This window comes from Apilactobacillus kunkeei DSM 12361 = ATCC 700308, assembly GCF_001281265.1.
Classification (GTDB): Bacteria; Bacillota; Bacilli; order Lactobacillales; family Lactobacillaceae; genus Apilactobacillus; species Apilactobacillus kunkeei.
This window is the reverse complement of record NZ_JXDB01000006.1, coordinates 1-112,127: the sequence shown is the minus strand read 5'-3', so window position 1 is coordinate 112,127 and position 112,127 is coordinate 1. Positions and strand designations below refer to the sequence as shown.

113 protein-coding genes, 2 tRNA genes, 1 other RNA gene, 1 pseudogene and 1 other annotated feature are annotated in these 112,127 nt (G+C 35.6%); of the genes and pseudogenes, 19 read left to right on the top strand and 98 right to left on the bottom strand.

From position 1 onward, the window contains the following. Nucleotides 1-401: 401 nt before the first annotated feature. The gene (locus RZ79_RS02805; protein ID WP_034530939.1) at nt 402-992 is read right to left on the bottom strand and encodes a peptidylprolyl isomerase; all 591 of its coding nucleotides are present in this window, start codon (nt 990-992) and stop codon (nt 402-404) included. Nucleotides 993-1,139: 147 nt separating this feature from the next. Between RZ79_RS02805 and RZ79_RS02800 the strand changes: the two genes are divergently transcribed. After that, nucleotides 1,140-1,778, top strand: a complete 639-nt coding sequence (locus RZ79_RS02800) for a VTT domain-containing protein (RefSeq protein ID WP_034530938.1) — start codon at nt 1,140-1,142, stop codon at nt 1,776-1,778. Between the two features lie 28 nt (nt 1,779-1,806). On the opposite strand, the gene RZ79_RS07340 is transcribed toward RZ79_RS02800, so the two are convergent. From RZ79_RS07340 to racE, 19 genes are all read right to left on the bottom strand, one after another. Next, nucleotides 1,807-2,418, bottom strand: coding sequence for a TIGR01906 family membrane protein (locus tag RZ79_RS07340; RefSeq protein WP_420313686.1), 612 nt, complete (start codon nt 2,416-2,418; stop codon nt 1,807-1,809). 16 nt (nt 2,419-2,434) lie between these two features. Beyond that, the gene (locus RZ79_RS02790; RefSeq protein ID WP_054449876.1) at nt 2,435-3,214 is read right to left on the bottom strand and encodes a TIGR01457 family HAD-type hydrolase; all 780 of its coding nucleotides are present in this window, start codon (nt 3,212-3,214) and stop codon (nt 2,435-2,437) included. Nucleotides 3,215-3,226: 12 nt separating this feature from the next. Then, a complete protein-coding gene (locus RZ79_RS02785) occupies nt 3,227-3,775 on the bottom strand; it encodes a YutD family protein (RefSeq protein ID WP_054449875.1) in 549 nt (182 codons plus the stop codon). Nucleotides 3,776-3,787: 12 nt separating this feature from the next. Further along, nucleotides 3,788-5,161 carry a bifunctional metallophosphatase/5'-nucleotidase gene (locus tag RZ79_RS02780; protein WP_054449874.1) on the bottom strand — a complete coding sequence of 458 codons (1,374 nt, stop codon included), beginning with the start codon at nt 5,159-5,161 and terminating at the stop codon, nt 3,788-3,790. Between the two features lie 13 nt (nt 5,162-5,174). Further along, a complete protein-coding gene (locus RZ79_RS02775) occupies nt 5,175-5,783 on the bottom strand; it encodes a metallophosphoesterase (RefSeq protein WP_054449873.1) in 609 nt (202 codons plus the stop codon). A gap of 122 nt (nt 5,784-5,905) precedes the next feature. Beyond that, entirely contained in the window at nt 5,906-7,276 is a 1,371-nt protein-coding gene (locus tag RZ79_RS02770; protein ID WP_054449872.1) for an amino acid permease, read from the bottom strand. 203 nt (nt 7,277-7,479) lie between these two features. Then, the gene (locus RZ79_RS02765) at nt 7,480-8,670 is read right to left on the bottom strand and encodes an acetate/propionate family kinase (protein WP_054449871.1); all 1,191 of its coding nucleotides are present in this window, start codon (nt 8,668-8,670) and stop codon (nt 7,480-7,482) included. Between the two features lie 10 nt (nt 8,671-8,680). Then, the gene (locus tag RZ79_RS02760) at nt 8,681-9,715 is read right to left on the bottom strand and encodes a class I SAM-dependent methyltransferase (protein ID WP_054449870.1); all 1,035 of its coding nucleotides are present in this window, start codon (nt 9,713-9,715) and stop codon (nt 8,681-8,683) included. A gap of 236 nt (nt 9,716-9,951) precedes the next feature. After that, nucleotides 9,952-10,374 carry a competence type IV pilus minor pilin ComGF gene (locus RZ79_RS02755; protein ID WP_054449869.1) on the bottom strand — a complete coding sequence of 141 codons (423 nt, stop codon included), beginning with the start codon at nt 10,372-10,374 and terminating at the stop codon, nt 9,952-9,954. A gap of 137 nt (nt 10,375-10,511) precedes the next feature. Next, on the bottom strand, nt 10,512-10,964 hold the full coding sequence (locus tag RZ79_RS02745; protein ID WP_053795330.1) for a prepilin-type N-terminal cleavage/methylation domain-containing protein: 453 nt from the start codon (nt 10,962-10,964) through the stop codon (nt 10,512-10,514). Continuing rightward, the gene (comGC, locus tag RZ79_RS02740) at nt 10,933-11,238 is read right to left on the bottom strand and encodes a competence type IV pilus major pilin ComGC (protein WP_053795329.1); all 306 of its coding nucleotides are present in this window, start codon (nt 11,236-11,238) and stop codon (nt 10,933-10,935) included. Before comGC ends, RZ79_RS02745 begins: the two co-directional genes overlap by 32 nt. A gap of 3 nt (nt 11,239-11,241) precedes the next feature. Beyond that, on the bottom strand, nt 11,242-12,213 hold the full coding sequence (locus tag RZ79_RS02735; protein WP_054449867.1) for a type II secretion system F family protein: 972 nt from the start codon (nt 12,211-12,213) through the stop codon (nt 11,242-11,244). Beyond that, a complete protein-coding gene (gene comGA / locus RZ79_RS02730; protein WP_054449866.1) occupies nt 12,191-13,099 on the bottom strand; it encodes a competence type IV pilus ATPase ComGA in 909 nt (302 codons plus the stop codon). Before comGA ends, RZ79_RS02735 begins: the two co-directional genes overlap by 23 nt. Before the next feature lie 90 nt (nt 13,100-13,189). Then, entirely contained in the window at nt 13,190-13,924 is a 735-nt protein-coding gene (locus RZ79_RS02725; protein WP_034532182.1) for a YebC/PmpR family DNA-binding transcriptional regulator, read from the bottom strand. A gap of 95 nt (nt 13,925-14,019) precedes the next feature. After that, the gene (gene ccpA, locus RZ79_RS02720) at nt 14,020-15,021 is read right to left on the bottom strand and encodes a catabolite control protein A (RefSeq protein WP_054449865.1); all 1,002 of its coding nucleotides are present in this window, start codon (nt 15,019-15,021) and stop codon (nt 14,020-14,022) included. A gap of 156 nt (nt 15,022-15,177) precedes the next feature. Continuing rightward, nucleotides 15,178-15,600, bottom strand: coding sequence for a YtxH domain-containing protein (locus tag RZ79_RS02715; protein WP_053795325.1), 423 nt, complete (start codon nt 15,598-15,600; stop codon nt 15,178-15,180). Between the two features lie 15 nt (nt 15,601-15,615). Beyond that, entirely contained in the window at nt 15,616-15,993 is a 378-nt protein-coding gene (locus tag RZ79_RS02710) for a DUF948 domain-containing protein (RefSeq protein WP_054449864.1), read from the bottom strand. Nucleotides 15,994-16,062: 69 nt separating this feature from the next. Beyond that, nucleotides 16,063-16,653, bottom strand: coding sequence for an XTP/dITP diphosphatase (locus tag RZ79_RS02705; RefSeq protein WP_080997438.1), 591 nt, complete (start codon nt 16,651-16,653; stop codon nt 16,063-16,065). A 2-nt stretch (nt 16,654-16,655) separates the two neighbouring features. After that, entirely contained in the window at nt 16,656-17,471 is an 816-nt protein-coding gene (racE, locus tag RZ79_RS02700; RefSeq protein ID WP_080997437.1) for a glutamate racemase, read from the bottom strand. Nucleotides 17,472-17,635: 164 nt separating this feature from the next. On the opposite strand from racE, the gene RZ79_RS02695 reads away from it, so the two are divergent. Next, on the top strand, nt 17,636-18,127 hold the full coding sequence (locus RZ79_RS02695; RefSeq protein WP_052471501.1) for a YslB family protein: 492 nt from the start codon (nt 17,636-17,638) through the stop codon (nt 18,125-18,127). A 44-nt stretch (nt 18,128-18,171) separates the two neighbouring features. Here RZ79_RS02695 and trxA read toward each other — a convergent pair whose 3' ends face one another. The 37 genes from trxA to RZ79_RS02510 all read right to left on the bottom strand — a co-directional run bounded on the left by trxA (nt 18,172) and on the right by RZ79_RS02510 (nt 59,059). Beyond that, complete coding sequence (trxA, locus tag RZ79_RS02690; RefSeq protein ID WP_272946541.1) at nt 18,172-18,489, bottom strand: thioredoxin; 318 nt, start codon at nt 18,487-18,489, stop codon at nt 18,172-18,174. A gap of 84 nt (nt 18,490-18,573) precedes the next feature. Then, nucleotides 18,574-20,931 carry an endonuclease MutS2 gene (locus tag RZ79_RS02685; RefSeq protein WP_054449862.1) on the bottom strand — a complete coding sequence of 786 codons (2,358 nt, stop codon included), beginning with the start codon at nt 20,929-20,931 and terminating at the stop codon, nt 18,574-18,576. A 13-nt stretch (nt 20,932-20,944) separates the two neighbouring features. After that, nucleotides 20,945-21,430 (bottom strand): CvpA family protein, encoded by a 486-nt coding sequence (locus RZ79_RS02680; RefSeq protein WP_054449861.1) that lies wholly within the window; start codon nt 21,428-21,430, stop codon nt 20,945-20,947. Further along, on the bottom strand, nt 21,430-21,693 hold the full coding sequence (zapA, locus tag RZ79_RS02675; protein ID WP_054449860.1) for a cell division protein ZapA: 264 nt from the start codon (nt 21,691-21,693) through the stop codon (nt 21,430-21,432). Before zapA ends, RZ79_RS02680 begins: the two co-directional genes overlap by 1 nt. Nucleotides 21,694-21,802: 109 nt before the next feature. After that, nucleotides 21,803-22,117, bottom strand: a complete 315-nt coding sequence (locus RZ79_RS02670) for a DUF1292 domain-containing protein (RefSeq protein WP_034532164.1) — start codon at nt 22,115-22,117, stop codon at nt 21,803-21,805. 18 nt (nt 22,118-22,135) lie between these two features. Next, nucleotides 22,136-22,567, bottom strand: a complete 432-nt coding sequence (gene ruvX, locus RZ79_RS02665) for a Holliday junction resolvase RuvX (protein WP_034532162.1) — start codon at nt 22,565-22,567, stop codon at nt 22,136-22,138. A 3-nt stretch (nt 22,568-22,570) separates the two neighbouring features. Further along, a complete protein-coding gene (locus tag RZ79_RS02660; protein ID WP_034532160.1) occupies nt 22,571-22,843 on the bottom strand; it encodes an IreB family regulatory phosphoprotein in 273 nt (90 codons plus the stop codon). 79 nt (nt 22,844-22,922) lie between these two features. After that, a complete protein-coding gene (gene alaS / locus RZ79_RS02655) occupies nt 22,923-25,565 on the bottom strand; it encodes an alanine--tRNA ligase (RefSeq protein ID WP_054449859.1) in 2,643 nt (880 codons plus the stop codon). 265 nt (nt 25,566-25,830) lie between these two features. After that, nucleotides 25,831-27,192 (bottom strand): DEAD/DEAH box helicase, encoded by a 1,362-nt coding sequence (locus tag RZ79_RS02650; RefSeq protein WP_054449858.1) that lies wholly within the window; start codon nt 27,190-27,192, stop codon nt 25,831-25,833. 3 nt (nt 27,193-27,195) lie between these two features. Beyond that, complete coding sequence (locus RZ79_RS02645; RefSeq protein WP_054449880.1) at nt 27,196-28,164, bottom strand: DHH family phosphoesterase; 969 nt, start codon at nt 28,162-28,164, stop codon at nt 27,196-27,198. Between the two features lie 136 nt (nt 28,165-28,300). Beyond that, complete coding sequence (gene yajC, locus RZ79_RS02640) at nt 28,301-28,615, bottom strand: preprotein translocase subunit YajC (protein ID WP_080695532.1); 315 nt, start codon at nt 28,613-28,615, stop codon at nt 28,301-28,303. Between the two features lie 67 nt (nt 28,616-28,682). Beyond that, nucleotides 28,683-29,693, bottom strand: a complete 1,011-nt coding sequence (gene ruvB / locus RZ79_RS02635; RefSeq protein WP_053791659.1) for a Holliday junction branch migration DNA helicase RuvB — start codon at nt 29,691-29,693, stop codon at nt 28,683-28,685. A 13-nt stretch (nt 29,694-29,706) separates the two neighbouring features. Further along, nucleotides 29,707-30,324 (bottom strand): Holliday junction branch migration protein RuvA, encoded by a 618-nt coding sequence (ruvA, locus tag RZ79_RS02630; protein WP_054449856.1) that lies wholly within the window; start codon nt 30,322-30,324, stop codon nt 29,707-29,709. Nucleotides 30,325-30,337: 13 nt separating this feature from the next. After that, nucleotides 30,338-32,278 carry a DNA mismatch repair endonuclease MutL gene (gene mutL / locus RZ79_RS02625; protein WP_054449854.1) on the bottom strand — a complete coding sequence of 647 codons (1,941 nt, stop codon included), beginning with the start codon at nt 32,276-32,278 and terminating at the stop codon, nt 30,338-30,340. Between the two features lie 15 nt (nt 32,279-32,293). After that, a complete protein-coding gene (gene mutS, locus RZ79_RS02620) occupies nt 32,294-34,915 on the bottom strand; it encodes a DNA mismatch repair protein MutS (RefSeq protein ID WP_054449851.1) in 2,622 nt (873 codons plus the stop codon). Nucleotides 34,916-34,938: 23 nt separating this feature from the next. Continuing rightward, nucleotides 34,939-35,739, bottom strand: a complete 801-nt coding sequence (locus tag RZ79_RS02615; RefSeq protein ID WP_053795313.1) for a TIGR00282 family metallophosphoesterase — start codon at nt 35,737-35,739, stop codon at nt 34,939-34,941. Nucleotides 35,740-35,818: 79 nt separating this feature from the next. Then, complete coding sequence (gene rny, locus RZ79_RS02610; protein WP_053795312.1) at nt 35,819-37,384, bottom strand: ribonuclease Y; 1,566 nt, start codon at nt 37,382-37,384, stop codon at nt 35,819-35,821. 193 nt (nt 37,385-37,577) lie between these two features. After that, the gene (gene recA / locus RZ79_RS02605) at nt 37,578-38,624 is read right to left on the bottom strand and encodes a recombinase RecA (protein WP_054449850.1); all 1,047 of its coding nucleotides are present in this window, start codon (nt 38,622-38,624) and stop codon (nt 37,578-37,580) included. A gap of 90 nt (nt 38,625-38,714) precedes the next feature. Next, nucleotides 38,715-39,182, bottom strand: coding sequence for a CinA family protein (locus RZ79_RS02600; protein ID WP_053795310.1), 468 nt, complete (start codon nt 39,180-39,182; stop codon nt 38,715-38,717). A gap of 46 nt (nt 39,183-39,228) precedes the next feature. After that, nucleotides 39,229-39,816: a CDP-diacylglycerol--glycerol-3-phosphate 3-phosphatidyltransferase gene (gene pgsA, locus RZ79_RS02595; protein ID WP_053795309.1), complete on the bottom strand. Its 588-nt coding sequence runs from the start codon at nt 39,814-39,816 to the stop codon at nt 39,229-39,231. 47 nt (nt 39,817-39,863) lie between these two features. Next, complete coding sequence (locus RZ79_RS02590; RefSeq protein WP_054449848.1) at nt 39,864-40,712, bottom strand: helix-turn-helix domain-containing protein; 849 nt, start codon at nt 40,710-40,712, stop codon at nt 39,864-39,866. Between the two features lie 78 nt (nt 40,713-40,790). Further along, nucleotides 40,791-42,047, bottom strand: coding sequence for an EF-P 5-aminopentanol modification-associated protein YfmH (yfmH, locus tag RZ79_RS02585; RefSeq protein WP_054449847.1), 1,257 nt, complete (start codon nt 42,045-42,047; stop codon nt 40,791-40,793). Next, a complete protein-coding gene (gene yfmF, locus RZ79_RS02580; RefSeq protein WP_054449845.1) occupies nt 42,037-43,311 on the bottom strand; it encodes an EF-P 5-aminopentanol modification-associated protein YfmF in 1,275 nt (424 codons plus the stop codon). Before yfmF ends, yfmH begins: the two co-directional genes overlap by 11 nt. A gap of 20 nt (nt 43,312-43,331) precedes the next feature. Continuing rightward, nucleotides 43,332-44,195 carry an amino acid ABC transporter substrate-binding protein gene (locus RZ79_RS02575; protein ID WP_053795305.1) on the bottom strand — a complete coding sequence of 288 codons (864 nt, stop codon included), beginning with the start codon at nt 44,193-44,195 and terminating at the stop codon, nt 43,332-43,334. Between the two features lie 3 nt (nt 44,196-44,198). Further along, a complete protein-coding gene (locus RZ79_RS02570; RefSeq protein WP_053795304.1) occupies nt 44,199-44,837 on the bottom strand; it encodes an amino acid ABC transporter ATP-binding protein in 639 nt (212 codons plus the stop codon). 11 nt (nt 44,838-44,848) lie between these two features. Then, nucleotides 44,849-45,487 carry an amino acid ABC transporter permease gene (locus RZ79_RS02565; protein ID WP_054449840.1) on the bottom strand — a complete coding sequence of 213 codons (639 nt, stop codon included), beginning with the start codon at nt 45,485-45,487 and terminating at the stop codon, nt 44,849-44,851. A gap of 318 nt (nt 45,488-45,805) precedes the next feature. Then, nucleotides 45,806-46,609, bottom strand: coding sequence for a septum site-determining protein MinD (gene minD, locus RZ79_RS02560; protein ID WP_034534331.1), 804 nt, complete (start codon nt 46,607-46,609; stop codon nt 45,806-45,808). Further along, nucleotides 46,609-47,280 carry a septum site-determining protein MinC gene (locus RZ79_RS02555; RefSeq protein ID WP_053795303.1) on the bottom strand — a complete coding sequence of 224 codons (672 nt, stop codon included), beginning with the start codon at nt 47,278-47,280 and terminating at the stop codon, nt 46,609-46,611. The genes minD and RZ79_RS02555 overlap by 1 nt, the downstream gene beginning before the upstream one ends. 33 nt (nt 47,281-47,313) lie before the next feature. Beyond that, entirely contained in the window at nt 47,314-47,832 is a 519-nt protein-coding gene (gene mreD / locus RZ79_RS02550; RefSeq protein WP_054449839.1) for a rod shape-determining protein MreD, read from the bottom strand. Nucleotides 47,833-47,843: 11 nt separating this feature from the next. Next, the gene (gene mreC / locus RZ79_RS02545) at nt 47,844-48,695 is read right to left on the bottom strand and encodes a rod shape-determining protein MreC (RefSeq protein ID WP_053795302.1); all 852 of its coding nucleotides are present in this window, start codon (nt 48,693-48,695) and stop codon (nt 47,844-47,846) included. A gap of 57 nt (nt 48,696-48,752) precedes the next feature. Then, nucleotides 48,753-49,757: a rod shape-determining protein gene (locus tag RZ79_RS02540; RefSeq protein WP_034532118.1), complete on the bottom strand. Its 1,005-nt coding sequence runs from the start codon at nt 49,755-49,757 to the stop codon at nt 48,753-48,755. A gap of 166 nt (nt 49,758-49,923) precedes the next feature. Next, entirely contained in the window at nt 49,924-51,243 is a 1,320-nt protein-coding gene (locus RZ79_RS02535) for a bifunctional folylpolyglutamate synthase/dihydrofolate synthase (protein ID WP_080997435.1), read from the bottom strand. A gap of 52 nt (nt 51,244-51,295) precedes the next feature. Beyond that, the gene (locus tag RZ79_RS02530) at nt 51,296-53,956 is read right to left on the bottom strand and encodes a valine--tRNA ligase (RefSeq protein ID WP_054449837.1); all 2,661 of its coding nucleotides are present in this window, start codon (nt 53,954-53,956) and stop codon (nt 51,296-51,298) included. 37 nt (nt 53,957-53,993) lie between these two features. Beyond that, nucleotides 53,994-54,208, bottom strand: a binding site (T-box leader). A 45-nt stretch (nt 54,209-54,253) separates the two neighbouring features. Beyond that, nucleotides 54,254-54,751, bottom strand: a complete 498-nt coding sequence (locus RZ79_RS02525; RefSeq protein ID WP_054449836.1) for a thiol peroxidase — start codon at nt 54,749-54,751, stop codon at nt 54,254-54,256. Nucleotides 54,752-54,863: 112 nt separating this feature from the next. Next, nucleotides 54,864-56,081 carry a tRNA uracil 4-sulfurtransferase ThiI gene (gene thiI / locus RZ79_RS02520; RefSeq protein WP_054449835.1) on the bottom strand — a complete coding sequence of 406 codons (1,218 nt, stop codon included), beginning with the start codon at nt 56,079-56,081 and terminating at the stop codon, nt 54,864-54,866. Between the two features lie 15 nt (nt 56,082-56,096). Beyond that, nucleotides 56,097-57,245: a cysteine desulfurase family protein gene (locus tag RZ79_RS02515; protein WP_054449834.1), complete on the bottom strand. Its 1,149-nt coding sequence runs from the start codon at nt 57,243-57,245 to the stop codon at nt 56,097-56,099. A gap of 104 nt (nt 57,246-57,349) precedes the next feature. After that, nucleotides 57,350-59,059, bottom strand: a complete 1,710-nt coding sequence (locus tag RZ79_RS02510) for a septation ring formation regulator EzrA (protein WP_054449833.1) — start codon at nt 59,057-59,059, stop codon at nt 57,350-57,352. Nucleotides 59,060-59,227: 168 nt separating this feature from the next. On the opposite strand from RZ79_RS02510, the gene RZ79_RS02505 reads away from it, so the two are divergent. From RZ79_RS02505 to RZ79_RS02480, 6 genes are all read left to right on the top strand, one after another. Then, nucleotides 59,228-59,692 carry a GAF domain-containing protein gene (locus RZ79_RS02505; protein ID WP_054449832.1) on the top strand — a complete coding sequence of 155 codons (465 nt, stop codon included), beginning with the start codon at nt 59,228-59,230 and terminating at the stop codon, nt 59,690-59,692. Between the two features lie 197 nt (nt 59,693-59,889). Then, entirely contained in the window at nt 59,890-60,498 is a 609-nt protein-coding gene (gene rpsD, locus RZ79_RS02500) for a 30S ribosomal protein S4 (RefSeq protein ID WP_034532104.1), read from the top strand. Nucleotides 60,499-60,617: 119 nt separating this feature from the next. Then, on the top strand, nt 60,618-61,097 hold the full coding sequence (locus RZ79_RS02495) for a YueI family protein (RefSeq protein ID WP_053795295.1): 480 nt from the start codon (nt 60,618-60,620) through the stop codon (nt 61,095-61,097). A gap of 34 nt (nt 61,098-61,131) precedes the next feature. Beyond that, a complete protein-coding gene (locus tag RZ79_RS02490; protein WP_054449879.1) occupies nt 61,132-62,385 on the top strand; it encodes a replication-associated recombination protein A in 1,254 nt (417 codons plus the stop codon). A gap of 9 nt (nt 62,386-62,394) precedes the next feature. Next, nucleotides 62,395-62,679: a hypothetical protein gene (locus tag RZ79_RS02485; RefSeq protein ID WP_053795294.1), complete on the top strand. Its 285-nt coding sequence runs from the start codon at nt 62,395-62,397 to the stop codon at nt 62,677-62,679. Between the two features lie 20 nt (nt 62,680-62,699). Then, entirely contained in the window at nt 62,700-63,161 is a 462-nt protein-coding gene (locus tag RZ79_RS02480) for a universal stress protein (RefSeq protein WP_053795293.1), read from the top strand. A 33-nt stretch (nt 63,162-63,194) separates the two neighbouring features. Here the strand turns inward: RZ79_RS02480 and RZ79_RS02475 are convergent, their stop codons facing one another. The 29 genes from RZ79_RS02475 to RZ79_RS02345 all read right to left on the bottom strand — a co-directional run bounded on the left by RZ79_RS02475 (nt 63,195) and on the right by RZ79_RS02345 (nt 87,592). After that, nucleotides 63,195-64,013, bottom strand: coding sequence for a helix-turn-helix transcriptional regulator (locus RZ79_RS02475; RefSeq protein WP_054449831.1), 819 nt, complete (start codon nt 64,011-64,013; stop codon nt 63,195-63,197). Between the two features lie 20 nt (nt 64,014-64,033). Continuing rightward, a complete protein-coding gene (locus RZ79_RS02470; protein ID WP_054449830.1) occupies nt 64,034-64,588 on the bottom strand; it encodes a DNA-3-methyladenine glycosylase I in 555 nt (184 codons plus the stop codon). Nucleotides 64,589-64,728: 140 nt separating this feature from the next. Next, nucleotides 64,729-65,829: a D-alanine--D-alanine ligase family protein gene (locus tag RZ79_RS02465; RefSeq protein ID WP_054449829.1), complete on the bottom strand. Its 1,101-nt coding sequence runs from the start codon at nt 65,827-65,829 to the stop codon at nt 64,729-64,731. Between the two features lie 71 nt (nt 65,830-65,900). Beyond that, entirely contained in the window at nt 65,901-66,662 is a 762-nt protein-coding gene (locus RZ79_RS02460; RefSeq protein ID WP_054449828.1) for a hypothetical protein, read from the bottom strand. After that, nucleotides 66,662-67,528 carry an ATP-binding cassette domain-containing protein gene (locus RZ79_RS02455; protein ID WP_054449827.1) on the bottom strand — a complete coding sequence of 289 codons (867 nt, stop codon included), beginning with the start codon at nt 67,526-67,528 and terminating at the stop codon, nt 66,662-66,664. Before RZ79_RS02455 ends, RZ79_RS02460 begins: the two co-directional genes overlap by 1 nt. Continuing rightward, a complete protein-coding gene (locus RZ79_RS02450; protein WP_034532092.1) occupies nt 67,509-67,892 on the bottom strand; it encodes a GntR family transcriptional regulator in 384 nt (127 codons plus the stop codon). Before RZ79_RS02450 ends, RZ79_RS02455 begins: the two co-directional genes overlap by 20 nt. Before the next feature lie 99 nt (nt 67,893-67,991). Further along, the gene (locus tag RZ79_RS02445) at nt 67,992-68,816 is read right to left on the bottom strand and encodes a MetQ/NlpA family ABC transporter substrate-binding protein (protein ID WP_034532091.1); all 825 of its coding nucleotides are present in this window, start codon (nt 68,814-68,816) and stop codon (nt 67,992-67,994) included. 13 nt (nt 68,817-68,829) lie between these two features. After that, nucleotides 68,830-69,465: a methionine ABC transporter permease gene (locus RZ79_RS02440; protein ID WP_155443279.1), complete on the bottom strand. Its 636-nt coding sequence runs from the start codon at nt 69,463-69,465 to the stop codon at nt 68,830-68,832. A gap of 49 nt (nt 69,466-69,514) precedes the next feature. Then, nucleotides 69,515-70,549, bottom strand: a complete 1,035-nt coding sequence (locus RZ79_RS02435; protein WP_054449826.1) for a methionine ABC transporter ATP-binding protein — start codon at nt 70,547-70,549, stop codon at nt 69,515-69,517. A gap of 336 nt (nt 70,550-70,885) precedes the next feature. Further along, nucleotides 70,886-72,088, bottom strand: coding sequence for an FtsW/RodA/SpoVE family cell cycle protein (locus tag RZ79_RS02430; RefSeq protein WP_034532086.1), 1,203 nt, complete (start codon nt 72,086-72,088; stop codon nt 70,886-70,888). A gap of 22 nt (nt 72,089-72,110) precedes the next feature. After that, complete coding sequence (locus RZ79_RS02425) at nt 72,111-72,335, bottom strand: DUF2969 domain-containing protein (RefSeq protein WP_034532084.1); 225 nt, start codon at nt 72,333-72,335, stop codon at nt 72,111-72,113. Between the two features lie 46 nt (nt 72,336-72,381). Beyond that, on the bottom strand, nt 72,382-72,657 hold the full coding sequence (gene yidD / locus RZ79_RS07150) for a membrane protein insertion efficiency factor YidD (RefSeq protein WP_080768519.1): 276 nt from the start codon (nt 72,655-72,657) through the stop codon (nt 72,382-72,384). Between the two features lie 26 nt (nt 72,658-72,683). After that, the gene (mreB, locus tag RZ79_RS02420) at nt 72,684-73,679 is read right to left on the bottom strand and encodes a rod shape-determining protein (RefSeq protein ID WP_054449825.1); all 996 of its coding nucleotides are present in this window, start codon (nt 73,677-73,679) and stop codon (nt 72,684-72,686) included. 64 nt (nt 73,680-73,743) lie between these two features. Then, complete coding sequence (gene murA / locus RZ79_RS02415) at nt 73,744-75,051, bottom strand: UDP-N-acetylglucosamine 1-carboxyvinyltransferase (protein WP_054449824.1); 1,308 nt, start codon at nt 75,049-75,051, stop codon at nt 73,744-73,746. A 25-nt stretch (nt 75,052-75,076) separates the two neighbouring features. Further along, nucleotides 75,077-75,292, bottom strand: coding sequence for a DUF1146 family protein (locus tag RZ79_RS07145; RefSeq protein WP_034532207.1), 216 nt, complete (start codon nt 75,290-75,292; stop codon nt 75,077-75,079). Between the two features lie 132 nt (nt 75,293-75,424). Continuing rightward, nucleotides 75,425-75,847 (bottom strand): F0F1 ATP synthase subunit epsilon, encoded by a 423-nt coding sequence (locus RZ79_RS02410; RefSeq protein ID WP_034532079.1) that lies wholly within the window; start codon nt 75,845-75,847, stop codon nt 75,425-75,427. A 12-nt stretch (nt 75,848-75,859) separates the two neighbouring features. Next, nucleotides 75,860-77,266 (bottom strand): F0F1 ATP synthase subunit beta, encoded by a 1,407-nt coding sequence (atpD, locus tag RZ79_RS02405; protein ID WP_054449823.1) that lies wholly within the window; start codon nt 77,264-77,266, stop codon nt 75,860-75,862. Nucleotides 77,267-77,289: 23 nt separating this feature from the next. Continuing rightward, nucleotides 77,290-78,192, bottom strand: a complete 903-nt coding sequence (locus RZ79_RS02400) for a F0F1 ATP synthase subunit gamma (protein ID WP_034532074.1) — start codon at nt 78,190-78,192, stop codon at nt 77,290-77,292. A gap of 21 nt (nt 78,193-78,213) precedes the next feature. Then, the gene (gene atpA, locus RZ79_RS02395; RefSeq protein ID WP_034532072.1) at nt 78,214-79,743 is read right to left on the bottom strand and encodes a F0F1 ATP synthase subunit alpha; all 1,530 of its coding nucleotides are present in this window, start codon (nt 79,741-79,743) and stop codon (nt 78,214-78,216) included. A gap of 31 nt (nt 79,744-79,774) precedes the next feature. Continuing rightward, nucleotides 79,775-80,317, bottom strand: coding sequence for an ATP synthase F1 subunit delta (gene atpH / locus RZ79_RS02390; protein WP_054449822.1), 543 nt, complete (start codon nt 80,315-80,317; stop codon nt 79,775-79,777). Continuing rightward, nucleotides 80,307-80,843 (bottom strand): F0F1 ATP synthase subunit B, encoded by a 537-nt coding sequence (gene atpF, locus RZ79_RS02385; RefSeq protein ID WP_053791629.1) that lies wholly within the window; start codon nt 80,841-80,843, stop codon nt 80,307-80,309. Before atpF ends, atpH begins: the two co-directional genes overlap by 11 nt. 52 nt (nt 80,844-80,895) lie before the next feature. Continuing rightward, the gene (gene atpE / locus RZ79_RS02380; RefSeq protein WP_041152751.1) at nt 80,896-81,108 is read right to left on the bottom strand and encodes a F0F1 ATP synthase subunit C; all 213 of its coding nucleotides are present in this window, start codon (nt 81,106-81,108) and stop codon (nt 80,896-80,898) included. A gap of 27 nt (nt 81,109-81,135) precedes the next feature. Continuing rightward, nucleotides 81,136-81,795 carry a F0F1 ATP synthase subunit A gene (gene atpB, locus RZ79_RS02375; RefSeq protein WP_053795999.1) on the bottom strand — a complete coding sequence of 220 codons (660 nt, stop codon included), beginning with the start codon at nt 81,793-81,795 and terminating at the stop codon, nt 81,136-81,138. A gap of 330 nt (nt 81,796-82,125) precedes the next feature. Then, nucleotides 82,126-82,758, bottom strand: coding sequence for a uracil phosphoribosyltransferase (gene upp / locus RZ79_RS02370; RefSeq protein WP_054449821.1), 633 nt, complete (start codon nt 82,756-82,758; stop codon nt 82,126-82,128). Between the two features lie 12 nt (nt 82,759-82,770). Beyond that, nucleotides 82,771-84,012: a serine hydroxymethyltransferase gene (gene glyA, locus RZ79_RS02365; RefSeq protein ID WP_054449820.1), complete on the bottom strand. Its 1,242-nt coding sequence runs from the start codon at nt 84,010-84,012 to the stop codon at nt 82,771-82,773. Between the two features lie 30 nt (nt 84,013-84,042). Continuing rightward, nucleotides 84,043-85,062, bottom strand: a complete 1,020-nt coding sequence (locus RZ79_RS02360) for an L-threonylcarbamoyladenylate synthase (protein ID WP_054449819.1) — start codon at nt 85,060-85,062, stop codon at nt 84,043-84,045. 17 nt (nt 85,063-85,079) lie between these two features. Next, the gene (gene prmC / locus RZ79_RS02355) at nt 85,080-85,922 is read right to left on the bottom strand and encodes a peptide chain release factor N(5)-glutamine methyltransferase (RefSeq protein WP_054449818.1); all 843 of its coding nucleotides are present in this window, start codon (nt 85,920-85,922) and stop codon (nt 85,080-85,082) included. Beyond that, complete coding sequence (prfA, locus tag RZ79_RS02350; RefSeq protein ID WP_054449817.1) at nt 85,915-86,997, bottom strand: peptide chain release factor 1; 1,083 nt, start codon at nt 86,995-86,997, stop codon at nt 85,915-85,917. Before prfA ends, prmC begins: the two co-directional genes overlap by 8 nt. 10 nt (nt 86,998-87,007) lie before the next feature. Further along, the gene (locus tag RZ79_RS02345; protein WP_080997433.1) at nt 87,008-87,592 is read right to left on the bottom strand and encodes a thymidine kinase; all 585 of its coding nucleotides are present in this window, start codon (nt 87,590-87,592) and stop codon (nt 87,008-87,010) included. A 170-nt stretch (nt 87,593-87,762) separates the two neighbouring features. On the opposite strand from RZ79_RS02345, the gene RZ79_RS02340 reads away from it, so the two are divergent. After that, nucleotides 87,763-89,112 (top strand): Mur ligase family protein, encoded by a 1,350-nt coding sequence (locus RZ79_RS02340; RefSeq protein ID WP_054449816.1) that lies wholly within the window; start codon nt 87,763-87,765, stop codon nt 89,110-89,112. Beyond that, nucleotides 89,112-89,822 carry a type 1 glutamine amidotransferase gene (locus RZ79_RS02335; RefSeq protein ID WP_034532051.1) on the top strand — a complete coding sequence of 237 codons (711 nt, stop codon included), beginning with the start codon at nt 89,112-89,114 and terminating at the stop codon, nt 89,820-89,822. The genes RZ79_RS02340 and RZ79_RS02335 overlap by 1 nt, the downstream gene beginning before the upstream one ends. 37 nt (nt 89,823-89,859) lie before the next feature. Here the strand turns inward: RZ79_RS02335 and RZ79_RS02330 are convergent, their stop codons facing one another. Genes RZ79_RS02330 through RZ79_RS02320 form a run of 3 tightly spaced genes read right to left on the bottom strand, consistent with a single transcriptional unit; the run spans nt 89,860 to nt 94,427 of the window. Next, a complete protein-coding gene (locus RZ79_RS02330) occupies nt 89,860-90,858 on the bottom strand; it encodes a serine hydrolase domain-containing protein (RefSeq protein WP_054449815.1) in 999 nt (332 codons plus the stop codon). Nucleotides 90,859-90,874: 16 nt separating this feature from the next. Beyond that, nucleotides 90,875-92,710 carry an ABC transporter ATP-binding protein gene (locus RZ79_RS02325; protein WP_054449814.1) on the bottom strand — a complete coding sequence of 612 codons (1,836 nt, stop codon included), beginning with the start codon at nt 92,708-92,710 and terminating at the stop codon, nt 90,875-90,877. Next, nucleotides 92,694-94,427 carry an ABC transporter ATP-binding protein gene (locus RZ79_RS02320; protein WP_054449813.1) on the bottom strand — a complete coding sequence of 578 codons (1,734 nt, stop codon included), beginning with the start codon at nt 94,425-94,427 and terminating at the stop codon, nt 92,694-92,696. Before RZ79_RS02320 ends, RZ79_RS02325 begins: the two co-directional genes overlap by 17 nt. 129 nt (nt 94,428-94,556) lie before the next feature. Here RZ79_RS02320 and RZ79_RS02315 point away from each other — a divergent pair, with 129 nt between their 5' ends. The 3 genes from RZ79_RS02315 to RZ79_RS02305 all read left to right on the top strand — a co-directional run bounded on the left by RZ79_RS02315 (nt 94,557) and on the right by RZ79_RS02305 (nt 96,009). Then, complete coding sequence (locus tag RZ79_RS02315; RefSeq protein WP_054449812.1) at nt 94,557-94,886, top strand: hypothetical protein; 330 nt, start codon at nt 94,557-94,559, stop codon at nt 94,884-94,886. Nucleotides 94,887-94,996: 110 nt separating this feature from the next. Continuing rightward, nucleotides 94,997-95,350: a hypothetical protein gene (locus RZ79_RS02310; RefSeq protein WP_054449811.1), complete on the top strand. Its 354-nt coding sequence runs from the start codon at nt 94,997-94,999 to the stop codon at nt 95,348-95,350. A 104-nt stretch (nt 95,351-95,454) separates the two neighbouring features. After that, a complete protein-coding gene (locus RZ79_RS02305; protein WP_181399640.1) occupies nt 95,455-96,009 on the top strand; it encodes a cysteine hydrolase family protein in 555 nt (184 codons plus the stop codon). 42 nt (nt 96,010-96,051) lie between these two features. Here the strand turns inward: RZ79_RS02305 and RZ79_RS02300 are convergent, their stop codons facing one another. Further along, nucleotides 96,052-99,126, bottom strand: coding sequence for a glycoside hydrolase family 70 protein (locus RZ79_RS02300; protein WP_054449810.1), 3,075 nt, complete (start codon nt 99,124-99,126; stop codon nt 96,052-96,054). 553 nt (nt 99,127-99,679) lie between these two features. Between RZ79_RS02300 and RZ79_RS07255 the strand changes: the two genes are divergently transcribed. Continuing rightward, a complete protein-coding gene (locus RZ79_RS07255) occupies nt 99,680-100,042 on the top strand; it encodes a hypothetical protein (RefSeq protein ID WP_054449809.1) in 363 nt (120 codons plus the stop codon). Nucleotides 100,043-100,121: 79 nt separating this feature from the next. Here the strand turns inward: RZ79_RS07255 and RZ79_RS02290 are convergent, their stop codons facing one another. After that, nucleotides 100,122-100,499: a DUF1304 domain-containing protein gene (locus tag RZ79_RS02290; protein WP_054449808.1), complete on the bottom strand. Its 378-nt coding sequence runs from the start codon at nt 100,497-100,499 to the stop codon at nt 100,122-100,124. A 174-nt stretch (nt 100,500-100,673) separates the two neighbouring features. Then, a tRNA-Gln gene (locus RZ79_RS02285) sits at nt 100,674-100,746 on the bottom strand. Between the two features lie 117 nt (nt 100,747-100,863). On the opposite strand from RZ79_RS02285, the gene RZ79_RS02280 reads away from it, so the two are divergent. After that, nucleotides 100,864-100,937: transfer RNA gene (locus RZ79_RS02280), tRNA-Glu, on the top strand. Between the two features lie 42 nt (nt 100,938-100,979). On the opposite strand, the gene RZ79_RS02275 is transcribed toward RZ79_RS02280, so the two are convergent. Then, a complete protein-coding gene (locus RZ79_RS02275; RefSeq protein ID WP_054449807.1) occupies nt 100,980-101,639 on the bottom strand; it encodes a cysteine peptidase family C39 domain-containing protein in 660 nt (219 codons plus the stop codon). Nucleotides 101,640-101,775: 136 nt separating this feature from the next. On the opposite strand from RZ79_RS02275, the gene ssrA reads away from it, so the two are divergent. Beyond that, nucleotides 101,776-102,146: a transfer-messenger RNA gene (gene ssrA, locus RZ79_RS07140) on the top strand. A 64-nt stretch (nt 102,147-102,210) separates the two neighbouring features. On the opposite strand, the gene RZ79_RS02270 is transcribed toward ssrA, so the two are convergent. From RZ79_RS02270 to RZ79_RS02250, 5 genes and pseudogenes are all read right to left on the bottom strand, one after another. Beyond that, nucleotides 102,211-102,627, bottom strand: coding sequence for a hypothetical protein (locus RZ79_RS02270; RefSeq protein WP_054449806.1), 417 nt, complete (start codon nt 102,625-102,627; stop codon nt 102,211-102,213). Between the two features lie 109 nt (nt 102,628-102,736). After that, nucleotides 102,737-103,621 (bottom strand): EamA family transporter, encoded by an 885-nt coding sequence (locus tag RZ79_RS02265; protein ID WP_054449805.1) that lies wholly within the window; start codon nt 103,619-103,621, stop codon nt 102,737-102,739. Between the two features lie 314 nt (nt 103,622-103,935). Then, nucleotides 103,936-105,156: a restriction endonuclease subunit S domain-containing protein gene (locus RZ79_RS07295; protein WP_054449804.1), complete on the bottom strand. Its 1,221-nt coding sequence runs from the start codon at nt 105,154-105,156 to the stop codon at nt 103,936-103,938. Then, nucleotides 105,143-106,753: pseudogene (locus RZ79_RS02255) on the bottom strand (type I restriction-modification system subunit M). Before RZ79_RS02255 ends, RZ79_RS07295 begins: the two are co-directional and overlap by 14 nt. Nucleotides 106,754-106,764: 11 nt before the next feature. After that, complete coding sequence (locus RZ79_RS02250) at nt 106,765-109,902, bottom strand: type I restriction endonuclease subunit R (RefSeq protein WP_054449803.1); 3,138 nt, start codon at nt 109,900-109,902, stop codon at nt 106,765-106,767. A 201-nt stretch (nt 109,903-110,103) separates the two neighbouring features. Between RZ79_RS02250 and RZ79_RS02245 the strand changes: the two genes are divergently transcribed. From RZ79_RS02245 to RZ79_RS02235, 3 genes are all read left to right on the top strand, one after another. Continuing rightward, entirely contained in the window at nt 110,104-111,219 is a 1,116-nt protein-coding gene (locus RZ79_RS02245; RefSeq protein WP_155457559.1) for a family 20 glycosylhydrolase, read from the top strand. 71 nt (nt 111,220-111,290) lie between these two features. After that, a complete protein-coding gene (locus RZ79_RS02240; RefSeq protein WP_054449801.1) occupies nt 111,291-111,779 on the top strand; it encodes a helix-turn-helix domain-containing protein in 489 nt (162 codons plus the stop codon). A gap of 20 nt (nt 111,780-111,799) precedes the next feature. Then, nucleotides 111,800-112,127: IS3 family transposase (locus tag RZ79_RS02235; RefSeq protein ID WP_155457558.1), on the top strand; the 328-nt coding region annotated here is incomplete at its 3' end.

Sequence of the window (112,127 nt, the reverse complement as noted above, 5' to 3'; positions counted from 1 at the left end):
ATCAAACTCTCATCTTATAGATGAAAAGCTTAACTTAGCTCTTCTGAATAAATTGTTATTTTATAAGCGAATTGACTTCGCAATGTTTAATTCTCACAACCAAGTTGTAAGTTCCTTACACATCATCGATTATCAATCTTGTTCAGTTTTCAAAGATCTACCTTTTATTAACTTGTTGCCTCAATTGACAACTCATTAATCATAGCAAATTATCAACACAGTGTCAATAACTTTTTTTATTTGCCAACGCTTGAAATCAACTGATTTAACGCGACTAGATTATAATATCAAAATCATCAATCACTGTCAACATCAATTTTTCAAGGCCATTTGAGAAGATTAAGTAATCTATCTCAACAGCAATATTTATACTACCAGGAAGTCTTTTTACGGTCAAGTACTTATTTAAAAATTTCTACTTTGTTTACTAGAACATCTTCAACGGGTTTATCACTTGCATCTACTTTAGCATCTGCAATCTTATCAACGATATCCATACCCTTAACTACTTGTCCGAATACAGTATGTCTGAAATCTAGCCATGGTGTTCCACCATTCTTAACGTAATAGTCAATGATTTCTTCAGGGAATCCAGCTTCATTCATTTGATCCATTAGTGTTTCAGGAAGTGTCTTATTTTGTACAATAAAAAACTGACTACCATTGGTGTTTGGACCAGAATTAGCCATAGACACAGCTCCACGTACGTTGTATAAGTCTTTAGAAAATTCATCATCAAATGGACGATTCCAAATACTTTCCCCTCCTGCACCAGTTGCTGTTGGATCACCACCTTGGATCATAAAGTCTTTAATAACTCTGTGGAAAGTTGTTCCATCATAGTAACCAACTTCTGCTAACTTCATGAAGTTTTCTACTGCTTGAGGTGCTTGTTTTTCAAACAAAGCTATTTGAATGTCACCATAATTTGTCTTTAGAATTGCCATCGGCTTATATTTATCATCTATACTTAATTGTGGATATTGAGTCATTTTGTCCTCCAAATGTTTAATTGTTATATCTATTATAGCTAACGAAGTAAAAATGATTAAGTGTTTTTACTAAATTATTTTAAAAAAACTTTAATGTAAATCATGTAAATTTGTTAGAATATAGTTAAACAACAAAAGGAGAGAGAAATGCAACTTTTAATAGATTTTATATTACACATTGACCAACACATCATTAACTTGGTTAATTATTTTGGTGATTGGACCTACCTACTACTATTTCTAGTAATCTTCATTGAAACTGGAATTGTAATTATGCCATTCCTACCTGGGGATTCATTACTGTTTGCAGCAGCAGCTATCTCTGCAAATCCAAAATATCACCTAAGTATATTCATATTTATCATCCTATTCTTAATTGCTTCAATCGTCGGTGACTCATTAAACTTCTTCCTTGGTGAAAAAGTTGGTAATAAACTTACTAAGCAAAAACATATTGGTAAGTTCATTAAACAAGAACAACTAGACAAAGCGAAAACTTTCTTTGATAAATATGGTATCTTAGCTATATTTATTGCTAGGTTCATGCCAATCATCAGAACGTTCGCACCATTCATTGCAGCCTCAAGTGGTTACAAGTACAGCAAGTTCGTTAAATATAACGTAGCTGCTTGTATCGTCTGGGTACTACTATGTTGTGGTGGAGGATACTTCTTCGGAAACATCCCATTCGTACAAGAACACTTCTCAGTGGTTGTACTTGGTATCATCCTAGTAACTTGTATTCCTGCTTTAGTAGCATTGTTCAAAAAAGAAAAGAAAGCATAATAAAAAGGACTCCTATACTGGGTCCTTTTTATTGTGTTGATCTATTAATAAATCGAAATAAGATTAAATAAAATACCGTTACAAATATAAATACAAAAACAAAGCCAATCATAAAGTACTGATCTGGAAACAGTATGATGATTGGTTCTTTTTTTGCATTAAAAATCCAGTCGTTGTTTCTAAATAGGATTTTATGGAAAAAGATAAAAGCATCATTGAAATCAATTAAAGCAAACACAAAAAGAAATACGGAACATCCGTAAATTTGCCTAAGCGCTGATTTCAAAAGCCATAAATAGTGATTTTTCCTTAATACAATCAATATTTTGATGACTATTGGCGTTATAACTACCATGAAGAGATTATTTAAAAGAATTAACCCTCTTACATCCCTAAAGTGTATCCTTACCACGTTATTAATTGGCAACGTCGTTTGCATATCACTAATAAAAAATGATTGTAAATATCTAATAATCAATAAGTAATTATCACTAATTTGTCTTGAACTCATTTTAATATCATGTTGTACGTTTAATACGTGGACAACTGACGTATATATAAATGGCATGTTCATAAATAAAAATATCGAGCAAGTTACAAACCACAAGATGATTACTAATGACAATGCTCGATACTTCATAAATTCAATATTCAAATTAAACTTCCCAGTCATCCAATGAATCAATTTGATGAGTTGGTTGCACTTCTTTTTGTGCCACTTGTTCCTTGGTAGATAAACCAGTGTAAACAATTAAGGTATCCATGCCAAAGTTAATACCCGCTGAAATATCAGTCATGTAGTTGTCTCCAACCATGACTACATCGGACTTATTCAAGCCAATCTTATCCAATGCGTTTTGCATGATAATTGATTCTGGTTTACCAATTAAAACAGGCTTTTGTTGGGTTGCGTATTCAACCAGTTTTACTAATGAACCTGCTCCTGGTTGCATCCCTTTTTCAGTTGGAATATTACTATCCGGATTAGTACCAATAAACTTAGCACCATCCCTTACTAATAGAACTGCCTTGCTTAATTGATCGTAATTAACTGAACTATCTAAACCAACGATTACATAGCTAGGATTATTATCAGTAATTTCAAAACCGTTATTTTGAAGAGCAGTTATTAATCCCTTTTCACCAACAACATAAGCTGTCTTGTCGAATTGGTTACTTTCAGCATCTTTTTTTACATAGTCAGCAGTAGCTAGTCCGGCAGTGTAAACATTATTGACACTCACATGAATGTCATGATTATCACCTAGGTTTTTAACTACATCTTCTGGCATTTTGGTTGTGTTATTGGTTACGAAAAGAAAATCAATCCCATTTGATTGTAGTCTTTCGATAAATCTCTTGGCAGCTGGAATTCTCTTACTTCCAGCATAAATTGTGCCATCAAGGTCAATAAAATAACCCTTATACTTTTTCATTAACACTCTCTCCTAGTCCGTTCTTTGTTTAATTGTAAAATGTCTCTTACCATGTCCCTTTGATTGGGTCACTGTTACGTGTTCTCTTTTATCAACACGAGGCTTTTCGTTAGTGACCTTTTCTTTAATAAATGCGTGACGGTTGTTCTTATTAGATGAACGACGTCCTCTTCGCTTATTAAAGGAACCATTTGGTTTAGTCTTTACTTCTAAGTTATGCAAGACAAAGTAGTCTGCACCCATGTTGGCATATTCATATAAATAGTCTTGAATTGCCATGAATTGAGTCTGTAGTGGTGTATTACTACCATCATCTGAGAATCCCTTTAGTCTTAATACGCCATAGCCGTAATCACCAACGATAAAGCTGTATCTACTAAAAATGGGATTGTAACTAGCAGTGAAGTCATCAATATTAAAACAGTTATTACGATTACTGATGATTTCATATTTGTGGCCATTAATTAAAATGGTCTTTTCGTCTTCAAGTTTTATGTTAGCTAGTGGTTTATAGTTACTATTCTTTTCTTCGACTAGCTCTTCAATACTCTTACGATCCAAAATTATCCTCTCCTATTCTAGCGGATATTTCTTTGATAGGTATGATGCGAACACTTCTCTAAGTGTTTGATCATACAAGATATTATTATCACCCTTAATTGCAACTGTTGGGAAGAACGGAATGAAGATGTAATGATCTAGTAATGCAATTTCGTAGTTTTGATTAAAATCAATCAACTTACCATCGAAGTAAACATTGTTTTGGTCATCAACATCGATTCCATCATAGTTTAATTGGCCAAAGTACTTTCCTCTAAAGCCCATACCCTTTTGTTCATATGCAATTAGGAACTTCCAATTCTTTTGCATTTCCATTACCATGCGCCATAAGTCGCTACCTGATAACGTTGTCTTAGTTACATGCATGGAATGTGGCAAGATTTGATGTAATTGATTCTTATCTACAATCCCTTTTGGAAGAGGGTGTAAGAACAATCCATTATTAACGATTGCTGCTTTAGTGCCTGCTTTTTCTTTCATCGCAGATAGAAATTCGCTAACCATTCTCGGTTTACCACGAAGACCATTATCCATTTTTTCATCTAACTTAGCAACTTTAGATTGAGCAAGAATGTCTTGACCACGTTGTTCTAAAGCATCAAGCCACTTACTATCTTCTGGTTCAACAGATAGGTCACTAGTTTTAACAACACTAGCTTCACTATTGATGACGTGATTATCTTCAACTTCTAGTGTTACTTTTCCAACGTAGTATCCATACTTACCAGCAGCAGCCAATAACGATTGATTATCTCTTTCACCATGTTCAAACAAATGGTGAGTATGACTTCCAATGATAACGTCAAAACGTGGAAATTTCTTAGCAATTAATCTATCTTGAGTAACCCCTAAGTGAGATAACAATACTAGTACTTCGTCATCCTTATCATTGTCCAACAATTCAGGAATCTTTTCTTGGTCATCGATTGGTGTCCATCCCTCAAGAGTGTATGTTGATTGGTAAGGGGCTGTTAAACCATAAATCTTGATGTGATTACCAGCAGGTGTGTTAATCATCTTGGTTTCATTAGCCCAAGTAGGTCTCTTCTTCGTATCAGAATCGACAATATTAGCTAAAACGACGTCAAAGTTGGCATCATCATACAAATGGTTTAACTGGTCTTTACTATTAGTTAAACCCTCATTATTACCAATTGTGGCGGCATCATAGCCTATTTCGTTTAATAATTCAACGTTTGCTTTACCATTGGTAGCATCAGTTAATGGATCAGCTCTATCTAACGCATCACCTAAATCAACAGTAATGACAAAGTAACCTTCTTTTTCCAGCTTTTGTTTTTCGCTAATTAAATATCTTTTTATTCTTGGCCAATTTTCAAAGTGTGAATGTAAATCATTGGTATGTAAAATAGCAATTTTTTCCAAACTTACTTCCTCCTTATCGTCTTTTGGCAAAATCAATTTTCTTTTGTTCCACCATTGTAAAAATATCCTGTTCGCTAAACGGAGCACCAAATGGTTTCTCATAGCCTAAATAATCTTTTTCTGGACTATCTACTCCAACATTGATATTTTCTTTTACCGGTACTGAATAGTGATGAATATGACCATGAAGATCAATAATCGGTCCAACCTGGCCCATCATCAATGGATAATGAGTCATATAGTATTGGGTGTGATTCATCTTAATCAAAGCTCCGACATCGTGGAAAGAAAACTTTGGTTTCCCATTTAATTCATAATTATTTTTCTCAATGAACTTGAACAAAGCTCTACTGTCATGATTTCCTTTAATAAAGACAATCTGTCCATTCAATTGTTTTAAAATATCATAAATTTTTTCATGTGCTTTTCTTTGGGGCTTTTCATGACAGACTGCGATATCACCTAAATGATAAACAATATCACTGTCAGAAACTTCTTCATTCCAGTTTTTAATGATATCGTTATCCATCTCATCCACAAAGAAATATGGTCGTGGCGCGAAATTCTTATTTCCTATCATGTGTTTATCAAGAAAATGCGTATCCGCTATAAAGTATTTCATTCTTGCCACCTACTTCCTTACTAATAGAATAAACTATTATTAAGCAAATGAAAAATAAAAAAAACAGCTTCAAGCAAACTAACCACTTAATTAAGTAATTGGTCGTTGAAACTGTTTTATATTTATACTCGGTCTTTAACAACCTTGAAGATGTATAGGAATACAATCCATACGATTGATCCGATTAATGGAATCATTGTATCTACTCTAAATAGCAATACAATTGCTACGAATAATAAGAATGCCAATACAAAGTAATTTGAAAGTGGGAATAAAGGCATCTTAAATGTTAGATTACCTTCTTTCTTGTTCTTCTTAACAGTCTTCCTATATTTAATGTGTGCAATTATAATTAATCCCCAAATGAATAAGAAACAAGTGGTAGCTACACTTGAAATTAATTGGAAAACGCCGTTTGGCATAAATGCATTTAAGAATAATGAAATTGCAATAACAACGATTGAGAATACGATTCCTGCCGCTGGCAAACCATTCTTAGTTAATGAACCAATCTTCTTACCGATTTTGTTATTAGTACCATAACATAGTGAGTATGCCATTCTACCTGTTGTAAAGATTGCTGAATTACATGCAGATACAGCTGCAGTTAAAACAACAAAATTAATAATTGATGCAGCCCCTGCAATTCCAATATTTTGGAAAACTTGCACGAATGGACTTGAATCGGCATTAATGTATTTCCATGGATAAATGCACATTAATGCTACCAATGAACCAATGTAAAAAATTAAAATTCTTGAAGGAACTTCGTTAATAGCCTTTGGAATAACTTTTTCAGGATTATGTGTTTCTGAAGCGGTCATACCAATCATTTCAATTCCAGCAAAACTAAATATAACCATTTGAAAACTCATTAAGAAACCTGAAATACCATGTGCAAACATTCTGTGTCCAAATAGGTTACCTATACTTGCATGACCAACAGGAGTTTTGTAATTTATGATTACCAAAACGATTCCTGTTGCGATTAAAGCTAAAATAGCAACAACCTTAATCAATGCAAACCAAAATTCAGTTTCACCAAAAGCTGATACATTTATTGTGTTCAATAGGAACAAAATAATAATAATAATTAAACCAGTTATCCATTGTGGCACACTCGGGAACCAATATTTTATGTACAAACTGGCAGCTGTAATTTCAGCCATGGCAATTGTTATCCAACAGGCCCAATATGTCCAACCGGCTACAAATCCCATTTTTTCGCCCAAGTATTTTTCAATAAATTCAATAAATGAATGGCAATCAACATTTGATAATAATAATTCACCAAGTGATCTCATGATAAAGAACCCAGCAATCCCAGCAATTAAGTAAGCTAAAATAATTGATGGGCCTGCAAAATGAATGGATTCCCCAGCTCCTAGGAATAAACCAGTTCCAATGGTTCCACCCAAAGCAATTAATTGAACATGACGATTTTTTAAACCTCTAGAAAGATGTTGTCCTTCTTTTTTCGGTGATTCTTGCATTTCATCACCCTCCTCTAAGTATTCTATGATGTTAATTATACATACTTTATTTAAACCGCAATACGTCTGAGGCTTTATACACTGGCACTTAGAGACGTTTAATCCGCGGTGTTTCAACGTTTGTTCATGTTATTTATATTTAATTGAATTATTTTCACCAATCCATGAAAATAAAAAAGAGACCTTATTTGGTCTCTTTTTCATTATTTTTTAAGACGTTCGATATCTCTAACAATCATTAATTCTTCGTTTGTAGGGATTAGTAATGTCTTGATCTTAGCATCGTCAGCACTGATATCTCTTTCAACGGCACGAATGTGGTTCTTTTCAGAATCAACCTTAACACCGAAGTAGCTTAACTTGTCAGCAACTTCTTGTCTAATACCAATATCGTTTTCACCAACACCGGCTGTAAATACAATACCATCAACACCGTTCATTTCAGCAACGTATTGACCAACGTATCTAACGATTCTGTTCATGTACATGTTACGAGCTAATTCAGCTTGGTGGTTTTCATCCTTAACTGCTTCTAAATCTCTCATATCAGCAGAAACTTCAGATACACCAGCTAAACCTGACTTCTTGTTTAGGATGCTAATCATTTCATTAATATCTGAAATGCCTTCTTTTTGCATAATGTAAGCAAGTAGTGAAGGGTCAACATCACCAGATCTAGTAGCCATCATGATACCAGTTAATGGAGTGAAGCCCATTGAAGTATCTAATGACTTACCATGGTCTACGGCACAGATTGAAGCACCAGCACCTAAGTGCATGATAACTAGTTTTAAGTCTTCTAGTTTCTTGCCCATCATAGCTGCAGCACGGCCTGATACGTAACGGTAACTAGTACCATGTGCACCATACTTTCTAGCTTTGTGATCACGGTAGTACTTGTATGGTAAAGCATACATGTAGTTTTCTTCTGGCATTGAAGTATGGAATGAAGTATCGAATACGGCAACACTAATTACGTCTGGCAAAATCTTCTTGAATGCTTTGATTCCTAGAATATTTGCTGGTTCGTGAAGTGGAGCTAATTCGGATAGTTCTTCTAACTTACTTAAAACATCATCATCAATAACAACTGAATCAGTGAAGTATTCACCACCGGCAACAACACGGTGACCAACACCTGTGATTTCGTTGTAATCAGCAATAATGTTTAGGCTTAGTAGTTTGTCTAATACAAGTTTGATGGCTTCTTCATGGTTTTGAATATCCATTGTCTTTTGGAATTTTTCGCCATCGCCATATTTAATTTCAACATCTGATTTAGTTAAACCAATTCTATCGATTGCCCCGCTTGAGATTAATTTTTCTGAAGGCATTTCGAATAATTTAAATTTTAATGTGGAACTTCCTGCGTTAATTGCAATTGACTTTCCCATAATAGTTCTCCTAACTTTTTTTAGATAATAAATCCTTTTCTTCCCACTCAACTAGTTCTGCTAAGAATTTTTGGAAAGCAGATACTTCATTAAATGATGGGAACTCACCAATCATAATTTTTTCAACTTGGTGGGCATCTTCACCATGCTTTTGTAGAATCAAAATAGCTTTTTGAGCATTTGCATTGTTAAAGATTTCTTTTGGTAGATTCAACAATGCTTGAAGATAAGCATTATCTTGAATCCATTTTAACAATGATTTTGATTCCGGCGTGTTAAAGATATTACTTGGCACTAAGAAAACCCCATAACCACCTGGTTTGACATGGTTCATCCCTTGTTCGATTAACAAGTGGTGAGCATATGAATGACCATCTGTTGATCTTGTCTTATAGTTAGTGGTATTTTCATCAATCGGATAATACCCAATTGGTAAATCAGAAATTACTAAATCTGCATCATCTACCAAAATATTGGCAACTGAATCTTGATAAATAAGTTCAGTATTTTTATCGTTTCTTTGCATTTGTGTACTTATGCTTGAAACGGCTAACATGGAATCATCATTATCGATTCCGATAGCATGCAAATCAATATCTTTAACTGCATCCTTCAATTGATTCATAACCGTAGTTAATAGGTTACCCATTCCAACGGATAAATCCAGAATCTGTAGATGCTTGGCATTCTTAACTAATCTAATAACTAAATATCCCATGATAGAAGCTATTGTATCAGGTGTTATTTGGTGATTTGCTTGAATCGCATCCTCTTTGGTTGCTTTGATCATGCAAATTTGAATTGCCTTTCTTACAGTTTCTGCATCCATAGATTGATAATCTACGTCTCGGTATAATCCTTCTAACTTAGAAACTGTGTCACTATCTGGTATACCATCTTCAACATGAACTTGTCCGTCATTGATAAGGTTATCTCCAGTCTCGATGAATGCATCAAGATATGATACCCCTAGCTTGTCTTTCAAGATTTCAGCTGAAGAATTGAAAACTTTAAACAGAGTTTCTGTATCTTTCTCAGTCAGCACACTCAACTCCCTTAAAAGTATTATCACTTAATAACAACTTTCATATTACCAGATTTTTACAAGAAAATTCAAGATAAACCATTAATAACTTGCATATAAATTATCGTTATTCATAACTTTTTATCAATTTATCTATCGTCTGCATTTCAGCATTATATTTTTCGTATTTTATCAATAAGAAAATTGATAAAACCGATAGGACGACAATCGCAATCAATGTCGCTGATCCACATTTTTTACTCATAAGATATTGAACTCACATCCTCATAACTTTCACCGTTTGTAAATTTCATATTCACTGATAAATGCTTTTTTACTTCTTTAAAACTAACACTGTCAACATCATCTATTAGCGGATAAAATCCGCCATTCATACCAGTTAAAATTATCATTCTGCCATTTTTAAACATTTCATACTCTTTGTCATACTTTTTGCTCCCAATATATAACAACTTTCCGCCCACAATCTTGTACAAAAAGTAGTGTTTCTTAGTTGATTCGATATTCTTTAGAAACAGTTGAAAATCCACTGCATGAATGTTTTTTTGATTATATGATTTTTTCAACGAATCAATCATTGTAATCGAAAACGCAATCAAACCCAGTACTGTTAGTGCAATAATCGTTTCAATAATCGTAAAGCCCTTTTCTCTTTTCATAGTCTATTCTCTTTTTTATCAAAGCTCTTCTAGCTTTATCAAGATTGTCATACATATGTTGGTTTGATTCACAAAAGAAAATCATCCCCACCGAAATTAGAGTCAACGCCGTAATAGAATCAATCATAATAAAGCCTTTATTCATAATATTCTTCATATATTTTATAAGTACCTCCACCAAGCTGTACTTTTAAAAGATAACGGGTATGTGTTGCCTTGGAATACCATTCATAGGTTTGTGGTGCAACATATCCGTCATTATTAATAGTTATTGATAAATTATCCTCTGAACGCATACCATCAGGCATTTTCAGCTTATTATAATGACCATCGTTAAAGAAGATAATGTCATGGTTTTTCTGGTAAATATATGTTCTTAATCTGCTATATTCACTATTCGCAATTCCTTGTTTCCAATAAACATTAAAATTGGCCCAAAAATCATTTTCTAACTCCTGATCATTAATATGAACACCTTGATATAAAAATATACATAATGACATAAAAATCGCGCTAATGATTAATACAATCAACATCTCAATTGTAGTGAATGCTGTTTTATTCTTTTGCCACGACCTTGTTGTCCACAATTTGAATACCTTCTTCTTGGGCTTGATCGGCTTGTTTTTTAGTTAGGTAACCATTTTTAACAAGCGCATCCATACTTACGTCTCCTTTATTTCCATCTGATGCAAACGAATCAATTTGACCTTGGACCAAAGTTTGCATTGCATGGACGTGTACATCGGTTGCGTGCTTTCTTTGTCCAGAAACGTTGGGTACAACAATCAAAATTAGTAGTGAAATAATAAATAATACGATTGTCATTTCAATTAGTGTGAAGCCTGCTTTTTTCTTGTTCATTTTTTAAATTCCCTTCAATGATGAATAAATTGGCATAAGAACAACTAAATATGCCAACACAATACAAATTCCAATAAATAAAAATAATAGTGGTTGAATTAGATTAATTAGTTGATTAGAGCGACGATTCATTTCCTCGAACTTAATCTGTGAAAAAGCATCTAGTTTGATTAATATTTCAGACACCTTTGAGCCATGATGGAAAAAGCCATTAAACTCGACTGGAATAAACGAATACATTTTAGTTAGCTGTCCGACATCTTCTCCATGATCAGCTAAACGGCGAGCTTTTTCTCCTAATAGATACATAATAGTATTTGGCTTAAAGTCCTTTAAAATGCTTAGAATATTCTTTAAATCAATTCCGTTTTGAATCAACATCTTTAGTTCAAGGGACAGTATATAGCCCATATATGCAGTATAAATTTTTCCGATAAACGGAATTCTCGATATAACGTCTCTTTTTCTTAGTAATGGTAATCGTTTGTACATCACCGAGACGATTAAAGTTCCCATAAACATGCAGAATAAAATTATATATAGCCAACCTAAATCATAATGTTGCATGTAATTAATCGAACTTAATTGCGGTAATACAAAGGAGTTGATTGCATAAACGATTCCAATCAAAATAATTACTAATATAATTGGATAAAACAGTAAATCTTTTATCTTTGATTTGTTTTCTAACTTAACTTCAATAAAGTGGCTTAGTTCAGCTAAACAGGATGACAGATCACCATATTTTTCGCTAATCATGATTTGATTATAAAAATCGTTGTGTACTAAACCAACAATGCTGTCGCTAAAGCTATTGCCTTCACTCAACTTATTAGCAATCTTTTTAATTGTTGATTGCCTACCACCTACTTCAGATAGGAACTGTAGTGATTCTTTAATTGTGAATCCAGCGCTAAATAAATCACTTAAATTCTTAAACAGATAATACTGTTTATTCAGCGATAGTTTTTCCATTACCAACTATCCTTTCTTTTAAATCTGCGAAATCACTTTTAATATCCATAGTCACTGAAATATCTCTTTGATTTTTTACTGACAACATTTGAAAGACGACTGAGTTTAAACAATTAAATAAATCATCAAAGTCACAACCCAATTGGCCTAATCTATTAATGACACCGTCAATGTCTCTGGCATGAATTGTAGTTAATACCAAATGGCCGGAAAGTGCTGCACGAACAGCGGATTTAGCAGTACTAGCATCCCTAATTTCACCAATAATAAAGACGTCCGGACGACTTCTTAGTCCAACCTTAATCAATTCGTCATAGCCCATGTCAGCAGATTCATTAACCTGCAACTGAAGAAAATTAGTATTAATAATTTCTACTGGATCTTCAATACTCATAATCAACTTATTTGGACTCATTGAATTAGCTAAATGATAAATTGAAGTGGTCTTCCCAGAACCGGTCTTACCAGCGAAAATAATCATCCCGTTTTGTTTAGATAATTCCTTTAGTCGATAGAATTGATCCAAATTGTTGTAATTGATAGTTTCGTCATCCAATGAATAAATAATTCTAATTACCATTGATTCATGATTTTTATAATTTCCAACTGAGGAAAAACGCAAGAAAAACTTTTTTTGGTTATTGATAAACTCAAATGAACCAATTTGTGGTCTTCTGCGCTCACTAATTGACATCCCACCAATATATTTACAGTAATTGATTAACTTATTTGCTTTTTCATAATTGATATAATCATAATTCTCAATACTTAATCCTGTATGTTCCCTAACAATGTAATTTTCATTAATCGGCAGAAGATAAATGTCTTTGATTTTGTCTTCAATTGCTTGATTAATTAAATTATCAAAATAATTTGAAATACTCATAAAAAAACCTCCACTTTTTATATTCGAAAAAAGTAGAGGTTTCATTTATTTTTATACAAAAAAAGATGCACAAATGTGCATCTCCTTTAATTATTCAGCTGCTTCGGGTAATTCAGCTGCTTCGTAAACGTCTTGGACGTCATCGTTTTCATCAAGTTCGTCAATTAGACCAGTGTATTGTGAAACTTTGTCACTTGGTACAGCAGTCTTGTTTTGAGGGAACATTGTAACTTCAGCAGTATCTAAATCATATTTTTCTTGTAAAGCATCTCTAACAGCAGTTAGATCTGAAGGTGCAGTGAAGATTTCAAATTGGTCGTCATCTGACTTCATGTCTTCTCCACCAGCATCTAAAACATCCATTAACATGCTGTCTTCATCAACGTCTAAACCGTCACGTAGGATAACGATGTATCCTTTACGGTCAAACATGTATGAAACAGAACCATTTGATCCTAGTGAACCACCATGGTGACTGAATGCTGAACGTACGGCAGCAGCAGTACGGTTCTTGTTATCAGTTAAGCAAGAAACCATGATAGCTGTACCAGCAGGTCCATATCCTTCGTAAGTAATTTCTTCGTAGTTTGCTCCACCTTGACCAGAAGCCTTATCGATAGCACGTTGAATGTTATCCTTAGGCATGTTGGCAGCATGAGCTTTATCAATCACAAGACGTAATTGTGGGTTACCATCTGGTTCTGGACCACCAGCTTTAGCAGCTTGGTATAAATCACGAGACAATTTTTGGAAAATCTTACCACGTTTTTTATCTTGGGCACCTTTACGTCCTTGAATGTTATGCCATTTTGAATGTCCTGACATAATCACAGCACTCCTCTCGAATTCTATTGTTTCATTAGTTTACAAACATATCAATTATATCAATCAGTATATAATTAATCAAGTTACTATATCAGCTATTTAGTTGAGTCGCGTTCAACTATTTCATAGCCTAAAACCACATAGCGATTATCAATCTCTTCTTTATTCATGATCTTGGTCAATAATCTCATTGCTACCGCACCAATATCATACAAAGGTTGAGTGATTGAAGACAATTGTGGTCTCATCATCTTAGCTAATTTTGTATTATTACTTGTGAATAATTCAAAATCTTGTGGCACTGAAACACCCCTATCGGTCATTCCATTTAAGATTCCGGCAGCCAATTCATCATTAGTTGCTACAGCCGCAGTAACCTTATCATTGATTATTTGTTCAGCCAAATCATAACCGTCTTCATATGTCCCCTTGGTTTCGAAAACTAACTTCTCATTAAACTTGATGCCGTTATTTTCTAGAGCAGAAACATATCCTTTTAGTCGGTATTTCTTATTAACATCTTGTTTCATTGAACCAGATGCAAATGCAATTCTAGAATTACCATTTTTGATTAAACGTTCTGTTTCATTCTTTACAGCATCTGCATAATCGATGTTTACACTAGGTACAGAGTTGTTAATATCAACTGAACCTGCAAGAACGATTGGGCAGTCAGAACGCTTAAAATCAGCTCTTAAATCATCATTAATTTCATTACCCATGAAGATAATTCCATCAACTTGCTTGCTTAACAATGTATTTAGTACTGATGCTTCCTTATCAGGATTATCATCCGAATTGGCTAGGATAATATTGTACTTGTACATGGTAGCAATATCATCAATTCCACGAGCTAGTGAAGAAAAGTATCCATCGGTTACATCGGGAATGATTACCCCAACCGTTGTTGTCTTCTTACTTGCTAGTCCCCTTGCCACAGCATTAGGGCGATAGTCCAGATCGTCTATGACTTTCAACACTTTTTCTTTGGTTGCTTGTCGTACGTTACTGTTACCATTTAAAACTCTGGAAACAGTAGCCATGGAAACACCAGATTCTCTAGCAACATCGTAAATAGTTACATTTTGCTTTTCCATTCTCTCAAACTCCTCTTTAAGTCCGCCTGGTTTGTTTTCATAGCGCTTTCAATATGTTTACAAATATATCAGATAAACGATGATTTAACAAGACTACCACCTCTTGAAAACACAAAAGAGACCTAACAAAGTCAGGTCTCTTTTACAATTTAAAAATTATTTACTTAAATTGTCTTCTTGTTTTAAAGCATCTGGATCGATGACGATATCTTGGCTATCATCACCGTTTTTTCTAACTTGGTTTCTCAAGTTGTCAGCTGCTTTGTGGAATTGGGTACTACCTTCATCGTAGTAGTATTGTGCTTTGTTAACTACATTATCGTTAACCTTACCAGCAGCGTCTTTAATCTTTGACTTTGCATCTGAAGTCTTGTATTGTAGTTGTTCTTTTACGTCATCAACAGAATCTAAGGCGTAAAAAGCATAGTCTAATGCACGATCTTTTAGGTCGTTTGCAGTCTTTACAGTACTGTTAACGAATTCCTTTGTCTTTTCATCATCCATCTTACGGTATGCTAGATATGCAGCAGCGGCTGCACCGGTAGTTAATCCTAATAAAAATAGTCCTGTCTTTTTCATAAAAAACACTCCCTTTTATTTTTTAAACATTCTAAAGCCAGCACCTGCGGCTTTTTCCATAAATGATTTCTTGTTTCTGTTTTGGAACTTTTTGGCTAAGTTTTGAGTTGCGTTATTTAAATCGCTAACGCTTTGTCCAACATCTGCAGCAGCTTGATAAACTGGATCCAAGATGTTGATTTTTTCATTAACATCCTTAACTAATGAATTTGAGCTAGCTAAAATATCTTCGGCTTGTTTTGATATTACAGTGATATCTTGAGAGATAGAATTAATATTCTTATTTACCTCGTCAACAGTCTTAGATAACTTGATTAGTAGAACCGCAGCACAAATTGCAATAATGAAAAATGCAACTGCAGCAATCAAACCAGCTAATCCTCCAATTGTCATGCAACCCCTCCTCATACGTTTATATGATTATAATAGCATTTACTATTTAATCTTACAATTAGTTTAATCTTAAGCCCTCCACCATTCGTCAAACTTACTATATAGTTGTTTAATTGCATTTCCACGATGGCTTATCTCATTTTTTTCATGATCAGACATTTCTGCCATGGTCTTCTTCTTACTTGGTACATAAAATAATGGGTCGTATCCAAAACCATTATCACCTCTTGGTGCTTTTAGAATGGTTCCTTCTACGGTTCCATAAACAACGAATTTTTCACCATGTTGATTCAATAATACTAAGCAAGTCACAAATTTAGCGTCACGCTTATCACTGTCACCTAATTTTGCTAATAACTTTTTATTGTTCGCGTCGTCATCATGGTCTCCAGCATATCTAGCTGAATGAATTCCAGGCTCATTATTTAATGCAGGCACTTCCAAACCAGAATCATCAGCTAAAACGGCTAAGTTAGTTCGCTCGAAAATGGCTTGTGCTTTAATGGTGGCATTTTCTTCAAATGATTCACCATTTTCAATAATTTTACCTAATTCTGGAAAATCTGCAAGCGTTTTAAATTCGATATTTTTATCGGCAAACATTTCGCGAAATTCGCGGGACTTATTTTGATTGTTAGTCGCAATTAGAATTGTGTCCATAATCATAGCTCCTCTAATTCTTTAATTGGTAGGTGTTTTGCGTGTACTTCATAGTTAAGCCATTCGTTTGCAACTTGATTGAAGTTATCCGCATCACCTGTAGTGTAGAAGGAATAAGTAGTATCTTCCTCTTCATCATTTTCGATATGATGTTGTTGTAAAATCGTCTTAATTTGCTTAACTGTCTCGTATCCAGGATCAATTAGTTTAACGGAATCACCAACTGATTTTTGAATCATTTCACGCATAATTGGAAAATGCGTACAACCAAGAATTAAAGTATCAACGTTATCCATATTGATAGTTGATAAATCGTCATCGACCACTTCTTGTTTTTTGGCATCTTTGTATTCTTGATTTTCAACCATTGTGACAAATCTAGGACAGCCTTGGCTAAATACCTCGATATTATTATTAATCTTATTAATTTCTTGTTCGTAAGCACCACTCTTAACAGTTCCGTTAGTGGCAATTAATCCAACACGATTGGTCTTTGTATTATCGACCGCAGCAATGCTTCCTGGGTTAACAACACCAATTACGGGAATAAGAAGATGATTTCTTAAATAATCTAATGCGTATGAAGTTGCAGTATTACATGCAATTACCAGCATTTTAATATCTTCTTTTTCAATTAAGAAGTTTGCTATTTGTAATGAATATTGTTGAATTTCTTCTTTAGATTTTTCACCATATGGTAAACGGGCTTCATCGCCCAAATATGCAATATTTTCGTTTTGTAATTCTTCCATTGCTAGCTTAGCAACAGTTAAGCCACCAACTCCAGAATCCATAAAACCAATCGCTTTTTTGCTCAAAATAGTAACCCTCTTTTCAGTTCCATTACTTTTATATTACCATTTTTAGCCCTATCTGACATTTATTAAAGATAAACATTTACTTTAATTTTAACTGGGATATATAAATTATGATAAATTTATAATATAATGTACTTGTATATAAGGAATTGAGGTTAACAAGTATGGATAATAATAATCTTTACAATAAAATAATTGATAACGATTCTACTCGTCCTCTATGGGGCCAAGAATTATTAAGAGACGTATTATTAAACGATTTATTGGGAAATGATACCCACAGCATCATGTATTGGGCTGGTAAAAAGATTGCCAGAAAGTTCCCATTAAAAGACGCTTTGGATACTGTCCTATTTTTCAAACAATCAGGTTTAGGTGACTTATCTGTTTCTTCTGAAAACAAGCATGAAATCAAATGGACATTGAGCGGAGATATCGTTGCTAAAAGAATCGAAGCCAATCCAGATGCCGACTTCATGTTTGAATCCGGTTTCTTAGCTCAAATTGCTCAACAACAATTCGGAGTAATTTCTGAAGCTGAAATGAATCCTAAAGAAGAAAAAAATGGAACCGTCCTTATTAGAGTACATATGGATCCAAAGCATCCAGCTCCAGTAATTGAGGATTCCGTTAAAGAATTTGATTTAAAACAATAATAAAAAAGAACGCTTAGCGATATGCTAAACGTTCTTTTTTTGTCTTATAGGTATTGATTTAAGATCTTAGCTAGTTGTTCTTTGCTGTGGTAACCCACGATGCTATCTACAACTTCGCCATCTTTCTTTACTAATAAAGTAGGAATACTCATAATACCAAATTTTTGTGGTGTTTCTGGGTTTTGGTCAACATCCATCTTATTGAATGTTACCTTGTCACCCATTTCTTCAGATAATTGGTCTACAACTGGTGATTGCATACGGCAAGGACCACACCAAGTTGCCCAAAAATCAGTTAAAGTAACACCTTCGGCAGTATCTTTTTCAAATGTCTTATCTGTTGTTTCTGAAACCATATTAATAGCCTCCTTATTTTTCTTACTGAAAGTAAGTTTAGACTGTTTAGTAATTAAATGCAAAGAATAAGTCTTATGCGATTTAATTTTCTATTTCAATTTTACCACTGTGGAACCGTCTCCTCCAGCATTTGCTGGTGAATAATTAAAGGAGTCAACTCGTCTATCGCTAGAAAGCATATCTGTGACACCTTGTCTAAGTGCTCCGGTACCTTTTCCGTGAATAATTGTGACGGAAGGATACCCTGCAAGTACGGCAGAATCCAAGTATTGATCAACTTCATGCATTGCTTCTTCATAGCGATGACCACGTAAATCCAGCTTAGCTGACACGCGTTTGGAAGCAGTTCTTTTAACCTTGGTATTAAATCTTTGTTCATCATTATCAACTTTGATTTTTTCAAGGTCACCTTCGGCAATTCTCATCTTAAGAATTCCTAATTGAACTTCCCATTCATTATCATCTAATTTCTTAACCAACACACCACGTTGTCCATATGACTTAACCATAACGTCGTCACCCTTATGGAAATCGTGTTTAGCTTTCGCCTTCTTTAATACACGGTTATTAACCAGGTTAACGTCATGGCGTAGTGAGTTCAATTGACCTTGAGCATCAATTAATTCATTTTCCTTGATGGTAACTTGGCCAACTTTACGTTGCTTTTCATGAAGATCCTTGATAATTGCATCCGCCTTTTTCTTAGCAGATTCAGCAATTTCATTTGCTTGTTGCTTAGCAGCAAGCACCAATCGATCCTTTTGATTCTTGTACTTAGCGTATTCTTCACTCAAGTCTTCATGTAACTTGGTAGCATCATCCAATTGAACCTTTAGTTCATCGGCTTCAACTCGAGCACGTTTAGTTTGTTCAGTTAATTCAACAATCATTGTGTTTAAATCTTGGCTGTCTTGGTCAACCAATGATCTAGCTTCTGTAATGATTGATTCATCCAAACCAAGTCTAGATGCAATATTCAAACCATTACTTTGACCAGGAACCCCCATCATTAAATGATAAGTAGGTTGAAGGGTTTCACTATCGAATTCCATAGATGCGTTAATCGTTTGTGGACGGTTGTATGCATATACCTTCAATTCAGGATAGTGAGTTGTAGCAACAACATCACAGTCTTTTTCGGCAATCTTGTCTAGAATGGCGATGGCTAAAGCAGAACCTTCCTTAGGATCAGTTCCGGCACCCAATTCATCAAGAATTACCAAACTCTTCTTGGTAATTCCATTTAGAATATCAACGATATTATCCATATGTGATGAGAATGTACTTAGGTTTTGTTCGATTGATTGTTCGTCACCAATATCAGCGAAGACATTGTCAAATACTGCAACGGATGAACCTTCGTTGGCTGTCACAAATAAACCAGATTGTGCCATCAATTGAAGTAATCCTAATGTCTTGATAGTGATGGTCTTACCACCGGTATTAGGACCGGTAATAATAATTGCCTTGTTATCTTTGCCAATGTATAAATCATTTGCAACAACCTTATTCATATCAATTAAAGGATGTCTAGCTTGCTTTAAGTTAACATGATTTTCGTTTGATACAATTGGTCTGGTTGCCTTTAAATCTCTCGCATATTTGGCCTTGGCATTAATCAAATCTAAGTGTCCTAATATCTTAGAGTTATTGATGATTTCACTTTGGTAAGGACGAATCAAATCAGATAATTCGATTAAGATACGTCTTTCTTCATGACGTTCTTCAATTTGTTTTTGACGAAGTTCTGTATTCAAACCAACAGTTGACGCTGGTTCAATGTACAATGTTTGGCCAGAAGAACTGCGATCATGCACAATTCCACCAAACTTATTTTTATTTTCAGCTTTAACTGGTAACACCATTCGGTCTTCTCTAATTGTTACGATTGGTTCAGTTAAATCTTTACTGTGCTTTTGAGTGAATTGATTCATAATTGAACGCACTTCACCCTTAATAACATCCATTCGACGTCTGATTGCATTCAATTCCTTTGAGGCAGTATTTAATAATCTGCCATCGTCGTCAATTGAATCGGATAGTCGTTGTGAAATGTTTGGGACTGCCTGAATTTCATTGATTAGTTTATATAAACGATTCAATGATACTTCATCGTCTCTTAGGTTATTAAAAAATCTAACTAGATAGTTAGATGTCTTTAAAATCTTATTTATCTTTGATAATTCACTACCATTCAATGAGGCGTCGATTTTTAAACGCTTCATGTATGGAGTAACATCATCAAGCTTGGGAATAGAAATTTCTTTATCTAAACGTAAAATATGCGCCCCATCATCAGTTTCATCAAGCCACATATTAATAGTGTTAGGATTATCTACCGGTGATAGTGCAGCTAGTTCCTTTTTCCCGTTTCTGGTAGTTAAGTATTGCTCGATTGAACTCTTAACTTTTTCATATTCTAAAGTGGATAGAACTTTTTCATTCATTTATTTAATCACCTTATCTTAGCCATTTTTCATATAAATCGTGTGAAATAATTGGTGTCTTATGAACAATAAACTCAGCAACTGATGACTGATGATATTGTTTAGTTATTTGATTACTTGGTAGAACAGAAATCACGTTTAAAATAAATAGAATTGATACGTAAGCGATAATCAATCCAATAATGGTCCCACCTAATGCATTAAGTTGATGAATTACTGGAATGTGTGTAATCTTATCTACGATTGAGATAATAATACGAACAAAAATTCCAGAAATTAAGAAAATAATGAAGAAACTGATACTGTTACATAGGATTTGATCATTAATCAAACTACTATTTGCAAAGATAGCTTGGCTCAAATCTCTAGCAAAGTATAGAGAAACAAATAAGCTAAACAAAAAACCAACAACACGTAATATTTCTTGTGCTAATCCACGGTGATATCCATCGTATGCGCCATAGATAAGTAGTAGAAAGATAATAATATTAAAAAGCATTAGTTCATGTTTCCTTCTTCTTCGTTATTTTCGGTTAATTCATTTAATTTTTCTTGTAACTTAATTTGCTCTGAAAATGCGTTAAAAGCCAATAAAATAGCTGCATCTTCGTCATTAATATCTGGTGACATTTCTTTTAATTGAACCAATTGACGATTCATTAATTCAGTCACTGTATTCATGTGATCTGCGGAACTCTTACCTACAAATGTGTAATTCTTTTTTCCAATACTAGCTTTAAAGCGTTGATTCGTGTCGTTCATTTTCGATAAACCTCCATTAACTTCATCACTATTTTAGCATGAAAAGGCAGACTATAACCAGTAAAGAACACAAAAAAAGACGCCGTTGCGGCATCTTTTTAGTTATTGTTTATTCTTCTTCATCGTCACCGTCATCGGTATCTAATAAAGTGTTTAGCACTGATTCAACCATTTCCCATTCTTCATCAGTTTCAATTAATTGTAAATCTCCACCTTGTGGGTCCATTGGATCATCGCCTTCTGGTAAGGCATATGCTTCAATGTTAACTTCTTCATCATCTGCTTTACCGGCTGGGTAAAGTAAGATGTATGATTTACCAAAATCATCAGATTCGAAAGTAAATAAAACGTCGTATAATTCTTCGTTTCCCTTTTCGTCAACTAATGAAATTTGTTGTTGTTCTTCTTCGTTGTTGTTGTCCATTGCTAAGCTCTCCTCTCTTTATCTTGTTAGTTTACCTTTACCATCCAAATAGGTTTGTAAAATCAATTCGGAGGCAATTTTATCGATAACTTTTTTACGTTTTTCTCTAGAAGTGTCCGCTTTTTCAATAAGCATTCTTTCGGCTTCAACAGTTGTTAATCGTTCGTCAACAAAGTCGACTGGCAAGTTAAACTTTTCTTTTAACATTTCACCATATCGTTTTGAAGCTTCAACCCTAGGTCCTGAGGTATTATTCATGTTCTTAGGTAATCCTAGAACAAACCCCGTAATTTCATATTTTTCGACTAATTCGGCTACCCGATCTAATCCAAATTGTTCTTCGTCTTCGTTAATTGGAATGATTTCAACACCTTGTGCTGTCCATCCCAACAAATCACTAACGGAAATCCCAACTGTCTTAGATCCGACATCCATCCCCATTAATCTCATATATTAGTTTTCCTCACGATCATTATTCTTGTCCAAGTAAAAACGAACCAACTCTTCAATAATTTCGTCTCTTTCGTATCGACGAATTAAATTACGAGCATCATTAAATCGAGGAATATATGCAGGATCTCCTGAAATTAAATATCCGACAATTTGATTGTATGGATCGTATCCTTTTTCCTCCAACGCCTTAAATACAATTAAAAGAGTATCGTGAACATTCTTTGGAGTGTTGTTGCTTAAATCAAAATACATTGTCTTATCTGAAGCACTCATTTATAACACCTCTAAATCTATGATGTAGGTTTATTATAATTCTACTTGGAACAAAATAAAACTTAAATATTAATTATTTTTAAAAGTTTTCTAACCAAGCAACTGCTGCTTCCATTGCCTTAGGTAATCCTTCAGGCTTTGAACCACCGGCTTGAGCCATGTTTGGACGGCCACCACCGCCACCATTAATTTCCTTAGAAATTGACTTAATGATGTCACCGGCCTTCATGCCATCCTTAACCTTTTCATCACTAACAGCAACGATTAGGTTAGCCTTTTCACCACTTTGAGTTCCAAGTACTAATACGTCTGATAGTTTCTTACTTCTCCAAGTATCAGCTAGTTGTCTTAATTGATCCATTCCAGAAACATTTAAGACACCAGTGATAATCTTGTTTCCGTTAACTTGTTTAACGTCATCGAAAAATGAGTTAGCTTGTTGGCTAGCAATCTTTGATTCTAACTTATCTTGTTTTTGTTGTAAGTCCTTGATTTGTTCTTGTAATTGAGCAACCTTGTTAGGAACTTCCTTAACTTGGATAGTCTTAACTTGATCAGCAACTTGTTTTAGAAGTGCTTCTTCATTGTTTAGGTAATCAAAAGCAGCCTTTGAAGTTACGGCTTCAATTCTTCTAACACCAGCACCAACACCTGATTCTGAAACAATCTTGAATAGTCCAATTTGACTAGTGTTGCTTACGTGATTACCACCACAGAATTCAACTGAGTAATCACCGGCACTAACAACTCTAACCTTATCACCGTATTTGCTGTCGAATAAGGCGATGGCACCCATCTTCTTACCAGTTTCTTGATCTGTTTCAACAGTAGTAACAGGTTCTGCCTTAAAAATTTCTTCGTTAACTAAGTCTTCAACCTTTTGTAGGTCTTCCTTAGTAACTGAACCGAAGTGAGTGAAGTCAAATCTTAAGTAGTTTGGCTCAACTAATGAACCGGCTTGTTGAGTATGGTCACCTAAAACATTTCTCAATGATTGGTCCAATAAGTGGGTTGCAGTATGGTTGTGTTCAACCAATGCGTGGAACTTACGATCAACACTTAGTTTGTATTGGTGGTCTTTTGACAGACTAGTAATTACTTCAACAGTGTGTAAGTTTTGACCATTTGGTGCATGTTGAACGTCAGTAACCTTTGCACATAGGTTACCATCTTCATCAACAATTGTACCTTGGTCAGCAACTTGACCACCCATTTCAGCGTAGAAAGGAGTCTTATCAAAGATAACTTCAGCTTCCCCAGCGCCTGCTTGGTCAACTAGTTTTTCATCAACAATAATATCAAGTAATTTGGCATCATCAACTTCTAGTTGTGAGTATCCAACGTATTCACTTGGTGTCTTAATGTCGATTAATAGATCACGTTGAACACCCATTGACTTGTCGTTTCCACGGGCATTTCTAGCACGTTCTTTTTGCTTTTGCATTTCTGCCTTAAAACCAGTTTCATCAACTGAGAATCCAGCATCTTCTAGGTATTCCTTAGTCATTTCTAATGGGAAACCGTAAGTATCATATAGTTTAAATGCATCTTTTCCTTCAACGGTCTTTTGGTTAGTCTTCTTCAAGTTGTCCATCAATTCACCAAGAAGTTGTAAACCATCAGATAGTGTTTCATTGAAACGTTTTTCTTCAGAATGAATAACCTTTTCTAGGTAATCCTTTTGTTCCAATACTTCTGGGTAGTATGACTTCATGATTTCGCCAACAACTGGAACTAATTGGTATAAGAAGTCATCCTTGATGCCTAAACGGTGACCCGATACAATGGCACGTCTGATTAAACGTCTGATAACATATCCTCTACCAACGTTTGATGGAAGAGCACCGTCGCCAATAGCGAAAGTAATTGCACGAGCGTGGTCAGCGATAATCTTAAAGTCGATATCGTCTTGAGAATTTGTACCGTACTTCTTACCATCACTTAGTGATTGAGTCTTTTCAATGATTGGCATGAACAAGTCGGTTTCAAAGTTAGTTGGTGCGTCTTCAAAAATTGAAACAACACGTTCTAATCCCATCCCCGTATCAATGTTCTTTCTTGGAAGTGGTTCGTAAGTATCATCTGGTTTGTGGTTAAATTGTGAAAACACAATGTTCCAAACTTCAAGATATCTTTCGTTTTCCCCACCAGGGTAGTTTTCTGGATCATCTGGAGCTAAATTATCGTATTTTTCGCCACGGTCGTAGAAGATTTCAGTATCTGGACCTGAAGGACCTTGACCAATATCCCAGAAGTTATCATCCATGTCGATTAAGTGGTCAGCAGCAACCCCTGCTTCTTGCCAGTATTTCTTAGCATCAGTATCTTCAGGATATACAGTCATATATAGCTTTTCTTTGTCCCAACCAAACCATTCTGGTGAAGTTAGTAATTCAAAAGCCCATGTAATTGCTTCTTTCTTGAAGTAATCACCAACTGAGAAGTTACCTAACATTTCGAATAATGTGTGGTGACGAGCTGTCTTACCAACATTTTCGATATCGTTAGTTCTAATACTTTTTTGTGAACTAGTTAAACGGTGGTTCTTTGGAACAACACTACCGTCAAAGTATTTCTTCATTGTGGCAACACCAGAGTTAATCCATAGAAGTGATGGATCGTCCTTTGGTACTAATGAAGCACTTGGTTCAATTGTGTGACCATGTTGTTTGAAAAATTCCAAATACATAGCACGAATTTGACTACTATCTAATTTTTTCATAGAAATTCCCTCCAATAAGCACAAAAACACCGTTGCTAGTAAAGACGCTATATGCGCGGTACCACTTTACTTGCAACGATGTTTTTCGTATACCTCTTTAAGTCTCAATAACGCTGAGAAAGCGATTTAATTATTACTCGAGATAGCACTTGATAAACCCAATCATCTTTTTCACCGACCAAGATGTCTCTTAAAATGAAATTATACAAGCATGTTCTCTAATTTATATCTAAATTATATGGTTTATTAAAACCGGTGTCAAACGTTATCTATAACGTTGTGAACTGTTCTTCTTGGACTTTCTCTTACGACGTCCTTCTTCTCTTTGTTGGATACGACGATTCATTTCATCGTTTCGCTTAAGCTCTTGTTTAATCTTGTTCTTGTAACCAGGCTTAACGTTTCTCTTCTTCTTTTTAATCATACCAATCATGGTTGGTTCTAGCTTGTCATGACCACGACGGTGCGACTTTCTACGATTACGATCGTAAGTGTCTTCAACACGGCCACCACGAATAACCTTTGGCTTAAATGAAATGCCCATCTTTTCTAATGCGTCAATTTCATCTTCCTCATCAGGAGAGTAAAGAGTAACCGCAGTTCCAGGCATGTTATTTCTACCAGTTCTTCCAACACGGTGAATGAAGTATTCCAAGTCTTCTGGAATATCATCATTAATAACATCAGAAACCCCTTCAATATCAATTCCACGAGCAGCTAAGTCAGTAGCTACAACGTATTGGAATTCAAGATTTTGAATTTGTTTCATAGTTCTCTTACGTTCACGAGGTGTTAAATCACCAGAAACGATTCCGACCTTTAAACCTTGATTACGTAAGAATTCATAAATTTCTTCAACACGTTTTCTAGTGTTAGCAAAGATTAATACAAGGTAAGGTTCACCCATGGTGATTAACTTGTAGATTAAGTCGTTCTTGTTCTGACCCTTAGTTGAAATTAACCAGTTATCAATTGTTGGACTGATAACAGTTCTGTTTGGGATGTTTTCAACGTATGGATTTTCAAGATACTTCTTCAAGAATGGTCTTAACTTTTGTGGAATGGTTGCTGAGAACACCATCATTTGAACATCCTTACCAAAGCTTGCAGCGATGTTGTCGATGTCGTTTAAGAAACCAAGGTCTAGTGTCATATCAGCTTCATCAATTACTAGTTGAGTAGCTGTATGAACTTGTAGATGTTGGCCTTTGATTAAATCAGAAATACGTCCTGGAGTTCCAATAACGATTTGTGGTTGTTCATTCTTTAGCTTTTCAATTTGTCTAACCTTATCAGTACCACCAACGTAGTTAGCGATATGAATGGTCTTGTCTGAATGCTTAGCTAGTTGCTTAGCATTATTGTAAATTTGGTAAGCTAATTCACGACTTGGAGTTGTAATAACAGCTTGGACTTCCAAGGTATCAACGTCTAATTTATCAAAAATTGGTAACAAGAACGCATGAGTCTTACCACTACCAGTGGCTGATTGACCAACAACACTTCTACCCTTACGGATTTCAGGAATAATTTTTTCCTGAATAGCGGTTGGTTCTCTAAAGTTTAATTCATCTAAAGCATCCATGATGAATGTCTTTAAATTATATTGCTTAAATGTACTTGGCATTTATTATTCTCCTTTGTAACTAGCGACTAATTCGTCTAATTTACTAATTACCGACTTGATTTCATCTTCGTCTCTAGCAGCGGCACCACTTGCCAAATCATGACCGCCACCGCCAAATTCCTTGGCTAATTCATTAATAGCTGGTCCTTTGGATCTCAAGCTAATCTTGTATGTGCCATCTTCTTTTTGAATAAAGATAGCCCAAGCGGTTACTTGATTGATATTGCCAGGAAGTGGCACAACGGCTGAAGTTCTTTCATTGCCCAAATTGAATGGTTCCAAAACTTCATCGCTTAATACGATATAAGCGGCTCCGCTATCGGTAATACTTAGATTTTCATATACATATGCGGATAGTCTAGCCATTGGTAAGTCAATTGATGATTCAATTGTATTAACTTCACTAGTCGAGAAGTCTAACTTAGCCAATTCTGATGCCACCCTAAATGTGTTTGATGAAGTAGATGGATATTTGAAACGACCAGTGTCACCAACAATACCAGCGTATAATAAGCGACCAGCATTTGCGTTAATCTTTAACTTCTTTGAGGATTCAAACAAATCATAGATTAATTCAGATGTACTTGATGCTTCTGGTTCTACCCACATAATGTCTCCAAATTGGTCATCATTTGGATGGTGATCAATCTTAATCATCATCTTTCCTTGGGTATATCTATCATCATCAACCCGAGGTTGGTTAGCGGTATCAACAACGATAACCAATGCATTCTTGTATACATCGTCATCAATTTCGTCGGTTGTTCCTAACCAATCAAAACTTTGATATTGCTTTCCAACACAGTAAACCTTCTTATTTGGAAAAGATGCCTTGATGATGTTAGCTAATCCCATTTGAGAACCATATGCATCCGGATCTGGTCGTTGGTGTCTATGGATAATAATTGTATCAAAATCGCAAATGGCTTTGATAATCTTACTTTGCGTTGATAATTTGAAAAAATTAAACATTTTACTCATAATCGCTCCTAATATCCTTCTATAAATTCATAATATAATTATATCATATGGTCATTTATGTTGTTTAGGCCTTAACAGACAAAAGAGACAACCTTCAGCACTGCTGAAAACTGTCTCTTTCAACTTATTATTTTTCTTCTTTAGCTTCTTTGGCAGAATCATCTGACTTAGCGTCAGCAACACGATCAGTTACCTTTGCGATTGCGTTTAGGTCAAATACTAAGTAAATGCCGTCACAATCTAAAGTAACAGTCTTTTCTTCTTCGTTGATATCGTCAACGATACCGTGTAAGCGACCGATAGTTGTTACGTGGTCACCCTTTTGAAGTTGTTTTAATGTTTCTGCGTGTTTTTGTTGTTGTTTCTTTTGTGGTCTAATAACCAAGAAATACATAATCGCAAATAATACGATTAAAATAATAAATCCACTGTAGTTACCCATTATAGTTCACCGTACCTCTCATAATTTAATATATATCTTATCAAAATTATCATTATTAGTCCAGTCCCTAATTATCACGATTAATCGGATAATTAAGGTGATGATAACCATTATCGGTTACCACTCTACCCCTGGCTGTTCTTTTAATATAACCAATTTGAAGAAGATATGGTTCATACATTTCTTCAATTGTATTCACTTCTTCTCCAATATTAGCAGCAAGTGTTGATACACCGACTGGACCACCATTGTAAAACTCTATCATGGTCTTTAACAGCTTAATATCAGTTGCATCCAATCCTTCGTTATCAACACCCAACATCTTAAGTGAAGTATCAACGATATCGACATCAACGTTTCCATCGTTTGATACTTGAGCAAAGTCACGAACTCGTTTTAATAAACGGTTAGCAATTCTAGGTGTTCCTCTTGAACGTCTTGCAATTTCGTGTGCACCTTGATCATAAATCTTAGTATGGAAAATGTCAGCTGAACGTAAAACAATATCTTGTAAATCTTCGGTATTGTAGTACTTCATGTGTTCAACGATTCCAAAACGATCTCTAAATGGTGCTGATAGCAATCCAGCTCTGGTAGTTGCACCAATCAAAGTAAATGGTGGCAATGGCAAATGAACAGGATGGGCTGTTGGGCCTTGACCAACAACGATGTCAACACTGAAGTCTTCCATTGCTGAATAAAGCATTTCTTCAACAGTCTTAGGAAGACGATGAATTTCATCGATAAATAAAATATCACCAGGTTGTAATTCATTTAGTAGCGCTGCTAAATCACCGGTCTTTTCAATTGCTGGACCACTGGTTGTTTTGATGTTTGCTTCCATTTCATTTGCAATCACCATCGCTAAGGTGGTCTTACCTAATCCAGGAGGTCCATACAACAGAACGTGGTCTAAAGTTTCTTCACGTTGTTTGGCAGCTTTAATGTACACTGACAACTCTTTCTTTAAGTCGTCTTGACCGATGTACTCTGATAAGTATTGTGGACGGAGTGATTTTTCGAATGTTTCTTCAGTTCTACCTTCACTATCGCCTGAGATAATGCGGTTGTCATCCATTTAATACTCCTCCTTAAAATTTAGTTACAGCACTTAAACCTTGTCTTAAGTAATCTTCAGTTGTTGTAACTTCAATATCTTCTAGGGCCTTTCTAGCCTTCTTAATGTCACGTGCTGAATATCCCAATTCACTTAGTGCTTCTAATGCATCTTCAAGCGCTTGGTTGTCTGACTTATCATCAGACACAGGTTGATTTTCAGCAGTAAAGTCATCAAATAATGATGGTGCAATGTCGTCTAGCTTGCCTTTCAAATCAAGAATGATTTGCTTAGCAGTCTTTTGACCTACGCCTGGGAATTTAGTTAAGTAAGTAACGTTTTCAGTATTGATAGCGTTTAGTAATGATTGTGGATCGTTTCCGGCAATAATTGCTAGTGCACTCTTAGGACCAATTCCTGAAACATTTAACAGCTTCTCAAAAATTGATTTTAATTCTCGACTTGAGAATCCGTAAAGTAATTGTGATGAATCAGTCACGGCTTGGTGAATGAATACCTTCACTTTTTCATTACTATCTACTTGGTATACATATGGATTGGATGTGTATACCAGGTATCCAACCCCGTTTACATCAACTACGATGTATCCTGGTTGGACATCTTCGATGGTTCCTTTTAAATATTCAAACATAGTCTATCCTCGATTACATAAAATTGTCGTTAGTATGTGGGTCTTGAATTCGTTTGAACATCTTTTCCATATCTGTATTAGAAAAAGATACTAAAACTGGTCTGCCATGAGGGCAATTAAACGGATTGTTAACAGTAGCTAATTCATCAAGTAAATGAACCGCCTGTTTTCTATCCAAGTGATGGTTAGCCTTTATTGCTTGCTTACAGCTCATCATAATCGCTGTTTGCGCTCTAAATGAAGCTACCGAGATGTTCTTATGATTAATGACCCAATCAATCATTTCTCTAATTGTTTCTTCTTCGTTGCCTTCTTCAATCCATGTTGGATGTTGCTTTACTACGAAGCTGTTCTTCCCAAACGGTTCAACATTTAGGCCAACTTCTTGTAGCATCCCCAACTTTTCCTGAATGATTAACGCATCACGATTGGGATAATCCAAGACAAGTGGCACTAACAAGCTTTGTTGGTCGTTAGCTACCTCTCCAATCTCGGTTCTCAATCGTTCATAGTTAATTCGTTCTTGAGCGGCATGTTGGTCGACAATGTACATACCGTCATCTGATTCAGCAATTAAATAAGTTCCATGAAGTTGGCCAATATACAATAACTTAGGAAAACGTGGTTGATCATCATTATTTGATACCTCATCATCATTAACTTCACTTTCCCCAAACGGAGTTACTGAGTGTTCATAGCGATGAGCAAAACTTTGTACATCTTTATCATTTAATTGTGCCTTATTACTGATGTAAATAGCATCAATATCAGAATTCTTAATGTCTTCCTTAGGTGTTGTTTCTTCCTCTTCTGCCTGAGGTTGTACAACGGGCTCAACATAATCGTTAACTAAAGATTCACTCTTTGGTTCTTCCTTTGTCTTCGAATATTGGTTGATTTGCATTTGCAACTGTTCAGTAGTGTATCTTGGCTGAACAGCGCGTTCCCTAGTCATTACTTCAGGAATTAGGTTTTCTTGATAAATCGTATCATAGATTGTTTTGGCAACCAAATTGCATAACTGGTCTTCCTTACTAATTCTAACTGTTTGCTTAGTTGGATGAACGTTTACATCAGTTAAAACCGGATTTAATTCGATGTTTAATACAGCAATTGGATAACGACCAACCATTAGCTTAGAACCATAACCATCGGTGATTGCTTTAAATAACGCATAGTTTTTAACGTATCGACCATTCAAAGTGATGGTGACGTAGTTTCTAGAAGCCCTTGTTAATTCAGGTAAACTTACGAAACCACTAATCTTAAAGTCATTATCAGCATTTTCAATCTTAATAATGCGTTTTAGATTCTTGGCACCATAAATGTCACCGATTACCTGTTGGAGTTGTCCTCTACCTGATGTTCTTAAGATTTCTCTTTGGTTATGAACCAACGAAAATGCGATATCAGGATGACCAATTGCTAAACGATCAACAATATCAGAAATCTTGGCTAGTTCGGTCTTGATAGTCTTCATATATTTTAATCTGGCTGGTGTATTGAAGAATAAGTCCTCGACACAGATACTTGTACCTCTTCTAGCTTCTGCTGGTTTAATTTCTTTAATTTCGCCACCCTTAATATGAATCTGAGTTCCTTCATCACCAGTCGATGTTTTTAAATGAACATCTGACACTGAAGCAATTGAGGGCAAGGCTTCACCACGGAATCCTAAAGACTGCACTTTGAAGAGATCTCTTTGGTTATTAATCTTACTTGTTGCGTGACGTTTAAAGGCGATTTCGACATCATCGTGATTAATCCCAATTCCATCATCGATAATTTCGACTTTCTTTAATCCTGCATCTTCAATATTGATATCAATTTGCGTACTTTGCGCATCAATGGAATTTTCAACTAATTCTTTTACAACCGAAGCAGGTCGTTCAACAACTTCACCGGCTGCAATTTGATCAGCAAGAATTGTTGATAACTCATGTATTTTATGCAAGATTAATCACCTCATTTATTTATCAATTTCTCGTTTCCATTTATATACTTCATTCATAATATCCATTGGTGTCTTAGACATCAAGTCTAAATCCTTAAGAGCTTTCAGAATCTTATCTTCGCCACTCTTACGTTTTTTCTTTTGGGGTTCTTTAACATCCCCAAACAATGATAGCTGTTGTTCTGGTTCATCATTCTCGTCTTCAACGACTGGACTTGATTTTTCTGCCATGACAACATTGTCAGTATTAGTCTTTTCATTGTTATTTTCTAAGTCACTTAAAATGACGTCTGCTCTAGATAATAATTCATTTGGTAAACCTGCTAATTTAGCAACGTGAATACCATATGACTTATCGGCAGCACCCTTCTTCACCTTGTGTAGAAAAACTAGTTCACCGTTTTTTTCAACTGCACCAACATGAACGTTTTGTAGTTCATCCAATGAATCGGCTAATTCAGTCAATTCATGGTAATGAGTAGAAAATAGTGTCTTAGCATGGATGTGGTTATGAACATATTCAATAATTGATTGAGCTAACGCCATTCCATCGTATGTGGCTGTCCCTCTACCGATTTCATCGAATAGAATCAAACTGTTATCGGTAGCATTTTGAATTGCTTCGTTTGATTCCTTCATTTCAACCATGAAGGTACTTTGACCAGAAATCAAATCATCGGCAGCACCAATTCTGGTAAAGATTTGGTCAAAAATTGGCATTTCGGCTGACTTAGCAGGAACGAAACAACCAATTTGCGCCATGATGACTGTTAAAGCCAATTGACGCATATAGGTACTCTTACCAGACATATTAGGACCAGTTATTAATAAGACGTTAGTGCCTGGATCCATAATCACGTCGTTTGGAACGTATGATTGATGACCCATAACCTTTTCAACCACCGGATGTCTACCATCAACAATTTCTAGCTTATGTTCTTCATTTAATGTTGGACGAACCAATCTGTATTCATCTGAGATAGATGCAAAGCTTTGCATTACATCCAAACTAGATACCGCATTGGCTAGTTTTTGTAATCTTTGAATTGCACTCTTAACAACATCTCGGGCTTCACTGAATAATTCATATTCAAGTGTCTTTGATTTTTCTTGTGCTTCAATGATTAACTTTTCTTTTTCCTTTAATTCAGGAGTAGAGAATCTTTCAGCATTGGTAAGAGTTTGCTTTCTTTCATATCTATCTTCTGGCAACTTGCTTAGGTTGGCCTTTGATACTTCGATGTAGTAACCAAAAACATGGTTGTAACCAATCTTTAGATTATTGATACCAGTAAGTTCACGTTCCTTACTTTCTAGTTCAGCAATCCATTGTTTTCCATTATTCATTGCATCCCTGTATTGATCCAACATTTGGTTGTAGCCATCTTTAATAACCCCACCATCAGTGACTGAAATTGGTGGTTCTTCATTAATTGCCTTTTCAATTAGTTCTGACACTTCATCGACTGGGTCTAAATCATCGTTAATTTCATTAAATGATCTGGTATCCATTTCATCCAAGATGTATTTAATCTTTGGAATTTGTTGTAAAGATGTCTTTAATTGAACTAAGTCACGACCGTTAACTGAACCAAAGGAAACCTTTCCGGCAAGTCTTTCTAAATCATAAACCTTCACCAACATGTCAGTGATTTCACTACGTTCGTAGTAATGATTCAATAAGTCATCAACTTGGTTTTGACGGTTTTCGATAGAAGCTTTATCAATTAGTGGATGGTCAATCCATTCACGTAATTTTCTACCACCCATTGCTGTTTTGGTTTCGTCTAATAGCCATAGTAAACTACCTGACTTTTTGTTAGTTCTTAAGTTCTTGGTTAATTCAAGGTTGTATTGTGAATTATGGTCCATCTTCAAGAATTCAGCTGGCTTGTATGCAACTGCTGCCTTCATGTGAGAAAGACTACGTTTTTGAGTATCCACAATGTAAGTAGTTAGTCGATTTACGACCTTCTTTTCTAGGTCTTGTCTTAGACCTTCTGAAAGATATTGCATATCCTCTAATTCTTTAATGTCGTCTTGATATGAAACCAAGATGCCAACCTTATTAATTAGTACAACATCTTTTTCAGGAATGTCACGATTAACGATTACTTCCTTAGTTTGTAAGGTCATTAACTCGTTTAAAACACTGTTCATATTGCTTAAAACAGTGGTCTTTAATTCACCGGTAGATAGTTCCGCGTACGCAAAACCATAACCAGCATCTGAATATTCAATTGCTGTTAAGTAGTTATTATCCTTAGCATTTTCGGCACCCATTGTAGTTCTGGTACCAGGAGTAACCAATTGGGTAACGGCTCTTTTGACCATTCCCTTTGCCAACTTAGGGTCTTCCATTTGTTCTACAATTGCGACTTTATAACCCTTATCAATTAATGTGTCGATGTATGATTCAACCGCCTTGTGTGGCACTCCACACATTGGGATTGGATTGTCAGCATTCTTACTTCTAGAAGTTAATGTTAATTCAAGAATTTGGGCTCCTTTTACTGCATCTTCATTGAACATTTCATAAAAGTCACCAAGACGATAAAAAACAAAAGAATCTGGGTATTGATCTTTTACTTTCTGATATTGTTCCATCATTGGTGTTTGTTTAGTTTTACTAGCCATAAAAACAATATCCTCCTTTGCTACTAACCTTTGTATGGGTGATTTGGATCAATTAATATTTTTTCAATAGATCTGGCAGTGCCATCATCTCTTAAATCGATAACACATCCGGAGACGATTCCACGTCCCTTTTCTTCAACTTCAAATCTAGTTGGACGTTGGGTAATGAAACGATGAATGATGTTTTCATACTTCATTCCTAAGACACTATCAAACGGTCCACACATTCCAACGTCAGAAATGAACGCTGTGCCGTTTTTTAGAATTTGGTTATCATTGGTCTGCACATGGGTATGAGTTCCTACAATCGCAGAAATTTGTCCATCTAGATACATTCCCATTGCTTTCTTCTCACTGGTTGTTTCTGCGTGAAAATCCACAAAAATTGCATCTGCTTCTTTTTTAATTTCACTGATAAGTTCGTCAATCTTTTGGAAAGGATCATCGATTGGATCAATAAAGATTCTTCCTTGTAAATTAACAACCGCCAACTTCTTATTATTAACGTTAATAATTGTATATCCACTACCTGGAACATCCTTACCAGGATAATTAAGAGGACGTACTAATTTTTTGGTATCATCGATAAAATCGAAGATTTCTTCGTTATTCCATGCATGGTTTCCTAAAGTAATTACGTCAGTCCCTGCACTCATAATTTGTTTATATACTTTTTTATTAATTCCGCGACCAAATGATGTTGAGTTTTCACCATTTACAATCGTTACCTGTGGCTTGTAGTCTCTTTTTAGAATTGGTAGATATTTGCTTACCATATCTACCCCCAAGTTACCTACTACGTCACCTAAAAATAGTATTCTCATTTTCGTCCTCAATTCATTATTATATATATACTATTTTACATCGTTTTACATAAAATAAAAAAGGGCAAAAGCCCTTTTTTTATTTTGCATATTCGATTGATCTTACTTCTCTAATAATTGTAACCTTGATATGACCAGGATATTCCATATCCTCTTCAATCTTATTTTTAATATCTCTAGCTAAAACAACTGCTTGAGTATCAGAAACTTTTTCTGGCTTTACAATCACTCTAATTTCTCGTCCGGCTTGAATTGCGTAGCTCTTGTTTACTTCTTCGAAGCTATCACTAATTGTTTCCAAACTTTCTAGACGATGAACAAAGCTTTCAAGAGATTTACTCTTTGCACCTGGTCTAGCAATCGCAATCTTGTTTGCGATGTTAACTAATTCAGAAATGATGTAATTAGGTTCACTGTCTTCATTATCGGCTGCAATTGAGTCAATAACAACTGGACTTTCTTTGAACTTCTTGGCTAAGTCAACACCAAGGTCAATGTGAGAACCTTCTGTTTCATTATCTGCAGAGCGACCAATTTCGTGCAACAATCCTGCGCGTTTTGCTAATACGACATCTTCGCCTAATTCTGCGGCTAAGACACCTGACAACTTCGCAACTTCAATAGAATGGCTCAAAACATTACGACCATGGTAAATCTTGAACTTCAATTTACCAATCATCATAATCATTTCAGGACTCAATGAATGAATTCCTAAATCAAATACTGTTTCTTCACCAATTTCTTGAATCTTTTCATCAAGTTCTCGACGACTCTTATCTACCATTTCTTCGATTCGAGCTGGGTGAATACGACCATCCTTAATTAGACTTTCAAGTGCCATCTTGGCAACTTCTCTTCTAATTGGATCAAATCCACTTAGCACAACTGCTTCTGGGGTATCATCAATAACCAAATCAATCCCTGTTAAGGTTTCAAATGTTCTGATGTTTCTACCTTCGCGTCCGATGATACGACCTTTCATATCATCATTAGGTAGGTTAACAACTGAAACTGTGGTTTCAGATACGATATCAGCAGCACTTTGTTGAATCGCTTCAATAACTAGATTCTTGGCATTCTCAGAAGATTCCTTACGAGCTAAGTTATAACTATCTTTAACCATCTTGGCACGTTCGTCAGATAATTCTTTCTTTGTTTCGTTAATAATTAGCTCTTGTGCTTCTTCTTGAGAAAGTGAAGAGATACGTTCTAACTCATCTTGACGTTGTTTAACTAGCATATCAGCTTGCTGTTGCTTTTGTTCAAGTTTCTTTTGGTTTGAATTAAGCTTTTCTTCGCGTCTATTCAATGAATCTTCACGCTTATCGAAAGCGTCATCTTTACGATCTAGTGAATCTTCACGTTGGATTAGACGATTTTCTTGTCGTTGAACTTCAATTCGTCTTTGCTTAATTTCTTTTTCGATGTTTGAACGATAACGGTTACTCTTTTCTCTAGCTTCAAGAATTGCTTCCTTAGCTGAAGTTTGAGCTTGTCGTTTAGCATCTTCCAAAATATCTTGTGCACTCATGTGGGCCTTTGTTAATTTCTTATCAACAATTTTCTTGTTAGAAAACATTCCCACAGAGATACCAACTACAAAAGCAGCGATGATTGCGAGGATTATAGGTAAAAAATAAGTCATAGGCTTATTGCACCTCCACATCATCTAATTTAATTAAGTTTTTGGTAATTGCGCATTGAATGATTTATTAGTCATTTTGCGAACTAAATAAATAGTTCAATGTACATTATTATATTTTAAATTTTAGTTATGAAAGTGTCAACACATGTTATTTTCTTTTGCAAAATAAAAAAGCCTTTCGGCTTCTTTGTCGTTATTCTTCACCAGTGTCCAAACTTGTTTGTTCAGCTTCACCTGATTCAGAATCATCTTCACCCATGCCATATGCAGCACGAACTTTTTGGTTAATTTCTTCCATTTTGTCCGGATTATCTTGTAAGAATTGTTTTGCGTTTTCACGACCTTGACCAATTCTTTCTTCACCGTATGAGTACCATGAACCAGACTTACCAATGATGTCTTGTTCAACGGCCATATCAACTAATTCACCAGTTTGTGAAATACCTTGACCGTACATGATATCAACTTCGGCACGCTTAAATGGAGGAGCTACCTTATTCTTGGCAACTTTGATCTTAGTTCTGTTACCAATAATGTCAGTACCATCTTTAATTTGTTCAGCTCTTCTGATTTCTAATCTGATAGTTGAGTAGAATTTAAGAGCACGTCCACCAGGTGTAGTTTCTGGGTTACCAAACATAACACCAACTTTTTCTCTAATCTGGTTAATAAATAGAGCAATAGTCTTAGTCTTGTTGATTGATCCAGATAACTTACGTAGTGCTTGTGACATTAAACGAGCTTGCAAACCAACGTGAGCGTCACCCATTTCACCTTCAATTTCAGCTCTAGGTACTAAAGCCGCAACTGAATCGACAACTACGATATCAATGGCACCACTAGATACAAGGGCGTCACAAATTTGTAGACCTTGTTCACCAGTATCAGGTTGTGATAGAAGTAAATCATCAATGTTTACCCCTAGGTTGGTAGCATATACTGGATCCAAAGCATTTTCAGCATCAATGTATGCTGCTGTTCCACCTTGTTTTTGTACTTCCGCAACAGCTTGTAGCGCAATGGTAGTCTTACCTGAACTTTCAGGTCCATAAATTTCAACAATTCTTCCTCGTGGGAATCCTCCAACACCTAATGCATTATCAAGTGCTAAGGACCCTGTTGGTACAGTGGAAATTCTTGTATCTCCACGGTCTCCCATTCTCATGATTGAACCTTTACCGAATTCTTTTTCAATTCGTTTTAAGGCACCATCTAGAGCCGCTTTTCGTTCATCAGCCATTAATTTGACCTCCCTTTGATAACTATTCGATATTTATACTATACTAATCTCTCATTAAAAAAGCAAGTAAAAACAGAACAAAAGTTCGCATTATTTAGAATACTCATTTTCAATCATTTTCAATGCGGCTTGCACTGACTGTTCACGCACTTCTTGGCGTGAGCCACTAAAATGAAATTCTTTTGCAAATTGATTTCCTTTGAAATCTAGTCCGATAAATACAGTTCCTGCAGGTTGGCCTTCCAAACTATCAGGACCGGCAACACCGGTAAATGAAACTCCTACATCAACATTCATGATTTGCTTGGATTGTTTAGCCATCCAAATTGCCACTTGTTCAGAAACAACACCATATTCATCAATTACATCCATTGGAATTGATAATAACTTGGCCTTTGCCTCATTTGAATAAGTAACAAATCCACCATAGAAGATAGCAGAAACTCCGGGAACTCCACCAATGGTGGATTGAAACATCCCTGCCGTTAAGCTTTCTGCTCCGGTTATGGTGATTTGATCATCAATTAGCTTGTTAACAATAGATGTATCAATTTGCATACATAATCCGACCTTTCTTATATATATATACGATAATTAAACCGTTTTATTTGAAAGAATCTGAGAAAATGAAACGACTCTTCCAGAAGTATTCAACCCCTGAATAAACAGTGAAGAATAAGCAAATGTAAAGTAGTAATGTACCAAAACCAATGGTTGTAAATGGAATGAATAAGAAATCATTCAATAGTAATAAGATGATGGCAATCATTTGACTGAATGTCTTAATCTTACCAGGCCATGCGGCAGCAATGACTTGGCCATCGTTTTCAACAACGATTAATCTTAGACCGGTTACGGCTAGTTCACGACATACGATTACAGCTGCAACCCATGCTGGAACCAATCCAAATGAAACTAGGATAATGAATGCTGACATAACAATCATTTTATCTGCCAATGGATCCGCAAATTTACCGAAGTTAGTAACTAAATGTTGTCTTCTGGCAATTTGACCGTCTAAGAAATCTGTAATACATGCAGCAGCAAACACAATTGCTGCAACAATTCTGGTTACTTGGATACTTGTTCCTAACCAGATAACTGTTCCCATGTTGATATCGCATGAAAGCAAGATAATGAATAATGGAATCATTATTATTCTAATTAATGTAAGTTTATTTGGTAAATTCATAATTTCCTCCATAGAAATAAAAAAGGGCTTTAACAAAGCCCTCTTTTTTATTTACTAAATTCTAATGTAATTTGTGTGGTTAAAGGTGTGCTCTTGTCGTATTTCAATTCAGTACCGTTAACCAAGATCTTAGCTCCTTGGGTGTTACCTAATGAAATGTTAACACTATTAGTGTCAGCTGGAAGCTTAACATCCTTCTTATCACCACTGTTTTGTGAGCCTTGGAATAGAGTCTTATTGTCAGCCATGATTGATGACCATGCTCTACCAGTAGCCTTTAAAGTAACAGTGTTTTCTTTTTGACCAGTCACATTATACTTAGTAGCATTGACTTCCTTAATGGTAGTTTTTCCTTCAGTGGACTTCTTATCTTCTTTCTTCTTGTTATCAGTCTTGCTAATTGATGATTCTGAAGAACCAGTAACTGAAACAGAACTACTGCTAATACTTGTTTGCGAAGAACTATTGGTATGTACAACAACCGCCCAAACACCGCAAACAACTACTAAAATTGCAACTATAATTCCGATGGTTGGAATAGCCTTACGGAATGAGTCTTTTCTTTGTTCACGACTACGACTAGCTACACGGCTATTAACGTCATCCTTAGATACTTCATCAGCGTATTCTTCACTTTGAGTATCAGGAAGACTGTCGTCATGTTCATTCAATAATTCAATACCGTTAACGCCAACAGTGTCAGCGAACTGCTTAATAAACGCGCGAACATAAAAATCACCAGGAAGTTCAGCGAAGTTCCCCTGTTCAATTGCTTCGAGGTAATGTTTTTGGATTTTGGTAATCTTTTGAATATCGTCAATGGACATTCCCTTGGCGACACGTGCATCGTGTAGTGATTTACCAATTTCTACTTGTTTTCCATTGTTATTTTGCATAGGTATTACTCCACTTATTTATTATTTTACATCTACAGTATATCATAATTAGCAATATTATATAGGCATCTAAACTAATTAATTTTTCGGAAAAATCTTATTTTTTACTATCATGTCAGGTTTCAAGAATAATTTTCCATAATTGATTAAATCATCTAATTCTAATTGTTTAATCATTTCAACTTCATCATAAATATTTTCAAAATCATGATCCTCGTCTGAAATGTTATTTGCAATTGTTTCAATTGAATTCATCATTGAAACATGTTGACCGATTTCTTCTTTTTTAATTAATTCAAACTCATCTTCTTTACCTGAAATATAGTCGGTAAAGTTGACCAATACATCAGAAATCCTATCAATGAATTCATTGATTTTTTCTGTTTCCCCTGCTAAAACCGCGAAATTAAACTGGTCTTCACAATCAAAATCAAAACCGAATGAATCATCGATAACTCCATCATTGTACATCTTTTCATAAATATCAGAACCTTCTGATAAAAGAAGCTGTAGTAATAATGAAATGGATAGTTCATATTTGATGTCACTATTGTATTTGGAATTACCTTTAATTCCTAAAGCTACTTTAGGACGGTTTACATCCATGTAATGAGTGGTTTCCCGCACAATTTCAGCAGATTGAATTGTTGTTCTTTTAACATCTTTGGGTTCGTCAAAACTCTTTTTACTTTGGTTATCACTAACCCACTTGAAGATATCTTCAGGAATAACATTTCCAACAACTGTAAGTTGCATATTTTGTGGTTGATAGAAGTAGTTATAAGAATCATACAAATCCTGCTTGGTAATCTTATATATTGAATCCTCTGTCCCTGCAATGTCAACATTCAAAGTCGTGTCAGGAAACATGTTTTGCACTGTCTTAAAGAACAAAACTGCTCCGGGTTCATCATCATACATACTAATTTCTTGACCAATGATGCCCTTCTCTTTTTCAACCTTTGCGTCACTAAAGTAAGGTTCTTGCACAAAGTCCAATAGTTCAGTTAGGTTTTCATGAACATTATCAGTTGTTGAAAATATGTAACTGGTTTTATTGAAACTAGTAAATGCATTAGAGCCCGCACCGTATTTGGAGAAGATATCCATGGCATCATGATCCGTTTTATCAAACATCTTATGTTCTAGAAAATGAGCAATTCCCGCTGGATAATTCTTTTCATTAATGTTGGTATCGATAGATCCATAACGCACGGAAAGTGTGGCGTAAGTCTTTTGGTATCCCTTCTTTGGAACGACTACTACAGACAATCCATTGTCCATCTTATCGATATATACTTTTTCGTTAAACTTACGATACTCTTTAATTTGCATCATCAATCCTCCCATCTAAGAAGAAAATTGAATTCAATTCGACCTTTTTAGCCACTTCAGCAATTTGGTCGATTGTCACATCATTAACGCGTTGCTTCCATTCGTCAAATGATAGAGCACGATTCAACAATCCATTAACGAATTGTTGTTCCATGTTTTGACGAGGACTATCCAAAACAGCTTTTTTGGCGTTAATCATTTCAGCCTTAATACTGTTTAAGACGTCGATATCGACATTTCCCTTAACAATATCGTTTAATTGTTCCTTAACAATAGCTAAGACCTTATCCTTATTGCTGTAATTAATACCAGTGCTTACCATGACAAACCCGTTGATAGAGTTGTATGAACTGCTTGCACTGTAGGCCAAACTATTCTTTTCTCTGACGTTCTTGAATAGTTTAGATTGTGGTGTTCCACCAAAGATAGCATTGAACAATACCGCTGCCATTGCTTCTTTATTATTGTAGAAAATTGGCAAACGATAACCTAAATTCAAACAACTTTGTGATGATTGAATCTTCTTATCGACCATTTCAGCATTGTCATTCATCTTAAATGAAGTCAACGGTGCTAATTCGTATTCAGTACTTCGATCTGATAATTTAAATTGCTCAAATAAGTTATAAATTCTTTCTTCATCAACATCTCCAATCACGGAAATCTTGATATTATCGTTATTCAAAACATTTGAATAGTATTCATATTCATTTTGACTATCAATTAAATCATAGTCATTTGATGTTCCAAATATAAAAGAACCACGGTTTAAGTAGTCCTTGTAAAATAATTTCTTCAATTGAATTGAAGCGTAGTACTGTTTGTCATCTGCTACTGATTCAACATATTTTTTCATGTTGTTTCTTTGTAAGGTAAACGTGTCCTTATCAAATTGACCATCAGTAGCCAATGGCTTGAATACTACACTATAAATAAAACTAACAGCCTGTTGTAATAAATCAACTTTCGCATCCACAAACTTTGGATTTGGGATACTCAAGTTAATTCTTAGAACTGACAAATTACCATATCTCAAAACGTTGGTTCCAAAACTGGCTCCATACATTGATGATAAGTATCTTGCTAATTTGGATTGCGTTGGATAATCTTGATTACTAATTTCCATCAATTCTGCAAGCACTGCTCGTTTAGCAAAATTTTCTGGAATAGCCTCGCTAACTAGATCAAAAGTAAATGAAATTGTTTTGAATTTATCTTCTAAAATAACATTTAAGTCTACTCCATTAGCTAATTTCTTATGCAACAAAACCCCACCTCTAGTTCCTATTTCATATTATTTGTTAATTTCATCAATGGTGTGTTGTAGTTCTTACCGAACCACTTTTCACAAATCTTCTTTAACTCACCATTCTTTGCTAACTTCTTGAATGCAGCATTAATCTTTGCCTGCATTGTCTTATCACCTTTACGAATTCCAACACCAAATTTTTCTTGTGGGAATTTACCTGTAACCACCTTGTATAGATTTGGATTAGGTTGATGTGCAATGTAGTAGTTTGCATATGTGCTATCAATTAACAATCCACTAATTCTACCATGATTCAAGTCAATAAACGCATTTGTAAATGAATTATATAGAATTGGTGATTGATTCTTAATGTATTGTTTTAATAATTTTGGTTGATCATTAATGTCATTTAGACCAGACGAACCACTTTGGACGCCTAAATACTTGCTCTTCATATCACTAAATTTATTAATGTTAGATGATTTCAAAGTAACTAATTCTTGATCATTTTCCAAGTATGGCTTACTGAAGTTAACAACATCTTGACGTTCAGGGGTAATTGAGAAACCATTCCAAATTAAATCAATGGTAGTATTTCTCAATTCAGTTACGTTCATTGACCAATCGATTGGTTGAAAGACTGGCTTAATACCGTATTGTTTAAACACAGCATTAGCTAAATCAACATCGAAACCAGTGATTTTACCGCTCTTGTTTTCAAACCCCATCGGAACGAAGGTAACATCCAGACCAATGGTCACTTGTTTGTTTTTCTTGATACGGCTCCATGTATCTTGATGATCTGCTTTTTGTGTAACGGATTCACAACCAGATAACATGATAACGGCAATCAAACAAGCACTAATAAGTCCAACCATTTTTAAAATTTTGGTCTTCATAAACTAACCCTCCTCTTTAAACGGTTTAACTTCCTTTACCTTGTCAGCAACTTGATTTGCAAATGCCACATCGTGGGTAACCACAAGTTGTGTGATATTTTGTTTCTTCAAGTCTAAAATAATCTTTCCAACTTCTTCACTTAACTTAGGATCCAATGCAGATGTTGGTTCATCGTAGCAAATAATCTTTGGGTGCATTGCTAAAGTTCTAACAATTGCCACACGTTGTTTTTGTCCACCAGATAATTGGTATGGGTAAAGTGTCTCCTTACCAGTCAAATCTAGCTTGTCGATTAATTCTTGCGCTTCTTTTAATGCTTCTTCTTTTGACTTCTTTAAAACTAATTGTGGTGCCAAAATGATGTTTTCAATTACCGTCAAGTTTGGAAATAAACCAAAGTCTTGGAATACTACACCGATAACTGATTTTGAATCATCAGTTGGATCAATCTCCTCACCATCTAAGAAGAACTTACCTGAATCAGCCTTTTCCAAACCAGTGATACATCTTAGTAGTGTTGTCTTACCGGCACCGGAAGGACCAACAATACTTAAGATTTCGTTGTCAGCGACATCTAGGTTCATATCCTTAATGATGGTTTTACCTTGAAAACTCTTATTTAAACTTTTCACTTGAAACATGTTAATCCCTCCTATCTCCAGTAATCAAAACGTTGTTCAATTTTTCTTAGTACTAGTGTTAATACCGCTGTTAGTATCAAGTAGAATACAGCAACTAAAATTAATGGAACCAATGTAACGTCACGTGCTGTGGCGATGTTTCCGGCTTGTAATAAGTCACCAATACCAATTACGTATACCAATGATGAATCCTTAACTAGGTTAATTACTTCGTTTCCGATTGAAGGTAAAACAATTTTGAAAACTTGTGGTATAACGATTTTGCGAAGAGTTTGCCAGCGAGTTAAACGTAGCATTTTAGCACTTTCAAATTGATTCTTTGGGATGGATTGAAAACCACCTCTAAAGATTTCAGCAAAGTAAGCTGCATAGTTTAAAACAAATGCGATTACAGCTGCTTCAAATCTTGGAAACACAATTCCGATAATGGGTAAACCATAAAAGATAAAAATCAATTGTAATAATAGCGGAGTTCCACGCATGATCCAGACATAAAATTCAAAGATTGCTTTGATAATGTTTTTTCCGGTTAATGCTAAGGAAACTAAGATTCCTAATGGGATTGATAAAACGATTGTTAATGCGAAAATCTCTAATGTGGTTACTACCCCAGAAAATAGTGAAGGTAATATTTCTAAAATATATTGCATTAATTATTCCTCCTTTGATAAAAAAAACGTCCTTTTAGCAATATGCTAAAAGGACGTTGAAAACGTGGTGCCACCTAATTTCCTATTCTGCTCGCGCAAAATAGCTCAGTGAGTCTACTGACTCGCAGATAACGGCTGCACCGGTTTATTCCTAATTACGTTCAGAATAACAACTCACAGATGTGAACACCTGCTGTAATTACCTAGCTTTCAGCTGTTACTAGGATCTCTGTGAATTACATACAAATGCATTTCTGCTCAAAGTCTTTTAATAACTAATAAAATAACTTAATTTCAATCGTAAGTCAATAACAAAGTTTAGTTACGTTTAAATAAATGCTTAAACTTATCCCATGCGCTTTCCTTTTTGACATCAATCTTCATCAATGGAACTGTTTCACCTTCAAGTCTTCTGGCTACGTTTCTGTAACCTTGGGCTGTTGGGTTGTCAGGGTTCATAACAATTGATTCACCGTTATTTGAAGTACTGATAACCTTGTCATCATCTAAGATGATACCTAATAAATCAATTCCTAAATGGGTGGTAATTTCATCAACATCCATGTAGTTGTCATCTTGCATCAATGATTTTCTGATACGATTAATGATTAATTTTGGTGTTTCTTGAAGTGGATGTTGTTCTAATAAACCAATTACTCGATCGGCATCACGAACGGCTGAAATTTCTGGAGTGGTAACAACGATTGCACCATCAGCACCAGAAACGGCGTTAATGAAACCTTGTTCGATTCCGGCTGGACAGTCAATAAAGACGTAGTCAAAGTCTGGTTTTAATTCATCAACAATGCTCTTTACTTGTTCTTCGTTTAGAGCTGTCTTATCAGTATTTTGGGCTGCAGGTAATAGATACAATAAGTCATCGAAACGCTTATCTTTCACCATTGCTTGAACTAGCTTTACTCTACCAGTTGCAACATCTACGATATCGTACATAACACGATTATCTAGACCCATAACAACATCTAGGTTTCTTAGACCAATATCTAAGTCAATCAAACAAACTCTTTTTCCCATCATTGCTAACGCAATTCCAATATTAGCGCTTGAAGTTGTCTTTCCAACTCCACCTTTACCTGATGTAATTACAATGGCTTTTCCCATTATTCAATACCTCCAATTCGATTAAAGAACTTTGGATTAATCTCTTTTAGATTCTTTATTTTACCATAACTTAGCACGTGTAGGTCGTTTACATATACTACTGTTTTTTCAGAATCCTCAATTGGACGATCCGCTACAATATCGTATTGTTCTCCTACACGCACTTGTTGTGCTGTATGTAAATTACCGATAATTAACTTACTTTCGTCATCAGGAAAACCTGCTTGAACAATTCCTTCGATAACTCCCATATTAAACACATTACCAGTGGCAATTAACTTTCCACCTTCATGAATTTTACCAAAGAATAAAACGTCACCATCAACGTTTACTTCCTGGCCATTTCTAATCACTCTGCTCATCACTTCAACATTGTTTTGTGCCATGATTTTAGCAGATTCTTCCTTGGTAATAACGTTTGATAAAAATTTATCGATAACTAGATTTTCGTAGTCATCAACTAACTTAATGATATCATTTTTATCTTCTTCTGACATCAATCTGTTACCCATTTGAACGTTCAAATGTAATTGATCTTTGCCTTTTTCACTTTCTTCGCCAAGGCCTTCTAGTAGTTGTTTTAAATCAACTAGGATTTCTCTCAGACTAGCTGTTTCTTTTAGGATTAACTCATATCCATCTTTGGTTCCTTTAAGTACTACAGATTGCATTTATAGATACTCCCTCTTATCTCTTTTATTACTCTACTCAATTCGATCAAATAATACCCCGATTGGCACGTACAAAATTAAGAATAACACTGAGTTAAACAATACAGTTGGAATCACTGCATGAATTAAAAAGTACCCAGCTGCCATGTTAGTAGCATTCATTAAACGATTTAATCCATAAGCAAAAACATTGATTAGTGCAATGTTAAACGCAAATGAAAATAATCCGGTCACAATGTTCATTGGTAAGAAACGATATAGCTTTCTTCCGATGATGATTGCGATTGGGAAGACAATTACGTACACCCCTAATATCCCGGTATAGAACAAATCAAACAATAATCCAGCAATCGCTGCCCATATTTCCACGTGTTCGTTTGTTCGATTAATGAAGTACATACCAAAGAATAACCATGCAAATGTAATGCTTGGGACTAGTATATATTTTCCATATAGAAGATGACTAAAAATTAATGAAATTGATCCATCCAAGAACAAAGAAATGAACAATCCAATTATGAAAACGTATCTAATTGGTTGGTGTTCTCTCATCCTAATCACCCCTATGATGTTTTATCTACAACTGTAACAACTTCTAGATCATTCATGCTTGCTGGAGTTTGAATGTATAACTTAGTAGCAGTTCCATAATCATCAGTTGTTACCTTTGCAACTTTACCTACATAAATACCCTTTGGTGTAATTCCACCAAGACCATTAGTAGATACTTTGTCATTTACCTTAATCTTAATCTTGGTATTTAAATGACCAACGATTAATTGACCAGTTTTTCTGTCATAACCGTTAATGATTCCGTTAACAGTTTCACCCTTTGAATTGGTAGCTTCAACTGGGAACTTGTTATCAGTATCAACAGTGTTAGAAATTAGTTCTACTTTACTGTTACTGTTATTAACTTCGATGACGCGTCCAATTAATCCCTTAGCGCCAAGAACAGACATGTTCTTCTTAACCCCAGCAGATGAACCTTTGTTGATAACAAATTGGTCGTTCCATGCTGATGGAGTTCTAACTAAAGCTTCAGCAACAATTGGATTGTAATCAGCTAAACCACTTTTAATTTTAAGTTCACGTTTTAGTTGATCATTTTCGCTTTGAATAGCTTGGTCTCTAACCTTGGTTGCTGTAATTGTTTCTACTTGTGCTTTTAGCTTTTGATTTTCTTTGTATGTGTTAATTAGATTGTTTACAGTTTCACCGGCATGTCTAACTGAGTTTGCAGGAACAGCAACAGTCCAACTAGCAATTCCTACCACATCATTTCCAAAACGTTGGATAAATGGTGGCATTGATTTGTTATTTCTGGTTGAAACAGAAACGGAAATAAAACCTAAACAAATAATAAAAATCAAAATGGCAGTTAACCACTTTCGATTGGAGAAAAACTTACGCATTTTTCAATCCTCCGAACTAGTAAATAAGCGGGAAGATAACCTCCCCGCTTATTTAATCTATTTTCTCTTCATAATATCAATGCTCTTTAATGATTCACCAGTTCCGATTGCAACACAATCTAGCGGGTTCTTAGCGATTGAAACTGGAACCTTAGTAGCTTCTGAAATAACTTGTGGTAAGTTCTTCAATAAAGCACCACCACCAGTTAAGACAATACCATGATCGATAACATCGGCAGAGATTTCTGGAGATGTTTCTTCAAGGGTTTCCTTAACAGTTCCAATGATTTCTTGAATTGGTTCTGAAATAGCGTTTGCTACGTCTTCAGCAGTAATTTCCACACTCTTTGGTAAACCAGTTAATAGGTATCTACCACGAATAGTAACGTTTTCGATATCTTTAGCACCTTCAATTGAAGCTGAACCGATATCCCATTTTAGCTTTTCAGCAGTTCTTTCACCGATTAGTAGGTTGTACTTTTTTCTGATGTAAGCGGCAATTGCGTCGTTTAGACGGTCACCGGCTACACGAAGTGATCTACTTGATACGATACCACCTAATGAGATAGTAGCAACATCAGTAGTACCACCACCAATATCAACAACCATGCTACCAGTTGGGTCCATGATTGGTAGACCAGCACCAATGGCAGCTGCAAAAGGTTCTTCAATTACGTAAGCATCCTTAGCACCAGCCACACGAGTTGCATCGATTACGGCTCTCTTTTCAACAGCAGTAATACCACTTGGTACGCAAACCATAACGTAAGGCTTACCTGAAGCATGTCCTACAGTCTTGTTAATGTAGTATTTTAGCATTGTAACAGTAGTTTCGTAATCAGCAATTACCCCATCTTTCATAGGTCTAATTGCAGAAATACTAGCAGGAGTACGACCAATCATATCTCTTGCTTCTTGTCCAACTGCAACGATTTCTCCAGTTTTTGTATTTTTAGCAACAACTGAAGGTTCTCTTAACACAATTTCTTTACCATCAACGTAAACAATTGTGTTGGCAGTTCCTAAATCAATTCCAATATTTTTAGTTCCAAATCCAAACACAGTTTTTCATCCCTTCATAATTACATTTGGCTGGCTATTTTTAATTTCACCTTTTTTTGCATACTATCTTAGTATACCATAGTTATTTTTTAATTTTTAATAACACTCTCTAGTGTATACGATTTTGCAACATTTATCATTAAAGAATTTAAAATTTAACAATTTTTTATTCTAATTTGAATAATTTTCGCACATCTGAGATGAAATATAGAGATCCAGTGATTAAAATCATGTCATCTTCCGACATTTCACCTGCAGTTTGAGCAATTGCTTGTTTCCAATCATCGACAACAGACACCGGATTTTCGGCCTTAATCTGACCACTTATCTCATCCACATCCGCACTTTGTCTTGAACCGTACGCCTCAAACTTAGTTAATACTAAATGAACATTCTTAATACTACCTAAAATATTCAACATATCCATGTAATCTTTATCGGCTAAAATACCAATAATGATGTAAATTTCGCTTGATGAGAAGTCCTTAGTTAATAACTTCTTGATTTCGTTAACTGCATCGATATTGTGGGCACCATCTAAGACAACAAGTGGTTGGTCGTTAACCCTTTCAAAACGCCCTGGCCAAGTTGTTTTGTTAATCCCACTTACGATTGCTAAATTATTTACCTTTTTGCCCTTATCTTGTTGATGTAAAACATATGCCTTAATCGCACATGCTGCATTGTGGGGTTGGTAAAAACCCAACAAGCTGGTCTTGATGTTTCGAACCAAGTTGTCATCATCTTCATAATCAAATGATTGTTGCCAGTTGTTGTTCATGACTGGTTTAGAAGTATTAAACTCACTGCCGTAAGAGTATAGCGGTGCATCAAATTCTACCGCCTTATTCTTGATCACTTCCATCGCGTCGTCGTCGACATTACCGATTACAACCGGACGATTTTGTTTAATAATTCCCGCTTTTTGACTAGCAATCTTTGGAATCGTATCACCTAATAGCTTCGTGTGATCCATCCCAATCGTTGTAATCACTGATACAGTTGGTTCAAACACGTTGGTAGAGTCCAAAATACCGCCAATTCCGACTTCGATAATCACAACATCAACTGGATGCTTGGCGAAGTATAAGAACATCATGGCAGTGATAATTTCAAATTCAGTGGGACCACCACCTGGGATTGTTTCATCCATTTCTTCAGCAATTGGTTTAATCTTTTCCACTAATTCAACTAGCTCATTGTCTGAAATCGGATTACCATCCACACTAATGCGTTCATTGAACTTAATTAAAAATGGTGACGTGAATGTTCCGACGGTTTTATGGTCTGCTTGAAAGATATTTCTAAGGTAGGCCACCGTAGACCCCTTCCCGTTGGTTCCAGCGACATGAATAGCATTAATGTCTTTTTGTGGATTACCTAAATGGTTTAAAAGGTCCTTGATAATGTCTAAACTTGGATGCTTTTTAAATTTATATCTACCATGGATAAAGCTAAGTGCTGTTTCATAATCCATCTTTGTCATCCCTTCAAAAAAGAGCCGGGCCAATATCGCCCGACTCTTTAATTAATCTAAATTACTTTTGACTCTTAATTTCTTCTAGTCGTTGCTTTGCAGCATCTAACTTAGATTGGTTATCAGCTTGCTTTTCTTTTTCAGCGTTAACAACTTGTTCTGGAGCATTGTCAACGAACTTCTTGTTAGCAAGTTTCTTTTCGGCACGTTGTACCTCAAATGTGTAGTTTTCGATTTCCTTTTCGATTCTAGCAATTTCTTCATCTAAATCAACTAGTTCGGCTAAAGGAATACTAATTTCAGCATCAGTCATGATTCCAGTCATAGCTAACTTAGGAGCTACAACATCTGAACCAATTGATAATTCCTTTGGATGACAGAAACGATCAATGTAATGCTTGTTTTCTTCGAAGATGTTCTTCAATTCGTCATTATCAGTCTTAACCAATAGGTCAATTGATGATGACATTGGAGCATTAGCTTGTGATCTGATATTTCTAACTACCTTAATCAATTCGATTAATGCAGCCATGTCTTTTTCTGCCTTAGCATCCTTGAATTCGTCATGGTTAACTGGGTATGGAGCAACAACGATTGATTCACCTTCATGAGGCATTGTTAACCAAATCTTTTCAGTAACAAATGGCATCATTGGGTGCATTAGTTTCAAAATCTTGTCTAATGTGTAAGCTAGGATGTTTCTAGTGTTATTCTTAGCCTTTTCGTCGTCACCAGTTAGAGTTTCTTTACTCATTTCAATGTACCAATCACAGAAGTCATTCCAAATGAAGTCGTATAATGCACGGCCAGCTTCACCAAAGTTGTACTTTTCAAAGTGATCAGTAACTTGGTTTACCACGCTGTTTAACTTACTTAAAATCCACTTATCTGCTAAGTTCCATTCTGATGAATCAGGTAATTCTGGTTTTTCCATGTCACCTAGGTTCATGATTACGTAACGACTAGCGTTCCATAACTTGTTAATGAAGTTCCAAGCAGCTTCAATCTTTTCGTAACTGAAACGAACGTCTTGTCCAGCTGTGTTACCAGTAGCTAGGAACCAACGTAATGCGTCAACCCCATACTTATCGATAACATCCATTGGATCAATACCATTACCAAGTGATTTACTCATCTTACGACCTTGTGCATCACGCATTAGTCCGTGAAGTAAAACATCCTTGAATGGACGACGGTCTGTAAATGTTAGACTTTGGAAAATCATTCTTGATACCCAGAAGAAGATAATGTCGTAACCAGTAACTAAAGTATTAGTTGGGAAGTAACGCTTGAAGTCTTCTGAGTTTTCATCAGGCCAACCTAATGTTGAGAATGGCCATAATGCAGATGAGAACCAAGTATCTAGAACGTCTGGATCTTGTTCCCAGTTTTCAGCATCTTTAGGAGCTTCCATTCCAACGTACATTTCGCCTGTTTGCTTGTTGTACCATGCTGGAATTCTGTGACCCCACCATAGTTGTCTTGAAATAACCCAGTCATGAATGTTATCCATCCATTGAGTGAATGTGTTTTCAAAACGTTCTGGCACGAAGTTAACCTTATCATCAGTTGATTGGTTCTTAACTGCGCGGTCAGCTAGTGGTTGCATCTTAACGAACCATTGAGTTGAAAGTCTTGATTCAACTTGAACACCGGTTCTTTCTGAGTGACCAACTGAGTGAACAATTGGGTCAATCTTTAGCATGTAACCTTGGTCTTCTAAGTCAGCAACCATAGCTTTTCTAGCATCAAAACGGTCCATACCAACGTACTTGCCGGCATTTTCGTTCATAGTTGCGTCACCATTCATAGTGTTAATACGTTTTAAGTCATGTCTGTTACCAACCTTGAAGTCATTAGGGTCATGGGCTGGTGTAATCTTAACCATACCAGTACCAAATTCAGGGTCTACATATTGGTCAGCAATGATTGGGATTTCTCTTTGCACTAGAGGAACCATAATCTTCTTACCAACGATGTCTTTGTATCTTTCATCACTTGGGTTAACAGCTACGGAAACATCCCCAAACATAGTTTCAGGACGTGTAGTGGCAATTTCAATATAGTCTTTACCATCAAAAGTAGTACCGTCTACAAATGGGTACTTAACATGGTAGAAAGCACCTTTATCATCTTTATGAATGACTTCGATATCTGATAAAGCAGTTTGTGCTTGTGGATCCCAGTTGATAATGTATTCACCACGGTAAATTAAACCTTGGTTGTATAAATCAACGAAGACCTTGCGAACAGCTTCTGATAAACCATCGTCTAAAGTGAAACGTTCACGTGAGTAATCAAGTGAAAGCCCCATCTTAGCCCATTGTTTCTTGATAGTTGCTGCGTATTCATCTTTCCATTCCCAAACTTTGTCGACAAACTTTTCACGACCTAGGTCGTAACGAGAAACTCCTTGGTCTCTTAACTTAGCTTCAACCTTAGCTTGAGTAGCGATACCAGCATGGTCCATACCAGGAACCCATAGAGTATCGTATCCTAACATTCTCTTTTGTCTGATTAACATGTCTTGTAGGGTTGTATCCCATGCATGTCCCAAGTGAAGCTTACCAGTAACGTTTGGTGGTGGTAAGACGATTGAGTAAGGTTTTGCCTTCTTGTCACCACTTGGTTTGAAAACGTCTTGTTCTAGCCATTTTTCATAACGACCTGATTCAACGGCGTCATGGTCATACTTTGTAGACATTTCAGTTTCTTTTGCCATAGTCCATCCCTCCAGTAAATAAAAAGAGCACTCCATCCAATAGGACGAAGTGCTCGCGGTACCACCTAATTTAAAGCATTAAAAAATACTTTCTCTTAATCCAATTAACGATGGCCCGTTCATATCTAAATTATCAATATCAATATGAATGCTCACAAGCTACCTTCATTTTGATAATGGAAAGATGTCTCACCTAATCATCTTTTCTCTGATACTCATCATCAAAACTACTCTCTTGATCTTCGCATTTGTAATCTATATTGATTATATTAGACAATTTTTGGGGAATCGTCAACTCTATTTATTTAATTTTTCAACAACTGCTAGAGCTTCCTTGAAATCTGGTTGTGAACCAATTTCTTCAACGACTTGACGGTAAATAATTTCACCATTGGCATCAATGGCAAAAACCATACGTGCTAATGCATCAATTTCCTTAACGTAAGTACCTGAAGCCATACCGAAATTGTTATCAGAGTCAGATAGTAAGTGCATGCTTTCAACACCCTTCGCAGCACACCAGTTACTTTGTTCTTCTACAGTATTCTTTGAAATAGTGTAGAATTCAACATTTTCGTACTTATCAGACTTTCTGTTAAATTTCTTAGCTTCAAGGCTACATGCCCTGGAATTAACGTCTGGGACAGTTAAAATCAATGCTGGTTTGCCGATTAAGTCTTTGTTAGTGAATTCGTTGTTGTTAGAATCTAGGACTTTGAAACCTGGTAGTTTTTGTCCCTTATCCATTGGTTCTTTAATTGTTTCTACTGGTTTGTCTAAAAATTTTAATTGCATGTTATAAATCTCCTTAATTGGTAGTTGCTAGTTATTTAAAATACAGCTTACACGATTAATTTGCAAGCAAAAAGAAAAGAGACCATCAATAAAGATGATCTCTTTTGATAGATTATAGTAATTCAGCGAAAACATCTTCTTGAGCATTCAAGAATTCTTCCCCTGGTTTAATGTCGATAATCTTAACTTTGTCTAATGAACGTTGCATTAATCCTTCAACATCAATTAACTTTTCACATGCTCTAGTCTTTTCTAGATCAGGCTTAGTCTTTGGTGCAGGAGGAGTAAAGACTGTACAACAGTCTTCAAATGGCATAATTGATAAGTCGTAAGTATCAATTCTTTCAGCAATCTTAATGATTTCTGTCTTATCCATTGAAAGTAATGGTTTCAATACCGGAACAGTAGTTACGTCATTGATTGCCATCATGCTTTCAAGGGTTTGTGATGCCACTTGACCTAGTGATTCACCAGTAAAGACACCCTTACAGTGTCTGTCTAGTGTCAATTTAGCAGCCAATCTTAACATCATACGACGTTGGATAGTCATTAAGTATCCTTCAGGAACCTTTTCCTTAATCTCTTCTTGAATTTCGGTAAATGGAACTTGAATGAATTGAATGTTACCACCAAAACGAGTCAACTTAGCAGCTAATTCTTTTGCCTTAGCTAATGCTTGTTCACTTGTGTATGGAGGACTGTAGAAGTGAACCATATCTAGCTTCACTCCACGTTTCATTCCCATGTATGCTGCAACTGGTGAATCAATTCCACCAGAAAGCATCATAGTAGCACGACCACCAGTACCGACAGGTAATCCACCGGCACCGTCAATGGTTTCACTTGATAAGAAGATACCGTTCATACGAACTTCAACTCTTAACTTGATGTCAGGGTTCTTCATTTGAACCTTGATACCATCAACGTTGCTCAAGATGTATCCACCTAAAGCATCGTTAATGTCGTGAGTATCCATTGGGAAATGCTTGTCTTGTCGACGAGTGTCAATCTTAAAGGTCATACCATCTTTGAATTGGGCTTTAATCATTTCAACGGCGGTTTCTTTAACCTTATCGATATCCTTTTCTACCTTGATTGAAGGAGAAAAGTTTTCAATTCCAAAAACATCCTTTAAACGTTCGATAACTTTATCCGAGTCATCACCGTTCAAAGTAACGTGCAAACGATCTCGCTTAGCACTTACCTTTAAGTTTTCGAAATCATGCAACACTCTGTCAACGTTCTTGCCTAGTTGCTTAATGAAGTCTTTACGGTTCTTACCTTTTGTGGATAGTTCACCGTATCTGACCATTATTTCAGTATATTGCATTCACGGATTTCCTTTCTATGAGTTAATCTTTTTAAATCTTTCATAAAGTTCGTCAAAGACTTCGTTAAAACGATCAGCTTCTTCCACTGTGTTATGTTCATCTAATGAAACACGCACGGCACTGGTTGCTTCGTCTTCATCAACCTTCATGGCTGATAAAGTACCTGAGGCAACGTGACGCTTAGAAGAACATGCACTTGTAGTTGAAATAAAGATTCCATGACTTTCAAAAGCATGGACGATAGTTTCACCACGAACACCTAGGATTGCAAAACATAAGATATGTGGTGCAAAATGTTCGTTATCCTTTGAGAAGACCTTTACTTTATCAAATTTAGAAATATGTCCTAAAATATTTTGCTTGATTTTACGTTGTTTTGCAACCTTTTTATCTTCATCATCTAATAATAGACGTAAAGCACGTGCCATCGCGGTAATAGCAGGTAAGTTTTCTGTACTACTTCTTAGGTTACGTTCTTGGCCCCCACCAGTAATTAATGGAGCAATCTTCTTACCGCTTCGTTTGTACATAAAACCGACACCTCTTGGTGCGTGGAATTTATGACCTGAGAAAGTGGCAAAGTCAACACGATCATTGAAAATCAAGTCTTGGATACCCTTACCAATTCCTTGAACTGAATCAATGTGGTAACTGATGTTAGGATAATCCTTTAAAAGATCCCCGACTTCTTTAATTGGTTGAACTGCACCGATTTCATTATTTACAGCCATGATAGAAACTAAAATTGTGCTTGGTCTAATGGCCTTCTTTAAATCATCAACAGAGATACGTCCTTCATCATTTACTGGCAAGTAAGTAACTTCAAAGCCTAATTGTGTTAATTGTTCAACGGAGTTCTTTACTGCAGGATGTTCAACAGAACTTACGATAATGTGATTTCCGTAGGCACGCTTTTCAAAGGCAGTTCCCTTAATTGCCCAGTTGTCACCTTCTGTTCCACCACTGGTAAACAATATTTCACTTGGTAAAACACCTAGTAATTTAGCAATTTGTGCTCTAGATTGTTCCAACAAATTGAATGATTGTTCACCGAATTGATGTAAACTAGATGGGTTTCCCCAAAATTCTTTGCTTACTTTATCGTAAGTTGCTACAACAGAATCATCCGGTTTTGTTGTGGCACTATTGTCAAAGTATATCATTATTACCCTTCTTCATTTTTGGATTTGTCCGACTCAACTATATTTGACATTATAACAGAAAAAAAGAAGTAACGTTTGAATGACATCAAAGTTACTTCTTTATTTTATTTGGTTGTTTTCTTTTCGTTATAGTATTCAGTTTCCATTTGCTTGTAAGCACCTGGATTAACCTTTTCGATTGCAGCAGCCATAGTAGCTAGACTCTTTTCGTATTGGTAACGATTATCAAAGTAGTCTTTAGCTTGTGCACAGGCAGCATTTAAATCTTCGTTAGCATTCTTATAACGGTTGGCGAATTGCATCAAACGTTCTGATAGCATTGCACTATCGACAATGTTTTCAGTATCTGATAACAAGTGATCCATTGTGTCTGAGATGTTAGCCAATTTTTGGTTGATCTCATCCATACTAATCTTCACTTGGTTGATTGATGCTGATAAGTTTGAAACTTCGTTGTATACGTAATCATAACGTTCTAAGAAGTCTTCAGTTAAACCAGGAAGGTTTAGGTTATCAATTCGTCTTCTGATGTTTAATAGTTGTAAATCAAACTTTTGAAGACTATCCCTGGCAACCCTTTCTTCCTTGCTTAATTCAGCAACAGAATCGTTGATGTCTTTTTGTTGTTTTTCAATTGAACTTAGTTCTTGCTTTGCATCTTGTTGATGTTTTTGAATGACAGAATATACTGCCTTGTTACCGTTGATTGCATCGTAATCATTGTTGTAGATTGTTTCAATCTTACTAATCTTGTCAGATAATTCAGCAGTATTTTCAATTTCATCATGTTCTAGATTGTAATTCTTGCTTAAACCTTCTAGTTCATCACTTAAAATGCGATTTTGGTTCTTAGCATGGAAGATAAAGTCATATACCAAGCTAATGTTTTTCTTAACCTTACGCTTAGCAACTATTTCTTTTTCCATGATGGCATACATTGAATCGATTGTTTCTTCAATATATGTGCATGTCTTCTTGGTTTCTGGGATATCTAGTTCAGCTAGTGACTTCAATCCTTCTTGGCATGATTCCTTTAAAGCATTGATGGTGTCATCAATATCGTCTTCAACAAAGTTGTAATCAGTTTGAATCATAGTACGGTGACCACGTTCAATTTCATCCAATTGTCTTGGAAATTCCTTTGATAATGAAACATATGTATCAGGAATAATCTTCATTAATTCATTCATTTCATTGATCAAGTTGTTAATCTTACCAAGTAATTCTTCAGCTTTGTTTTGATCACCATTTTCAGTTTCAGCAACGAATTCTTCGTAAACACCTTTGATAGTGCTTAGCTTATCTTCAAGCTTGTCGCTGCTTGGACCAAATGAGTAGTTTTGTGATAGCAATTGTTGGTTAATTTCTCTGATGGTGTTATCAACATCTTCGACAGCCTTACGGTGTAAACTGTCAACTTCTTGTAGTTCACTTAGACCATCATGAATGTCATTTAACTTGCCATCAATAACTTCGATTGCATCACCCAGGTCACCAATAGTAACGCTGGCTGATAATAGCTTGTAACTATTAAGGAAATCTTCTGCATCACTCATATCACTTCTGATACTTGTTAAGTCTGAATTGGCAATTTTTTCATATTGTTCTTTGTATTCATTAAATTTGTCGAAAGATTCACCATTTAATTTAATTTTACCAGTTGCTTCCAGCTCATCTCCGACCATTACGTCCTTTAGACTAGCCTTTTGCTTTTCCAGACCGTCAAGTCGTTTAAATAGATTCTTTCGATAAAAGAATGTCGCTAACAGTAGTATTACAAGCACTACTATTATGAAAATAACCAAATCAATCATTTTGACATCTGTCCCCTTACAACTTTTTATTTTAATCTAATTTTTTTAGCTTTAAACATTTGTATTTTTAATATTTTAATAATAAACTAATTAACTATATTCAATTATATCATACGAGATAATTATTAAAATACCTAATTATCAATATATACAAGGGAGTTTTTAATTATGAAAATCAATTCAATGTTAGCACAACAGTTAGACGCGTTGTTAACCGATGAACATAACAACGTTGCCAACATGGCAAATGCCTCTGCACTACTAATGCAAGAACTTACAGATGTTAGCTGGACCGGTTTTTACACATATGTAGATGATAAAAACGAATTAATCTTAGGTCCCTTTCAAGGTAAAGTCGCTTGTGTCCACATTAAAAACGGTAGCGGTGTTTGTGGTACTGCATTTGATAAGAACGAAACTATCCGCGTAGAAAACGTAAATGATTTTCCTGGTCACATTGCCTGTGATTCAAACAGTAAATCAGAAATTGTCATTCCAATTGAAAAGGATGGAATCAGATTTGGTGTCTTAGATATTGATGCCCCTATCTTTGATCGTTTCTCAAAAGAAGATCAAGAAATGCTAGAAGAATTTGTAAAAGTCTTTGAAAACCACATAACCATTGACAATTAGTGGTAATAATCATACAATAACTTTTGTGTAAAATAATGCAGCAGTACACGGTAAGCTCGTCAACATATTGATGCCTTAATGGTTCAATTAGTACCCCCACGGCTGCTGGGGTGAACATTGCAGAGCAATATGCACGAATACTAAGTGTACAGTGATTATTTTACTCCAAATAATAATTTTTATTGGAGGATATTTTTATGTCTAGATATACAGGTCCAAGTTGGAGAATTTCTCGTCGTCTTGGTATTTCACTTTCAGGTACTGGTAAAGAATTAGCTCGTCGCCCATACGCACCAGGTGACCACGGTCAAGGTCGTCGCGGTAAGCTATCAGAATACGGTACTCAATTGAAGGAAAAGCAAAAGCTACGTTTCATGTACGGTTTAACTGAACGTCAATTCTCAAAACTATTCGTTCGTGCGGGTAAGATTAGAGAAGGTCGTCACGGTGATAACTTCATGGTATTACTAGAACGTAGACTAGACAACGTTGTTTACCGTTTAGGTTTAGCAACTACTCGTCGTCAAGCTCGTCAATTAGTTAACCACGGTCACATCACTGTTGATGGCAAACGTGTTGACATTCCTTCATACGAAGTAAAAATTGGTCAAGTTATTTCAGTTCGTGAAAAATCAAAAGACCTACAAATCATCAAGGAAGCCGTTGAAGCTGTTGTTGGTCGTCCACAATACGTTTCATTCGATGCTGACAAACTAGAAGGTTCTCTAACTAGATTACCTCAACGTGACGAAATGAATGCTGATATTGATGCATCACTAATCGTTGAATACTACAACAAGCTATAATTTCTGGTTATACTTGTTGCTCCAAAAAAGCGCTTTGCATTTGCAAAACGCTTTTTTTCTACCCTCTTTTAATTAATGATAAAATAGTACTAAGACATAAATGAAAAGGAGCAATTAATATGAGTGAAGATGATGTAAGTAGTCGTTTAGAACAATCATCTATGGGTGGAACTCCAAAGGTTAACCCGGATGAACAACGTAGATACCTAGGTACTTTTAGAGAACGTGTTTCTCTTGCAATCCAAATCAAGGATTTGTCAAATCCAAACGCGGTCAATGCCCTTCAAAAAGAATTTGATAATAATAACAGCTACCAATTAATCATTAATGGTAACTTGGATCACGATGTTGTCTCCCCTTTTATCAGGCTGGCATCACAAAATAACATCAAGTTCGTTATTAAAACTGACTCATTCTACCGTACTGCACCCGATAACTACGGTGTGGTCTACGCTAACAGTCAATCAATTAACGTTAATCCCGTTGATTTCGAAGAAAAGTACAATCAACAAGATACAACCAAAGATTCATCAGATAATTCAGATGACAAGCAAACCAATCAATCATTTTTTGGTAAGTTAAAAAATATATTCAAATAAAGGTGATGATAAATTGCATCCATTAGCATACCGTATGCGTCCAAAGAAAATCGAAGACGTTGTCGGTCAACAAGACTTAGTCGGTCCTGGTAAAATCATCGATCGAATGGTAAAAGCCAAGATTTTATCATCAATGATTCTATACGGACCTCCTGGAACAGGTAAGACCAGTATCGCCAGTGCGATTGCTGGTTCAACTAAGTATGCATTTCGTCAATTAAATGCAGCAACAGATACAAAGAAAGACCTACAGATTGTCGCTGAAGAAGCCAAGATGTCTGGAACGGTCGTCTTACTACTAGATGAAATTCATCGTTTAGATAAAACCAAACAGGACTTCCTATTACCATTACTGGAAAGTGGTAATATCATTCTAATCGGTGCAACTACCGAAAACCCATACATTAATATCAATCCCGCCATTAGAAGTAGAACACAAATCTTTGAGGTACACCCTCTTAATGAAGATGATATTAAATCAGCTGTCAAACGTGCTTTATCCAATAAAGACAACGGTCTGGGTAATATGAACATCGACTTAGCTGAAAATGCATTACACTTCCTATCAACCAGTACCAACGGTGACTTGAGAAGTGCTTTAAATGCTTTAGAACTAGCAGCTAAGTCCACTACTGAAGACGACGACGGTATCATTCATATCTCGTTAAAAGATGTGGAATCTTGTCTTCAAAGAAAAGCTTTAACACAGGATAAAAATGGTGATGCTCACTATGACGTTGTCTCCGCTTTTCAAAAATCAATTCGTGGATCGGACGTTAATGCTGCCCTTCACTATGCTGGCCGTTTGATTGAATCCGGTGACTTAAATTCCATTAGTCGCCGTTTAATGGTTATCGCATATGAAGATGTTGGACTAGCTAATCCAGCTGCTTGTGCTAGAACCGTTTCTGCCATCGAGGCTGCCAACAAGGTTGGTTTTCCTGAAGCCAGAATTCCTTTAGCCAATGCCATTATTGAATTATGCCTATCACCGAAATCAAATACCGCAATGCGTGCGATTGATGCGGCAATTGCTAAGATTCGTACTGGTAACTATGGTGACATACCTGATCACCTAAAAGATAGTCACTACTCAGGTTCTAAAAAGTTAGGCCATGGTGTTAATTACAAATACGCCCATGATTATCCAAACGATTGGGTTAAACAACAATACCTACCTACTAAAATTAAAAACGATACTTACTATGAACCAAAAACCAATGGTAAGATTGAAAGTACATTTAAACAACAATACGAAAAACTACTTCACGCACAACGTGATAAATAGGAGTCTGCAATGTTAATTAGAATTCTAGTATTATTAGCGACAGTTGTATTATTCACAATTGGTCGCTTCCTTTTAACCCATACAGATAAACCTTTCATGATGCTACATCCTGAAAATAATCAAACATTGGGTAAAATCGTTAAGTTCTTTGGAATCGTATTTTGCATCTTAGCTGTCTTTTCAGCAATCGCAATTTTGATTCCAAATATCTTTTTCGTTACAACTATCATGGTAATAAGTTGTATAATGTTATTGGTGATGGAGTTAATGTTACTTACCTTCCTTACCAAGTAAATAGTTTGAGGTGAAAGAATATGTTACAAGATTACAGTCAAATTATGATTCCAATCGATGGTTCAAAAAACTCAAAGTTAGCATTCAACAAGTCAATTGAAGTTGCCAAACATAATGATGCTGACCTACACATCGTGCACGTAATCGATACGCGATCATTCACTAACCTAGCTAATTTCGACTCATCAATGTTAGATGACGTTACTAGCCGTGTTAAAGATTCACTAGAAAAATACTTAAAGAAGGCTCAAGATGCTGGAATTAAGAATGTTGATTACACAATCGAATACGGTGCTCCTAAATCAATTATTTCAAGAGATTTAGTTGATCGTTTCGATACTGATTTAATCATTATCGGTGCCAACGGACAAAGTGCTGCTGAACGTTTATTAATCGGTTCAGTTGCTTCATACGTAACTCGTGTAGCAGAATGTGATGTCTTAATTGTAAAATCAGACTTAGACAACAAAGTAGAAAAATAAACAAAAAGACCTGGATTAATATCCAGGTCTTTTTTATTCGACTGTCCAATCGTCATTGACCGACAATGGATTATTTTCACTTAAAAACTGTTTCCAGTATTCAAACACACCGTTGGGTTGTTCTAGCTTATCAAATTTGATATCAATCCCCTTGCTTTCAATACCGACAATGCTTCGGTAAAATGCACGACATGATATCTCCTTTAAATAACTAGAATCACTCTTTAAGTCCAGTGTTGTACAAATTGCATCAAGTTCACGGTATAAAATCAAGAATTGCATATCCTCAATGTGTGATCTACTCATTTGTTTGGTCAATTCAATTGTCTCGACCACATATTGATAAGCAATGGTGAATTTGTTCATCGCAAAGTAGTCAATCGCAAGCATCCCCATAATCACCATCTTTTGCATGCTAATCTCGTTTTTATCGTAGAAGTCGTAGTTCAGTCTTTGGAGTTCATCAACCGATGCACTGTAATCTTGCTTACTAAGCTGAACTGCTGCATGAATGATTTGGAAGTACTTGATGTCTTCTTTATCTTCTAGGTCATCTTCGTACTTATCTAGCTTTGCTTGTATCTCATCTGGAATGCATAGTGCTGCACAAAAAGGAATACTATTAATTTCGTAACTGGCTACTTTTTTCTCGTTTTCAATTACCTTATCAATATCTAGTAACAATATCTTACAAATGTTTTTAATCACATATAAACTAATTTGGTGGTCATAGCTACCGTTTTCAATCTGACAAATCACAGGTTGAGTACAAGCAACTTGTTTCGCTAATTGGCATTGAGTTATCTTTAAACTTTTACGTCGCTTCTTGATTAAAGTGCCGTTAATATTCATTCTAAAATCCTTTCTTTGAATCACGCTTTAAAACTATCATTTAATTCCTTATGTCTAAAACAATCTATTTCATGATCATTAATCACCCCTACTGATTGAAAATATGAATATAGTGTTGTTGGTCCGACACGTTTAAATCCAGCATCTTTAAAACATTTAACGTATGGTTTGATGAACTCTTTAATTTCGTTCTTATTATTATCGTTTAGTCCATCCATTTGCATAAAATCAAATGGTTCCCATGTTAATTGAACTAAATCGTTATTCATGCAAGCCTTGGCATTTTGAATTGTGGCAATTATCTTGGCACGATTTCGAATAATTGCCTCATCGTTCATCAATCTTTCTAGGTCTTCATCATTAAACTGGCTAATTTTTTCAACATCAAAGTCGTAGAATTCGTCTCTAAACGACTCTCTTTTACGCAATACTGTCGACCATGATAACCCAGCTTGAAAAATTTCTAATGTTAAACATTCAAACAATTCAGATACTTTTTGCTTTGGAACTCCCCATTCCTTATCGTGATAAACTAACATTTCTGCGCTATCACTAGCCCATGCACATCTTTTCATATTTCATAATTCCTTTCGGTGATTTTCACTCTATTACATACGTATAAAAACACAAATTTTTTCGGTTAATTTAATACTTTCTTAAACAATTTTCCAACAAAAAAAGAGATAATCCAAATGATTACCTCTTTTTTCAATTATTATGATAATGGTTTGAAATCGTGAATGATGTTGTTTCGACGATCAAATTCTTTGTAAGCTAGGTCGATTAATCTATCAATTAGTTCAGTGTAACTGATACCTGAAGCTTCCCATAGTTGTGGGTATAGACTAATGTTAGTGAAACCAGGTAATGTGTTAACTTCTCCTAGGTAAGGAACACCTTCCTTAGATACTAAGAAGTCAATACGAGCTAGTCCCTTTAAGCCTAATGCTTTGTATCCGCGTAATGCTAAGTCGGTGATTTCGTCTGATAGTGATTCTGGAATATCAACTGGAATATCAAACTTAACTTGGCTTGCATCAACGAACTTGTTGTCGTAAGTGTAGAACTTGTCTTCCTTAGGAACACGAATTGCACCAACTTGAGAAGCAATTGGTTTTTCGTTACCTAAGATTGAGATTTCTAGTTCTTCTGGACCATTGATTGCTTGTTCAGCTAGGATCTTATAGTCATATCTGAATGCATCCTTTAGGCCGTCTTCAAATTCTTGTTCGTTTGTTACCTTGTGAATACCAACTGATGAACCTTGGTTAGCTGGCTTCAAGAAGATTACGTCACCGAATTCAGATTGTAATTTAGCGTAAGTGAATTGGTCTTGGTTGTCAGGAGTAATCAAATGGTAGTTTGTGTTTCTAACTCCTGCTAAGTTTAACATCTTCTTAGTAATGTCTTTATCAAAGCCCATTGCAGATTCCAAGATACCACTACCAACGTATGGCTTATGTAGTAATCTTAGAAGACCTTGGATAGTACCGTCTTCACCCAAGTTACCGTGCACAATTGGGAAGAATACGTCAATATCCTTAGTCTTTGATAAGTTTTTAATTGGGGCCAATGGATCTGAGAAGTCTAAGTTCTTAACAGCTTCTTCAACCACAGCATCTTCAGGTTCACCATCAAACACACGGTGTGATGATTCATTATCTAAGATAATTCCTGCCTTAGTAATTAAGAATAAGCTAATATCGTACTTATCTTTATCCATCGCATCATAAATGTTATGAGCTGAACGTTTTGAAACATCATGTTCTGATGAATCTCCACCGAAAAGTAATGCTAAATGAGTCTTTTTCATCATTTTATACCGTCCTATCAATAATTCTTTGAAACTACATTATAACATGCTTTTATAGATTAAAGAATTCTTTTTTATCTTTTTACTTGTTCTAATTTGGTGAATAATAAATTAAATAATGCTGCAATAATAGTCAAAATGATCATGAATCCAATTAATGCATATGGTCTAGGAACCTTGGCGTCAATAGAAAAAATAAAGTTAAAGATTGCATCCCCATTGATGTGAGCATAAAATCTGCTGATTAGTCTTTGTGAGCTATATTGAGTTAATAAGTTAGTAACAAACATATAGCAAACTACCCCAATGGAGTAAAAGATTGATTTACCAATCTTATTCATTAAAGATGTCATCGTTCCAAAGGTGTTCATCGCAACGAATATGAATAGCAATACCACATAGTCTGTAATAAACATTGAAATTGATTGAACAAACACATTACTAAACGCTTTTCCATATGCTTGATAGTACAAGTAAGTTTCACTAGGGCCTAGCTTCATGTTTATGAAGCTAATAATCACGTTAACTACATTAACGATAAGCGTTGCTTTAGCGATAAAAAACATCTTAGCTTTCCAAAATGTCTTACGCGAAACTCCACTTTGAATTGCCAACTTAAATCGTCTGTAGTTGAAACTAATTCCAATCATTGTAACAATCGTAATGATATAAGGAGACAGGAAAAAATTTTCTTTAAATTGATATTCAATAGGTGGTTGACCATCTACTACTGATAAAAGTCCGAATAAGATATAAACAACAGAAACGATTATTCCATACCATATGTACGGAATAAAATCGTGGCAATATTGCTTTGCGAGTGCTTTTGTCTTCACTATAGTTTCCCCCTATCCATAATATATACTAGTAGTTTTTGTAGTTTCATTTTTTCAATATCAACGGATGCTGGAACCTCTCTATCAGGAAGTTGATCCATAAAGTGAACGGTCTTGTAACGACCTAATTGTTCTTCATCCAATACCTTAACACCATCGACGTAGCTGTTAACATCTTCTGCTGGTCCTGAAACACTGTATGATTTTGATGATACTTCATCAATGCTTCCGTTCATCTTAATTATTCCGTATTGAAGTAATAGTACATGACTGATAATACGGTCAATTTCATCAATAATATGAGTGGAAATCACAAATGTTCTTGGATTTTCACTGTATGTTTCAATCAAGTTACTTTGGAATATTTCACGATTTCTGGCATCCAAACCTAACGTTGGTTCATCCAACAAGATAAACTTACAAGGAACACATAGTGAAATGATGATTTTAACAATTGATTGGTAACCGGTAGACAACTTGTTAAGCTTTTGGTTAATATCTAATTTAAATTCCTTAACTAGCTTTGCTTGCAGGTCCACATCATAGTCTTGATACATTGATTCAACAAAAGAAAAGATTTGAGAAACCTTATCCTTTTTAGTGTACATATCATCTTGGTTCATGAAGTAAATTTCGCTTAGTGCTTCATCATTTTCATGGACTTCTTGTCCATCAAAAAGGACTTGTCCTGCTGATGGACGATTGTAGTCAGCAATCATACTCATTAGCGTTGATTTTCCTGCTCCGTTTTCACCGAACAATCCATAAATTTCGTTTTCTTCTAAATTGAAATTAACTTCATTTAATAGAGGTTTATTTGCAAACTTGAAACGTTTAGCTAAATGTTTAACTTCGATCTTGCTCATTGTCGTATCCTCTCTTCACTAGTGTTAAAATATCGTCTTCAGATAGATGCAATTTCTTTGATTCATTGATTAGATTCAAAATGTAATCATTATAGAAATGTTCCTGTCTTCGCTTAATAATTATCTCTTGAGCCCCTTGCTTCACAAAGGTTCCACGTCCACGACGCTTTTCTAACAAATCATTATCAACCAACATGTTCATCCCCTTTAGAACTGTTGCTGGATTAATCTTAAATTGCTTTGAAATTTCTGTCGTAGATGGTACTTGCGCACCTTCTTGGAAAGCACCGGTAAAGATTGCATCCTCTAGTTGAGTGGCAACCTGAATAAAAATTGGCTCCGGACTATTAAAGTCAAATTGCATCTTTTTCACCGCCTATCTTTGGTTAATTACTTATGTAACTAACTATAAAGTCAAATCTTAAAAAAGTCAATAAAAAAAAGCGTCTCAGACGCTTTTTTATTAATAGTTCTTAGCTGGTAGCACAGAACCTTTGTAATGTTTTTTAATCCATTCTTGAGTTGATTTAGATTGTAATACCTTAACCAATTCCTTGATGTCTTTTCTGTTTTGATCACCATTTCTAACAGCAACAATGTTGAAGTATGGTGAGTTCTTTTCAGGCTTTTGTAAAGCAATTGATTGCTTATCTGGTTGTAAACCACCTTGAACTGCGTAATTAGAATTAATTGCCACAGCATCACCTTCACCATTATTGTAAATCAATGGCATAATCTTTGGTTCGTATCCAGTTTGGAATACCAAGTGTTTTGGATTATAAGCAATATCACTGAAGTTAGCTTGAGTGATATTAACACCCTTCTTAATCTTAATTAAACCATTTTGTTGGAATAATTGAAGAATACGACCGTAATCAGGTGCATTACTACTTACTAAGATGTGAGCACCATTTTTAAGGTCTGAGAGCTTTTTGTACTTCTTGGAGTAAATACCAATTGGTTCCAAGTGAACGGCCCCTACGTTTACTAAATGGCCATCATATTCCTTATTCCATTGATCTAAGAATGCTGGTGTTTGGAAGTAATTAGCATCCAATTGTTTTCCGGCTAATGCACGGTTAGGTAGCACGTAGTCTTGGAAAGTAACGATGTCTAACTTAATGCCCTTTTTTCTAAGCTCTGGTTCGATATGACGAAGAATTTGTGCATGAGGAATGTTAGATGCCCCAATACGAATTGTGTTCTTTGCCTTGTAGTTACCAGGACCTAGTAATAGTAAAACGATGAATAAAACAACGATTCCACCAAAGGATAAAAGCTTTTTCATTTTAATATCCCCCTTATAGTGTACGTTTATCGATTTTCTTAACTAGTAAGTCTCCAACTGTTTGAACGATTAGGACAATAATTAAAATAATAACGGTTGCCACTAAAGTAACAGTGTTGTTATTTGATTGGAAACCATCCAAGTATGCTAGGTAACCTAGACCACCAGAACCAATAGCACCGGCCATTGCGGTGTATGAAATCAATGAAATGGCAGTAACAGTTGCTCCGGAAATCAATGCTGGTGTACTTTCTGGAAGTAATACCTTAAAGATAACGTCCCAGTTAGTACCACCCATTGATTTAACGGCTTCAATTACACCATCATCAACTTCTCTAAAGTTAGCTTCAACCATTCTTGCGTAGAATGGAGCAGCTGAAATAACTAGTGATGGGATAGCGGCCTTAGGTCCGATAATGGTACCTACAAGATCCTTTGTGAAGGGTAATAGTAATACGATTAAGATAATGAATGGAATTGATCTGAATACGTTAACTAAGAAAGATACTACCCAGTTAATAACCTTCCAGCCAAAACCAGACTTGTTACGGCTTTCAAATAATAATAGTCCTAAAATAATTCCTAATACAGCAACAATAATCATTGATAATGCAGTCATCCAAACTGTTTCCCATGTTGCTTGTCTCATTGCACTCCAATTAACGTTATTGAATTGGAAGTATGATTGAATTCCTTGATTAGCCACGGTTAATCACCTCTGCTTCCACGTTTACTGATTTCAAGTATTCAACAGCCTTGTTTTGGTCTTCAGGAGTTCCTAGTAGTTGTAGAACTAGTGAACCGATTGAACCACCTTGTGTTTGATGAATACTTCCTTCAACGATGTTTAATTCTAATGAATCAAATTCGCGAATCATTTGGGATACAACTGGTTGTTGTGATTGAGTACCCTTGAAGGTTAACCTAATCACCATACCATTTGGATAGTTCTTAATGATTTCGTCAACGGTCATGCTCAAGTCCTTAGCATTTGGATTGTCATCTTCGTTAACGAAACGTTTAGTGATGTCTTGTTGAGGGTTTTGGAAAATGTCGTAAACATCACCAGTTTCAACAACTTGTCCATCTTGCATAACAGCAACTTTTGAAGCTGTCTTTCTAATGGCATGCATTTCGTGAGTAATCAAAAGAATAGTTAGGTTTAACTTCTTGTTGATCTCTAGTAATAAGTCCAAAATTTCATCGGTTGTTTGTGGATCTAGCGCACTAGTAGCTTCATCAGAAATAAGAATTTCTGGGTCATTAGCCAATGCTCTGGCAATCCCAACACGTTGTTTTTGTCCACCAGATAATTCTGAAGGATAATCGTTTTCACGACCCTTTAGACCAACTAATTCAATTAATTTTTCAGCCTTTTGATGACGTTGTTCTTTATCAACACCGGCAATTTCTAGTGGTAACTCGATGTTTTGTTGGATGGTTCTAGACCATAGTAAGTTAAAGTGTTGGAAAATCATACCAACCTTCTTACGTTGTGATCTTAATTCCTTGCTACTTAATTTCGCAATATCCTTACCATTAATTTCGATGGAACCAGAAGTTGGGGCTTCTAGTCCATCTAACATTCTAACAAGTGTTGATTTACCGGCACCAGAGTAACCAATAATACCAAAGATTTCACCGTCGTTAATTTCTAGGTTAACGTCTTTAACAGCTGTTAGGATGCTTTTGTCAAGTTTGTATTTCTTGTTAACATTCTTAAATCTAATCAAACTGTTTCTCCTCACTTTCAAATAAAAAAAGCCCTCCGCACCTACTGATTTAACAGTAAAGGACGAAAAGCTCGTGTTACCACCTTTTATTCACCATTGCCTCACGACAATAGCCTCATAAGTATCTTTAATACTTCAGCAATATAACGTTTGCCAGACGATGTTAGTTTATCCCAAATTTCGCTAACTGATTATTTATCAAGACCATATTCGGTAACTACAAATAACTCTTTTTCACCAACCGAGCTCTCTGTGATATTCATTAATTACTTACTCATCTTATAATCAAATTTTAATAAAGTATACAATCATTTAATGTACTTGTCAATTCATTAGCTATGAGAAGTCACGGCTAGCACTGAACATGTACCCATAATTATGATACTGCATTGACATGACTAATCCAATCCCTATCATGTTACCAATCAAGGCAGAACCACCTTGACTGACGAATGGCAATGGAATACCAGTCAATGGCAATAGTCCAATACTCATACCAATATTTTCAAATACGTGGAATAAAATCATCATGATAATTCCAGTTGAAATGTATGCGTAGTAGACGTTCTTAGTCTCAAAAGTAACCTTAATCATTCGATAAATTAAAACGAAGTAGATACCAATTAAAACTAAACCACCGATGAAACCAAAGTTTTCACCGATAACTGAGAAAATCATATCGGATTCTCGAACTGGAACATAAACGTGAGATACGTTAAAACCAGTTCCACCGAATCCACCGGAACCAACGGCTTTAATACTTTGCCATAGTTGATAACCCGATCCAGCTAGATTTTCAGGATTTGATGGGTCCAACCAGTCATTAACACGATCAAATTGGTAAGATTGAAAACCTAATGCTTCCAAAATCTTTCTACCACCGCTAGTGATAACTAAAATTAAAGCAGTCCCACCAATTGTTGCGAATGCAGCAACTCCAGGAACAATGATTCTCCACGTAATTCCAGATACAATCACTAATCCACCAAGCATGGCGAAGAAAACAAGCATTGTACCGAAATCATTTTCAATTTTTAATAACACACAGATTGGTAATGTCCATAGGATCATCTTACCCAATAAAAGTGCATCTGTTTTTAATGTGTGAACAGCGTAGTTTCTGTTATGTTCAACAATCACTCTTGCCAACATAACCACAAACGCTGGTTTCATAATTTCGGCCGGTTGGAAAGTCAACGGACCTAATTGGAACCAACTTTTGGCCCCTGTTTGAATAAAGTAATATCTACTGTACAAAACAAGTAACGATGCCAGTAACGTTAAAGCTCCCCAGTAAATAATTGGTGCAACTTTCCATAATTGTTCAGAATCAAATTGCATGATGATTATGATTAATACAGTTCCGATTGTATACCATACCAACTGCGTAATCATTTGCTTCACGATTGTTCCGGAATAAGAATCATGATTTACGGCAACATAAATTGCACCAATACCAATCAATGCTAAAAGGCCAACACAAATTATGATTGTCCAATCTAATCGAGAAGAATTGCTATCATTGTCACTATTAAACACTGCAAATCACCTCTAAATCATTTTAGCCCTTGTGCAAGTTGTATTGGCTAATTAATAATTCGATTCCTTCGTCTAAGGATTTGGCTTTAAATACATTATCTTCATCAAAAACAGCTTCAAACTTTTCTTCATCAACTTGACGAATAAAGCCCACTTCTTGCTTCCCAACAAAAAGAACTTCGCGTTCTTCGCCGTTCACGTTCTTTGTATCTAAAGTAACTTCAATATTTTTCTTTCCCTTTGACATTTTGTCCTCCTAAAAATAAAAGTAGTCGATTCAAATATTTGATCGACTACTTTAAATTCATAGAACGTCGATAATCTTTCGACGCCCTCTTATTTCTAAAAATAGTAAAATGATCAGAAACCGGATCATAACCACCTTTGACAAAAGGATGACAACGTAAAATCCGTGCACACCCCATTACAAAACCTAATAATGCTCCGTGCTTTCTGACAGCATCGATCATATAAGTAGAACATGTCGGATAATAACGACAAGAGGCCGGTAATAGTGGTGAAATAAATCGTTTATATCCCATCACCAATTTTATCAGAAACTTTCTCATCAGTTATCACTTTCTTATATTAATCTTTATTTTTTGCTTTCTTGTTTGTTGATATGTTCAAGTAATGCACCTGCACCCTTAGCAACATTATCTAGAGGACTTTCAGAAATTAACACTGGCACAGTTAATTCTTTTGAAATGGCATGGTCGATTCCTCTTAATAAGGCACCACCACCTGTTAAAATAATTCCTCTATCCACAATATCAGAAGCTAATTCAGGAGGAACTACTTCTAAGACATCCTTAGCAGCATCAATGATTTGATTTACTGTATCTTCAATTGCCTTTTGAACTTCCTTACTGTTTAAAGTAATAGATCTAGGCATTCCACCAAGAACATCTCTACCACGTACTTCCATTTCCTTAACATCAGTTTCATTAGGGTCTGCAGTACCGATGGTAATCTTAATCTTTTCAGCAGTATGTTCTCCAATAACCAATCCGTGTTTGTCCTTTATGTAAGAAACAATATCTGTGTTCATTACATCACCAGCTACACGAATTGACTTACTTGCAACGATATCACCTAATGATAACACGGCAATGTCAGATGTTCCACCACCCATATCAATTACCATGTTTCCTTTTGGTTGGAAAATGTTCATTCCAGCACCAATTGCAGCAACTTTAGGTTCTTCTTCGATGTAAACTTTACCACCACCGGATTTTTCAGCAGCTTGGATAATTGCTTTTCTTTCGATGTTAGTAATGTTTGTTGGAGCACAAATCATGGTCTTAGGCTTTGACATAAAGCCCTTAACACTTAACTTATTGATAAAGTATGTAAGCATCTTTTCAGTTACATCAAAATCTGAAATAACTCCTTCTTTTAGTGGTCTGATTGCACGAATGTTACTTGGTGTTCTACCAACCATTCTGTATGCTTCAGAACCAACTGCTAACAACTTGTTTGTTTTAATATCTACCGCAACTACTGATGGTTCGTTTAGCACGATTCCTTTCCCAGTTACGTAAATCAAAACATTAGCAGTACCTAAGTCAATGCCGATATCTTTTACCATTTCTCTCTTCCTCCTGAGTTAACTCATGTATTAAATATTATATCATATCGCTCTATAATTAATTTTATTCTTGCGAAGTTTTACTAATGAAAATTTCTTCATCATCTTTCATGTTAACTCTCTTAATGTCAGCACCCAATTTAGCTAACTTAACATGAAAATCGTAATATCCTCGATCTAAATATTTTAGGTTTCTAACGATTGTAATGCCGTCAGCAACTAATCCAGCAAGAACGAGTGCTGCAGCAGCTCTCAAATCAGTTGCAGCTACTTCCGCTCCGCTAAACTTAGTTGGTCCGTTTAAGACCACACTCTTACCGTTAATTCTAAACTTGGCGTTCATTCTAGCTAATTCATCCAAGTGCATAAAACGATTTTCAAACACTGTTTCAGTCAATAAACTACTACCTTGAGCAGCTAATTGTAAAACAGTCATTTGAGGTTGCATATCTGTTGGAAAACCTGGATATGGGAGTGTCTTTACGTCAACAGGCTTTAATTCGTCTGGACCAATCACACGGATTCCATTAGGTTCTTCCTTAACAGTAACACCCATTTCTTGCATTTTAGCGATTAATGGTTGATTGTATGATGCTTCTGCATCTTCGATCAAAATGTTACCGCGTGTCAAAGCAGCAGCAACCATAAAAGTACCTGCTTCAATACGGTCTTGTAGTACACTGTGATCTACACCGTGTAACTTACTTACACCCTTAATCTTAATCTTGCTTGTACCTGCTCCCATAACATTAGCACCCATCGCATTTAAGATGTTAGCTAAGTCAACGATTTCAGGTTCTTGAGCAACATTTTCGATGATGGTTTGGCCTTCTGCTAATGTGGCAGCCATCATAATATTTTGAGTAGCACCAACACTTGGGAAGTCCATGTAAATTTCGGCACCCTTTAAACCGTCTTCAGCAAAAGCTTCAACGTATCCATCGTGTTGTTCGATTTTGGCACCTAGTGCTTCAAAACCTTTCAAGTGAATATCAATTGGACGCGAACCAATTGCACATCCACCTGGCAATGCAACCTTAGCATGACCTAATCTGGCCAATAGTGGACCCATTACTACGATTGATGCTCTCATCTTTGAAACATATTCTAATGGAGCTTCGTATGAGATTTGGTTGGTAGCATCAAAACTCATTTGATTCTCATTAGTATTAAAGTCAACTTTTAAATTCAAGAAGCGTAAAACTTCTTCCATTGTATATACGTCTGATAATAGTGGTACGTTGTTTAAAACTGTTTTTCCTTCACTGGCTAAAATAGTAGCAGCCATTATTGGTAGGACAGCATTTTTTGCACCTTCAATGTGGACGTTACCGGTAAGGCGTTGGCCTCCCTTAATCACGATTTTATCCACTGGTAACCCTCCAGTAATTTCAATTTTAATGATTTATTGTAATGTTTATTATCCATATAAAGAAAGATCCCGACACATATCCAATACAGATAGATAATAGAATTATTAAAATTCGGTACTGATTAATGTGCATTTTGACATATCTTTCTAGATGAATATCATTTAAACTCCAAAAAGCTAATCCAATAAAAAATAATTGGACAGCTAAATCTAAGAAAGAATTAATATTTGATGATTCCATAATATCTCCATTCTTTATAGCAACTATAACATAAAAAAAGCTTTTTGTCTTTCTAATCTTTACTAAGTATTTATTAATTTGTTTTTTATTTATGTATAAAAAAAGGTCTGCAAAAAAATGCAGACCTCTTTCTTAATGTTTAGCAACATGAATTCGGTTAATAGCTCTTCTCAAAGCAACTTGGTTTCTTAGGATTTCTTGGTTATCATGCTTTTGTCTAGCGATTTCCAATGCTTTTTGAGCACGGTCTCTCGCAGCAGCGGCACGATCAACGTCGATATCCCCTTGCTTTTCGGCACTATCAGCAATAACAGTTAAGTTATTGTTTGAAAATTCAACGAAACCACCGTTAACAGCAATTTCATCTACATCTGAACCGGATTTTACTTTTACTTCGTCAACTTCCAATGAAGCTATTACGGGAACATGATTAGGCATAATTCCTAATTGACCACTCTTGGTTCTAACAATAACCAAGCGAGCATCTTCACGTTCATATACCTTACCATCAGGAGTAACGATACTAACGGTTAATACTGAGTTGTTATCAGCCAATTAGAACCCTCCTTAGTTGTTTTGCTTCATTTTTTTAGCATTTTCAACTACGTCTTCAATAGGTCCACAGTTTCTAAATGCATCTTCAGGAAGATCATCATATTTACCATCTAGGATAGCTTTGAAACTTTCAACAGTCTTGGCAACTGGAACATATTTACCTGGTAAACCAGTAAATGTTTCAGCAACACTAAAGCTTTGTGATAGGAAGAATTGAATACGACGTGCACGACCAACAATAGTCTTTTCTTCGTCAGACAATTCATCCATACCTAAGATAGAAATGATATCTTGAAGTTCATGGTATCTTTGCAATACTTGTTGCACTTCAGTTGCAACCTTGTAGTGTTCTTCACCAACAATTGATGGATCTAGTGCAGCTGATGTTGATGCCAATGGATCAACGGCTGGATAGATACCTTGTTGAGTTAATGAACGTTCCAAGTTAGTTGTTGCATCCAAGTGAGCGAAAGTAGTTGCAGGAGCAGGGTCGGTGTAATCATCGGCAGGAACGTAAACGGCTTGAATTGAAGTAATCGCACCATTCTTAGTTGAAGTGATACGTTCTTGCAATTGACCCATTTCAGTAGCCAATGTAGGTTGGTAACCTACGGCTGATGGAATACGACCTAATAATGCGGAAACTTCAGTACCAGCTTGAGTAAATCTAAAGATGTTATCGATGAATAATAGAACATCGGTACCAACTTCATCACGGAAGTATTCCGCAATAGTCAAACCAGTTAAAGCAACACGCATACGTGCTCCAGGTGGCTCGTTCATTTGACCATATACCATGGCTGTCTTGTCCAAGACACCTGAACCTTTCATTTCAAAGTACATATCGTTACCTTCACGAGTACGTTCACCAACACCGGTGAATACTGAGATACCGTTATGTCCTTGAGCAATATTATGAATTAATTCTTGAATTAAAACAGTTTTACCAACTCCGGCACCACCGAACAATCCAACCTTACCACCACGAATGTATGGTGCTAGTAAATCGATAACTTTAATACCGGTTTCTAGAATTTCTGCAGATGGATTTAATTGATCGTAACTTGGAGCTTGTCTATGAATTGGCCAACGTTCTGTATCGTCGCCAAATTCAGGACCACCATCAATTGGTTCACCAAGAACGTTAAATACACGACCTAGAGTGTTTTCACCAACAGGAACTGAAATAGGAGCTTTAGTATTTTCAACTTCCATTCCACGGCGTAAACCGTCAGTTCCGTCCATGGCGATAGTTCTAACAACACCGTCACCTAATTCAAGGGTAACTTCTGTAACTAAAGTTTCGTTATCGTCTTTGTGTACACGAAGAGCGGTGTTGATGTCAGGTAATTCAACGTCCGTTGGGAATTCAACGTCAACGACTGGTCCAATAACTTGAATAATCTTACCAGTACTCATTTTCGTTAATTCCTCCCGTCATATTAGTGCTTCAAAGCTTCTTGACCACCGACAATTTCAGTGATTTCGGTAGTAATAGCAGCTTGTCTTGCACGGTTATATTGTAGTTCTAATCTAGAAATAAGATCTGATGCATTGTCTGAAGCAGATTGCATAGCAGTTGAACTTGATGAATGTTCTGAAGTCTTAGCATCAAGGATTGCTCCAAATACTAAACTTTGTGCGTATTGGGGTAATACAACCTTCAACACAGCTGATTCATCTGGTTCAATTTCGTATTCAGCACTAAAATCATGTGCCTTAATATCTTTGCTTGATTCTTCTTCAAATGCTTCGCTATCCATTGGTAGCATTTTTTCAGCTCTAAAAGTTGAAGAAATACGGTTAACAAAGTGTGTGTAGCAAACGTATAACTTGTCAAACACACCATCTTCAAACATTGAGTTTGCAGTCTTAACGATTTCTCTAACTTCAGCGAAAGTAGGAATATCAGAAACGCCACGATATTCATAAGCCACGTTTACATTACGGTTCTTATAAAAGTCAGCACCATTTCCACCTACAGCTAAAATCATGTAATCATCAGGATTTGGAGTGTGTTCTTCAATAAAGTTATTAGTTTCTCTAATCACATTACTGTTGTAACTTCCTACCATTCCACGATCAGATGTAATAACTAGGTATGCTGTCTTACCAGACTTGTGGTCAGACGCATTACTTGAGGAATTAATTTTGTCTAACAAATGAGACTGAGCTAAATGCATTACAACAGCCTTAACACGAGAAACATATTCCTCATAATTACTGGTATGCTTTTGAATACGATTTAACTTCGCAGTTGAAACCATTTGCATAGCAGTAGTAATTTGACGTGTATTTCTGGTTGATGCAATACGATGTTTAACATCATTAATAGATTCAGCCATTAGTTCTCACCATCCTTCAAGCTAGTTATTTTGTGTTTCTTCTTGCTTACTTGGTGTGAATGATTTAGTAAATTCATCAACTGCATTTGCTAAAGCATCACCTTCTGGTAACTTACCAGTGTTTACAATTGTATCTAATAAGTCACGGTGTGAAGCGTCGAAGAAGTTGAATAATTCAGTTTGGTAACGATGGATATCGTCAACAGCAATGCTGTCTAGGTAACCATGTGTCAAACTAAATAGAATAAGTACTTGTTTTTCGACAGGTAGTGGAGCGTGAAGAGGTTGTTTTAGAACTTCTTCTGTACGAGCACCACGGTTCAACTTAGCTTGAGTTGCATCATCCAAGTCTGAACCGAATTGAGCAAAGGCTTGTAGTTCATGATATGAAGCTAGGTCAAGTCTCAAAGTACCTGCTACTTGTTTCATTGCTTTAATTTGAGCGTCCCCACCAACACGAGAAACTGAAGTACCAGCATCAATGGCTGGACGAGTTCCTGAATAGAACATATCTGAATTCAAGAAGATTTGACCATCAGTAATTGAAATAACGTTGGTTGGAATGTAAGCTGAAACGTCCCCTGCTTGTGTTTCAACAATTGGTAAAGCAGTCATTGAACCGCCACCTAATTTGTCTGATAACTTAGCAGCACGTTCTAGTAAACGTGAGTGGGTATAGAAGATATCACCAGGATATGCTTCACGACCAGGAGGTCTACGAAGAATAAGTGATAGTTCACGGTAAGCGTTAGCTTGCTTTGTTAAATCATCATATACGATTAAAACGTGCTTACCTTGGTTCATAAAGTATTCACCAATAGCTGCACCAGCATATGGAGCAATGTATAGTAATGGAGCTGGTTCAGAAGGACCGGCTGACAATACAATTGTGTAATCCATTGCGCCAAACTTTTCTAGAGTAGCAACTTGTGAACGGACAGTTGAGTCCTTTTGTCCAATCGCAACGTAGATACAAATCATGTCTTGATCCTTTTGGTTCAAGATTGTATCAACAGCGATTGAAGTTTTACCTGTTTTTCTATCACCGATGATTAATTCACGTTGACCACGGCCAATTGGAACTAACGCATCGATTGATTTAATACCAGTTTGTAATGGTTCAGAAACACTTTGTCTGTCCATGATACCTGGAGCTTTCTTTTCAATAGGACGAGATGATTCAGTCTTGATATCACCCTTACCATCAATTGGTTGACCTAATGAGTTGATGGTTCTACCCACCATTTCTTCTCCAACAGGAACTTCCATGATTTTACCGGTACGTTTAATAGTTGCACCTTCACGAATATGTGTACAGTCACCTAAAACAACAATACCTACATCGTTACTTTCAAGGTTTTGAGCCATACCATAGATTCCGTTTTCGAATTCAAGTAACTCACCAGACAACGCATTATCTAAACCATGAGCACGAGCAACACCGTCACCAACATAGGTAACAACCCCTGTTTCTTCAACAGCTAGGTCATCCTTGTAACCGGATAATTGTTGCTTGATTAGAGCACTGATTTCTTCAGCATTAATGCTCATAAAAGTTTCACCTCTTTGATAGATATTGTTATTAACTCAATAGAAGCTTTTTAATGTTGTTAATTTTTGTCTTAACACTTCCATCAAAAATAACGTTCGATGATTTTAGAATTACACCACCGATTAAACTTTGATCAACTTTGTTATTTAAGATAACTTCGTTGGCACCTACACGCGCCTTGAAGACGTCTGTAAGTTTTTGCTTTTGTTCGTCGGATAGAGGAACTACAGATAGTGCATCAGCATGAACAATCTTATGTTTTTCGTTATAAGAATGTTCAAATTCTTCCACAATCAAAGTAAATTCATCCATTTTGTTAGAACCTAGTAAAACTTTTAATAGGTTCTTAACATATTCGACGTCAGAATTGTCAATCAAAGGTTTGATTAAACTTTCTTTTTTGTCTTCTGGAAAGCTTACATCAGTTAAAACTCGACTTAGTGATGAATTATCATCAAATACTTGTTTGATGGATAACAATTCACTCAAACCGGATTCAACTTGATTTTGTTCTTCAAGCACTTCATAAAGTGCTTTTGAATAACGTTTTGCGAATGTGATTTTATCTAGCATCTTGCTTCCCCAACCCTTCAATATAAGAATCAATCAATGCCTTTTGATCGTCAGCTTTTAATTCTTTTTGAATGATCTTAGAAGCAATTTCAATAGATAAATTAGCCACATCATTTTTGGTGTTTGCTAAAGCATCTTTACGTTCTTGTTCAATATCTTTTTGAGCAGAAGTCTTGATACTTTGAGCATCGTTTCTTGCAGTTGTGATAATTTGGTCACTTTGTACTTGAGCAGATTGCTTAGCATTATTAATAATGTCAGTTGCATCTTCTCTAGATTTTGCCAAGGCGTCTTCACGTTGCTTTGCTAAATCTTCAGCGTCCTTACGTGACTTTTCTGCAGAATTGATGTCATCGGCAATCTTATTAGCACGTTTTTCCATCATTTCTGATAATGGTTTCCATGCGAATTTCATGATAAGAATCATCAAAATGATGAAAACAAGAGCTGTAAAGATCATGTTACCGTAATACAATCCACCACCATCAGTCACAGCGACAGTTGGCAATAATGAATGTGAAAGCATCTATTGACACCTCCTTAATTGAGAATAGAAGAATTACTTTACCTTTATATTATCATTTAGCCATGTATACGAATGATAGAACTAAAGAAATAATAGGTAGAGCTTCGACCAAACCAACACCGATAAACATGTTAGTTCTTAATTGACCAGTCATTTCTGGTTGTCTAGCCATTCCTTCAATAAATTTAGAAATAACGATACCATCACCGATACCCGCACCAATAGCGGCACCAGCCATAGCAATACCAGCAGCTAATACACCCATGGTAAATCCTCCTTATAATAAATAAAATTATTCCTCAGGTTGAATCTTTTGAGAAATGTATACGAATGTTAAGGTTACAAATACGAATGCTTGAACACTTCCGATAAAGATTGAGAATGCTTCCCAAACCATTGCAACAAGTACGGATGGGACATATCCCATTACACCGTAGCCAAGTGCAATTTTAGATAGCAATCCAAGAAGTAGTTCACCTGCGAAAATATTACCATATAGACGCAAACCAAGAGTTAAGAAGTTAGCTAACTCTTCGAAGACATTCAATGGCAACCATAACTTAAATGGCTTCAAGTATGTACTTGAGAAGTAATCCTTGAATCCAAGTTTTGAAACTCCTGCGAAATGAGCCCATGCCAACGTGATAGCAGCCAATGTCAAAGTGACGATTGGATCTGACGTTGGACTTTTAACATAAGCAACCCCATTGTAATCAATTTGGAAAAGTAGTCCCATTTGGTTTGAAATGAAGATGAATACGAATAGTACAAAAGCAAATAAGCCGTATACCTTTGCTTTAGCACCTTCAACAGAAGTGTTAACAATTCCATTGGTGAAATCAACAATCATTTCTAGCAAGTTTTGCTTTCCTGACGGAATCACTTGTAGTTTTCTAGAACAAATGAATACGAATAAGAATACAAAAACCGCTGCAACCGTAACGGAAACCATATTTCCAATATTGAAAGTAAGCCCAAATAGCTTAAATGTGGATATTGGATCATTCACAGATTATCACCCCTTTTCGCAACCTAAGCACACTAAACATTAACATTACATTAATGATAGTTTTAACTCTTAAGATGATGTATTTCTCTTTCAAAATACAATAAGATAGTACCACCATTCAGGCTTCATTTCAAAATAAAATAGTTATTTAACACAATTTTTACAAAAATTACAATTTGTGCTTTACAAATTGTAAAAAATGTATCTTGGACTTTTAGTATAAAGTTATGAATAAATAAAAAAATCCATCGCAAAAAGACGATGGATTTTTATTTATTTAGTCCCAAATAGACGATCTCCGGCATCACCTAATCCAGGTACAATGTAACCGTTTTCTAAATGATCATCTAATGCAGCCGTATAGATATCTACATCACCATGGGCTTTTTGAAGTGCTTCCACACCTTCGGGAGCAGCTACCAAGCACACAAATTTAATATTACTTTCGTCGACACCACGCTTGATTAAAGCATCAATTGCCATAATGGCGGAACCACCTGTAGCAAGCATTGGATCAACAACAAAAATTTGACGTTTGTCAATATCACTTGGTAATTTCACAAAGTATTCGTGTGGTTCTAAAGTTTCTTCATCACGGTACATACCGATGTGTCCCACCTTAGCGGCTGGGATTAGGTCCAAGATACCGTCTACCATCCCGATACCAGCACGAAGAATTGGCACAACAGCCACCTTCTTACCTGATAGTTGCTTTGCGTGTGCGATACCTTGTGGAGTTTTTATATCAACGTCTTCTAGTGGCATGTCCCTAGAAACTTCGAAAGCTAATAACGAAGCAATTTCATTTACAACTTCACGAAATTCTCTTGTTCCGCAATTTTCGTTTCTAATAATCGTTAGCTTGTGTTGAATCAATGGATGATTCATTACTTGAAATTTTCCCATGATTGATCTCCTTTAATCAAAAATTGGATGTGAATGGGTTAATTGGGATACTTCTTCTTTTACTTCATTTAGAATATTTTCGTCGTTATGATGTTCGATTGCGCGTGTTATCATCTTTGCAACTTTACGTGAATCTTTTTCATCGAACCCTCTAGAAGTAATCGCAGGAGTTCCTAATCTTAATCCACTTGTAACAAATGGACTTAATTTCTCATCAGGAATTGCTTCCTTATTAGTTGTAATCTTAAGTGAATCTAATAGGATTTGAGCTTCTTTCCCATTTAATTCAGTCTTGGTTAAGTCTAAGACCATCAAATGGTTATCAGTACCACCAGATACCACCTTGATAGTATCACTGTTGTTAAATTCGTCAGCCATAGCAGCTGCATTTTTAATAACTTGTTTTGAGTATTCTGTAAATGCTGGTTGCAAGTCTTCAAAAAAACAAGCAGCCTTCCCAGCAATCACGTGTTCAAATGGTCCACCTTGTGATCCTGGGAACATTGCAGAATTAATCTTTTTAGCATATTTTTCGTTAGACAAAATCATTCCACCACGAGGTCCTCTTAGAGTCTTGTGAGTGGTTGTAGTTACGACATCGGCAATTCCGATGGGACTTGGATGTAATCCGGTAGCAACTAGTCCAGCAATGTGGGCCATATCTACCATTAAGTATGCGCCAACTTCGTCGGCAATTTCTCTGAACTTGTTCCAGTCGATGATACGGCTGTAAGCTGAAGCACCAGCAACAATAATTTGTGGTTGAACTTCCTTAGCAATTTCTAAGATATCATCGTAGTTAAGACGTTCAGTCTTTGGATCTAGGCCGTATGAGAATGATTGGTAAATCTTACCTGAGAAGTTTACCTTAGCACCGTGGGTTAAGTGACCACCAGCATTTAAATCCATCCCTAAAATCTTATCTCCAGGCTTCAAAAATGCTGAGTACACAGCTTGATTAGCTTGTGAACCTGAATGTGGTTGAACATTAACATATTCAGCCCCAAATAACTTCTTAGCACGTTCAATCGCTAATGTTTCTGATTTATCTACAAATTCACAACCACCGTAGTATCTCTTACCAGGATATCCTTCGGCGTACTTGTTAGTTAAAACAGAACCTTGCGCAGCCATTACAGCGTTTGATGCAATGTTTTCTGACGCAATTAGTTCAATTGTGTTTTCTTGACGAGTTTGTTCATTCTTAATTACATCCCATAATTCTTTGTCTTCATTTTGGTAATCGTATTTCATGACAGAAGTGCCCCCTCAAAAGTTACGTAACTATTTATTAAAATGTTTTTGTCCAGCAGATTTGTTCAATCTATTCATATATGCTTCACCAATGCCTTGATTTGCAAAACCTTGGGTCAAGATTGATTTTACTTCTTCTTCATTGTCAAAATGTCTTAGTCCTGCAAATAAAGCATGACTTGCTGATAAGACGGTATCTCCTAATGAAAATGTTTCAACATTATCAGGCCAATCGATATCGTTTAAAACAGTATCAGTTGCCATGACTCCGACAGTATGATCTTGTTTTGCTGCCCACTTGGCTGCTTCTTTGAAGTCGCTTGTGGAATCGACAATATAGACTTGAGCTGATGGTGCATAGTGCTTGTACTTCATTCCTGGAGCCTTTGGAATTTGACTATCAGATAGATGTACTCGTTCATCTAGCACTGGTTTATTAATAATTTCTTCGATTTGTTCAGCTGAAATAGCACCTGGTCTTAAAATGGCAGGTTGATCAGTCGACATATCTAAGACAGTGGATTCAACACCATATTGGCATTCACCGTCATCTAGAATTCCAGCAATCTTCCCTTTTAAATCATGGTAAACATGCTTGGCCAAGGTAGGACTGGGTTTCCCAGATGTGTTAGCAGATGGACCAACAATTGGTACCCCTGCTTCTCTAATCAATGATAACGTTACATCATTGTTAGGGTTTCTAAATGCTGCAGTATCTAATCCACCGGTAACGGTTTTAGATAATACATTGTCTTTCAAATTAAAAATAATAGTTAATGGTCCAGGCCAAAATGTATTAATTAGCTTCTTTGCCTCATCAGACAATGGTTGTGCGTATCTTTCAACCATTTCTGGGCCGTCAACATGGACGATTAAAGGATTATCACTTGGACGTCCTTTAGCCGCGTAAACTTGCTTAACCGCATCTTCATTAGTTGCATCTGCTCCTAAACCGTATACCGTTTCAGTTGGGAAAGAAACTAACTTTCCATCGACGATATCTTTAGCGGCTGCAGCTAAATCATCTGCAGTATATATTTTTGTGTCCATATATAAATACATCCCCCCTAATACTTAACTCGAATCATTCTTGGATTACCAAAGAAGTCTTTACGACTAGTGACTTCGCATCCTGGAATTGATTCGGTAAAAATCTCGGTTACTGCTTCAGTTTGTTTAAATCCAATTTCAAGATATAAACTGCCGTGAACAGCGTCCTTCTTTATTTTAATATAATCTGCGATTTTTTGATACATAAATAAGCCATTATTTTTTGCAAATAACGCTTCTTTTGGTTCGTGTTCTATGACACTTTCATCCATATAATTGATTTCATCTTCGGAAATATACGGTGGATTACTAATAATTACGTCATAATCTTCGGTTATTGCGTTGAACAGGTCACTCTCGATGAACCTAACATTCGTTTTGTTCATTTCATTGTTCAAACCGGCTACCTGTAAGGCTTTTGCAGAGATGTCAGCAGCATCTACCTGCCAGTCTGGATGTTCCTTGCTAATGGAAATGGCAATTGCACCACTTCCAGTTCCCATGTCGAGAACTTTTAGGTCTTTTTGATCAGCAAAATCGGTCAATAGCCACTCTACTAATTCCTCTGTTTCGGGGCGCGGAATTAGGACTCTATCATCGACTTTAAAACGATTACCATAAAAATCAGTCTCACCGATGATGTATTGAGCCGGTTGGCCATTTAGATATTGGTCAATCCAAGCGAAGTATCTTTTGACGTCTTCTTGTTTCATTTCGTCACGATAATGCAACAGTAAGTGGGTATTATCGAAGCCAAACATTTCCATTAAGAATAGCTTGGCGGTCTCCTCATCTAAATTTTTTTCGGAGATAAGAAAAGAAGCCCTCTTCTGGGCTTCAAAATAAGTCATATTAGTCATTCTTTAGTTGCTCCAACTTTTCAGTTTGGTCAGATAGAATCAATGCGTCAATGATATCTTCTAAGTCACCATTCATAACCTTATCCAACTTGTTAACTGTCAAACCAATACGGTGATCAGTAACACGGTTTTGAGGATAGTTGTAAGTTCTAATTCTTTCTGAACGATCACCAGTACCCACGGCTGATTTTCTTTCAGCGTCATACTTATCTTCTTCTTGTTGTTGGTAATAATCGTATACACGTGACTTCAACACTTGCATTGCCTTAGCACGGTTTTGTTGTTGTGAACGTTCATCTTGCATAGCAACAACAATTCCTGTTGGCAAGTGGGTCATTCTAACAGCTGATGAAGTTTTGTTAACATGTTGTCCACCGGCACCAGATGCACGGTAAACATCAGTCTTAATATCTTTTGGATCAATATCAATATCAACATCTTCTGCCTCTGGCATAACACCAACGGTAGCAGTAGAAGTATGAATACGACCAGCTGATTCAGTTGAAGGAACACGTTGCACACGATGAGCACCGTTTTCAAACTTCAACTTAGAATAAACATTTTCACCTTGAATCATGATGGCAATTTCCTTAAAACCACCAACTTCAGTGTCGCTTTCATCAATGATTGATGTCTTCCAGCCTTGGCTTTCTGCATAACGAATGTACATATTGTATAAGTCAGCAGCAAACAAGCTACCTTCATCCCCACCAGCAGCACCATGAATTTCCATGATAATGTTCTTGTCATCATTAGGATCCTTAGGTAACAGCATAATCTTGATTTGTTCTTCAAGTTCAGCCTTTTGTGGTTCTAATTCACTAATTTCACTCTTAACCATTTCATTCATGTCATCGTCTAGCTTTTCAGCAAGCATGGCCTTGTCGTCTTCTAGTTGTGAGACAACGTCCTTGTACTTGTTATAAGCTGCAACAACTTCTCTTAAACTACCTTCTTCTTTAGATAGTTCCATGAAACGTTTTGTATCTGCTATAACTTCTGGGTCACTGATCAATTCGTTTAGTTCATCGTATCGATCAACTACTGATTGCAGCTTTTCAAATATTTCATCCATTAATTATTCCTCACTTTCCCATTTCGTCCAAAGGTGGGTTGAAATAATGCTTACGACATACTGGGTAGTATGATTCGTTTCCACCTACTTGAATTTGTTCACCTTCATATACTGGTTGATTGTCATGGAAACGAAGGTTCATTGTGGCTTTACGACCACAGAACCAACAAATTGTCTTCATTTCTTCAATCTTGTCAGCATATAACAATAACGCTTCAGATCCTTCAAATAACTTGTTTTGGAAGTCATTCTTTAGACCAAATGCGATTACTGGAATCGATAAATCATCGACTATCTTTGCTAATTGTAAGACATGAGCCTTAGTTAAGAATTGGGCTTCGTCAATTAAGATACAACTAGCATCTGGGTCAATTTCTTTGACCATTTCAAAGCAATCAGAATCCGCTTCAATCACATGTGCACCTCTGCTTAATCCTACTCGGGATGCAACAGTACCTCTTTCTTCCCTTGTGTCCAATGCACTTGTCATGATTACGACTGATTTACCTTGTTCTTCATAATTATGAGCAACTTTGATGATTTCAATGGACTTTCCACTGTTCATTGCCCCGTAGCGATAATATAGTTGTGCCATGATTAAACTCGCTTTCTGTATTTTTTCATTTATTATTATAGCTGATTTATGAATTAATTTCGACAGTTCCAAAGAATTTACATCATTTTACTGAAATAATGCAATTATTCGGTCTATAATAGTAAAGTATGATAAAATTTTGTGTATTAATTAATTAAGGAGTACAAGCAATGTCTATAAGAAGCGAATTTGCGACTTTTGCTGGTAAGTCTTCATACTGGTTTTTACATACCTTTATGAACGGAGGAAGTTCTCTTCCTGGAAAGATTACCACCGCAATTGATCCAGCGATTTTAAAACATCTAGGTCAAAACTATGACATTATTGTGGTTACTGGTACTAACGGAAAAACCCTAACCACTGCACTTACTGTTCAAGTGCTAAAACAAAAATACCCAAACGTTGTTACTAACCCATCTGGTTCTAACATGGAACAAGGTCTAGTAACTACATTTCTAAAAGCTAAAAATCCCAAGACCAACCGTCCACTTGCTGTCTTGGAAGTCGATGAAGCAAACGTTATTAAACTAACTAAGTACGTTAAACCAATCGCCTTTGTCTTCACTAACATCTTTCGTGATCAAATGGATAGATATGGTGAAATCTACACTACCTACAATAAGATTATTGATGGTGTCAAACTAGCTCCAGAAGCTACTATCATCGCCAATGGTGATGCACCAATCTTTAACTCCGTTGATTTACCAAATCCAAAGATTTATTACGGATTCAAGAATCATGATGACAAAGATAACTTCAAAGCTGAACCAAATACTGATGGTGTCTTATGCCCAGTATGTCAAAACATCTTGCACTACCACTACATCAGTTACGCCAACTTAGGTAACTACTTCTGTGAACACTGTGGTTTCAAACGACCAGAACTAACTCATGAATTAACTAAGCTAGGTGCATTAACTCCTAACTCATCTGACTTCACTGTCGATGGCCAAGACCTATCAATTGGAATTGGTGGAATATATAACATCTACAATGCGTTAGCTGCTTATTCAGTTGGCCGTTTCCTAGACGTTGATCCAAAGGACATCGCTAAAGCATTTACTGCCAACGAACGTGTCTTTGGTCGTCAAGAATTAATCGACATCGATGGTAAGGAAACTACATTAGTATTGGTTAAGAACCCTGTTGGCCTAAACCAAGTTATCGATACCATTTCGAAGGAAAAAGATGACTTCTCACTAATCTGCCTACTAAACGCCAACTACGCTGACGGAATTGACACTAGTTGGATTTGGGACGGTGAATTTGAACGCTTCACTAAGATGCCAATCAAGAAGTTCATCACTGGTGGTGAAAGATACAAGGACATTACCTTTAGATTTAAGGTTGCCGGTGTGGATGAAAACATACATGAAGTTCAACCTAACCTAGAAAAGGTAGTCGAAGAAATCCCTACTCTACCAACTCAGAAGGTTTACATCCTAGCTACCTACACTGCAATGCTTCAATTAAGAAAAGACTTTGCAGAAAAAGGTTATATTAAGGGAGGTATGGAATAATGACCAAAGAATATACATTACACATTGCCCATCTATACGGTGATTTGATGAATACCTACGGTGATTTAGGAAATATCTTAGTTCTTAAATACTATGGAAAGAAAATGGGCATCAACGTTGAATCACAGGTCGTTAGTTTAGACGAAGACTTCAAGTCTGATGACTATGACATCGCCGTATTCGGTGGTGGCCAAGATTTTGAGCAAAGCATTGTTTCAAAAGACTTTCAAACTAAAAAAGATGAAATCAAAAAGTTCATCGATTCAGATGGTTGCTTGTTAGCTATCTGTGGTGGTTACCAACTTCTAGGTAAGTACTATATTGATGCCGAAGGAAACAAGATCCCTGGTATCGGCGTGTTAGACCACTACACTGAACAACAACACGACAACCGTTTCATCGGTGACATCAAGATTAAGAACAAGGAAACCGGTGAAGTTTACCACGGCTTCGAAAACCACCAAGGTGTTACTTACACCGGAAATGGCGAACGTCCATTAGGTGACGTTGAACAAGGTTACGGTAACAATGGTACCGATCAAGCTGAAGGTGCAATCTTCAAAAACGTTTATTGCACTTACTTCCACGGTCCTATCCTAGCTAGAAACAACATCATCGCAAAACACATCTTAATCAAGGCATTAAAACGTCGTTACCCTAACGATGACTTCTCTGCTCAAGAAAAGATTGACGTTTCAGAATCATATTAATAAACAAAAAGACGGATACATTAAGTATCCGTCTTTTTTATTTGTTTTCGTTTAAATAGGTTTCAATCAAAGGTTTACGACGTTCAATATAATATTCGTTTGGTGATACCGGATGAATGCGGTTTGATAGAAATACCATAGCGTGTTTCTTTTCAGGGATAATCACGATAAAGGTTCCGGTAAAACCAGATTGCCAGATAAACGGCATCCCCTTGTAATTAATTCTTTCAAAGCCATAGCTTCTTCCTAAGTCATGCTTAGTCTGGTCGGTATAAAAGCCACAAACTGTGTCAGAACTCAGAACTGGATTGTCGTTCGGATTCAATACGGATTCCACAAACAATAATAAGTCATCCATATTACTGAATAGTCCGGCCGAACCACAGTCCTCGCCTAACACTTGTGCCTTTGGATCATGAACATGGCCTTGTAACAAGCCGTGCTCTTCATCGTATGTGGTTGGCACACACTTGTTAGCATCAGGATGGAACGAACTGTTGACCATGTGTAATGGCTTTAAGACCAATTCCTCAATTAGAGGTTGAATGGCTTTGCCAGTCACCTGCTTAGCAATTAATCCTAAGAAGATAAAGTTGACATCAGCATAGTGCATTTCGTGGTTTAAACCAGCACCCGCTTTCAATCCAAATAAAGCTTTAATTAGTTCATCATGGTCTAGTTGATCACGATGTGGAATGTATCCCTCAATTCCTGAAGTGTGAGTAATTAGATTACGCACAGTCACCTCTGGATATTGCCATTCTGGCAAGTAGTCACTGATTGAATCCTCTAGTGATAGCTTACCGTCTTCAACCAGTTTTAAAATCACCATCGTGGTTCCGACAACCTTGGTCAAGGATGCCATATCATAAATCAAATGACCATCGTCTAAGGGCACCTCTTTGGGAACTATTTGCTTGTTTCCAATCAGATGACGTTGAATCCCATCTTCATCGATAAATGCATAGTTAACGCCAGGAACGACCCCATCGTCAATTAACTTTTGAATCGCCAATTCTGTCTTATTATATTTCATCGTCTTCATCACCTAATTATAGATTGTTACCAATAAATTGTGAGTTGTATAAGTCAGCGTAGAAACCATTTTGTTCCATTAATGTCTTATGGTTACCTGTTTCTCTAATTTGTCCATGGTTCATCACAATAATCTTTTCAGCGTTTTGTACAGTTGATAATCTATGTGCAACAACGAAACTAGTACGACCTTGAATCAAACGATCCATTGCGTCTTGGATTAATGACTCAGTTCTAGTATCAACTGAACTAGTTGCTTCATCCAAGATTAGGATTTCTGGGTTAGCAAGGAATGCACGTGCAATTGTGATTAATTGACGTTGACCTTGAGAAACATTAGAAGCATCTTCATTTAGCACAGTATTATATCCATCAGGTAACTTTTCAATAAATTCATCGGCTTGAGCTTCTTTAGCAGCTTGATATACCTCTTCGTCAGTTGCATTGGCATTACCATACTTAATATTATCGAAAATGGTACCAGTAAATAACCAACTGTCTTGTAGAACCATTGATATGTGTGATCTAAGTTCACTACGTGAGTATTCACGAGTATCGATACCATCTAACTTAATCGAACCGGAATCAATATCATAGAAACGTTCTAACAAGTTAATGATAGTGGTCTTACCAGCCCCGGTTGGTCCGACAATTGCAACAGTAGTTCCTTTTGGTACATCTAAGTTAAAGTCCTTAATTAAAGGATTGTCTTCAACATATCTGAAGTTAACATCTTCAAACTTAATCTTATCGTTGGTGTCTTCGTGAGCCAACTTAACGTCTGAATCCTGCATTTCTGGTTCATCTAGAATTTTAAAAATTCTTTCGGCAGATGCAATAGTTGATTGAATGGTATTAGTTAAGTTAGCTAAATTAGTGATTGGTTGGTTAAACATGTTCACGTATTGTAAAAATGCTTGAACATTACCTAAAGTAACTGCACCTGCAGCAACCTTAATCCCACCAAAGATAGCAACAAAAACGTAGTTTAAGTTCTTAACGAAGTTCATCAATGGGAACATAAAACTTGAAACGAATTGTGCCTTCCATGCATAACTGTAATACTTATCATTTTGTTCTTCGAATTGTTTAATTGCTTCTTCTTCACGATTAAAAGTCTTAATGATTGTATGACCCGCAAAGTTTTCTTCAACTTGACTGTTAACATCACCTAAATGACTTTGTTGCTTACTGAAGAAACGTTGTGACTTAGGAGCAACTACACCGACGATAATCCCAATCAATGGTAATGTACAGATGGCAACCAATGTTAATGAAAAACTAATTGTTAACATCATATACAAAACACCAAAGAATAGAAGCACACTGGTGATAAATTGAGTTAGGTTAGTTTGAAGCATTGTAGAAATATTATCCATATCATTTATCATTCTAGACATAATATCCCCATTAGAATGGGTATCATAGTATGAAATTGGTAAACGTTCTAGCTTAGCTTTCAAATCTTTTCTCAATTGGTAAACAACCTTTTGAGAAATATAAGTCATAATGAATTGTTGACCAACGTTGAATAACGCAGCCAAGATATATAATGAAGCAACTGTAATTAGGATATGCCCAACCGCTGTAAAATCGATTGGAATTGAAGAAATGTGTAAACCTTGTTTCTTCATTACAAAGGCTTTCATCACACCTTTATAAATTTCGGTTGTCGCTTCCCCTAAAATCTTAGGAGTAACAATTTGTAAGACAACCGCAGCAATTGCCATGATTAATGTGAAGACGATTCCTAGCATCCATGGTTTAACATACTTCACTAAACGCCACGTTGCTGACCAAAAGTTTTCTGCTTTAGCGCCTTTTCCTTTTCCATGATTATGCACGGTCGTCATCTCCCTTCTTAATTTGTGAGTCTAAGATAGCACGGTAATATGGGTTGTCCTTGGATAGTTCTACGTGAGTACCTGATCCAACGACCTTACCATTGTTCAATACCAAGATGACATCAGCATCGGCAACAGTTGAAATTCTTTGCGCAACAATGACTGTTACAGCGTTTTGAATCTTTTCATCCTTGTTTAATGCTTGTCTTAATTCGGCGTCAGTCTTGAAGTCCAATGCTGAGAATGAATCATCAAATACATATATATCTGCATTCTTTAGAATAGTTCTAGCAATTGCCAAACGTTGTTTTTGACCACCAGAGAAGTTGTCACCATTTTGTTCGACGCGGGCATCTAATCCGCCCTCTTCCTTAACGAAGTCATCAGCTTTAGCAATTTCTAGTGCATGCCAAACTTCATCATCAGTAGCATTTTCATTCCCATACATCATGTTTTCCCTAACAGTACCTGTGAATAAAACTGCCTTTTGTTGAGTGATTGATATTAACTTGTGAAGTTCTTTTTGCGACATGTCCTTGATTGGAGTGTCATCAATTTTGATTTCTCCACCAGAAACATCATATAGTCTTGGAATCAAGTTCACCAAACTAGACTTACCTGAACCTGTTTCCCCAATAATAGCAACCGTTTGTCCAGCTTTAGCCGAGAAATTTACATCCTCTAACGCTAATTTAGTACTATCACCATATTTAAAATTAACATGGTCAAATGAAAGACTAGCAACATTGGATTTGGGTTCAACTGGATTTTTAGAGTCTATAATCGAATCTTCAACATCCAACACTTCATTAATACGACTAGCAGATGCTTGCGCTCTTGGAATAAATACAAAAAGCATTGATAGCATCATAAAACTAATCAAGATTTGTGTAGCATAAGTCATAAACGATACCAAGTTACCAACTGCCAATGAGTTAGTTGAAATCATTTTGGCACCAAACCAAACAATTCCAACATTAGTAGCACTTAATATCAAAGTCATAAGTGGAAACATTAGTGAAGTTAGCATAAAAACTTTAATCCCAGTCTTAGCATACTTATTATTATATTTATCAAAACGGTCTTGTTCATATTGATCACGATTAAATGCACGGATAACACGAACACCGGTTAGGCCTTCTCTAAATACTAAGTTCAATTTATCAGTTTGACCTTGTAATTTCTTAAACAATGGACCCGCAAATGACATAATGACAAATACAGATACTAATAAGACACTTAATGCACATAAGAAGACAATAGTAAGATGTGGACTCTTAACAAAGGCCAATACCATTGCACCTACCAACATAATTGGTGCCATTACCATCATTCTTAATACTTGAATCATTACGTTTTGGATTTGAACAACATCATTAGTATTTCTGGTAATTAATGATGCATCACCAAATTTATCCAAGTCTTGATCAGCTAAATAAATGATTTTGCGGTATAAAGCCGATCTAATCTTCTTTCCCATTTTTTGAGATTGAGTGGCAGCAAAGAAAATGTTTCCTCCTGCTGCTAATACCCCGATAAATGCAACTCCTAACATCTTAAGGCCTTGTGTCCAAATATAATGAATATCATTTTGAGCAACACCCTTGTCAATTAAGTTAGAAGTAACAGTTGGTAAATACAAATCACTTGAGACTTGTACAACCATAAATAAGACAGCCGCAAGTACTGCCCACCATACTAAATACTTTTTAGCAAGTTTTATCATATTTACATTCACTCCGAACGATTTTTTATTGATTGCCGTTTTAAAATTCAAAAGATTATTATATACTCTAGTCGTAGATTTTAAAAGGAATTGAACCCTTTTATTAAATACAAATAAAGGAGTAATACTATGGGAAGCAATTCAGATGCACTTAGAAACGTTTTAACGTTTGTCAAAAACAATCCTGATAAGGTCATCATTAATAACAATAAGTACAACAATGCCATTCAAATGCTCATCCAAGATGACGTTGCTGTCGGTAATCCTGACCTATTCTTTCCCAAGAACAGAATTAGAGCTAATCGAATGAATCGAGCATTTTTAGAGGAAAATAGTCACCTCTTGGATTATTTCAGTGAAATGACCGATACAAGTTCAATGGCATTCAATGACGTCTGGATTTCTACCAGTCATATCTTAGATCTAGGTAAATATTTCTTAGATTTATCTTTTGAATAGACTCAACATTAACTATAATAAAATTTTTATTCTATAAAAAGCAACATCTTGACGTGTTTTATTATAAATAGTATTATTTTATACTGTTAGTATAAAAACGGAGCTATAAAATGAACAGTAAAATCGCCGCAATTATTATCTCAATATGTGAATTCTTCCTAGTTGCCCTATATACTGCAACCGGAACGATATACACATTTTCAGATGGTCTCGACATTGAAAATGCCGATATGATCGGCTTAATATTCTTTATCCTCGCGATTTGCTATCTTATTCAAATTATTTTCAATTTCTTTTTAAGAAGCATATTAGCCAAAGAAGTATTTTTAGGAATCCTAGTACTGATCTTCTTCGCTACCTGTATGTTTACTACAGATATTAATCTTGAATTAGTAATCATTAATTGGATTGTGATTATCGCAAACATTTTAAACGTGATGGATTTAGACTTATTGAAATTCTAAGTAGGACAGTTTGTCCTACTTTTTTCTTATGTTTTCGATTAATAAAAGTGAATGTTATTAATTATTAATATATAATAAGTAGTAATTTAATTAAGGAGTTATCCATTATGAGTAATGAAGCCCTACTGATTATTGATTACACAAACGATTTCGTTGATGATAAAGGAAAATTAACCGTTGGAAAACCTGGTCAAGTATTGGTTGACTACATCGTTGATCTAGCGGAAGAATTTCGTCAAGCTGGCAAGTGGGTCATCCTACCAACCGACCTGCATCAAGAAAATAACCCTTATCACCCAGAAACTAAGTTATTCCCTCCTCACAATTTAAAAGATACTTGGGGACGTGAATTTTACGGCGAATTAAATAACTGGTATAACGAGCACAAGGATGAAGAAAAAGTCTATATGTATGACAAGACTAGATACAGTGCTTTCGCCGGAACTGATTTAGATCTTCGATTACGTGAAAGAAAAGTAGATACACTACACCTAGTTGGGGTCTGCACAGACATCTGTGTATTGCACACTGCAATTTCTGCTTATAATTTAAACTACAACGTGGTTGTTCATGAAAAAGGTGTCGCCGGATTAACTCAAGCTGGTCATGACTTTGCATTAAACCATTTCAAAGGTAGCCTTGGTGCTACTGTTAAGTAAAAAAAGAAGCTATCAAACGATAGCTTCTTTTTTATTAACTTATTATTTGTTTAACTTGAAGTATTGGCCATTCTTCTTTAGAAGATAACCCATACCTTTACCTTGAATGCTAGTACCATTCATGTACTTAGCACTCCAAATCTTGATGTGTGTGTTAGCATCAATTGGTTTGTTGGTTGATTTTTGTTTTTGTTTGAATAATGAAGGGTACTTCTTCTTCAACATCGACAAGAACTTACCACCAAACTTGTATTGGTAATCTTTCTTACTGCTCTTTGTACTTGCAACGTATAATGCATTGTTGATTTGGTTCTTCTTACTCTTAGGTTTCTTACCAAATCCATCGATACGAGTTACTGTTGTCAATTCTTTACCGTTTAAGTCATATAATTGGTTCATAACATAGTCGGTTAATGTGTGAACACCTTGAGCATGTAATGCTTTATTGGCATCGATTAATTGATCCACAGTACCGTACTTAGTTGATTTACCATCCATACCTAAGTTGTAACGATCAGAGAACGCATATCCATTTTCTTCAGTAGTATCAACGAATGATGAATCGTTGTGAACTGGCATGTAGTGACCTGGGAATTCAAAATCAGTGATTCCTAGTTCCTTGAATAGGCTTGCATTTTGAGCAATCACGACATCAGTCTTCTTACTGTTATCATTAGTGATTGGTTGTAATGATGAGAATCCTTCATATGAAACATGTGAATCTAAAGCTGCATTTGAATGGAATGTCTTGCCATCCTTACTCTTCTTAGTAGAAGCTTGAGTTCTAACATCTTGGTTATCACTTGCTCCTACTGGTACCCAAGTTGATAGGTAACCTGAGACCATTGGATTACTTGCACCAAATACTTGAGTGTTATCTAGGTATAAGTAACCATCAGCATCTGTCTTAACAACGTACTTGCTTGCTTCTTGATCATTGTGGAATACAGTTAAACCATCTTTGGTTGTCATTAGTTCAGGACGATATTCCTGATTCTTATGGTCTGCTCCCATGTAAATCTTAATTGGACTATTGACTAATACTTTAGGATTGTTTGAAGTTACTGATAAGTAACCAGATAAACGACCTTGTGCACTAGTACTAGTTGGTGTTAAGTCACCTTGTCCGAAACGAACTGAAGTTAAAATGTCATTTCCATGCATTCTCATTTGTTGTCCACCTGAAACATACTTAACACGGTCTTTAAGCATTGTGGTAATTGAGTCAAAGTATGGTGACTTGGTAGCCATGTATTGGTCACCTTCTAGGTATAAATCACCATAGTAAACACGAGGAACTACATCCTTGTTAGAAAGTAGCAATGAGTATGCTGCTGGAATGTTGTATTCCGCATACTTCTTGTTAGTATTAAATTGATCTTGATCATAAATATTGATAGCTTTGTCCAAAACTGCCTTAGTAGGAGCATTTGGATTATCCTTTGAAATATCAGAAATGATGTTTGCAATAAATGTTTGAACACCATCATGAACATTTAGGAACGAGTAGTTTGGTGTAACTTGATTTTCAGTATAATCATCACCACGGTTTACCCAGTCATTAGTGATAACTTGGCTAAGTTGGCTACGTTTACCTGGTGCTAGAGTATATGGATATACTAATGTGTTAGTGTTATCCATATCATGAGTCAAGCCTTTGTTACCGTCTCGAGCAACAGATACACGTGATTCTGGAGCACCATCTTCAAGTAAGTTCAAATGAGCATTGGCTTTCGCATCTGAAGTCATTTTAAAACGCTTAACTTGGAAGTTTTCGATTAGTTGAGTAATATCATAATCCATACTACCAGTAGCATCTTCTCTACCACCATCAAAGTTACCATCTGAACCCTTACCTAAAATTGAACTGATATTCATTAGGTAGTAGAAGTTATTTAAGTCTTCTGCTTGAACCGTTGGATTTGAATTATCAATATCGTTAGCTAATAACAATTCATAATTTTTATAGTTATTCTTAGTTTGCATGGTGTAAGCACGACCTAGCAATCTGTACTTAGAATTAGCGTTTTTAGTTTTCTTACTGTTAACGTATTTAAAGCTTCCACCTTGTAGATTTCCCCAACCATAAACTGGCTTTTCACTCTTAGCATTCCAAATGCTTTGTGTCTTGATAAAACCAGTCATGGATGTACGTAACCATTTAACATGCTTAGTCTTAGTAATCGTCTTTTCAATATTAGTTTGAATATTCAAAACTGCTTTGGTAAGCTTCTTAGAATTACTCTTAGCAGTATATTTCTTCTTATCATTAATATTTAAAGATTTGTTAAAGTAATTAGCATAATTAGCCTTAACTGTCTTGCTTGGCCACCAGTACATTAAAATAGGTCTGAAGTCCTTTTTGGTTGACTTAGACCACTTCTTACCATTACGGTAAATTTTCTTTGGTTGGTACCAAGTATCAGCAGTTAGGTAACCGTCAATATTAGTTACGTATTTCTTACTAAACTTAACAGGAACATTGAACTTACTAAATTGCTTAATTTGATTTTCAGTAAATGATCTAGGCTTGATTAATGCAACTTTCTTGTATGTAGTAGTCTTGGTAGCATTATCATCTTTGCCATTAATATTTGTATTGGTAGTATTAGTAGTATTTTTTGTATCTTCAGTTGCTACAGTAACGTTGTTACTGGTAGTTTGGCTATTAGTACTGTCATTTCCAGTAACTGGAGTAGCGTTTAATGCGTTAACAGTTTGGTTATTAGTGGTAGAATCAGTACCATTTGAATTGGCAGCATTGGTACCAGCTGGATTCTTGTACTCTTTAGTGTTCTTACTATCAGAAGTGTCACTATGTGCACTGGCTTCTCCAGTAGTTACGGTTGAAGTAGCAGTTCCACCTTTATCATCGCTACTCTTGGTAGTAGTTGTACTTGAACCAGCGCCTTGTTGGGCAGCTGTGGTAGTTGCTGTTGGTTGGACAGTAGCTTGAACAGTCGTCTTATCAGTCGCAGGATTTGCATCAGCATGAGCTGTTGCTTGAGTCATGTAGAAACCAGTTCCCATGGTAACAGCCACAACTGCAGCAATTACCCAGGATTTTCCAGATTTGTACATTCTATAATGTAACTTTGAATCTTGGTTATAATTCATAACTTAAAAACTCCTAACTAATCATTTATAATTGAAACAAAAGAAATTATATACTTTATCTAATTATTTTTAAAGAAAATTTTAAGGTTCATTTAAGGATGATGTGATTTTTAACATTCTTGTAACATAAAGTCCCTTATAATACAGGGGCTTAATGGACTTTTATAAAAATATTACACATTTATTACTTTTACGAAATATAGCAATTCTCAAATTATTATTTTATAACATTTGCCTACTTAAGAAATAAAACAAAGGAATTGATCAACAATTCTGCAAATAAGAATACAATAAAATATAAATGCCATTTTTAGACACCTTGTATAATTTTTCGTTATAATGGTTAAATCTTTCTAAAGGCATCAATCCCCCATATCAAAGCATTTAGCAATTGAATTGATTATTTCACTTTATAAAATTGTCATATAAGAAAAAGGATTTTTTATTTTCATCTTTCATTCTAAATTTTCGCTTTACCTTTCTCTCATATTAAAGTTGTAAAATACGAATATTCCTTTTCAATATATCTGATAACTACTAAGGGGGAGAAAAATTGAAAAAGAATAACAATAAGACTGTCCGATTTCTATGTATATTCGCAAATTTATACCTATTAATCTCTAGTCTAATATTTGGCATAACCCTTTTGAAGACCTCTAATCGAATGGTAACTGAGGGATTTTCCCAAATATATAGTTGGTTTTACGTCCTATCACTAATCACCCTAGTAATTTGCTTGATTGCGCAACTAATCGTCATGTTTTCTGAGAAAGTGCAATTAAAGAAGCTAGCCATTTCTGAGATTGTCTTCGTTGTTTTCGAAGTCATTCTCTTCACGTTAGACGTAATTGACTGGCCACTAATGATTAAGACAATTTTAACTGCCTTAATCGTGTTGGTTTTACATATACTATAATCTTCTCTAAGAATCCTTATCTGCCATATGATAAGGATTTTTTTAATAAAAAACGTCACTATCCAGTGACGTTTGTGTTTTAAATGTTATTTGTTATGAATAATGAGATCAATGCCAATGCGGCTGGCAAACCTTGTGTGATGATAATCTTCTTGTTGGCGGTTAAACCACCAAAGATAGCTGCAACAACCACAAATCCTATAAATAGATATAGATTAAAAGTTGCAATGGATTGTGGTAGAACAAACATCGTCATCAGAATACCGACACCAATAAAACCATTGTATAGTCCTTGGTTAGCCATACTAATTTTGGTATCAGGTGTAAATAGGTATTCCATTGATAGATCAAAAGATTTTTGAGCCATCTTGGTACGACTAAAGAACATTTCCAAAATCATGATGAATAATGCTTCAATCGCAACAATTAACGCTAATACATCACTGATAATTTGCAAACTAATCACCCCTTATCCTTCGTTCAACTCGATTCTAACATACTGAAAGCAAATGGATGGGAAGTTGGTGGATTGTTTAGAATTTCTTAAAAGAAAAATAATATAACTATAAAATTGTACATAAAAAAGCACCATCACCTAACAGTGACGGTGCTTTTTATGTACGCTTAGAAATTGAGTATACTGGATTCGAACCAGTAAATTAAGGATTCAGAGTCCTCTGCCTTACCAATTTGGCGAATACTCAATAATTGATAACATATTTAATCATAATACTAAAAATACCCTTATGTCAACGCCTATCAGCATTGACAGTCTTAAAGATGAATAGTAGTATAAATATATAGTGATTGATTAGTGATATTGCCCGCTGGTCAAACTGGTTTAAGACGTCGCCCTCTCAAGGCGGAGTTACGGGTTCGATCCCCGTGCGGGTGATAATAAAGGAAAAGACAGCCATTTGGCTGTCTTTTTTGTTTGCTAATAACTGATGGCTTTGTAGCCACTTCGTTTCCATATCTTAGTTAATTCCTTAACTGTAATCGTCTTGTTCAAACCATCTTCTGGATCAAAGTAGAAGAAGACGCGGTGGTTAAAACCAAATAGAACAATACATTGATTGTCTCGTCTGCCCCATAACATCACCGGACGGTTACGATTAATCTGGCTTCTCACACGACGGTATGACTTCTTAGTCAAGTCCTTATATGATCCAACACTATTAACTAGGATGCTTTTAAATGTTGCATCGGACAAGTTATCAGTAATCTTGCCTAACTTATCGTACACATCAAAATCTGGTCTAGAGAAATGAACCAATACAGATAACGACTTTTCTTCGTTAGAAGCCTCGGTATTATCCTTACTGGCCTGTAGATTTAAGATTCTGTAGTTCTTTCGAATGAATTTGTTAGGAATCCATCCAACATCACTTTCGTTTTCAAAGTGAAACCATAGATGTTTTTGGTAAAAACCGATTTGATCAATTTCAAATTTTGCTTTTTCGTCTGAATGATTGAATGCTTTACGTTGATGCTTCCCCGCTTGCATTTCATTGACATACCATTTTTCCATCTTACGGTGCTTTAAACGCACGTAAAAGTGTGGCACATTTTCGTTTGCAATTGAATTGCTTTTCATTAATTCACCCTCATTTATTTAGGTATACTATCCATTATAACAATAAACAGGCACTCAACGCATCCTAAATATAATTTGTATGATAATGTCTTTTCACTATTGCGATAAATATGGTACTATTGAATATGTACCATTTGGGGGCGTTATGGATTCGACGGGTATAGTTCGAATTCGGATTGCGTTCGCAGCGGCGTCTGCTCAACCGTCCAGTTTTTAAATTATAACTGCAAACAATAATTCAAACAACGTCGCTTTAGCTGCCTAATAAGCAGTCTACGACAATCCAACTAGCTTTGCCTAGGGGCTAACTTGGGTTTTATAATTAATAGGCTTACGTTACTTGCTCATACCTGAAGTTAAGTAAAAGAGATTAATCAGGTTAGCTGATCATGTTAACCCCGGAATACGGTGCTTTGGTCAGTGAAACTTCAAATAGTATCCCTATGAGCGTAGATATTCAAATGGCGATATGCTCGGACGCGGGTTCGACTCCCGCCGCCTCCATAAATAAAAAAGGATTGTAATTTTTAATTACAATCCTTTTTTATTTTTGTCAAAGACAGATTTATTCTTAATCGTCAAACATAGAGTCTTTTACATTGTAAGGAAATCTATTAATGTCTTGATCCCTCCACTCTCCTTCTATAGGTATTAGCTTATATTTTTTATTAAATTTATCCTCATCATCATAATACATAGATTTAATCACTTTATTATTTTTGTGAACAATAAAATCCACTCGATAGTCTTTACCTTTTGATGTGTTATACAATCCACCTAATTGATATACTTGAATATCAACACTTCTATTTTCATAGTTTCCCCAGCCTTCATAAATTTCTCGCTCAGTAGGTCCGACTATAAAATCATAAATTAGTACTATTGGTAATCCAATAAAAATACAAAGTAAGAAAGCTAAAAACATTATAGTTGACAGTGTAAATCCTTCTTCTTTTTGTTTTTCTTCAACAATATAAATCCTTCTCATTTACTACCTCATCTCATAAAATATTAAACATTGTAAAACTTTTATAAGCGTCATTATAAAATAATAATTATTATACCATTAATACAATTGACACTACGAATAACATTCACTAATTCTTCCTATTAAAAATCGTTTGTACAAATACTGTAGCAACTATAAATAAACCACCCAATAACTGCACAGGAGCCAAATGTGTACCAAGAAAAGCAACTGATAAGACAGTAGCAGTCAATGGTTCAAAAGCACTTAACATACCTGTCACTGATGGTGAGATATACTTCGTACTCATCAAATATAGCAAGTATGCCAACATCGTACCAAATACAATAATGAAGACAATACTAATTATTGTGATCATTGATACTTTAGGAGCAGATGTACTTAAGACAAAACCAGATAGCGGTAAACTACCTAATAGCATTCCCCACCCTACTATCAATTTATCATCAAAGATTGATAACAATTTAGCAGGAATTAAAGTATAAGATGCCTGACTGACACCAGCTCCAATCCCCCATGCAATCGCAGCGATTGATAAAGCTAGTGAATCAATGTGTCCATTAGTTACTAACAAGAAAGTCCCAGCTAAAGCCAAGATTACTGAAACTATTTCAGCCAAGTTAGGTAACTTATGATTAAAAACCGTAACGTATCCCATAATAAAAATGGGTCCTAAAAATTGTAGGACAGTTGCGGTTGGAGCATTACCATATCTAATTGCCATAAAATATGTAAGTTGGGAAGGAAGCATTCCTAAAAGTGCAAAGGCGATCAATGTAAGTATTTCTCTCTTATTATGCCAAATTTTAAAAATTGATTCTCCCGTAGTTATCCGACTCCAGCATAAAAGAAGAAGTCCCGCAACAAATAATCTAGTACCTACCAACCAGATTGGTGTTACCAAGTGATTTTCAAAAAGATATTCCGCAACAGTTCCTGACATACCCCAAAATATTGAGCCGATTATTGCTAATATAATTCCTTTAATTCTCATAGCATCCTCCAAGTTTATAATAAATTAAGTATATCATTATTCATAAATAAAATAGAGTAAATAAAATAGAGTAAATAAAAAGCCCGTCCTTTAAGTGGACGGGCCAACCTAATTTGTGCGTGATTACATAGAGAGGTGCACAATTAGATTTATAGAGAGTTGTAAATAATAAACATTAAGATAAATCATCTGGAATGACTACCTACTTCTGTATTATATGAAAATATTAAGAAAAAGTAAAGAATGTTAAATTTTTATTAAGAAAATTACAAAAAGACAACTTATCAATCAAATGACTAAGTTGTCTTTTTTATTTAAATAAACATCTTTTGTAAGTAAGCTTTCTTCTGTTGCTTTAATTGATCTAGCTTATTGGATTGTTCTTCAATCAATTTATCTAGTTTTGCAAAGAATTCACCTATTTTTTGTTGTTCTTTAATGTTATCGTTATAAACTAACATAAGACTAGAAAAGTCGTTATAACTTATACTTCTCCCATTAACTCTTATACCATAAGTTATTTTCTTCAAACTTTCAATAAATACATAATTTGTAAATAAATATTTAGTAAAATAAAAATCCCATACAGCATCTCTAAATTTTAGAATCGTATAAGCTGGACTAACTATTCCTTTTTTATCAGAAATTGCAAATCCTCCAATAAATGATCTTAATCCTATTATCACATCATTTTTTTCAACCATTTTGTAAGTAGAAAGTTTATTAATATCATAAGATAGTGCGGGATCTAAATAATCTCTGTATAGAACATCCTGATTTTGAGTAACTGAAAGTGGTTTTAAGTCTTCATGATTCTTTTCAGAAAAACTATAGAATATTTTATTTCCTCTATCTTCCTTCCATTCCCCACTAAATCCACTAAATCTTAATCGAGGTACTGTTTCACCCTCTTGTGGGAACATCTTCTGTAAGTATCCACGCTTTAGTTTCTTTAGTTGATCCACCTTTTGTGTTTGAAGTTCAATTAGTTTGTCTTGTTTTGCAAAGAAGTCACCTATTTTTTTTTGTTCGCTAATGTTATAAGGAAATAAAATCCTAATATTCATAAATTCTTGTGGTGAAATATTTAATAATCCGTGATTTCTTGCACCTTCTGTTGTTTTAGTAGAAACTTCTTTATACCAGTGACTTGAATCAAAAAAAGAATCAAAAAATAGATGATTATTATTTTTTTTAATATCAAACACAATATATAAACTCGAAAGAACGCCCATATTATATTTTTTTAAACTTTTAATAGTTCCAAATGGGTATCCATTTGAGTAACTTTTATTGTATGCAAATTCTCCATTCTTTACCAAAAAGTAGTTGCTTAAATCTTTACTGGCCACTTTTTTATTGAAAAAAGTTTCTTGGTCAATTAATCCAAACTGAGCAGAAATAGTCAACGGCAATTCACTTTCTAAATCCTTGTTTTTCCTTGTTATCCTTTCACTTAAGTTATCTAGCTTCTCTTCTCTCCATCCACCACTAAACTCATTAAACCTTAATCGAGGTACCTTAATCTTTGTCATTAATATTCACATCCGTTTCTACTAAATCAGCTGCCATTGTATCAAATTCTTTTTGAATCTTTGCCATTTCCTCATCAATTTCGGCGATACTTTGCTTAACTTCATTAATATCAATATCTGGTTCAGGTTCAAAAGTATCAACATAACGTGGAATATTTAAATTAAAATCATTTTCCTTAATTTCATCGTAACTGGCAACATGTGCATACTTATCCACATCTTTTCGATTCTTATAAGTATCCACAATCTTTTGAATATTTTCTGAAGTAATGTTATTTTGATTCTTTCCTTTTTCAAATTCATTAGATGCATCAATGAATAAGACGTCAGAATTATCCTTATTCTTCTTCAATACTAAGATCACTGTTGGGATACTAGTCGAATGGAAGATGTTAGCCGGTAATCCAATTACTGCATCAATTCGGTTATCTTCGATTAATTTTTCACGAATTTTACCTTCCTTAGCTCCTCTAAACAAGACTCCATGTGGAAGAACAATTCCCATCGTTCCGTTGTCCTTCAAATGGTATAAACCATGTAATAAGAAGGCAAAATCAGCTTTAGATTTAGAAGGTAATGCTCCATAATCTCTAAATCTTGGATCGGCTAGACGTGAATCGTCATTATCCCACTTAGCAGAGTAAGGTGGGTTCATGACAACAGCATCAAATTGGTAGGGTTCTTCTACCGGCCAGTCTTTATCCAATGTATCACCATTATTTAGGTTCATATCTTCATATGAAACCCCATGTAACATCAAGTTCATACGAGCTAAATTATAGGTAGTAGTATTTAGTTCTTGTCCGTGATATTTAATTAATTCTGGTTTCTCCACGTGCTGAGCTACGTTCAATAGTAATGAACCAGAACCTACAGCTGGATCATAAATGGTTCTAATCTGTTCATCACCTTCACTACGTTCGTTAGTTACGATTTGTGAAATAATATCAGATACTTGTCTTGGGGTGTAGAATTCTCCCGCCTTTTTTCCAGAATCACTAGCGAATTGAGCGATTAAGTATTCATATGCATCCCCCAACACATCCCCATTGTGACCAAACAAGTCAATGCTGTTCAATGCCAACATGGTTTCACTAATGGCCTGGTTTCTTTGACGAATAGTTCCACCCAGCTTATTGCTGTGTAAATCAACGTCTTGGAACAATCCATCGAAATCACCATGTGAACTTTGGTTATTAGTTGATAATTCTAGTTCATGTAATGCTGTTTCTAGTTGTTCAATTTCAAAGCTTCCATCATTGATATTATCAATTAGTGAACTATACAAGTTTTCTGGTTCAATGTGGTATCCGTTCTTGTTCAATAGTGATTAAATAGTAGCTTCTCTAGTCTTGATGTCACCAATCATATTATTTGGGTCCAAGAATTGAGTGTATTGTTTTTTTAATTCAGCATGGTTATTTTCATCCATACGGTTACTTTCAGCAAAGGCTTTTAGTGCTTTGACTGATAGGAAACGATAAAAAATCAATCCTAATAAATAGTTCTTGTAATCTGAGGCATCCATGTTACCTCTTAGAGCATCGGCTGCACTCCATAGTGCGCTTTCTAAACTTTGTGTTTTTTCTTCTACCATGTTAATTCTCCTTATAAGTAAGCATCAATTTCTTTATCGATAAATGCATTAATACTTTTGTTAGCTTTAGCGTTGTAAATAATTGGAATCTTTAGACTATCATCGACTTGGTGTTCAGCCGCATGGTCCAAATCACCATGATCAATTAGTTTTTGTAAGTGTGAACCTTCTTCGACTTTGCGGTGACGTTCTATTGCGACACGTTTTAATTCTTCAGCATCTAGTCCCCATTTGTCTGCAAAATCATTTACCAATCCATTTAACTTATTATTTTTGTATTGACCGACAAAATCATCGAATTTGTCCGGATCAACCATATGATTATCCAAGTATGATAGGATTTCACGTAATAACACCGCTTGTTTTTCATGACCAGATTTTTCATACTTATTAATCTGTTCTTGAATTTCAGCCTCTTTTTGGAGGTAATCTGTCATGTTTTCTTGATATTCTTCTTCAGAATCATAACTATTACGCATATCTACCAATTCTTTTAGTAGCCCCGTAATGTAATCATAGTCGACTAGAACGGTCGATCCAATTGAAAGTGAAAAGTCCAGATTGCTTAGTTCGTCGTCTTCATCATCGTCTGGGTTTTCTTGAATTTCAGATTTAATACGTTGAAACTTACCAATGTAGTGTTGGACTTCATCTTCACTAATCCCGAATTCTTCTTCGGCATTATCCCAAGTAAAGTCGTTATACATTGTTAATGAGTTCAATTGTGTATTAACACGTCTAAATGTCTTCACAAAATCAGCTTTAGATTCCTTACCCTTTAAATCATCGGCATCATCAGCATTTGGTGCGATACGTTTCAAATGAGCAACCTCACTCTTGAATTTAGCAACCGCATCCATATACTTGGGGCGCATTAGTTCTTCATATGACCCTTCACCACCATACAAGCGGTATGCTTCTTTTTCATTTTCTTCTGAAAGTGCTGGTTTTCTGAACGTAACAATTTGACCTTCACGTTTTAAATCATTATTTTCCAAACGGTTAGTTCTAGAATAAGCTTGGATTAAGTTAGCGTATTCTAATTGATTCTTATCAACAAAAAGGGTGTTCAATTTTGGCGCATCAAAACCAGTCAATAGTCGGTTAACAACAATCACTAGATTAATTTCTTGATTACGTTTCAAATGTGCATAATAAGATTCACGACGTGCGGTTCTCTTAGCAACATCTTCATTATAAAGATTAATTTCTTCATTATTGTTATGGAAGTTAGTGTCAAACATTGCGTTATAATCGGCAATGGCTTCATCCATTCCTTCCATATTTTCCTTGTGAGCATCATCATTCTCAGCTAAAGAGTATGTAATGGCAACACGTGGCCAGTCCTTATCCACTTCATTTGGATGTAATTTCTTTTGTTCCTTTAACTTTTTGTAGTAGCTAATTGCCATTGGAATTGAACTAGTAGCTAAAATTCCGTTGTAATTTCCTTTACCCAAACTCATCTTTTTAGGTCCAGTTGTCAAAATGTAATCAACAACTCGATCTAAATGTTCATCGTTTTCGTATATATCGTTTGGAAGGTATGATTCCTTTTCAGAATCAGACATTTCGTTTAATTCATTCTTGATGTCGTTTTCTTCTGAAATCGTTAGCTCTTGGCCCTTCTTCTTTAGTTCCTTAGCTGCTTGCTTTTGCATGATTTCTTCAACGATTTCATTAACGTTAGTAATGGTGTTCACATGTTCAACGTTGAATGGCAAGACAGCGTGATCTTCTAGGGCATTTACTAAGGTATATCTGTGGCATTCTTCACCAAATAGTTCTTGCGTTGTAACACCGCGGTCGCCTTGGAACTTCTTTCTATTTTCATGGAAGATTGGGGTTCCAGTATATCCGTACCAATTAGCATTCTTGAATGCATTGCTGATGTCTTGACGCATCTTTCCGAATTGAGAACGGTGAGCTTCATCAACGAAGAAACAAATGCGTTTATCTAATAGCTTAGATTTAGCTACTCTGGTATTTCTACCTTCATCTTGAGCTTGTTCTTCAGCATTCACTAAATTAGCCATCTTTTGAATCGATGAAATGATGATGTTATTGCCACCCTTTAATAAGGCCTGACGTAACTTCGAAGTATTGTCGGTCTTATTGATGGTCATATCATCATTTGATGCATACGCTCTAAAGTTACCAACTGTTTGGTCATCTAATGCCTTACGGTCAACTAAGAAGACAACTCTATCAACTGAAGGCATTTGAGCGGCCAACTTAGCGGTCTTGTAAGATGTTAAGGTCTTACCAGAACCGGTGGTGTGCCAAACGTATCCATTCTCATGTTCTTTAATACGTTTTAGCACCGCTTCAATCGCGTAGATTTGGTATGGACGAAGTAGTAATAACTTCTTACGTTCTTCATCAATAGCTTTGTATTCACTAACCAGTTTATGAGCCATTGGAATATTCAATGCAGACTTAGCAAAGTCCATCCCATTTTCGACCGGATTATTATCCTTATCACGCCACTTGAAGACAAACGATTTGTTAAATTCATCAGGACGAGAGTTAGCAAAGTAAGCTGAGCTGTCAGGACTCATGATGACAAACATTTGTAATAATGAGTAAATGTCAGTGTATTTATTTTCACCGGCGTATTTTTTGATTTGGTTAAATGCTTGGTTAATTTCGACTGTTGATTTCTTTAATTCGATTTGAATTAATGGAAGACCATTGATTAATAAAGTCACATCAAAACGACGATCTGAATCATCGTCATTTGAACGTGGTCTGATAGCTTGGCGAACAATTTCATAACTTGAATGTCCCCCGCCAACATCTGCCTTCCAGAATATGTTTAATGTCACAGTACCTAGTGATGCATCGTCTCTTGGAATTTCAATCTTACCAATTCCATTTTCGGCATCCAGGATTTTAGCAGCATCATAAGGGCTCTTCACATTACTGATGCGAGCTTTAACACGGTTAAATTCCTCATCGGTTAGTTCCTTATGCTTTAAAGCTGCAATATTGTTTCTATTAAGTTTTTCTCTGAAGTTTTCCCATAATTTATCGGGTGTAGCTTCATATAAATCTTTTCGTTCTGTCCACTGATTACTTCCAATAGTTAATTGGTGGACAATTTCTTTTTCGAAATCTAATTCGCTTTGCGTTCTATAATTGGCCATATTAATTCACCTTAATATATTGTGTGTATAGATTTATTGTATCATAGGAAGATTGTAATTAAAGCGGCAATTATAGACGTTTATAGAACGTTACAAACGTTTTCTTTTGATTTAAAGACAATGTGTTTAATTTTATACAAATCTCCATTTCCATTTCATTATGATATACTTATTATCATATAAGTATAAGGAAGCGATAATGTGAAGAAAATCATCAGTGCTTGTTTAATCGCCGTTCTTGTAATATCGACTGTTTTCTCGTTTGGGATTACATCATCGGCCAATAGCATTCAGGGCAATAAAGGTATGACATTGGATTGTGCGCGATCGTTTTACTCACCTAGATTAATCCGTAAATACATTGATACCCTGTCTAAAAATCATGCCAAATTCATGCTGCTCCATTTGACCGACAATGAACGATTTGGTGTCGAGAACAGTTATCTGGGTCAAACTACGAGAAAAGCCAAGGTCAAAAATGGTATCTATTTCAATCGTAAGACTCGCAAGGCATTTCTAAGTAAAGCCCAACTAAAGAGTTTAATTAACTATGCCCAACAAAGACACATCGAGTTGATTCCAGAAATCGACATTCCTGGCCACGACAAAGGGATTTTAAAACTGCTTAGTTATACCAAATCAGGTCGTCGTTTAAAGAAACAATTGGTATATCGAGATGGATATAATGAGTTTAAACTGTCCAAGAAAGGCACTCTAACGCTTTCTAAGAAAATCCTATCCGAATACCTACCACTATTGCCTAAGGGTAATCATATTGGCATGGGCGCTGATGAAATCTCCTTGGATAACAAGACTGAAGAAAATAACTTCGTTAAATACATCAACTCAATCGATTCATTTGTGAACCAAAAAGGTTATAAACTAACCGCCTGGAATGATAGTTTTCATAAACGGACCATCAACAGGTATCACAAAAACATTACCGTCTTCTACTGGAGTCAAAACGGACAACAAAGTGATTCTGATGACCGAAAAGAACTAATTAGATTAAGAACCACCCTTCCTCAATTAGTCCATCATGGATTCAAAGTCATTAATTGTAACTTCTACTATCTATATGTAATCAACTTCCCAAAGATGTACACTGACCCATCTCGTTTTCATTGGAAGGAACTATTGGATAAATGGAACGAACGCATCTGGGACGACAACAACACATCCGATATTTATAAGGGAAATCAAAAGATTGATTCCGCCCTATGTATCTGGAGTGAACCTCATGAAAAATACAGTTCATCCAAGGTATATCAACTATCACAAGAATATCTAAATGAGTTTTTGCAACATCAAGACTAAAAAAAGACCAATCATTATGATTGTGAACTGAACCCCTTGAGTTGGAGAAATCTAACCTAAGGGGTTCTTTTGTGTTTTCTAAAGAATTAAAATTAGCTGCCATTAAAGATTATTATAATGGTTTAGGATTTACAAAAATTACTAATAAGTACGGTATCAAAGGGTCTGCGACCCTTTATGAATGGATTAGTAAAGTTGAACAATTTGGAATTGAATATTTCTCAAAAAATACAAAAACATATTATGAATATTCATTTAAAATAAAGGTCATAAATTGGCGACTTAAAAATCATGAATCATTAACAAATGCCGCACGGCATTTCGCAATAAGTGCTCCTTTTGTGATATATCAATGGGAACGCTTAGCAGCTGAAGGTCGCCTAAATAAACCTAAAGGAAGACCGCCTAAAATGAAGAATAATAAAAATATGTCAGTGGACGAAAAGAATAAGCAACTTGAACAACAAGTAACATACTTACAAGCTAAGGTTGCATACTTGGAAAAATTGGACGCCTTGATTCAAAGCAAAAAATCACCAACAAAGAAAAAGCGCAAATAATAAATGAGTTAAGGCGAGAAATGAACGTTCCATTATTTGTGTTATTAGATATTACCGAGATGTCTAGTAGTAGTTATTACGATGCGTGTCAACGTGAGTACGAAGTTGATGACCAAAAGGTCATCAGTGAGATTAAAGTTATTAGAAATAAATTTAAAGATTACGGATATAGAAGAGTAACTATTGAATTGAAACGCCGAGGATATAATATTAATCACAAAAAAGTCCTTCGCATCATGAAGAACGAAGGACTTTTATGTGATAGTTATAAACGAAAAATTAGAAAATATAATTCTTATAAAGGAACTTGCGGCAAGGTCGCAAGTAATAGACTAAGAAGAAGATTTA

Excerpts from the sequence above, each read along its gene's own strand:
- RZ79_RS07340 (WP_420313686.1), bottom strand. The coding sequence starts at position 2,418 with ATGAAGTATCGAGCATTGTCATTAGTAATCATCTTGTGGTTTGTAACT.
- RZ79_RS02680 (WP_054449861.1), bottom strand. The coding sequence starts at position 21,430 with ATGCTTTTTAATATTATTATCTTTCTACTACTTATCTATGGCGCATAC.
- RZ79_RS02345 (WP_080997433.1), bottom strand. The coding sequence starts at position 87,592 with ATGGCACAACTATATTATCGCTACGGGGCAATGAACAGTGGAAAGTCC.
- RZ79_RS02400 (WP_034532074.1), bottom strand. The coding sequence starts at position 78,192 with ATGGCTGAATCTATTAATGATGTTAAACATCGTATTGCATCAACCAGA.
- RZ79_RS02615 (WP_053795313.1), bottom strand. The coding sequence starts at position 35,739 with ATGAGAATACTATTTTTAGGTGACGTAGTAGGTAACTTGGGGGTAGAT.
- RZ79_RS02455 (WP_054449827.1), bottom strand. The coding sequence starts at position 67,528 with ATGAGCAAGATCGAAGTTAAACATTTAGCTAAACGTTTCAAGTTTGCA.
- RZ79_RS02755 (WP_054449869.1), bottom strand. The coding sequence starts at position 10,374 with ATGAAAAGAGAAAAGGGCTTTACGATTATTGAAACGATTATTGCACTA.
- RZ79_RS02555 (WP_053795303.1), bottom strand. The coding sequence starts at position 47,280 with ATGCAATCTGTAGTACTTAAAGGAACCAAAGATGGATATGAGTTAATC.
- comGC (WP_053795329.1), bottom strand. The coding sequence starts at position 11,238 with ATGAACAAGAAAAAAGCAGGCTTCACACTAATTGAAATGACAATCGTA.
- RZ79_RS02535 (WP_080997435.1), bottom strand. The coding sequence starts at position 51,243 with ATGACAAAGATGGATTATGAAACAGCACTTAGCTTTATCCATGGTAGA.
- ruvX (WP_034532162.1), bottom strand. The coding sequence starts at position 22,567 with ATGAGATTAATGGGGATGGATGTCGGATCTAAGACAGTTGGGATTTCC.
- RZ79_RS02645 (WP_054449880.1), bottom strand. The coding sequence starts at position 28,164 with ATGTTTAATTTTTTCAAATTATCAACGCAAAGTAAGATTATCAAAGCC.
- RZ79_RS02530 (WP_054449837.1), bottom strand. The coding sequence starts at position 53,956 with ATGGCAAAAGAAACTGAAATGTCTACAAAGTATGACCATGACGCCGTT.
- RZ79_RS02485 (WP_053795294.1), top strand. The coding sequence starts at position 62,395 with ATGTTAATTAGAATTCTAGTATTATTAGCGACAGTTGTATTATTCACA.
- RZ79_RS02300 (WP_054449810.1), bottom strand. The coding sequence starts at position 99,126 with ATGAATTATAACCAAGATTCAAAGTTACATTATAGAATGTACAAATCT.
- yidD (WP_080768519.1), bottom strand. The coding sequence starts at position 72,657 with ATGAGAAAGTTTCTGATAAAATTGGTGATGGGATATAAACGATTTATT.
- RZ79_RS02315 (WP_054449812.1), top strand. The coding sequence starts at position 94,557 with ATGGGAAGCAATTCAGATGCACTTAGAAACGTTTTAACGTTTGTCAAA.
- RZ79_RS02590 (WP_054449848.1), bottom strand. The coding sequence starts at position 40,712 with ATGCAAAATAACAATGGAAAACAAGTAGAAATTGGTAAATCACTACAC.
- atpD (WP_054449823.1), bottom strand. The coding sequence starts at position 77,266 with ATGAGTACTGGTAAGATTATTCAAGTTATTGGACCAGTCGTTGACGTT.
- RZ79_RS02330 (WP_054449815.1), bottom strand. The coding sequence starts at position 90,858 with ATGAAATATAATAAGACAGAATTGGCGATTCAAAAGTTAATTGACGAT.
- RZ79_RS07145 (WP_034532207.1), bottom strand. The coding sequence starts at position 75,292 with ATGGAATCATCAAATATTAATTCTTTCTTAGATTTAGCTGTCCAATTA.
- RZ79_RS02575 (WP_053795305.1), bottom strand. The coding sequence starts at position 44,195 with ATGAAGACCAAAATTTTAAAAATGGTTGGACTTATTAGTGCTTGTTTG.
- mreB (WP_054449825.1), bottom strand. The coding sequence starts at position 73,679 with ATGGTAAAAGATATCGGCATTGACTTAGGTACTGCTAATGTTTTGATT.
- RZ79_RS02335 (WP_034532051.1), top strand. The coding sequence starts at position 89,112 with ATGACCAAAGAATATACATTACACATTGCCCATCTATACGGTGATTTG.
- RZ79_RS02445 (WP_034532091.1), bottom strand. The coding sequence starts at position 68,816 with ATGAAAAAGCTTTTATCCTTTGGTGGAATCGTTGTTTTATTCATCGTT.
- zapA (WP_054449860.1), bottom strand. The coding sequence starts at position 21,693 with ATGAACGACACGAATCAACGCTTTAAAGCTAGTATTGGAAAAAAGAAT.
- pgsA (WP_053795309.1), bottom strand. The coding sequence starts at position 39,816 with ATGAATTTACCAAATAAACTTACATTAATTAGAATAATAATGATTCCA.
- RZ79_RS02800 (WP_034530938.1), top strand. The coding sequence starts at position 1,140 with ATGCAACTTTTAATAGATTTTATATTACACATTGACCAACACATCATT.
- RZ79_RS02715 (WP_053795325.1), bottom strand. The coding sequence starts at position 15,600 with ATGAAAAAGACAGGACTATTTTTATTAGGATTAACTACCGGTGCAGCC.
- RZ79_RS02570 (WP_053795304.1), bottom strand. The coding sequence starts at position 44,837 with ATGTTTCAAGTGAAAAGTTTAAATAAGAGTTTTCAAGGTAAAACCATC.
- yajC (WP_080695532.1), bottom strand. The coding sequence starts at position 28,615 with ATGGGTAACTACAGTGGATTTATTATTTTAATCGTATTATTTGCGATT.
- recA (WP_054449850.1), bottom strand. The coding sequence starts at position 38,624 with ATGGCTGATGAACGAAAAGCGGCTCTAGATGGTGCCTTAAAACGAATT.
- RZ79_RS02515 (WP_054449834.1), bottom strand. The coding sequence starts at position 57,245 with ATGATATACTTTGACAATAGTGCCACAACAAAACCGGATGATTCTGTT.
- mutS (WP_054449851.1), bottom strand. The coding sequence starts at position 34,915 with ATGGCTAGTAAAACTAAACAAACACCAATGATGGAACAATATCAGAAA.
- atpB (WP_053795999.1), bottom strand. The coding sequence starts at position 81,795 with ATGGTTTCCGTTACGGTTGCAGCGGTTTTTGTATTCTTATTCGTATTC.
- minD (WP_034534331.1), bottom strand. The coding sequence starts at position 46,609 with ATGGGAAAAGCCATTGTAATTACATCAGGTAAAGGTGGAGTTGGAAAG.
- RZ79_RS02650 (WP_054449858.1), bottom strand. The coding sequence starts at position 27,192 with ATGCCAAGTACATTTAAGCAATATAATTTAAAGACATTCATCATGGAT.
- RZ79_RS02465 (WP_054449829.1), bottom strand. The coding sequence starts at position 65,829 with ATGATGAAAAAGACTCATTTAGCATTACTTTTCGGTGGAGATTCATCA.
- RZ79_RS02765 (WP_054449871.1), bottom strand. The coding sequence starts at position 8,670 with ATGGGAAAGTCAATTGCAATTAACGCAGGAAGTTCCACATTAAAATTT.
- atpH (WP_054449822.1), bottom strand. The coding sequence starts at position 80,317 with ATGCTAGATAAAATCACATTCGCAAAACGTTATTCAAAAGCACTTTAT.
- glyA (WP_054449820.1), bottom strand. The coding sequence starts at position 84,012 with ATGAAATACGATTACCAAAATGAAGACAAAGAATTATGGGATGTAATT.
- RZ79_RS07295 (WP_054449804.1), bottom strand. The coding sequence starts at position 105,156 with ATGACAAAGATTAAGGTACCTCGATTAAGGTTTAATGAGTTTAGTGGT.
- alaS (WP_054449859.1), bottom strand. The coding sequence starts at position 25,565 with ATGAAAAAATTAGATAGTAGTCAAATTCGTGCTATGTATTTGGAATTT.
- upp (WP_054449821.1), bottom strand. The coding sequence starts at position 82,758 with ATGGGAAAATTTCAAGTAATGAATCATCCATTGATTCAACACAAGCTA.
- mreD (WP_054449839.1), bottom strand. The coding sequence starts at position 47,832 with ATGAGAGAACACCAACCAATTAGATACGTTTTCATAATTGGATTGTTC.
- atpF (WP_053791629.1), bottom strand. The coding sequence starts at position 80,843 with ATGCTTTCACATTCATTATTGCCAACTGTCGCTGTGACTGATGGTGGT.
- RZ79_RS02450 (WP_034532092.1), bottom strand. The coding sequence starts at position 67,892 with ATGCAATTTGACTTTAATAGTCCGGAGCCAATTTTTATTCAGGTTGCC.
- RZ79_RS02710 (WP_054449864.1), bottom strand. The coding sequence starts at position 15,993 with ATGACAATTGGAGGATTAGCTGGTTTGATTGCTGCAGTTGCATTTTTC.
- RZ79_RS02325 (WP_054449814.1), bottom strand. The coding sequence starts at position 92,710 with ATGACGACCGTGCATAATCATGGAAAAGGAAAAGGCGCTAAAGCAGAA.
- RZ79_RS02320 (WP_054449813.1), bottom strand. The coding sequence starts at position 94,427 with ATGATAAAACTTGCTAAAAAGTATTTAGTATGGTGGGCAGTACTTGCG.
- comGA (WP_054449866.1), bottom strand. The coding sequence starts at position 13,099 with ATGAGTATTTCAAATTATTTTGATAATTTAATTAATCAAGCAATTGAA.
- mreC (WP_053795302.1), bottom strand. The coding sequence starts at position 48,695 with ATGCGTAAGTTTTTCTCCAATCGAAAGTGGTTAACTGCCATTTTGATT.
- RZ79_RS02475 (WP_054449831.1), bottom strand. The coding sequence starts at position 64,013 with ATGAATATTAACGGCACTTTAATCAAGAAGCGACGTAAAAGTTTAAAG.
- RZ79_RS02360 (WP_054449819.1), bottom strand. The coding sequence starts at position 85,062 with ATGGACACAAAAATATATACTGCAGATGATTTAGCTGCAGCCGCTAAA.
- RZ79_RS02790 (WP_054449876.1), bottom strand. The coding sequence starts at position 3,214 with ATGAAAAAGTATAAGGGTTATTTTATTGACCTTGATGGCACAATTTAT.
- RZ79_RS02250 (WP_054449803.1), bottom strand. The coding sequence starts at position 109,902 with ATGGCCAATTATAGAACGCAAAGCGAATTAGATTTCGAAAAAGAAATT.
- prfA (WP_054449817.1), bottom strand. The coding sequence starts at position 86,997 with ATGGATGAAATATTTGAAAAGCTGCAATCAGTAGTTGATCGATACGAT.
- atpA (WP_034532072.1), bottom strand. The coding sequence starts at position 79,743 with ATGAGCATTAATGCTGAAGAAATCAGTGCTCTAATCAAGCAACAATTA.
- RZ79_RS02735 (WP_054449867.1), bottom strand. The coding sequence starts at position 12,213 with ATGGAAAAACTATCGCTGAATAAACAGTATTATCTGTTTAAGAATTTA.
- RZ79_RS02525 (WP_054449836.1), bottom strand. The coding sequence starts at position 54,751 with ATGCAATTAAAATTTTTAGACAAACCAGTAGAAACAATTAAAGAACCA.
- RZ79_RS02600 (WP_053795310.1), bottom strand. The coding sequence starts at position 39,182 with ATGCAAATTGATACATCTATTGTTAACAAGCTAATTGATGATCAAATC.
- RZ79_RS02510 (WP_054449833.1), bottom strand. The coding sequence starts at position 59,059 with ATGATTGATTTGGTTATTTTCATAATAGTAGTGCTTGTAATACTACTG.
- rny (WP_053795312.1), bottom strand. The coding sequence starts at position 37,384 with ATGACTTATTTTTTACCTATAATCCTCGCAATCATCGCTGCTTTTGTA.
- RZ79_RS02495 (WP_053795295.1), top strand. The coding sequence starts at position 60,618 with ATGAGTGAAGATGATGTAAGTAGTCGTTTAGAACAATCATCTATGGGT.
- RZ79_RS02805 (WP_034530939.1), bottom strand. The coding sequence starts at position 992 with ATGACTCAATATCCACAATTAAGTATAGATGATAAATATAAGCCGATG.
- prmC (WP_054449818.1), bottom strand. The coding sequence starts at position 85,922 with ATGACTAATATGACTTATTTTGAAGCCCAGAAGAGGGCTTCTTTTCTT.
- RZ79_RS02685 (WP_054449862.1), bottom strand. The coding sequence starts at position 20,931 with ATGAATGAAAAAGTTCTATCCACTTTAGAATATGAAAAAGTTAAGAGT.
- atpE (WP_041152751.1), bottom strand. The coding sequence starts at position 81,108 with ATGGGTGTATTAGCTGCTGGTATTGCTATGGCTGGTGCCGCTATTGGT.
- RZ79_RS02705 (WP_080997438.1), bottom strand. The coding sequence starts at position 16,653 with ATGGACACAATTCTAATTGCGACTAACAATCAAAATAAGTCCCGCGAA.
- RZ79_RS02695 (WP_052471501.1), top strand. The coding sequence starts at position 17,636 with ATGGATAATAATAATCTTTACAATAAAATAATTGATAACGATTCTACT.
- RZ79_RS02505 (WP_054449832.1), top strand. The coding sequence starts at position 59,228 with ATGAAAATCAATTCAATGTTAGCACAACAGTTAGACGCGTTGTTAACC.
- ruvA (WP_054449856.1), bottom strand. The coding sequence starts at position 30,324 with ATGTTTGAATATTTAAAAGGAACCATCGAAGATGTCCAACCAGGATAC.
- RZ79_RS02470 (WP_054449830.1), bottom strand. The coding sequence starts at position 64,588 with ATGAAAAGATGTGCATGGGCTAGTGATAGCGCAGAAATGTTAGTTTAT.
- RZ79_RS02670 (WP_034532164.1), bottom strand. The coding sequence starts at position 22,117 with ATGGACAACAACAACGAAGAAGAACAACAACAAATTTCATTAGTTGAC.
- RZ79_RS02265 (WP_054449805.1), bottom strand. The coding sequence starts at position 103,621 with ATGAGAATTAAAGGAATTATATTAGCAATAATCGGCTCAATATTTTGG.
- thiI (WP_054449835.1), bottom strand. The coding sequence starts at position 56,081 with ATGCAATATACTGAAATAATGGTCAGATACGGTGAACTATCCACAAAA.
- RZ79_RS02660 (WP_034532160.1), bottom strand. The coding sequence starts at position 22,843 with ATGAGTGCTTCAGATAAGACAATGTATTTTGATTTAAGCAACAACACT.
- RZ79_RS02275 (WP_054449807.1), bottom strand. The coding sequence starts at position 101,639 with ATGAAAAGCAATTCAATTGCAAACGAAAATGTGCCACACTTTTACGTG.
- RZ79_RS02775 (WP_054449873.1), bottom strand. The coding sequence starts at position 5,783 with ATGAAATACTTTATAGCGGATACGCATTTTCTTGATAAACACATGATA.
- ccpA (WP_054449865.1), bottom strand. The coding sequence starts at position 15,021 with ATGGAAAAGCAAAATGTAACTATTTACGATGTTGCTAGAGAATCTGGT.
- ruvB (WP_053791659.1), bottom strand. The coding sequence starts at position 29,693 with ATGGATGACAACCGCATTATCTCAGGCGATAGTGAAGGTAGAACTGAA.
- RZ79_RS02770 (WP_054449872.1), bottom strand. The coding sequence starts at position 7,276 with ATGCAAGAATCACCGAAAAAAGAAGGACAACATCTTTCTAGAGGTTTA.
- RZ79_RS02340 (WP_054449816.1), top strand. The coding sequence starts at position 87,763 with ATGTCTATAAGAAGCGAATTTGCGACTTTTGCTGGTAAGTCTTCATAC.
- RZ79_RS02565 (WP_054449840.1), bottom strand. The coding sequence starts at position 45,487 with ATGCAATATATTTTAGAAATATTACCTTCACTATTTTCTGGGGTAGTA.
- RZ79_RS02425 (WP_034532084.1), bottom strand. The coding sequence starts at position 72,335 with ATGTCAAAGGGAAAGAAAAATATTGAAGTTACTTTAGATACAAAGAAC.
- RZ79_RS02490 (WP_054449879.1), top strand. The coding sequence starts at position 61,132 with ATGCGTCCAAAGAAAATCGAAGACGTTGTCGGTCAACAAGACTTAGTC.
- RZ79_RS02310 (WP_054449811.1), top strand. The coding sequence starts at position 94,997 with ATGAACAGTAAAATCGCCGCAATTATTATCTCAATATGTGAATTCTTC.
- RZ79_RS02480 (WP_053795293.1), top strand. The coding sequence starts at position 62,700 with ATGTTACAAGATTACAGTCAAATTATGATTCCAATCGATGGTTCAAAA.
- RZ79_RS02725 (WP_034532182.1), bottom strand. The coding sequence starts at position 13,924 with ATGTCAGGACATTCAAAATGGCATAACATTCAAGGACGTAAAGGTGCC.
- rpsD (WP_034532104.1), top strand. The coding sequence starts at position 59,890 with ATGTCTAGATATACAGGTCCAAGTTGGAGAATTTCTCGTCGTCTTGGT.
- RZ79_RS02270 (WP_054449806.1), bottom strand. The coding sequence starts at position 102,627 with ATGAGAAGGATTTATATTGTTGAAGAAAAACAAAAAGAAGAAGGATTT.
- yfmH (WP_054449847.1), bottom strand. The coding sequence starts at position 42,047 with ATGCAAATTAAAGAGTATCGTAAGTTTAACGAAAAAGTATATATCGAT.
- RZ79_RS02440 (WP_155443279.1), bottom strand. The coding sequence starts at position 69,465 with ATGAGACAAGCAACATGGGAAACAGTTTGGATGACTGCATTATCAATG.